The 113,811-nt window shown below is 71.0% G+C and carries 99 protein-coding genes and 2 pseudogenes (2 of these 101 cut by a window edge); 36 read left to right on the top strand and 65 right to left on the bottom strand.

Annotation, left to right across the window (positions count from 1 at the left end):
• Nucleotides 1-1,218: the 3' portion of an alpha/beta fold hydrolase gene (locus tag ACFZBP_RS33190; RefSeq protein ID WP_391418630.1), read on the top strand. It extends 330 nt beyond the left edge of the window; the window shows 1,218 of its 1,548 coding nt (coding positions 331-1,548); its start codon lies off the left edge, out of view; the stop codon is at nt 1,216-1,218.
• A 137-nt stretch (nt 1,219-1,355) separates the two neighbouring features.
• Here ACFZBP_RS33190 and moeZ read toward each other — a convergent pair whose 3' ends face one another.
• From moeZ to ACFZBP_RS33130, 12 genes and pseudogenes are all read right to left on the bottom strand, one after another.
• Entirely contained in the window at nt 1,356-2,534 is a 1,179-nt protein-coding gene (gene moeZ / locus ACFZBP_RS33185; RefSeq protein ID WP_383451617.1) for an adenylyltransferase/sulfurtransferase MoeZ, read from the bottom strand.
• 63 nt (nt 2,535-2,597) lie between these two features.
• The gene (locus ACFZBP_RS33180; RefSeq protein WP_391418626.1) at nt 2,598-3,374 is read right to left on the bottom strand and encodes a spherulation-specific family 4 protein; all 777 of its coding nucleotides are present in this window, start codon (nt 3,372-3,374) and stop codon (nt 2,598-2,600) included.
• On the bottom strand, nt 3,362-4,372 hold the full coding sequence (locus ACFZBP_RS33175) for an NAD-dependent epimerase/dehydratase family protein (RefSeq protein ID WP_383451613.1): 1,011 nt from the start codon (nt 4,370-4,372) through the stop codon (nt 3,362-3,364). Before ACFZBP_RS33175 ends, ACFZBP_RS33180 begins: the two co-directional genes overlap by 13 nt.
• A gap of 158 nt (nt 4,373-4,530) precedes the next feature.
• Complete coding sequence (locus ACFZBP_RS33170) at nt 4,531-5,892, bottom strand: hypothetical protein (protein ID WP_391418623.1); 1,362 nt, start codon at nt 5,890-5,892, stop codon at nt 4,531-4,533.
• The gene (locus tag ACFZBP_RS33165) at nt 5,889-7,580 is read right to left on the bottom strand and encodes a glycosyltransferase (protein WP_391419086.1); all 1,692 of its coding nucleotides are present in this window, start codon (nt 7,578-7,580) and stop codon (nt 5,889-5,891) included. The genes ACFZBP_RS33170 and ACFZBP_RS33165 overlap by 4 nt, the downstream gene beginning before the upstream one ends.
• A gap of 251 nt (nt 7,581-7,831) precedes the next feature.
• Nucleotides 7,832-9,433 carry a dipeptide ABC transporter ATP-binding protein gene (locus ACFZBP_RS33160; protein WP_383451607.1) on the bottom strand — a complete coding sequence of 534 codons (1,602 nt, stop codon included), beginning with the start codon at nt 9,431-9,433 and terminating at the stop codon, nt 7,832-7,834.
• Nucleotides 9,430-10,428 carry an ABC transporter permease subunit gene (locus ACFZBP_RS33155; RefSeq protein WP_391418620.1) on the bottom strand — a complete coding sequence of 333 codons (999 nt, stop codon included), beginning with the start codon at nt 10,426-10,428 and terminating at the stop codon, nt 9,430-9,432. Before ACFZBP_RS33155 ends, ACFZBP_RS33160 begins: the two co-directional genes overlap by 4 nt.
• 41 nt (nt 10,429-10,469) lie before the next feature.
• Entirely contained in the window at nt 10,470-11,456 is a 987-nt protein-coding gene (locus tag ACFZBP_RS33150; RefSeq protein ID WP_391418617.1) for an ABC transporter permease subunit, read from the bottom strand.
• Between the two features lie 4 nt (nt 11,457-11,460).
• Nucleotides 11,461-13,178, bottom strand: a pseudogene (locus ACFZBP_RS33145) (ABC transporter substrate-binding protein).
• A gap of 295 nt (nt 13,179-13,473) precedes the next feature.
• A complete protein-coding gene (locus ACFZBP_RS33140) occupies nt 13,474-13,566 on the bottom strand; it encodes an Ms4533A family Cys-rich leader peptide (protein WP_323377644.1) in 93 nt (30 codons plus the stop codon).
• A 56-nt stretch (nt 13,567-13,622) separates the two neighbouring features.
• Entirely contained in the window at nt 13,623-15,281 is a 1,659-nt protein-coding gene (locus tag ACFZBP_RS33135; RefSeq protein WP_391418613.1) for a DUF3152 domain-containing protein, read from the bottom strand.
• An 8-nt stretch (nt 15,282-15,289) separates the two neighbouring features.
• Nucleotides 15,290-16,366, bottom strand: a complete 1,077-nt coding sequence (locus ACFZBP_RS33130; RefSeq protein WP_391418610.1) for an alpha/beta fold hydrolase — start codon at nt 16,364-16,366, stop codon at nt 15,290-15,292.
• 285 nt (nt 16,367-16,651) lie between these two features.
• Here ACFZBP_RS33130 and ACFZBP_RS33125 point away from each other — a divergent pair, with 285 nt between their 5' ends.
• From ACFZBP_RS33125 to ACFZBP_RS33110, 4 genes are all read left to right on the top strand, one after another.
• Complete coding sequence (locus ACFZBP_RS33125) at nt 16,652-16,876, top strand: hypothetical protein (protein WP_383451595.1); 225 nt, start codon at nt 16,652-16,654, stop codon at nt 16,874-16,876.
• A 241-nt stretch (nt 16,877-17,117) separates the two neighbouring features.
• Entirely contained in the window at nt 17,118-17,759 is a 642-nt protein-coding gene (locus tag ACFZBP_RS33120; RefSeq protein ID WP_095749057.1) for a TetR/AcrR family transcriptional regulator, read from the top strand.
• Between the two features lie 155 nt (nt 17,760-17,914).
• Nucleotides 17,915-18,142, top strand: coding sequence for a DUF3107 domain-containing protein (locus ACFZBP_RS33115; protein WP_062668721.1), 228 nt, complete (start codon nt 17,915-17,917; stop codon nt 18,140-18,142).
• A gap of 180 nt (nt 18,143-18,322) precedes the next feature.
• Nucleotides 18,323-18,592 (top strand): hypothetical protein, encoded by a 270-nt coding sequence (locus ACFZBP_RS33110; protein WP_391418607.1) that lies wholly within the window; start codon nt 18,323-18,325, stop codon nt 18,590-18,592.
• Between the two features lie 153 nt (nt 18,593-18,745).
• On the opposite strand, the gene ACFZBP_RS33105 is transcribed toward ACFZBP_RS33110, so the two are convergent.
• Nucleotides 18,746-19,501: a ferritin-like fold-containing protein gene (locus ACFZBP_RS33105; protein ID WP_391418604.1), complete on the bottom strand. Its 756-nt coding sequence runs from the start codon at nt 19,499-19,501 to the stop codon at nt 18,746-18,748.
• Between the two features lie 483 nt (nt 19,502-19,984).
• On the opposite strand from ACFZBP_RS33105, the gene ACFZBP_RS33100 reads away from it, so the two are divergent.
• Both ACFZBP_RS33100 and ACFZBP_RS33095 read left to right on the top strand, forming a co-directional pair.
• Nucleotides 19,985-22,546 carry a DEAD/DEAH box helicase gene (locus tag ACFZBP_RS33100; RefSeq protein WP_391419084.1) on the top strand — a complete coding sequence of 854 codons (2,562 nt, stop codon included), beginning with the start codon at nt 19,985-19,987 and terminating at the stop codon, nt 22,544-22,546.
• A gap of 102 nt (nt 22,547-22,648) precedes the next feature.
• The gene (locus tag ACFZBP_RS33095) at nt 22,649-23,551 is read left to right on the top strand and encodes an alpha/beta fold hydrolase (RefSeq protein WP_391418602.1); all 903 of its coding nucleotides are present in this window, start codon (nt 22,649-22,651) and stop codon (nt 23,549-23,551) included.
• On the opposite strand, the gene ACFZBP_RS33090 is transcribed toward ACFZBP_RS33095, so the two are convergent.
• Nucleotides 23,548-24,441, bottom strand: coding sequence for an NYN domain-containing protein (locus ACFZBP_RS33090; RefSeq protein ID WP_391418599.1), 894 nt, complete (start codon nt 24,439-24,441; stop codon nt 23,548-23,550). The genes ACFZBP_RS33095 and ACFZBP_RS33090 overlap by 4 nt on opposite strands.
• 208 nt (nt 24,442-24,649) lie before the next feature.
• Between ACFZBP_RS33090 and ACFZBP_RS33085 the strand changes: the two genes are divergently transcribed.
• Nucleotides 24,650-24,802 (top strand): hypothetical protein, encoded by a 153-nt coding sequence (locus ACFZBP_RS33085; protein ID WP_093747204.1) that lies wholly within the window; start codon nt 24,650-24,652, stop codon nt 24,800-24,802.
• Nucleotides 24,803-24,881: 79 nt separating this feature from the next.
• On the opposite strand, the gene ACFZBP_RS33080 is transcribed toward ACFZBP_RS33085, so the two are convergent.
• The 3 genes from ACFZBP_RS33080 to ACFZBP_RS33070 form a co-directional block, all read right to left on the bottom strand.
• The gene (locus ACFZBP_RS33080; RefSeq protein ID WP_383457677.1) at nt 24,882-25,487 is read right to left on the bottom strand and encodes a MarC family protein; all 606 of its coding nucleotides are present in this window, start codon (nt 25,485-25,487) and stop codon (nt 24,882-24,884) included.
• Between the two features lie 160 nt (nt 25,488-25,647).
• Nucleotides 25,648-26,505 (bottom strand): PHP domain-containing protein, encoded by an 858-nt coding sequence (locus ACFZBP_RS33075; protein WP_383457680.1) that lies wholly within the window; start codon nt 26,503-26,505, stop codon nt 25,648-25,650.
• Nucleotides 26,506-26,689: 184 nt separating this feature from the next.
• Nucleotides 26,690-27,331, bottom strand: a complete 642-nt coding sequence (locus ACFZBP_RS33070; protein ID WP_062718156.1) for a DUF6758 family protein — start codon at nt 27,329-27,331, stop codon at nt 26,690-26,692.
• Between the two features lie 161 nt (nt 27,332-27,492).
• Here ACFZBP_RS33070 and ACFZBP_RS33065 point away from each other — a divergent pair, with 161 nt between their 5' ends.
• On the top strand, nt 27,493-28,719 hold the full coding sequence (locus ACFZBP_RS33065; protein ID WP_391418594.1) for an MFS transporter: 1,227 nt from the start codon (nt 27,493-27,495) through the stop codon (nt 28,717-28,719).
• Between the two features lie 30 nt (nt 28,720-28,749).
• Here the strand turns inward: ACFZBP_RS33065 and ACFZBP_RS33060 are convergent, their stop codons facing one another.
• Nucleotides 28,750-29,334: a suppressor of fused domain protein gene (locus ACFZBP_RS33060; protein ID WP_383457687.1), complete on the bottom strand. Its 585-nt coding sequence runs from the start codon at nt 29,332-29,334 to the stop codon at nt 28,750-28,752.
• Between the two features lie 504 nt (nt 29,335-29,838).
• Here ACFZBP_RS33060 and ACFZBP_RS33055 point away from each other — a divergent pair.
• Entirely contained in the window at nt 29,839-30,954 is a 1,116-nt protein-coding gene (locus ACFZBP_RS33055) for a magnesium and cobalt transport protein CorA (RefSeq protein ID WP_383457690.1), read from the top strand.
• 33 nt (nt 30,955-30,987) lie between these two features.
• Nucleotides 30,988-31,497, top strand: a complete 510-nt coding sequence (locus ACFZBP_RS33050; RefSeq protein WP_383457693.1) for a hypothetical protein — start codon at nt 30,988-30,990, stop codon at nt 31,495-31,497.
• Between the two features lie 118 nt (nt 31,498-31,615).
• Here ACFZBP_RS33050 and ACFZBP_RS33045 read toward each other — a convergent pair whose 3' ends face one another.
• Nucleotides 31,616-32,362 (bottom strand): hypothetical protein, encoded by a 747-nt coding sequence (locus ACFZBP_RS33045; RefSeq protein ID WP_383457696.1) that lies wholly within the window; start codon nt 32,360-32,362, stop codon nt 31,616-31,618.
• Between the two features lie 219 nt (nt 32,363-32,581).
• On the opposite strand from ACFZBP_RS33045, the gene ACFZBP_RS33040 reads away from it, so the two are divergent.
• The 3 genes from ACFZBP_RS33040 to ACFZBP_RS33030 are packed head-to-tail and all read left to right on the top strand — an operon-like array spanning nt 32,582 to nt 35,640.
• The gene (locus tag ACFZBP_RS33040) at nt 32,582-33,877 is read left to right on the top strand and encodes a magnesium transporter MgtE N-terminal domain-containing protein (RefSeq protein ID WP_062718168.1); all 1,296 of its coding nucleotides are present in this window, start codon (nt 32,582-32,584) and stop codon (nt 33,875-33,877) included.
• The gene (locus ACFZBP_RS33035; protein ID WP_383457699.1) at nt 33,867-34,463 is read left to right on the top strand and encodes a DUF1003 domain-containing protein; all 597 of its coding nucleotides are present in this window, start codon (nt 33,867-33,869) and stop codon (nt 34,461-34,463) included. The genes ACFZBP_RS33040 and ACFZBP_RS33035 overlap by 11 nt, the downstream gene beginning before the upstream one ends.
• Nucleotides 34,464-34,506: 43 nt before the next feature.
• Nucleotides 34,507-35,640: an Mrp/NBP35 family ATP-binding protein gene (locus ACFZBP_RS33030; RefSeq protein WP_383457701.1), complete on the top strand. Its 1,134-nt coding sequence runs from the start codon at nt 34,507-34,509 to the stop codon at nt 35,638-35,640.
• Between the two features lie 129 nt (nt 35,641-35,769).
• On the opposite strand, the gene ACFZBP_RS33025 is transcribed toward ACFZBP_RS33030, so the two are convergent.
• From ACFZBP_RS33025 to sigE, 5 genes are all read right to left on the bottom strand, one after another.
• Nucleotides 35,770-36,438, bottom strand: a complete 669-nt coding sequence (locus ACFZBP_RS33025; RefSeq protein ID WP_383457704.1) for a hypothetical protein — start codon at nt 36,436-36,438, stop codon at nt 35,770-35,772.
• Nucleotides 36,439-36,666: 228 nt separating this feature from the next.
• On the bottom strand, nt 36,667-37,113 hold the full coding sequence (locus ACFZBP_RS33020; protein WP_391418587.1) for a sec-independent translocase: 447 nt from the start codon (nt 37,111-37,113) through the stop codon (nt 36,667-36,669).
• A 218-nt stretch (nt 37,114-37,331) separates the two neighbouring features.
• On the bottom strand, nt 37,332-39,329 hold the full coding sequence (locus ACFZBP_RS33015; RefSeq protein WP_391418584.1) for a trypsin-like peptidase domain-containing protein: 1,998 nt from the start codon (nt 39,327-39,329) through the stop codon (nt 37,332-37,334).
• 343 nt (nt 39,330-39,672) lie between these two features.
• A complete protein-coding gene (locus tag ACFZBP_RS33010; RefSeq protein WP_391418581.1) occupies nt 39,673-40,650 on the bottom strand; it encodes a zf-HC2 domain-containing protein in 978 nt (325 codons plus the stop codon).
• Nucleotides 40,647-41,345 carry an RNA polymerase sigma factor SigE gene (gene sigE / locus ACFZBP_RS33005; protein ID WP_383458051.1) on the bottom strand — a complete coding sequence of 233 codons (699 nt, stop codon included), beginning with the start codon at nt 41,343-41,345 and terminating at the stop codon, nt 40,647-40,649. The genes ACFZBP_RS33010 and sigE overlap by 4 nt, the downstream gene beginning before the upstream one ends.
• A 235-nt stretch (nt 41,346-41,580) precedes the next feature.
• Here sigE and ACFZBP_RS33000 point away from each other — a divergent pair, with 235 nt between their 5' ends.
• Nucleotides 41,581-42,279, top strand: coding sequence for an O-methyltransferase (locus ACFZBP_RS33000; RefSeq protein WP_383458053.1), 699 nt, complete (start codon nt 41,581-41,583; stop codon nt 42,277-42,279).
• A gap of 84 nt (nt 42,280-42,363) precedes the next feature.
• Here ACFZBP_RS33000 and ACFZBP_RS32995 read toward each other — a convergent pair whose 3' ends face one another.
• A complete protein-coding gene (locus ACFZBP_RS32995; RefSeq protein WP_003966491.1) occupies nt 42,364-42,531 on the bottom strand; it encodes a DUF3117 domain-containing protein in 168 nt (55 codons plus the stop codon).
• Nucleotides 42,532-42,907: 376 nt separating this feature from the next.
• On the opposite strand from ACFZBP_RS32995, the gene ACFZBP_RS32990 reads away from it, so the two are divergent.
• Nucleotides 42,908-43,711 (top strand): enoyl-CoA hydratase-related protein, encoded by an 804-nt coding sequence (locus ACFZBP_RS32990; protein WP_391418579.1) that lies wholly within the window; start codon nt 42,908-42,910, stop codon nt 43,709-43,711.
• 95 nt (nt 43,712-43,806) lie between these two features.
• Here ACFZBP_RS32990 and ACFZBP_RS32985 read toward each other — a convergent pair whose 3' ends face one another.
• Entirely contained in the window at nt 43,807-44,394 is a 588-nt protein-coding gene (locus ACFZBP_RS32985; protein ID WP_383457723.1) for a DNA-3-methyladenine glycosylase I, read from the bottom strand.
• On the bottom strand, nt 44,391-44,741 hold the full coding sequence (locus tag ACFZBP_RS32980; RefSeq protein WP_383458055.1) for a DivIVA domain-containing protein: 351 nt from the start codon (nt 44,739-44,741) through the stop codon (nt 44,391-44,393). Before ACFZBP_RS32980 ends, ACFZBP_RS32985 begins: the two co-directional genes overlap by 4 nt.
• 154 nt (nt 44,742-44,895) lie before the next feature.
• On the opposite strand from ACFZBP_RS32980, the gene folP reads away from it, so the two are divergent.
• Entirely contained in the window at nt 44,896-45,756 is an 861-nt protein-coding gene (gene folP / locus ACFZBP_RS32975; RefSeq protein WP_391418576.1) for a dihydropteroate synthase, read from the top strand.
• 266 nt (nt 45,757-46,022) lie between these two features.
• Here folP and ACFZBP_RS32970 read toward each other — a convergent pair whose 3' ends face one another.
• Both ACFZBP_RS32970 and dapE read right to left on the bottom strand, forming a co-directional pair.
• Complete coding sequence (locus ACFZBP_RS32970; RefSeq protein WP_383457729.1) at nt 46,023-46,781, bottom strand: TIGR00730 family Rossman fold protein; 759 nt, start codon at nt 46,779-46,781, stop codon at nt 46,023-46,025.
• Nucleotides 46,782-46,905: 124 nt separating this feature from the next.
• Entirely contained in the window at nt 46,906-47,985 is a 1,080-nt protein-coding gene (dapE, locus tag ACFZBP_RS32965) for a succinyl-diaminopimelate desuccinylase (protein WP_391418573.1), read from the bottom strand.
• A 96-nt stretch (nt 47,986-48,081) separates the two neighbouring features.
• Between dapE and ACFZBP_RS32960 the strand changes: the two genes are divergently transcribed.
• Together ACFZBP_RS32960 and ACFZBP_RS32955 are read left to right on the top strand one after the other, a co-directional pair.
• On the top strand, nt 48,082-49,068 hold the full coding sequence (locus tag ACFZBP_RS32960; RefSeq protein WP_391418571.1) for a heavy metal transporter: 987 nt from the start codon (nt 48,082-48,084) through the stop codon (nt 49,066-49,068).
• Between the two features lie 384 nt (nt 49,069-49,452).
• Nucleotides 49,453-49,929 (top strand): hypothetical protein, encoded by a 477-nt coding sequence (locus ACFZBP_RS32955; protein WP_062718214.1) that lies wholly within the window; start codon nt 49,453-49,455, stop codon nt 49,927-49,929.
• A 140-nt stretch (nt 49,930-50,069) separates the two neighbouring features.
• Here ACFZBP_RS32955 and ACFZBP_RS32950 read toward each other — a convergent pair whose 3' ends face one another.
• Nucleotides 50,070-51,164: a bifunctional succinyldiaminopimelate transaminase/glutamate-prephenate aminotransferase gene (locus tag ACFZBP_RS32950; protein WP_391418568.1), complete on the bottom strand. Its 1,095-nt coding sequence runs from the start codon at nt 51,162-51,164 to the stop codon at nt 50,070-50,072.
• Between the two features lie 120 nt (nt 51,165-51,284).
• The gene (gene fdxA / locus ACFZBP_RS32945) at nt 51,285-51,605 is read right to left on the bottom strand and encodes a ferredoxin (RefSeq protein ID WP_030929316.1); all 321 of its coding nucleotides are present in this window, start codon (nt 51,603-51,605) and stop codon (nt 51,285-51,287) included.
• Between the two features lie 140 nt (nt 51,606-51,745).
• Here fdxA and ACFZBP_RS32940 point away from each other — a divergent pair, with 140 nt between their 5' ends.
• Together ACFZBP_RS32940 and ACFZBP_RS32935 are read left to right on the top strand one after the other, a co-directional pair.
• A complete protein-coding gene (locus tag ACFZBP_RS32940) occupies nt 51,746-52,738 on the top strand; it encodes a GNAT family N-acetyltransferase (protein ID WP_391418565.1) in 993 nt (330 codons plus the stop codon).
• 62 nt (nt 52,739-52,800) lie between these two features.
• Entirely contained in the window at nt 52,801-53,652 is an 852-nt protein-coding gene (locus ACFZBP_RS32935; RefSeq protein ID WP_383457742.1) for a tetratricopeptide repeat protein, read from the top strand.
• 115 nt (nt 53,653-53,767) lie between these two features.
• Here ACFZBP_RS32935 and ACFZBP_RS32930 read toward each other — a convergent pair whose 3' ends face one another.
• The 8 genes from ACFZBP_RS32930 to ACFZBP_RS32895 form a co-directional block, all read right to left on the bottom strand.
• The gene (locus ACFZBP_RS32930; protein ID WP_391418563.1) at nt 53,768-54,382 is read right to left on the bottom strand and encodes a response regulator; all 615 of its coding nucleotides are present in this window, start codon (nt 54,380-54,382) and stop codon (nt 53,768-53,770) included.
• On the bottom strand, nt 54,379-55,551 hold the full coding sequence (locus ACFZBP_RS32925; RefSeq protein ID WP_391418560.1) for a histidine kinase: 1,173 nt from the start codon (nt 55,549-55,551) through the stop codon (nt 54,379-54,381). The genes ACFZBP_RS32930 and ACFZBP_RS32925 overlap by 4 nt, the downstream gene beginning before the upstream one ends.
• Nucleotides 55,548-56,288, bottom strand: coding sequence for an ABC transporter permease (locus ACFZBP_RS32920; RefSeq protein ID WP_391418558.1), 741 nt, complete (start codon nt 56,286-56,288; stop codon nt 55,548-55,550). The genes ACFZBP_RS32925 and ACFZBP_RS32920 overlap by 4 nt, the downstream gene beginning before the upstream one ends.
• On the bottom strand, nt 56,285-57,193 hold the full coding sequence (locus ACFZBP_RS32915) for an ATP-binding cassette domain-containing protein (protein WP_391418555.1): 909 nt from the start codon (nt 57,191-57,193) through the stop codon (nt 56,285-56,287). The genes ACFZBP_RS32920 and ACFZBP_RS32915 overlap by 4 nt, the downstream gene beginning before the upstream one ends.
• 131 nt (nt 57,194-57,324) lie before the next feature.
• Entirely contained in the window at nt 57,325-59,733 is a 2,409-nt protein-coding gene (locus tag ACFZBP_RS32910) for a hypothetical protein (RefSeq protein WP_391418552.1), read from the bottom strand.
• A 249-nt stretch (nt 59,734-59,982) separates the two neighbouring features.
• On the bottom strand, nt 59,983-60,390 hold the full coding sequence (locus ACFZBP_RS32905; protein WP_391418550.1) for a DUF6113 family protein: 408 nt from the start codon (nt 60,388-60,390) through the stop codon (nt 59,983-59,985).
• The gene (mshB, locus tag ACFZBP_RS32900) at nt 60,387-61,271 is read right to left on the bottom strand and encodes an N-acetyl-1-D-myo-inositol-2-amino-2-deoxy-alpha-D-glucopyranoside deacetylase (RefSeq protein ID WP_391418548.1); all 885 of its coding nucleotides are present in this window, start codon (nt 61,269-61,271) and stop codon (nt 60,387-60,389) included. The genes ACFZBP_RS32905 and mshB overlap by 4 nt, the downstream gene beginning before the upstream one ends.
• A gap of 48 nt (nt 61,272-61,319) precedes the next feature.
• Nucleotides 61,320-61,514 carry a hypothetical protein gene (locus tag ACFZBP_RS32895; RefSeq protein WP_030048865.1) on the bottom strand — a complete coding sequence of 65 codons (195 nt, stop codon included), beginning with the start codon at nt 61,512-61,514 and terminating at the stop codon, nt 61,320-61,322.
• Nucleotides 61,515-61,690: 176 nt separating this feature from the next.
• Between ACFZBP_RS32895 and ACFZBP_RS32890 the strand changes: the two genes are divergently transcribed.
• Nucleotides 61,691-63,823: a prolyl oligopeptidase family serine peptidase gene (locus ACFZBP_RS32890; protein WP_391418544.1), complete on the top strand. Its 2,133-nt coding sequence runs from the start codon at nt 61,691-61,693 to the stop codon at nt 63,821-63,823.
• A 128-nt stretch (nt 63,824-63,951) separates the two neighbouring features.
• Here ACFZBP_RS32890 and ACFZBP_RS32885 read toward each other — a convergent pair whose 3' ends face one another.
• The 5 genes from ACFZBP_RS32885 to ACFZBP_RS32865 form a co-directional block, all read right to left on the bottom strand.
• Nucleotides 63,952-64,995: a dipeptide ABC transporter ATP-binding protein gene (locus ACFZBP_RS32885; protein WP_391418541.1), complete on the bottom strand. Its 1,044-nt coding sequence runs from the start codon at nt 64,993-64,995 to the stop codon at nt 63,952-63,954.
• On the bottom strand, nt 64,988-65,971 hold the full coding sequence (locus ACFZBP_RS32880) for an oligopeptide/dipeptide ABC transporter ATP-binding protein (RefSeq protein WP_391418538.1): 984 nt from the start codon (nt 65,969-65,971) through the stop codon (nt 64,988-64,990). The genes ACFZBP_RS32885 and ACFZBP_RS32880 overlap by 8 nt, the downstream gene beginning before the upstream one ends.
• A 138-nt stretch (nt 65,972-66,109) precedes the next feature.
• Nucleotides 66,110-67,150, bottom strand: a complete 1,041-nt coding sequence (locus ACFZBP_RS32875; RefSeq protein WP_391418536.1) for an ABC transporter permease subunit — start codon at nt 67,148-67,150, stop codon at nt 66,110-66,112.
• Complete coding sequence (locus ACFZBP_RS32870; protein ID WP_383457776.1) at nt 67,143-68,066, bottom strand: ABC transporter permease; 924 nt, start codon at nt 68,064-68,066, stop codon at nt 67,143-67,145. The genes ACFZBP_RS32875 and ACFZBP_RS32870 overlap by 8 nt, the downstream gene beginning before the upstream one ends.
• 7 nt (nt 68,067-68,073) lie before the next feature.
• On the bottom strand, nt 68,074-69,699 hold the full coding sequence (locus ACFZBP_RS32865; protein ID WP_391418533.1) for an ABC transporter substrate-binding protein: 1,626 nt from the start codon (nt 69,697-69,699) through the stop codon (nt 68,074-68,076).
• Between the two features lie 802 nt (nt 69,700-70,501).
• Between ACFZBP_RS32865 and ACFZBP_RS32860 the strand changes: the two genes are divergently transcribed.
• From ACFZBP_RS32860 to ACFZBP_RS32840, 5 genes are all read left to right on the top strand, one after another.
• Nucleotides 70,502-72,322 carry an ABC transporter substrate-binding protein gene (locus ACFZBP_RS32860; RefSeq protein ID WP_391418531.1) on the top strand — a complete coding sequence of 607 codons (1,821 nt, stop codon included), beginning with the start codon at nt 70,502-70,504 and terminating at the stop codon, nt 72,320-72,322.
• A gap of 6 nt (nt 72,323-72,328) precedes the next feature.
• Nucleotides 72,329-73,381: an ABC transporter permease subunit gene (locus ACFZBP_RS32855; RefSeq protein WP_391418529.1), complete on the top strand. Its 1,053-nt coding sequence runs from the start codon at nt 72,329-72,331 to the stop codon at nt 73,379-73,381.
• Nucleotides 73,378-74,316: an ABC transporter permease subunit gene (locus ACFZBP_RS32850; protein ID WP_391418526.1), complete on the top strand. Its 939-nt coding sequence runs from the start codon at nt 73,378-73,380 to the stop codon at nt 74,314-74,316. Before ACFZBP_RS32855 ends, ACFZBP_RS32850 begins: the two co-directional genes overlap by 4 nt.
• Nucleotides 74,317-74,413: 97 nt before the next feature.
• Nucleotides 74,414-75,388, top strand: a complete 975-nt coding sequence (locus ACFZBP_RS32845; protein WP_391418523.1) for an oligopeptide/dipeptide ABC transporter ATP-binding protein — start codon at nt 74,414-74,416, stop codon at nt 75,386-75,388.
• Nucleotides 75,389-75,581: 193 nt separating this feature from the next.
• Complete coding sequence (locus ACFZBP_RS32840; RefSeq protein WP_391418521.1) at nt 75,582-76,559, top strand: oligopeptide/dipeptide ABC transporter ATP-binding protein; 978 nt, start codon at nt 75,582-75,584, stop codon at nt 76,557-76,559.
• A 126-nt stretch (nt 76,560-76,685) separates the two neighbouring features.
• Here the strand turns inward: ACFZBP_RS32840 and ACFZBP_RS32835 are convergent, their stop codons facing one another.
• From ACFZBP_RS32835 to ACFZBP_RS32795, 9 genes are all read right to left on the bottom strand, one after another.
• The gene (locus tag ACFZBP_RS32835; RefSeq protein ID WP_383457803.1) at nt 76,686-77,831 is read right to left on the bottom strand and encodes an ABC transporter ATP-binding protein; all 1,146 of its coding nucleotides are present in this window, start codon (nt 77,829-77,831) and stop codon (nt 76,686-76,688) included.
• A gap of 25 nt (nt 77,832-77,856) precedes the next feature.
• Nucleotides 77,857-78,918, bottom strand: a complete 1,062-nt coding sequence (locus tag ACFZBP_RS32830) for an ABC transporter ATP-binding protein (RefSeq protein ID WP_383457806.1) — start codon at nt 78,916-78,918, stop codon at nt 77,857-77,859.
• Nucleotides 78,919-78,928: 10 nt separating this feature from the next.
• Nucleotides 78,929-79,906, bottom strand: a complete 978-nt coding sequence (locus ACFZBP_RS32825) for an ABC transporter permease subunit (RefSeq protein WP_391418515.1) — start codon at nt 79,904-79,906, stop codon at nt 78,929-78,931.
• 113 nt (nt 79,907-80,019) lie between these two features.
• The gene (locus ACFZBP_RS32820; protein WP_391418513.1) at nt 80,020-81,816 is read right to left on the bottom strand and encodes an ABC transporter substrate-binding protein; all 1,797 of its coding nucleotides are present in this window, start codon (nt 81,814-81,816) and stop codon (nt 80,020-80,022) included.
• A 119-nt stretch (nt 81,817-81,935) separates the two neighbouring features.
• Entirely contained in the window at nt 81,936-82,967 is a 1,032-nt protein-coding gene (locus tag ACFZBP_RS32815) for an ABC transporter permease subunit (protein WP_391418511.1), read from the bottom strand.
• Nucleotides 82,968-83,884: 917 nt separating this feature from the next.
• On the bottom strand, nt 83,885-85,792 hold the full coding sequence (gene typA, locus ACFZBP_RS32810) for a translational GTPase TypA (protein WP_391418507.1): 1,908 nt from the start codon (nt 85,790-85,792) through the stop codon (nt 83,885-83,887).
• Nucleotides 85,793-87,051: 1,259 nt separating this feature from the next.
• Nucleotides 87,052-87,546 carry a hypothetical protein gene (locus ACFZBP_RS32805; RefSeq protein ID WP_391418503.1) on the bottom strand — a complete coding sequence of 165 codons (495 nt, stop codon included), beginning with the start codon at nt 87,544-87,546 and terminating at the stop codon, nt 87,052-87,054.
• Nucleotides 87,547-87,777: 231 nt separating this feature from the next.
• A complete protein-coding gene (locus ACFZBP_RS32800; protein ID WP_391419080.1) occupies nt 87,778-88,605 on the bottom strand; it encodes a transposase in 828 nt (275 codons plus the stop codon).
• A 377-nt stretch (nt 88,606-88,982) separates the two neighbouring features.
• Nucleotides 88,983-91,295 carry an ABC transporter substrate-binding protein gene (locus ACFZBP_RS32795; protein WP_391418500.1) on the bottom strand — a complete coding sequence of 771 codons (2,313 nt, stop codon included), beginning with the start codon at nt 91,293-91,295 and terminating at the stop codon, nt 88,983-88,985.
• A 367-nt stretch (nt 91,296-91,662) separates the two neighbouring features.
• Here ACFZBP_RS32795 and ACFZBP_RS32790 point away from each other — a divergent pair, with 367 nt between their 5' ends.
• The 4 genes from ACFZBP_RS32790 to ACFZBP_RS32775 are packed head-to-tail and all read left to right on the top strand — an operon-like array spanning nt 91,663 to nt 95,549.
• The gene (locus ACFZBP_RS32790) at nt 91,663-91,953 is read left to right on the top strand and encodes a hypothetical protein (protein ID WP_383457828.1); all 291 of its coding nucleotides are present in this window, start codon (nt 91,663-91,665) and stop codon (nt 91,951-91,953) included.
• A 37-nt stretch (nt 91,954-91,990) separates the two neighbouring features.
• Nucleotides 91,991-92,812, top strand: coding sequence for a hypothetical protein (locus ACFZBP_RS32785; RefSeq protein WP_383457831.1), 822 nt, complete (start codon nt 91,991-91,993; stop codon nt 92,810-92,812).
• Between the two features lie 20 nt (nt 92,813-92,832).
• Nucleotides 92,833-94,776, top strand: coding sequence for a fumarate reductase/succinate dehydrogenase flavoprotein subunit (locus ACFZBP_RS32780; protein WP_383457838.1), 1,944 nt, complete (start codon nt 92,833-92,835; stop codon nt 94,774-94,776).
• The gene (locus tag ACFZBP_RS32775) at nt 94,773-95,549 is read left to right on the top strand and encodes a succinate dehydrogenase/fumarate reductase iron-sulfur subunit (RefSeq protein WP_383457841.1); all 777 of its coding nucleotides are present in this window, start codon (nt 94,773-94,775) and stop codon (nt 95,547-95,549) included. The genes ACFZBP_RS32780 and ACFZBP_RS32775 overlap by 4 nt, the downstream gene beginning before the upstream one ends.
• Here ACFZBP_RS32775 and ACFZBP_RS32770 read toward each other — a convergent pair.
• A complete protein-coding gene (locus ACFZBP_RS32770) occupies nt 95,524-96,549 on the bottom strand; it encodes a phosphotransferase (RefSeq protein ID WP_391418495.1) in 1,026 nt (341 codons plus the stop codon). The genes ACFZBP_RS32775 and ACFZBP_RS32770 overlap by 26 nt on opposite strands.
• A 184-nt stretch (nt 96,550-96,733) precedes the next feature.
• On the opposite strand from ACFZBP_RS32770, the gene ACFZBP_RS32765 reads away from it, so the two are divergent.
• Nucleotides 96,734-98,332, top strand: a complete 1,599-nt coding sequence (locus tag ACFZBP_RS32765) for a hypothetical protein (protein WP_391418493.1) — start codon at nt 96,734-96,736, stop codon at nt 98,330-98,332.
• An 86-nt stretch (nt 98,333-98,418) separates the two neighbouring features.
• On the opposite strand, the gene ACFZBP_RS32760 is transcribed toward ACFZBP_RS32765, so the two are convergent.
• The 6 genes from ACFZBP_RS32760 to ACFZBP_RS32735 all read right to left on the bottom strand — a co-directional run bounded on the left by ACFZBP_RS32760 (nt 98,419) and on the right by ACFZBP_RS32735 (nt 105,332).
• Entirely contained in the window at nt 98,419-101,244 is a 2,826-nt protein-coding gene (locus tag ACFZBP_RS32760) for a SpoIIE family protein phosphatase (RefSeq protein ID WP_391418491.1), read from the bottom strand.
• A 261-nt stretch (nt 101,245-101,505) separates the two neighbouring features.
• Nucleotides 101,506-101,970, bottom strand: coding sequence for an ATP-binding protein (locus ACFZBP_RS32755; protein WP_383457854.1), 465 nt, complete (start codon nt 101,968-101,970; stop codon nt 101,506-101,508).
• Between the two features lie 66 nt (nt 101,971-102,036).
• The gene (locus tag ACFZBP_RS32750) at nt 102,037-102,435 is read right to left on the bottom strand and encodes an NUDIX domain-containing protein (protein ID WP_391418487.1); all 399 of its coding nucleotides are present in this window, start codon (nt 102,433-102,435) and stop codon (nt 102,037-102,039) included.
• A gap of 297 nt (nt 102,436-102,732) precedes the next feature.
• A complete protein-coding gene (locus ACFZBP_RS32745) occupies nt 102,733-102,912 on the bottom strand; it encodes an SPOR domain-containing protein (protein WP_383457860.1) in 180 nt (59 codons plus the stop codon).
• Nucleotides 102,913-103,263: 351 nt separating this feature from the next.
• Nucleotides 103,264-104,016 carry a GntR family transcriptional regulator gene (locus tag ACFZBP_RS32740; protein WP_383457864.1) on the bottom strand — a complete coding sequence of 251 codons (753 nt, stop codon included), beginning with the start codon at nt 104,014-104,016 and terminating at the stop codon, nt 103,264-103,266.
• A gap of 158 nt (nt 104,017-104,174) precedes the next feature.
• Complete coding sequence (locus ACFZBP_RS32735) at nt 104,175-105,332, bottom strand: DUF4190 domain-containing protein (RefSeq protein WP_391418482.1); 1,158 nt, start codon at nt 105,330-105,332, stop codon at nt 104,175-104,177.
• 90 nt (nt 105,333-105,422) lie between these two features.
• Between ACFZBP_RS32735 and ACFZBP_RS32730 the strand changes: the two genes are divergently transcribed.
• On the top strand, nt 105,423-106,640 hold the full coding sequence (locus ACFZBP_RS32730) for a serpin family protein (protein ID WP_391418480.1): 1,218 nt from the start codon (nt 105,423-105,425) through the stop codon (nt 106,638-106,640).
• 7 nt (nt 106,641-106,647) lie between these two features.
• Here the strand turns inward: ACFZBP_RS32730 and ACFZBP_RS32725 are convergent, their stop codons facing one another.
• The gene (locus ACFZBP_RS32725) at nt 106,648-108,225 is read right to left on the bottom strand and encodes a S8 family serine peptidase (protein WP_391418478.1); all 1,578 of its coding nucleotides are present in this window, start codon (nt 108,223-108,225) and stop codon (nt 106,648-106,650) included.
• Nucleotides 108,226-108,548: 323 nt separating this feature from the next.
• Here ACFZBP_RS32725 and ACFZBP_RS32720 point away from each other — a divergent pair, with 323 nt between their 5' ends.
• Nucleotides 108,549-108,677 carry a hypothetical protein gene (locus ACFZBP_RS32720; RefSeq protein WP_391418476.1) on the top strand — a complete coding sequence of 43 codons (129 nt, stop codon included), beginning with the start codon at nt 108,549-108,551 and terminating at the stop codon, nt 108,675-108,677.
• Nucleotides 108,678-108,780: 103 nt separating this feature from the next.
• Here the strand turns inward: ACFZBP_RS32720 and ACFZBP_RS32715 are convergent.
• A pseudogene (locus ACFZBP_RS32715) lies at nt 108,781-109,610 on the bottom strand (oxidoreductase).
• 98 nt (nt 109,611-109,708) lie between these two features.
• Between ACFZBP_RS32715 and ACFZBP_RS32710 the strand changes: the two are divergent.
• Entirely contained in the window at nt 109,709-110,614 is a 906-nt protein-coding gene (locus tag ACFZBP_RS32710; RefSeq protein WP_391418474.1) for a LysR substrate-binding domain-containing protein, read from the top strand.
• A gap of 13 nt (nt 110,615-110,627) precedes the next feature.
• On the opposite strand, the gene ACFZBP_RS32705 is transcribed toward ACFZBP_RS32710, so the two are convergent.
• Nucleotides 110,628-112,832 (bottom strand): SNF2-related protein, encoded by a 2,205-nt coding sequence (locus tag ACFZBP_RS32705; protein ID WP_391418471.1) that lies wholly within the window; start codon nt 112,830-112,832, stop codon nt 110,628-110,630.
• A 143-nt stretch (nt 112,833-112,975) separates the two neighbouring features.
• Here ACFZBP_RS32705 and ACFZBP_RS32700 point away from each other — a divergent pair, with 143 nt between their 5' ends.
• Nucleotides 112,976-113,353, top strand: a complete 378-nt coding sequence (locus ACFZBP_RS32700) for a hypothetical protein (protein WP_391418469.1) — start codon at nt 112,976-112,978, stop codon at nt 113,351-113,353.
• Here ACFZBP_RS32700 and ACFZBP_RS32695 read toward each other — a convergent pair.
• Nucleotides 113,345-113,563 carry an acyl-CoA carboxylase epsilon subunit gene (locus ACFZBP_RS32695; RefSeq protein WP_383457894.1) on the bottom strand — a complete coding sequence of 73 codons (219 nt, stop codon included), beginning with the start codon at nt 113,561-113,563 and terminating at the stop codon, nt 113,345-113,347. The two genes, ACFZBP_RS32700 and ACFZBP_RS32695, sit on opposite strands and share 9 nt — an antisense overlap.
• A protein-coding gene (locus ACFZBP_RS32690; RefSeq protein WP_391418467.1) for a carboxyl transferase domain-containing protein crosses the window boundary here: on the bottom strand, nt 113,560-113,811 show its 3' end. Its footprint extends 1,326 nt past the window's final position; only the last 252 of its 1,578 coding nucleotides appear in the window; the start codon falls outside the window, past its right edge; its stop codon occupies nt 113,560-113,562. The genes ACFZBP_RS32695 and ACFZBP_RS32690 overlap by 4 nt, the downstream gene beginning before the upstream one ends.

The following is a 113,811-nucleotide window of genomic DNA, read 5'->3' as shown; positions in this document are numbered from 1 at the left end:
CGCATCGGCTCGCTGCTCTTCAACTTCGGCGGCCCCGGCAGCTCAGGGGTTTCCACCCTGTCGTGGTACGCCTCCACCGCGTCCGAACTGGGCAAGCGGTACGACCTGGTGAGCTGGGACCCGCGCGGAGTGGGCGCCAGTGAGGGCGTGCGCTGCCGCGGCGACAAGGAGATCCAGGCCTCCGAGTCCGTGGACTTCACACCGGACACCCCGGCCGAGGAATCGGCGTACTTCCGGGACGCCGCTGCCTTCGGCAAGGGCTGTGAGAAGTCCGCGGGCCCCCTCATGGCCCATGTGTCGACCACCGACACCGCCCGCGACATGGACCTGATGCGACAGGTACTCGGCGACCGGAAGACGCACTACTTCGGCATCTCCTACGGCACCGAACTCGGCGGTGTCTACGCCCACTTGTTCCCGAAGAACGTCGGGCGGCTGATCCTGGACGCGGTCGCCGACCCCGGCGCCGACTCCGCAGGACACGCCGAGAACCAGGCCAGGGGCTTCCAGCGCGCTCTGAACAACTACCTCCGGTCCACCGGCCAGGGCGCCGAGGAGGGCACCCGGAAGATCGTGAACCTGCTGAAGCGGATCGACGCGAGCCCGCTGCCGACGTCGTCCGAGCGCAAGCTCACGGAGACGCTCGCGCTCATAGGCATGATCCAGCCGCTGTACAGCGAGTCGCGATGGCCGGCCCTGACCAGCGCCCTGGAGTCGGCCGAGCAGGGCGACGGCTCGGAACTCCTGGCGCTCGCCGACGACTACAACGACCGCGACCCGTCGGGCCGCTACGGCACGGGGTCCCACTCGCAACGGGTCATATCGTGCCTGGACGAGAAGCAGCGGCCGACGGCCGAGGAGACGAAGAAGCTGCTGCCGAGGTTCGAGAAGGTCTCGCCCGTGTTCGGACCCATGCTGGGCTGGGACACGGCCGGCTGGTGTCACGACTGGCCGGTGGCCGGGCAGTACGACACCCCGGAGGTGAGCGCGCCGGGTGCGGCACCGATCCTGCTGGTCGGCAACACCGGCGACCCGGCGACGCCCTACGAGGGCACCCGGAGGATGGCGGACGAACTGGGCAAGGGCGTCGGTGTGGTGCTCACCTGGAAGGGCGAGGGCCACAGCGCGTACGGCAAGGGGAGCGACTGCGTGGACTCCGCGGTGAACGCGTATCTGCTGGAGGGGACCGTGCCCGAGGACGGCAAGGTCTGCTCATGACGACGGCGGGGGCTTCGAGCACCCGTGGCACTCGAAACCCCCGCCGTGGGAGCCAGGTACGTCTTACCGGCGAGTCGGCCCGCTCGGCGGACCGACTCGGGTCGTCAGCGGACCGACTTGGGTCAGCGGACCGGATGTCAGTAGACCGGCTTGTCGGGCTCGATCTGGTTGACCCAGCCGATCACGCCGCCACCGACGTGCACGGCGTCAGCGAAGCCCGCCGACTTCAGGACCGCGAGGACTTCCGCACTGCGGACACCCGTCTTGCAATGCAGGACGATCTTCTTGTCCTGCGGGAGGCCTTCCAGGGCGGTGCCCATGAGGAACTCGTTCTTCGGGATCAGCCGGGCGCCGGGGATCGAGACGATCTCGTACTCGTTGATCTCGCGGACGTCGATGATCTCGATGTTCTCGCCGTCGTCGATCCACTCCTTGAGCTGCTTGGGAGTGATCGTCGAGCCGGCGGCCGCCTCCTGGGCCTCCTCGGAGACGACGCCGCAGAAGGCCTCGTAGTCGATGAGCTCGGTGACGGTCGGGTTCTCGCCGCAGACCGCGCAGTTCGGGTCCTTGCGGACCTTGACCTGGCGGTACTGCATCTCCAGGGCGTCGTAGATCATCAGGCGGCCGACCAGCGGCTCACCGGTGCCGGTGAGGACCTTGATGGCCTCGGTGACCTGGATGGAGCCGATGGACGCGCACAGCACGCCCAGGACGCCGCCCTCGGCGCAGGAGGGGACCATGCCCGGCGGCGGGGGCTCCGGGTAGAGGCAGCGGTAGCAGGGGCCGTGCTCGGACCAGAAGACGGAGGCCTGGCCGTCGAAGCGGTAGATCGAGCCCCACACGTACGGCTTGTTCAGCAGCACACAGGCGTCGTTGACCAGGTAGCGGGTCGCGAAGTTGTCCGTGCCGTCGACGATCAGGTCGTACTGGCTGAAGATGTCCATCACGTTGTCGGCCTCGAGCCGCTCCTCGTGAAGGATCACGTTCACGTACGGGTTGATGCCGAGGACGGAGTCGCGCGCGGACTCGGCCTTGGAGCGGCCGATGTCGGCCTGGCTGTGGATGATCTGACGCTGGAGGTTCGACTCGTCGACCTCGTCGAACTCCACGATGCCGAGCGTGCCGACGCCGGCCGCGGCCAGGTACATCAGCGCCGGCGAGCCCAGGCCGCCGGCGCCCACACAGAGCACCTTGGCGTTCTTCAGCCGCTTCTGCCCGTCCATCCCGACGTCGGGGATGATCAGGTGGCGGGAGTACCTGCGGACCTCGTCTACGGTGAGCTCGGAAGCGGGCTCGACCAGGGGTGGCAGCGACACGGGGACTCCGTTGGTCGGTCGATCACTACGGTTGTTCTCTCCGTAACAGTGCCATGGCCTTTTTCATTCCGAGACACCTGTTCCGATCCGCGAGACGATTTCGTCCCAGTAGCCGGGCATGGCCTCCCAGGGGTCGATGCGTCCGCGGTCCGTGCGGTCGGTGAACCAGACGGTGGCGGCGCCCTGCCAGCGGGCGATGCGCAGTGCCTCGTCGAGGTGGCCGAGGGGCACCCCGTGGACGAAGTGGCAGAAGCGGTCGGGCGGGTAGTCGGCCGTCCACTCGGCAACCTGCGACCAGCGGTAGTCGCTCCACGAGCCGCGGAAGGTGACCAGTTGGTCGGCGCACTCGGCGTAGCCCGGGTGGGGGTGGCTGCCGTGGCCCAGGACGATGTGGGCCTCGTCACGCAGCGCGCGCAGCGTGGTGACCGTGCGGCGGACCTCGGGCAGAGCGGCCCGCTCGGTCGGGCAGCGGTCCAGGAAGAATCCGTCGACCCGATACCAGTCGAGATAGCGCTGGGCCTCGGAGATCACCTCGCCGAAGGCGCGGGCGCCACCTGCCGTGTCGAGGCGGGCGGCGTCCAGGTGGGCCGTGTCCAGGTGGCCGAGGACGCGGACGCCCGCGTTGTGGAGCATGCCGGCGGCTTGCAGGCAGTGCGGGTCGGGGCGGGCTCCGGGGCCGTCGGCGACGTTGAGGACGACCCAGTGCACGGGGGTGCCGGGCCGGGTGAGTTCGCCCCACTCGGCCGGGGCGAGCAGGGGGTGGGCGTAGCCGGGGACGCCGAGGCCGGTGCGGAGGTTCGTGTTCGCCGTGATCGGCGTGGTGCCGGTCAGATACGGCATGCCGCCTCCATCCAGATGTCGCCCAGAGACTCCTCCAGGTTGATCCGGGGGCGCCAGCCGAGCCGGTCGCGTGCGGTGCGCACGTCGGCCTGCTGCCAGCTGCCGCAGCCGTCCGGGTACGGGTACACGACCGGGGCGGACTGGCCCGCGCCGACGTGCGCGGCGTGGACCGCGTGCGTCACGTGCATCGCGTGGTCCGAGTCGGCACGGGGGTGGCCGATGGACGGGCGCAACGGGCCGGGCGGGCCGTCGAGTTCGTGAAGGGCGCCGCCGTAGCCGGCCACGCGGGCGAGGACGGCGGCGGCGTCGCGGAGGCGGACCGCGCGGCCCGAGCCGATGTTGATGACGCCCTGTGCGGCGGACAGCGAGGCGGCGTGGACGGCGCGGGCGACGTCGCGGACGTCGACGAAGTCGCGTTGGGCGCCGAGGCCGGTGAGTTTGAGCTCGCCGTCGCCCGACTGCATGGCGCGGCGCATGGCCTCGGCGAGTCGGCCGAGGGGCGAGCCCGCCGGGGTGCCGGGGCCGGCGGGTGAGAAGACCCGCAGGACCACGGCGTCCAGGCCGGAGCCCAGGACCAGTTCGGTGGCGGCGAGTTTGCTGACGCCGTACGGGCCGCCGGGGCGGGGGACGGCGTCCTCGGCCGTGGAGGAGCCGGGCTGGCTCGGGCCGTACTCGGCGCCGCAGCCGATCTGCACGAGGCGGGCGCCGCACCCGCTGCGCCGCAGGGCCTCGCAGACGGTGGCGACGGCGACCGTGTTGTGGCGGGTGAGTTCGCGGGCGCCGCCTCTGGTGGCACCGGCGCAGTTGATGACGACGCCGGGGTGGACCGCGTCGAGGAAGCGGGTGAGGGCACCGGGGCTGCCGGACGCGAGGTCGAAGCGGACGTCGGCGTCGTCACCGCGACCGAGGGCGGTGAGCTGGACGGCGGGGTCGGCGAGGAGACGGTCGGCCACGAAGCGCCCGAGGTAGCCGTTGGCTCCGATCAGCAGAACTCTCATCGGGCGGCTCCCGGGGCCGAGCGGTGGTCGGGTCGGGAGGTGATCATTTGGGGTTCTCCTTCAGGGGGTCTCAGACGGAGGGGTTGGGGTGGTGATGCCTCCGGTTGTGGGGTGGCGGCTGGTGTGGTGCGCTGCGGCCGGTGCCGCTCGGCGGGGGTTCACGGCTGGTCCCGTGTCGCGTGTGCCGAGGCCCTCGTGAGGGTGCGGGTCGCGTGCAGCAGGAGGGTCAGGGCGGCCGTGCCGCAGGCGGCGGTGGGGATGGCGGCCGGGCCCCAGGTGTCGACGAGGGTCTCGACGGGGGTGGCCAGCCAGGCGCAACCGGGGAGGCGGGCCGCGAAGAGGGCGGCCAGGGCCGTGGCCTCGGCCGAGGCCGCGGCGGTGAGGACGAGGGCGGGCGCGTGGGTGAAGCCGTGCGTGGTGAGGAGGCGGGCGAGGAACAGGAGGCCGCCCAGGGTGAGGGTCTGGGGGTGGGCGAGGGGCTCGTCCAGGACGGTGGTGGTCAGGGTCAGCAGGGCCGCCAGCGCGCCGAGGTAGAGGGCGAGGGTGCCCAGGAGCAGGGGCTTCGCGGAGGTCGCGAACTCCTCAAGGGCCCGGCTGGACGAGAGTTTGCGACGGGCTCGTACGGCGAGGAGGTGGGCGCACCATGCCGCGGGGGCGCAGGAGAGGGTGAGGGCCAGGACGGGGGCGGTGGTGAAGGGCCAGGGGCTGTGGGCCGCGCCGGTCGGGAGGGCGTCGGGGCCGCCGGCGGCGGCTGCCTGGAGGAGTCCGTCGCCGAGGAGGGCGTAGGCGACGAGCCAGGTGATGCGGGTGGCGCAGGGCTGTCTGCGGTCCTTGCCGGCGAGGGGGCCTCGGGCCAGGGCCGCGCGCAGGGCGAGGGCCACGGCGAGGGCTCCTGCGGCGGCAGCGATCAGGCGGGACCGGCCGTGGGTGAGGTGCAGGGCGATCACGACCGCCGCGCAGAGGGCTCCGGGGAGGAGGCTGAGGAGGATCCAGTCGGCGCGTGCGCGGGGAGCGTCGGGGGGCGGAGGGCTGGGGGGCGCGTCGGCGTCACGGGGTACGCGGGCGTACATCTCCTCGGCGAGGGAGAAGACGTCCCGGTGCAGGAAGCGTGACGCGGTGCGGTCGGTGATGCCGTGGGCCTCAAGGCCGGCGGCGATCTCCAGGGGGTCCACCGCGCGCTCGCACAGGGCGCGATGACGGTGCATCAGCGCCTTCACGGGGTCCGCTCCGGTGCGGCGGGTGGGGGCGGGGCGGGGGCCCGTGGTGAAGGTGGAGGTCGGTGCCTCGACCGTGGCGGGACGCGAGCCGACGGCAGGTTTCCGGCCGTTTCCGTCCACCGTCTTCCGGCCGTTCCCGTCCAGCGTTCCCGGGCCGTCTCCCTCCGACGTCTCCGGGACGTTCCGCTCCGCCGTCTCCAGGGCGCCCCCCTCCGCCGTGAGCCATTCCTCCGAACGCTCGTCCCAGGCCCCTGGGCTGGTCGGGGCCCCGGGGCCGTCCAGTCCGCCCAGGCCGCCGCTCATCGCGCTCCCTCCGTCGCGGGCAGCGCGGTGGCGCGTACGGGGCTTCCCGGCGGTCGGGGCGGGCCGCCGCGGGCCACCACGCGTGCGGTGTGCCCGGTCCAGCGGCCGGGGACATGGGCTTCGGCGGGGACGGCGAAGGGCAGGGGGTCCCCGGCCTCGTCCAGAACGAGACGGCGGACCGGCGTGCGCGAGACGATCTCCAGGTAAATGCCGTGAAACGCCGCGACGTTCTGCTCGACGGTGAACAGTTCGAGCGCACGCGCGCGTGCGGCGGCGCCCAGCCGCTCGCGGCGCTCCGGGTCGCGCAACAGCGCCACACAGGCCTCGGCGAGCGCCCGCGGATTGCGCGGCGGGACGACGAGACCGGTGCCGCCGATGACCTCCACCACCGCGCCGACGTCGGTGGACACCGTCGCGCGCCCGCTGAACATGGCCTCGACCAGGCCGATCGGGAAGCCCTCGACGACGCTGGACAGGACGGCCACGGCGCCCGAGGCGTACGCGTCGGCGAGGCTGGGGAGCTCCGGGCCGCCGATCTCCTCGAAGGAGACTGGATTGTCGCCGACGGTGTGCGGGCCCTCGGCCTCGTCGGGGAAGAGCTGCGCGGCCAACGCCCTGCAATGACCGAGGTAGGCGTCGCCCTCGGCGCCCGACGGGCTGCCGACGATCCGCAGGCGGGTCTTGGGCTCCTCCTTGCGTACCTCGGCGAAGGCGTGAAGCAGCGACACGATGTCCTTGGCCGGTTCGATACGGCCGACCCAGACCAGCGAATCCGGGTCCGCGCACTCAGGGGCCTCGCCGACCTCCGCGAAACGGGAGGCGTCCATGCCGGGGTAGACCGTGCGCAGCTTCGCGCGGTCGGCGCCGCAGCGCTCCTGCCAGCGGCGGGCGTGGCCGTTGCCGGGCGTGATGAGGGCGGCCCGCGCGTAGGCCTCGGCGGCGAGCCTGCCGTGCAGGGCGGCGAGCAGGGAGCGTACGGCGGGCGAGGCGTCGGGGGCGGCGAGGTAGTGGGTGCGCAGGCGGACGCCGTACTCGGTCAGCAGCAGGGGTACGCCGCTGAAGTGGTGGGCGAGCAGGCCGGGCAGGGCAGCGGCGCCGCCGGATGTGGCGTGGCAGAGGTCGACCGAGCCCAGGCCTTCGTCCTCGTACCAGTCGAGCGAGAGGGGGCGCAGGGCGCGTTCCAGATGCGCGGCGACGGTGAGCAGGTCGGGTACGCGGGCCTCGCGCGCCGGGCGCAGGGCACCCCGCGCCCGGCAGGCGCGCTCAAGGGCGCGTACGGCGACCTCGGAGCGGAGCGCTCCCACCAAGCCACCCTCGTCACGGGCGAGTTCGGCGAGCCCGTACAGCGCGTTGCCGAAACGGTCCGCCTCAGTGGCCGACGCGTGCTCGGAGGCTCCGGATGCGTCTGCGGCGGCCCCCGGCTCCTCCACGGCGCCCCCCGCGCAGAGGGCGCCCACCAGCTCGCCGTAGCACTCGGCGAACCGTCGGCGCGCTCGTCGGCCGTACGCCACGCCGTCGTCCTCGGCCGTCCACAGCGGTGCCGTACGCACGCGGCTGACCTGCGGTGGCAGCGGGACCCAGCCCTCGTCCTCCTGGCGCTCGCTGCGGCTGAGCGCGTAGACGTCGAACTCGTGCTGTCCGAGCCCGCGCACGAGCCGGTCGCACCAGAGCCTGGCGTCACCGCTCATATACGGATAGCCACCCTCCGCAATCAGTCCGATGCGCACGAGCACACCCCCGATCTCCCTAAGGGGAGCCGCCGTTCCCCCGGCGGCTCACAGCGGGACGAACGTATGCGGACAAGGCGGTGGCGCGACGGACGGTTGTCCATCGCGCCACCAAAAGGGGTGAACGGTCGTAACTTTCCCGTGCAGGTCGCGTTCCGTCGCGCTAGGAGATCAAACGCGCACGCATCGTCACTCCTGGACGGCCCGGACGGTCACAGGGTGGCCAACTCCCGTCGCGCGGACCGCCGCTGGGCCGCGATCCGCGGGTCGAGTGCGGGTACGGCGGCCAGGAGCTGCTTGGTGTACGGGTCCCGCGGGTTGTCGTACACCTCGTCGGCCGGCCCCTCCTCGACGATCCGTCCCGCCCGCATCACCGCGACCCGGTCGCTGACCTGCCGTACGACGGCGAGGTCGTGCGCGACGAAGACGAGCGCGAGCCCGAGTTCGCGTTGCAACTCGCCCAGCAGGGCCACGACCTGGGCCTGGGTGGTGACGTCCAGCGCGGAGACGGGCTCGTCGCAGACGATGACGCGCGGGTCGGCGGCGAGCGCCCGCGCGATGCCGACGCGCTGGCGCTGACCGCCGCTGAACTCGTGCGGGTAGCGGTCGTGGTGCGCCGCTTCGAGTCCCACGCGCTCCAGCAGTTCCCGTACGCGCCCCCGGACGCGCCCCTCGTCCGACTCGCCACGCGCGCGGAGCGGGTCGGCGATCGACTCGCCCACGCTGCGGCGGGGGTTGAGGGAGGAGACGGGGTCCTGGAAGACCATCTGCACCGCGGGACGAAGGCCCACGCGCGCGCTGCCGTCGTAACGTATCCGCCCCGCCGTCGGCTCCAGCAGCCCGACCAGCATGCGCCCCAGGGTGGTCTTGCCGCTACCGCTCTCCCCCACGACCCCGAGGGTCTCGCCGCGGTGGATCGTCAGCGACACGTCGTCCACGGCCGTGAACGCCCGTTTCCCGCGTCCGAACTCACGCCGGAGACCGGTCGCCTCCAGGACGACCTCGGGCGCCTCCTCGCTGACGTCGGCGGAGACGCGCGGCGCGTCCACACGCGGGACCGCGCCGAGCAGCTCGCGGGTGTAGGGCTGTGCGGGCGATCCGAGGACCGTGTCGACCGGCCCGAGTTCCACCGCCCGGCCGTGCCGCATCACCAGCACCTCGTCGACGCTCTCCGCGGCCACGCCCACGTCGTGCGTGACGAGGAGCAGCCCCATGCCGGTCTCCTCGCGCAACGTGTGCAGCAGGTCGAGGATCTGGGCCTGGACGGTCACGTCGAGGGCGGTCGTCGGCTCGTCGGCGATCAGCAGATCGGGCTCGCAGGCCAGCGCCATGGCGATGAGGGCGCGTTGGCGCATGCCGCCGCTGAACTCGTGCGGGCGCGAACGGGATCTCCGCGGCGCGTCCGGGATACCGACCCGGTCCAGCACCTCCACCGCACGCGCGCGTGCCGCCCGCCGCGACACACGCGTGTGCACGCGGTACACCTCGGCGATCTGGTCGCCGATCGCGTAGTACGGGTCGAGGGACGACAGCGGGTCCTGGAAGACCATCGCGGCCTTCGCGCCGCGCAGCCGCCGCAGCGCCGCGTCCGACGCCTCCTGGACGTCGACGCCGGCGACCTCGATCGCACCTGCGACCCGTGCGCCCGTGCCCCGGTGCAGACCGAGCAGCGCGGAGGCGACGGTGGACTTGCCGGAGCCCGACTCGCCGACGAGGGCGAGGGCAGCGCCCTGTTCCAGTCGGAAGGAGAGGCCGTCGACCGCGCGCAGGGCCCCGAACCCGACCGTCAGGCCGCTGACGTTGACCAGACTCATGCGAGCACCACCCGTCGGTCGGCCACCGCGTACAGGACGTCCGCGACGACATTGGCGACGACCACGAAGAAACCGATGACCAGGACCATGCCGACGACGACCGGAAGGTCGACCACATTGACCGCATGGACCAGTTCCTGACCGATGCCGGGCAGCCCGAACAGCGTCTCGGTGAGCACGGCGCCGCCGACCGCGCTGCCGAAGTTGTTGGCGTTGAGCGCGATGACCGGCGCGAACGCCCCGCGCAGCGCGTGCCGGCCGATGACCGACCGCTCGCCGACGCCGTACGCCCGGAAGGTCCGGATGTGGTCCTCGGCCAGCGTCTCCAGCATCGCCGCCCGGGTCAGCCGGGCGAAGGCGGCGGCCTCGATCAGGGCGAGCGACAGCCAGGGCAGCAGCAGGTTCCAGGCCCACTGTTCGGGGTCGTCGGTGAAGGCGACGTACTGCGGGAACGGCAGCAACTGCAGCTGTCCGCAGACCACGATCATCAGGACCAGACCGATGACGAAGACCGGCGTGGCCACGCCCGCGAGCGTGATGCCGGTCAGCAGCCGTTCGGTGAGGCGGCCGCGCCGCCACGCGGACAGGACGCCGGTGCCGACACCCAGGATGAGCCAGAGCACCATCGCCCCGAGCACGAGCGACAGGCTGACCGGTAGCTTCGCCAGGATCAGCGCGGTGACCTGCTGGTCGCTCTGGTAGGACAGCCCGAGGCACGGCGCCGAGCAGTGCTGTACGGACGTGCCGGTCGAGTAGTCCTGGCCGACGACGAGGCCTTCCAGGAAGTGCCGGTAACGCACGTACAGCGGGTCGCCGAGATGCAGTTGCTCCGTCACCTGCTGCACCTGGGCGGGCGAGCAGCGCGGGCCGCACGTGATCTGGGCGACGTTGCCGGGGGTGACGTAGAAGACGACGTAGACGATCACCGAGATGGCGAACAGGGTGACGACGGCGCCGACGAGGCGGCGCAGGGCGAACCCTCCGAAGCCGCTCATGCCTCGCCCTCTCAGGCCTTGGCCTTTCACGCTTTGCCCCTTCATGCCTTGGCCTCCCTCTTGCGGCCCGTGCCGACGCGCAGCCGGGACGCCGCGCGCGGGTCGAGCGCCGTGCGCACGCCGTCGCCGAGGACGGTCAGCGCGAGGACGGTCACGAAGAGCGCTCCGGCGGGCAGCAGCAGGTACTGCGGGGCCGCCTGGTACCAGACGTCGGCGGCGGTCAGCATCTGTCCCCAGGACGGCGTTGGGGGCTTGACGCCGACGCCGAGGAAGGACAGGGCGGCCTCGACGGTGATGTTGGTCGGGACGAGCAGCGCCGCGTACGTGATGACCGGCGCGGCGATGCCGGGCAGCAGCTCCCGGCGGGCGATGCGCCAAGAACCCCAGCCGCTGAGCCGGGCCGCGGAGACGTAGTCCAGCTCCTTCAGGGTGAGCGTCTGGGCGCGCACGATCTTCGCGATGTTGCCCCATGCGATCAGCCCGATGACGAGGGCGACCAGCACGGGCCGCGGGAAGCTCGGCGGCACGATCGCGAGCAGCGCCAACGACATGATCATCAGCGGCATGCCCACGATGACGTCGGTGAACCGGCTCAACAGTTGATCAACCCATCGGTTCCCGAGCGCGGCCGCGACGCCCACCGCGACGCCGATGACGACCTGGACGACGGTCGCCGCCAGCGCGACCCCGAGGGAGACCCGGGCGCCGTACACGAGCCGTGCGAACAGGTCACGTCCGGTCTGCGGTTCCACGCCGAGCCAGTGCTCGGCGCTCACCCCGCCGAACGACCCGATGGGCACGCCGCCGCGCGCGGAGTCCACCAGGGACGGGTGGTACGTGGTCGGGTCCTGGCCCTCGATCGCGGTGAGCAGCGGCGCGGCGAGCGCGACCAGGACGAGCAGCGCGACGACGACGGCCGCGACGAGGGCGGCGCGCTGGGTCCGCAGCCGCCGCCAGAACTGACGTGCCCCCGAGGCCCCCGGAGCGGACGCCCCGGGAGTCTCGACGGCGAGAACTGCCTCACTCACGGCGCTACTTCACCGCGACCTGGGAGATGTCCAGCACACCGGTCCAGTCGCTGATCACGACGTTCTTGACGGCTTCGCCGTACAGCCGCTTGTAGACGGGGTGGAACAGCGGCACGGTCAGCGCCCGCTCGCCGATCTTCTTGTCCAGTGCACCCCACCTCTTGGCGGCGGCGTCAAGGTCGGTCAACTTGTTGATCGCGTCAATCTCGGCATTGACCGACTTGTCATCGAGCAGGCCCGTGTTGAAGTTCGCGCCGTCCTTGACGATCTGCCGGCCGTCGAAGATCGGGGCGAGGAAGGGACCGCCCGAGGGCCAGTCGGCACCCCAGTGCGCGAGGAAGAACCCTGGCTCGGTCTTCACGCTGTGGATCTTGTCCTTGTAGTCGTTCTCCTCCAGGCCCTGGAGCTTGACGGTGATGCCGGCCTTCTTGAGCGCGTCCTGGATCGCGGTCGCGATCTCCGGGCTGGTCTCGAAGTCCTTGCTGTTGGAATGCGTCAGCGTGACGGTGAGCCCGTTCGCGTAGCCGGCCTCCTTCAGCAGTCCTTGGCCTTCGCGGCGTTGCCCGCCTCGCCGGCCGGGAACAGGTCGTAGGGCTCGTAGCCGAAGGACTTCTGGTTCGGCAGGAAGGTGGTGGCGGGCTCGGCCAGCGCGGATCCGCCGGCGGCGTTGACGACGGACGAGCGGTCGATGGCGTACGAGATCGCCTGACGTACCTTGACGTTGTCGAACGGCTTGATCCTCGGGTTGAACGCGATGTAGTTGGTGTAGCCGAAGTGTCCGGTGCCGACGCGAGCGGCAAGGTCCTTGTCGCCGGTCACCTTGGCGAGTTCGGCGGGACCGAGGTTGGTGTCCGTGGTGACCGCCGCCGCGTCCGCGCCCTGGGACGCGGACAGCCGCTGGTTGATCACGGACGAGTCGAGCCCGGACCGTACGTCGATCTTGTCCGGGTAGGCCTTGCGCTCGGCGTCGGTCGAGGCCGACCAGTGCGTGTTGCGCTCCAGGACGAGCCGTTCGCCGTCGTTGTCGTTGCTGACGACCTTGTACGGCCCGGACGAGACGGGGTGCTCCTCGTACTTCGTACCGGTGTCCTTGGCCTTCGGCACGGGCGCGAACTGCGTCTGCGTCGCCAGGTACGGGAACTCGCCCTCGGGCTTGTTCAGATGGAAGACGATGGTCCGCGCGTCCGGCGTCTCGATCGCCGTCAGGCCCTTCTTGTCCTTGTACGGCCCCTGGTAGTCGGCCGCGCCGACCAGCCAGTCCCTCAGGTAGGGCGCGCCGCCGGACAGTTCGGGCGCGAAGGAGCGCTCGATGCCGTACTTGATGTCGGCCGCGGTGATCGCGGTGCCGTCCTCGTACCTGAGGCCTTCCTTGAGGGTGTACGTCCACACGGTGGCGTCCTTGTTCGGGCGCCCGGTGTCGGTGGCGAGGTCGGGGACGACCTTGGCGCCGGCCTCGCCGTTCTCGCGATTGCGGGTGGTGAGCGTACGGAAGACCAAGGAAGGGACGTTTCCGCCGCCTGAGGTGTACAGGCGGGCGGGGTCGAAGTCCTGCTGCGGCTCGGAGTTCAGGACCGTGAGCGTGCCGCCCTTGTGGGGCGTGGAGTCGCCACCGGCACTCTTGGCATCGTTGTCCTCAGGCCCGCAGGCGGCGGCCCCCGCTGCCACGACCAGGCTGACGGATGCCGCGGCCACGCGGCGCGCTATGACGGACGATTGACGCATCGGAGACGACCTCTCGAAATGACGAGTCTCGAATAACGAGACGAAATGACGCGGAGTGAGACGGATACGAGCAGACGTCCGCCCCAGGGCGTCGGATCATCGGCCGTCAGGTCAGGCAGACGGATCGGGCCGTCACGTCAGGCAACGGATCGGGCCGACGGATCGGGCTGACAGATCGGGCCGTCGGAGGTCCATGCGCGAGCCAGGTTCCACGCGCGAGCCACGGGCCCGGAAACCCGTCAGAGACTCACCGGAGTGAAGAGGAGATCGCGACGCGCACGCCCGGGGGCGAACGTCAGCGACAGTGAATGTCGGCCACGCACAGAGCGGTCACACCGATGAGCGCCAGCTCGATGGCGGCGCGAGAGGAGGTGTGACGGGTCGACATGTGCAGCAATATGGATGAACTCGCTGCACATGTCAATGTGACATATGAGTCATCCGTCAACTGCCGGGGTAGGCCCAGGGGTTGGGCCGGCAGTGGATTCCGTCGTGGTCGAGGAACTTGGTCTGCTGCTGCATGACCGGGGCGAGCTCGCCGTCCTTGTCGCAGGTCACATGGGGGTAGCCGAGCCGGTGGCCGACCTCGTGGTTGATCAGCATCTGCCGGTACTCGTGGATCCGGTCACCGAACGTCTCCGACCCCTGCGCCCATCTGTACGCATTGATCATGACGCGCTCGGTGGCGGCGGAGTCGCACGACACGTTGTCGACGGTGGTGTCCAGACCGGACTTGTCACACCAGTCGGCCGTCGTCCCCGGACTGGCCAGCGTGATCACGAAGTCCGGCTTGCCGGAGTAGATGCGCTCGAAGGTACGGGCGCCGTTGTGGGCCCAACTCCGGTCGTCGTTGAGCGTCTTCTGCACGGCCTCGGCGAAGAGCTCGCCGTCGAGCCCGAGCCCCTCCTCCACGTCCACGCGATAGGTGAACTTCTGCCCCTTGCCAGGCGCCTTGTCGACGCCCTGGATCGCCTCGAACTTCCCCGATCCCTTGAGCGTGGCGCTCAGCGCGTACGTCCTGCCCATCTTCTGCTCGTACGTCAACGGGGCCACACTCGGCGAACCCGACGGCGTCGGCCGCCCGTCCCCGCGCGAGGCCGAGTCGCGGTCGTCCCGCGCCTGGTCCGCGGCGGACTGCGACTGCACGTCGCCGTCGTCCCGCCCCTTGGCGACCTGACCGGCGACGACGACGGCCAGCACGGTGACGACGGCGGCGGCCGCGATACCGGAGAACGTCCGGCCCTTGCCGCCCTTGGCCGCCACGGGCTCGCCGGTCGGCGGAGCGCCGTCGTCCACGTCCGTCCCGGCGTCGTCCGCGACGCCGCCGCCGGCACCGGACCGGGTGTCCCAGTCGGTGACGGAGCCGTACGGGTCGGCCGCGTGCGCGGTCTCGGCCGTGCGGGGCGCGAAGACGTCGACGTCCGCCTCGAAGGCCTCCAGGTACTCCTGCCGGGGCCCCTCGGACGGCGACGCGCGTCGGGGGCGCGGCAGCGGAACGCCGGTCGCGGGCGGCGCGCCTGCGCCCGCGGGAGCGCCGTACGCGGCCCCGGTACGGCCCCTCAACTCGCCCCAGCCGCCCCCGGGTTCACGCTGCTGGGGGTGGCCGCCACGGGCCCGTGGGGTGCCGTGCGCGGGCGTGCCGTCGGGCAGCCTCGGGACACCCTGGGCCGGGGTGCCGTCGGGGAACCTCGGAAAACCCTGGGCAGGAGTGCCGTCCGGCAGCCGCGGCACTCCGTGCGCCGGCGTGCCGTCGGGGAACCTCGGGAAGCCGTGCGCGGGCGTACCGTCAGGCAGCCGCGGCACCCCCTGCGCCGGCGTGCCGTCGGGAAAACCCCGCCCGCCGTACGTCGGTGCCCCACTGCCCGGCATCCCCTGCCGAGGAGGCGGTGGCCCCGGCACCCGGCGACCACCCGGCCCGCCCGACTGCGGCCAACCGCTCTGCCCCGGGCCCGGCGCGGAGGGCCCCCGCCGACCTTCACCGGTCTGCGGCGGTACCCCCCGGGAATCTCCCCTGGAGTCCCCCCGGACGTCCTGTCGTGCCGTCGTGTCCGCGGTGTCGCTCTTGGGCTTGGCGGCGGGCCCGCGGCGGCTGTGGCGTCCCACGTCCCGCCTCAGCTCCCCGCGTTCTCGGTCACGGCCTCGCCCTGGCCCGCGGCGGCCTCCTTGCCCCGGGCCCGGCCCCGAGCAGGGCTCTCGGCCGTGGGCTCTCCCGCCGCCTCCCGCGCCTCCTCCGACTCCCCCGACTCCGCCAGAAGTTCGCGGAACGCCCGGGCGACGACCTCTGGATACTCCATCATCGCCACGTGCCCGGCCTCCGGCAGGCCCAGCAGACGGGAGTCGCGGAAGCTGCGGGCGGCCCTGCGGCACATGCGGTAGCCCACGAGCTGGTCGCGGCCGCCGTAGATGAGCAGCGTCGGCGCCAGCACCCGCTCGGCCTGACGCCACAGCGCGTGCTGGCCGCCCAGCGTGTAGGCGTTGACCAGCCCGCGCGCGGAACGGGTCAGGGCGTCCCAGAAGTACGGCAGCCGCAGCCGCCGTTCCATCTCCTCGACGGCGTTGGTGAATCCTTCCGGCGACACGCGCGCGGGGTCGCCGTAGCAGAGGTGCAGCACGCCGCGGACCCGCTGCTCCGCCGTCCACTGCCGGGTGAACCGGGTGAACAGCGTCGTCACGCCGGGCACCGCGAGCAGGGCCGTGGGCACGGCGCTGCGCTGGACGCGGATCTCGGGCAGGGCGGGCGACACGAGTGTGAGCGTACGGACCAGGTCGGGGCGTACGGCGGCGACGCGCGTGGTGACGGCGCCGCCGAGCGAGTTGCCGAAGAGGTGTACGGGACCCCGGTCGGAGGCGTCGAGATAGCGGATCACCGCGCGCGCGTGCGCGGTGACCGAGTAGTCGCCGTCGTCCGGTGGCGGCGAGTCGCCGAAGCCCGGCAGGTCCACCGCCTCGCAGTCGACGTCGCCGTCGAGCAGTTCCATCAGCGCCGACCAGTTCTGCGAGGAACCACCGAGTCCATGGACGTACAGCGCGGGCGGCAGGCCCTCGCGCGCGGGCGGCCTCGACCGCACCGTCAGCGTGATCCCCGGCAGCCCGACCGAGCGCAGCCGCTCGCCCTCCGCGACCCTGACGGTCGCCACCTTGGGGAGCACATTGGCGGCCGGCGCTGAAGGGAGCTCGGTCGAAGACATGCGGCAATGTTACGAGATGATCACGCAGTGGTTCATGTGTTCGCCGTCACAAGTCGACACGTACATGGCAGCTTTCTCCCCGGGAAACCGGGCACCCGCACCACGAGCGCAGAAGTCCACGGAAGCCACCCCGAGCACGCCCGAATCGCCCACAGATCCCCCGCGGATCGCATAGCGTCCGGATCCGGTGTCTCCTAGGCTCGTACGCAGGGCACCCGGATGTGGACCCCTGCTTCACCCAGGGACGCCGTGCCCCACGGGGGCGTTCTAGGAAGGGAGCCCGCCATGGCCGTCGATCCCAGCGACCCCGAGACCTTCGCGGTCGAGGACACCGAGCAGGACGAGGAGTTCGACGTCGAGGCCCCCGCGGCCGACGCCGCCGAGCAGCATGCCGACGTCAGGCCCGACCGCGACGACCGGCTGACCGGCGCGAACCAGGACCGGGCCAACGAGGCCGATCTGATCGAGCAGGCGCGCGTCGTCTCCATCGACGAGGACGACTACCGGTGACGCGGAGCGGCACAGGGGGCCGCTGAGTGCGAACGCGGGTACAGCAGGGCACGGAAGAGAGTGCCGCTGAGCAGGAGAGAGGCCACTTCTTGCCCGTTCCGACCGGGTTTCAAACCTTCTGTGCGACTTTCGCCACCGTCCGGTCCGTGAAATTCTGCGCTCGTACCGCGCACACCGGGGTTACCGAAAAGTACGATGACGACGCGGCGCACACCGCATGTGGACGACATTGGGAGGCGGCGTGACAGCCATCGAGCAGACAGAGGCGGCGCGCCCGCGGGGCACTCGCCTGCCGCGCCGTGCCCGACGGAACCAGCTTCTGGGCGCCGCCCAGGAGGTTTTCGTCGCGCAGGGATACCACGCTGCCGCGATGGACGACATCGCCGAGCGCGCCGGCGTCAGCAAGCCGGTGCTCTACCAGCACTTCCCGGGCAAGCTCGACCTCTATCTCGCTCTGCTGGACCAGCACTGCGAGTCACTGATCCAGGCGGTACGCAACGCGCTCGCCTCGACGACCGACAACAAGCAGCGCGTCCGGGCGACGATGGACGCGTACTTCGCCTACGTCGAGGACGACGGCGGCGCCTTCCGGCTGGTCTTCGAATCGGACCTGACCAACGAGCCGGCCGTGCGCGAGCGCGTCGACAAGGTCACGAACGAGTGCGCCGAGGCGATCTGCGACGTCATCGCCGAGGACACCGGGCTCTCCCGCGCGGAGTCGATGCTGCTCGCCTCCGGCCTCGGCGGCCTCGCCCAGGTGGTGGCCCGCTCCTGGCTGCACAGCGACCGCAGCGTGCCCCGCGACCAGGCGGTGCAGCTGCTGACGTCCCTGGCCTGGCGCGGCATCGCGGGCTTCCCCCTGCACGGCACCGACCACCACTGAGGCGACGGCACGCACGCGTGCCGGGCGTTTGTTCCCGTCCGCTGTTCGCTCCTGGCGTTCTTGGGCGGAGCGTGAACGTCCCCTCACCGGGCTAATGTGTGCTGGGTACGGCGCGGAAGGTCGCGCACTTCACTGACCGTCGGAGGGACAAAGCCGTGGAGGTCAAGATCGGCGTGCAGCACGCGCCCCGCGAGATCGTTCTGGAGAGCGGTCAGAGTGCCGAGGACGTGGAGCGGGCGGTGTCCGAGGCGCTCGCCGGCAAGTCGCAGCTGCTGAGCCTCGTGGACGAGCACGGCCGCAAGGTCCTGGTCCCGGCCGACCGCCTCGCGTACGTGGAGCTCGGTGAGCCGGCTCCGCGCAAGGTGGGCTTCGGCGCGCTGTAACAGCGCGTCGGCGACAAGCAGGACGGGAGGGGCCCGGTGACCACGGTCGCCGGGCCCCTCCCGCGTTCCTTCACGAACGGAGCACAGCCCTCTCACAGAGGAGGATTGCATTCCGCAGGTCAGGGGTATGACGGGCTACGACCGTTTCGAGCAGGTCGGCCATGTGGGAGGGACCCCAGCATGCTCTTGGAAGCGCTCAGCTCCGCGATCCTCGGCCTGGCCCTGGCATGGGCCGCCGCCCACCGCCTGCCGCACCGCCTGCCCACCCGTTCCCTGGTCCTGCCGACCGGCGTGGCCGGCGCCCTCTTCGGCGCCTTCCTCACCCACACCGCACTCGACTTCGCCAACCTCTTCGTGATCCTCCTCGGCGCGGCAACCGTCTCCGCCGCCTCCCTCTCCCTGCTGGTCCGCCCGGCGGGAAGACTCCGCCGCCACTCAGCGACCGCGTGACCCCCGACGACGACCGGCCGCCGGACGACTGACGCCCCCGGCCTCTGCTCAACACCGGTCCGGGCATTCCCAGCCCGTCCGGCTCTGAGGACGAGGCGCGAAGGGCCGAGAGCGGGGGCCTGAGGGCGGCAGCCCCCAGAGCGGGGCCGCGCCCTAGGCAGCGAGGCCCAGCGCGGCCATCCGCTTCGTATGCGCCTCAGTGATCCGCGAGAACATCTTCCCGACCTCCGCGAGATCGAACCCGTCCGCGACCCCACCCACCAACATCGTCGACAACGCGTCCCGGTCGGCGACGACCCGCTGCGACTGCGACAACGCCTCCCCCATCAACCGCCGCGCCCACAACGCGAGCCGTCCCCCCACCCGAGGGTCCGCGTCGATCGCCGCCCGCACCTTCTCCACCGCGAACGACGCGTGTCCGGTGTCGTCCAGCACGGCCAGCACCAGCCCCCGCGTGTCCGAGTCGAGCCGAGCCGCGACCTCCCGGTAGAAGTCACTGGCGATCGAGTCACCGACGTACGCCTTGACCAGCCCCTCCAGCCAGTCCGAGGGTGCCGTCTGCCGATGGAACCCGTCGAGCGCCGCGACGAAAGGTTCCATGGCCTGCGTCGGCTCCGCCCCGATCTCGGTGAGCCGGTCCCGCAGCTTCTCGTAGTGGTGGAACTCGGCGGACGCCATCTTCGCCAGCTCCGCCTTGTCCGCGAGCGTCGGCGCCAGCTTGGCGTCCTCCGCCAGCCGCTCGAACGCCGCCAGCTCCCCGTAGGCCAGCGCGCCGAGCAGATCCACGACAGCGGCCCGGTACTGCGGATCGGCGGATGCTCGCGCCCAGTCCTGGGCGGCGACCCCGGTGTGGTCGGCGGGGGCGTCGGAGGGGTCAGGGACGTCGGAGGTGTTGTCAGGCGTCGTCATGAAGCGCACAATAGCCCGCTCACCGTGTCACGGAAGTCCCTGGTCAATCACTGTGACGCCGACTACGTGACCAATTCGGCCATCGCATGTGCGCGTTTCCGGGGTATGGTGGTAATGCGCCCGCTGAGTACTCAGACGTACCTCGACGGGCCGCACGTTATGAGGATGCCCGGTCGGTGGCCCGATCGGCTCCGACCCGACAGCCCTCCCCGGCCGTACGGCACTCTGCGTACGAAGCCCGGAGGGGGACACCCTCAGCGGTACGAGCGCTAGAGCGTCGGCAGTGGTCCCGTGCCCTACGGCCAGCCCGTAAGGCAGCCGACGTCCCCGGCACGGTCCGTCAAGACCCCCGCGCTCGCCTCGCACCGCGCACACAGAAGAGGCAGCACCCTGACTACGACTTTCCGAGAGCTCGGAATCCTTCCCGAGACCGCCGAGGCCCTTGAGGCCGTCGGCATCGTGAACCCCTTCCCCATCCAGGAGATGACCCTCCCCGTCGCCCTCTCCGGCACGGACGTCATCGGCCAGGCCAAGACCGGCACCGGCAAGACGCTGGGCTTCGGTCTCCCGCTCCTGGAGCGCGTCACCGTCCCCGCCGACGTGGAGGCCGGGCGCGCCAAGCCCGAGGCCCTCACCGACGCCCCGCAGGCGCTCGTCGTCGTCCCCACGCGCGAGCTGTGCCAGCAGGTCACCAACGACCTGCTGACCGCGGGCAAGGTGCGCAACGTACGCGTCCTCGCCATCTACGGCGGCCGGGCCTACGAGCCGCAGGTCGAAGCCCTCAAGAAGGGCGTCGACGTGATCGTCGGCACCCCGGGCCGGCTGCTGGACCTCGCGGGCCAGAAGAAGCTCGACCTCAAGCACATCAAGGCGCTCGTCCTCGACGAGGCCGACGAGATGCTCGACCTGGGCTTCCTGCCCGACGTCGAGAAGATCATCAACATGCTGCCGGCCCGCCGCCAGACCATGCTGTTCTCGGCGACCATGCCGGGCGCGGTCATCGGCCTCGCGCGCCGCTACATGTCGCAGCCCACCCACATCCGCGCCACCGCGCCGGACGACGAGGGCGTGACGGTCGCGAACATCGCGCAGCACGTCTACCGCGCGCACAACATGGACAAGCCGGAGATGGTGGCGCGCATACTGCAGGCCGAGGGCCGGGGACTGGCCATGGTCTTCTGCCGTACGAAGCGCACGGCGGCGGACCTCGCCGACCAGCTCCAGCAGCGCGGCTTCGCCTCCGGCGCGGTCCACGGCGACCTCGGCCAGGGCGCCCGCGAGCAGGCGCTGCGCGCCTTCCGCAACGGCAAGGTGGACGTCCTCGTCTGCACCGACGTCGCCGCGCGCGGCATCGACGTCGAGGGCGTGACGCACGTCATCAACTACCAGTCGCCGGAAGAGGAGAAGACGTACCTGCACCGCATCGGCCGTACGGGCCGCGCGGGCAACACGGGTACGGCGATCACGCTGGTCGACTGGGACGACATCCCGCGCTGGCAGCTGATCAACAAGGCGCTGGAGCTGAACTTCAACGACCCGCCGGAGACGTACTCCACGTCCCCGCACCTCTTCGAGGAACTGAAGATCCCCGCCGGCACCAAGGGTGTCCTGCCCCGCTCGGAGCGCACGCGTGCCGGGCTGGCGGCGGAGGAGGTGGAGGACCTCGGCGAGACCGGTGGTCGTGGCGGTCGCGGTCGCGGCGGCCGGGGCGGCCGGGACGAGTCCCGCTCGTCCTCGTCGGACCGCGAGCGCCCGGCCCGCACGCCCCGTCGTCGCCGCCGTACCCGCGGCGGGGCCGCGCTGGACGGGACGTCGGCGCCGGCCGCCGGTCCCGCCGCGGCGGACGAGACCGCCGAGGCCACGTCGGCGGAGGCCGTGACCGCGCCACGCACCCCGCGCCGTCGCCGCCGCACCCGCGGCGGGGCCGCCGAGCCGACCGCCGCCGTGACGTCCACGGCGCCCGAGCCCGCGGAGGCCGCGCAGACGGCCGTCGCCACGGCGGAGGGCCCGTCCCTGGAGGTCGCTGACGAGGCTTCGGCGAAGCCGCGCCGCCGCCGCACCCGCAAGTCGGCGGAGCCGAAGGCGACTTCGGCCGAGGCGTCGACGGTGACGGAGACCGCGACGGAGCCCGAGGCCGCCAAGCCCGCGAAGGTCGCGGAGGCCGTCCAGCCGTCCGAGGCCGCTACGGCTTCCCCGGTCGCGGAGGCCGAAGAGGCTCCCGCGCCCGCCACCAAGCCGCGCCGCCGCACCCGCAAGGCGACGGCCCCGGCGGAGTCCGCCGTGGACACGGCCGAGGGCACCTCCGAGGGCGCCCCGGAGACCCCGGAGGCCGCGGAGACCAAGCCGCGCCGGACCCGTAAGGCGACGGCTGCCGCCGAGGCCGCCGTCGACACGGCCGAGGCCACCGAGGCCAAGCCCAGGACGCGCCGCACCCGCAAGACCGCGGCGCCCGCCGAAGCCGCCGCCCCGGCCGCCGCCGACATCCCGGCCCAGACGGCCCAGGAGCCGGAGGCCACCGAGGCCACAGAGGCCAAGCCCAAGGCGCGGCGCACCCGTAAGGCGACCGTCGCCGCCGAGGCCGCCGTCGACACGGCCGAGGCCACCGAGGCCAAGCCGAAGACGCGCCGTACGCGCAAGGTGGCGGCGCCCGCCGAAGCCGCCGTAGCCGCGGCCGAGGGCACGGAGGCGAAGCCGCGCCGGACCCGTAAGGCCGCGGCGACCGTCGCGGAGCCGGAGGCCGCCGAGGCCAAGCCGCGCCGAACCCGTAAGACGGCGGCCACCGCGGAAGCCGCCGTGGACACGGCCGAGGCAGCCGAGGCCAAGCCCAAGGCGCGCCGTACGCGCAAGGCGGCCGCCGCCGCGCCGGCCGCCGACATCCCGGCCCAGGCCACGCAGGAGCCGACGGTCACGGAGGCGCCCGCGCCTCGCCGCCGGACCCGCAAGGCCGCGGCGACCGTGGAGGCCGCCGACGGCACGGCCGAGGTGAAGCCCAAGGTGCGCCGTACCCGCAAGGCCACGGCGGCCACGGAGCCCGCGGAGAGCTGATCTCCCGTACGACGGCCCGGTCCCGCCCAGCGCGGGGCCGGGCCGTCGGCGTTCCCGGGCCGGTGGGTGGGGGTCCGGCGGCGTACCAGCTACCCTCCCCCCGTGACCACCGAACCCGCCTTCACACCGCCCCCGAACGCCCGCGCCCACCCCCTCCCCACCTCCCGCGGCACGTTCGCCGTGGTCGACTCCCCGGTCGCTCCAGGCGTCGAGCCCCGAGGTGTCGCCCTGCTGCTCCCCGGGTTCACCGGCAGCAAGGAGGACTTCACGCTGATGCACGAGCCGCTCGCGGCGCGCGGCTACCGTACGGTCGCCGTGGACGGGCGGGGCCAGCACGAGTCGGACGGGCCGGAGCGCGACGAAGCCCCTTACGCGCAGGGCGAGTTGGCCAGGGATGTGCTGGCGCAGGCGGCGGCCCTCGGCGACCTCGGCGTCCCGCTCCATCTCTTCGGTCACTCCCTCGGCGGCCAGATCGCCCGCGCCGCCGTCCTCCTCGACCACACGCCGTTCCGCTCGCTGACCCTGATGGCGTCGGGCCCCGCGCAGATCTCCGACTCCCAGCAGCAGCGGGTGAAGCTGCTGCGGGACGCGCTCGGGGTGATGAACATGGCCGAGACATGGGAGGCGATCCTCGCGATGGGGCCGCCCGAGGAGGTCGGCGGCCCGGCGCGCGGCATCGGCGGCCAGGATCTGCTGCGCCGCCGCTGGCTCGGCACGAAGCCCGCGCAGCTCCTCGCCACAGGGCGCCAGTTGTGCACGGAGCCGGACCGCGTCGACGAACTCGCGATCCTGCCGCTGCCGTTCCACGTCCTGTCCGGCGCGAGCGACGACACCTGGCCGGTCCCGGTCCTGGACGACATGGCGGCTCGGCTGAACGCCCGTCGCACGGTCATCCCCGGCGCCGAGCACTCTCCGAACGCCGACCAGCCCCTGCGCACGGCCCAGGCGGTCGCGGACTTCTGGGACACCGTGGACGACGCGGGCGTACCCGCGACCGGGGCCTAGTACTGCGCCTGAAGGTGCTCCCAGAACCCGTCCCGCAGCGCCCGCCGCAGATCCGACTGGCCGCGCAGCGAGTACTGGAGCAGCCCTTCCGCCTCGACCAGCAGGTCCTGGTCGACGGAGCCGGGCAGGTACGGGTGTCCGGGCAGCAGTTCCACGAGCGACTCGCGGCCCCGTGCCGCGAGCCACTTCGCCGCGATCCGCGCGCCGACGAAGCGGACGTCCTCCCGCGTCGGGCGGGACCCGGCGCCCTCGTAGGCGGCGGCCGTGCGCCGGGTGACGTACGGCTTGAAGAAGTCGAGGTCGAGGGTGCGCTGGCTGTCGACCTCCCAGAGCAGCGGTTCGGCCTGGTTACGCCCTTCCGGTGCCTCGATGCCCCACAGGTGCACCCGCGCCCCGTATCCCTGCGCGGCCTCGACCGCCGACACCAGGTCCTCGTCGCCGCCGAGCAGGGCGGCGTCGCTGATGGCCCGGTGTCTGGCCAGCGACTCCAGATCGGTCCTGATCAGTGAGTCGACGCCCTTCTGCTGGTTGTTGGCGTTGAGGTTGCCCAGGCGGACCTTCACGTCGGGGAGCTCGGCGATCGACTGCTGTTCCGCCGTGTGGATACGGCGCCGGGCGCCGTCGTACCAGTAGACGCGCAGCAGCCTGCTGTCCGCGAAGATGGTGCGGGCCCGGTCGATGAGCGCCTCGATCAGTCCTTCGGCGTCCACGTCGAAGGCCCGGCGGTCCTCCGTCCCGGCGACCAGCCGTCCCGCGGCCGCGTAGAGGTAGCCCGCGTCGACGAAGATCGCATGGGTCGAGGGCGTCTTCGCCACCTCGGCGAGCATGCGTTGCAGCAGCTCGTTGGTGTGGTCGATGCGGGCGGCGAGCGCCGCGAGGTCGTCGTTCATCGCTTCCATTGTCCGGGCGGTCACGCTGCGAACACAACCGGTCCCGGTCGGTCCTCGCATGATCACTCGGCGACCGCTTACCGGTCAGTAGTTAGTCGTTCGAAAAATTTCTTTAGCGTAGGGAATGTTTGTAACACGCAGCCCGTTGCATACGTGTGTAACCCCAGTAGTTCTCCGCAGGAGGATGACCAGACGAAGGGAGAAGCCCATGCGCTTCGAAATCATGCGACTCGACGAGTTCGACGGAACCCCCGTGGACAGCACCGTCGTGGACGCCGCCTCCGTCAACCGGATCGTTCAGCAGGCCGCCGCGACGGGGCAGCGGCTGTGGATCCGACCGGCCGAGACCACGGCCTCATAACAGACGCGGATCACCGCAGAAGCTTCGAAGCCCCCGTACGGTACTCAAGCCGTACGGGGGCTTCGCGCATACGTCGGGGTCAGGCGCCGTTGATCACCTGGGTGACACCATTGATGATCTGCTGCACCGCGATGGCCGACAGCATCATGCCCGCGAGCCGTGTCACCAGGACCACGCCACCGTCCTTGATGACGCGGATGATCAGCAGCGAGTACCGCATCACCAGCCACAGCACCACATGGATGGCGAGGATCGCCGTCCACACCGACACCTGCGTGGCGACACTGCCGGCCTTCTGCACGGCCAGGATGACCGACACGATCGCGCCCGGCCCGGCCAGCAGCGGCATGCCCAGCGGGACGAGGGCGACGTTGACGTCCTTGGTCTGCTTCGGCTCGTCCGTCTTGCCGGTGAGCAGGTCGAGCGCGATCAGCAGGAGCAGCAGCCCGCCCGCGATCATCAGCGCGGGCACGGAGACATGCAGGTAGTTCAGGATCTGGTGCCCCAGAAGCCCGAACACCGCGATCACCCCACCCGCCACGCAGACGGCCTGGAAGGCCATCCGCTTCTGCACCTTGGCCGGCCGCCCGGCGGTGAGCGCGAGAAAGATCGGGGTGATCCCGGGGGGATCCATGATGACGAAGAGGGTCAGGAAGAGAGAGCCGAAGACAGCGAGGTCGAACATGGGTGGAGGGCCTTGCGAGTGAGTGATCGCGCGGTGGTCAGGCAGCACGGGGCTACAGCCGCTGTGCCGCTACCGCTGTGGGCAGTCGTTCCGCGGGGCGGAACGGGTGGGCACAGCCGACAGCGCCGGGTGCCTCGGAACGGACGTGAAGGTGACCTGGCTAGGCCCCGCCGGTCCCCGGGACGGGAAACGCTCCGGTGGCCCGCCGCGTGATCTCGCCGTACACCTCGGGATCCGTCGTGTACTCGCCGAGCAGACACGTCTTGCGGCTGCCGTGGTAGTCGCTGGACCCGGTCGTCAGCAGCCCGAGCTCCTTGGCGAGCCCGCGCAGCCGCGCCCGGGTGTCGGGGTCGTGGTCCATGTGGTCGACCTCGATGCCGTCGAGCCCGGCCGCGGCCATCTCCGCGATCACGGCCTCCGGCACCGTACGGCCCCGCTTGCTCGCGGCGGGATGCGCGAACACGGTCACCCCGCCCGCGGCCTTGACCAGCCGGATCGCCTCGAACGGGTCGGTCTCGTGCTTCTCCACGAAGGCCCGGCCGCCGTCGGCCAGCCAGTCCTCGGTGAAGGCGTCCCCCACGGTCGGTACGACACCGAGCTCGACCAGGGCGGTGGCGACATGCGGCCGCCCGACCGATCCCTCACCGGCGATCCGCAGCACCTGCTCCCAGGTGACGGCCACACCCAGCTCGTTCAGCTTCCGGACCATGCCCCGCGCCCGTGGCACCCGGTCGTCCCGCACCAACTCCCGCTCGGCGAGCAGCGCGGGCTCCTCCGGGTCGAACAGGTAGGCCAACATGTGCATGCTGATCCCGCCGACGCGACAGGACAGCTCCGCACCGGTGACAAGGGTGAGCCCCTCCGGCAGCGCGCCGATGGCCTCCGCGTACCCACGGGTCGTGTCGTGATCGGTCAACGCCACGACATCCAGCCCGGCAGCGGCAGCATTACGCACCAACTGAGCCGGCGCATCCGTCCCGTCGGAGGCAGTGGAGTGGGTGTGCAGATCGATACGCACGCACGAACTCCAAACGCCAGGACAGACAGGGACGCTCAAGGATAACCAGCTTTTCAACCACCCCTGTCACCCTCGCACCGCCATACGCCCCTTACATGGACGCCTCAGGAGCGCGGGGAACTGCGCGACCAGCCACAACCAACCCGCACCCGCCCCCAAACCGAACCCCCCACCCCCGTAGGCGCTACGGCCCGAGCAAGCGCGGCGACAACGCTCCGCAGGGCACCAGCTCCACCTCGGCCCCCGCATCCCGCAGATCCGTCAGCACCAGCTCGTCGTACATCAGCAGCCCCGACTGCTCGGGCCACATGACCGCCCACAGCCACATCCCGAGCGCCTCCCCCGCGAACACCGCACGGTCGTCGGGCGTACCCGAGACATGCCACAGCGGCGTAGGACGTCCGGCGGCGAGGACCTTGGCCTGGGGTGGCTTCTCGACGTTCATGTACGACCCCGGATCCGGGCCGTCGATGCCGGCGTAGCGCGCGCCGAGTCCGACCCCGAGTTCCTCGGCGACCAGGATCAGCTCGCCCATGCCGCCGAGCGGGCCGGGTCCGGAGCAGGCCACGGCCGTCGCACGACCTCCGGTGCGGTCGTCGCCGGCGCTGGCGACACCCGTGAACAGCCAGCCGATCGGCAGCGGCCACGGCATCCAGACCGGCACCTGAGTGCGATGCACGACCACACCGAGGGCCTCGACGCTGGGCGGGATCACGGGCTGCACCGGATGCACGGTGCCGTGCACGTCGCACTGCCAGGTGTCGGCGAAGAGTCCGGGAGCCCTGACCCGGCCACCACACTTCGGGCAACTGGGTTCGCCCCTCATAGGCCCCCACGGTCCTACCCCTTCCGCGTCACGTCAAGGACGATCACCCGTCCGGATGGAACCGATTCGTCGGCCAAATATAGATGTAACTTGCATTAATTAGACTAGCTAACATACTATGTGTAGCTGCCAGCTACCTCGAACCGAATGGGAGAAACGGTATGGACACCTTCGACGCGGGAGCGGGCAGCATCCTGCGGCAACCGAAGGCCGTATGGGCGACGGCCGGGGCGTCCGTCGTCGCCTTCATGGGCATCGGACTCGTCGACCCGATCCTGCCGTCCATCGCGAGCGGCCTGAACGCCACGGCCGGTCAGGTCTCCCTGCTCTTCACCTCGTACTTCCTCATCACCGCCGTGGCGATGCTGGTCACGGGCTTCGTCTCCAGCCGGATCGGCGGCCGCAGGACCCTGCTGCTCGGCCTCGCGTTCGTGGTCGTCTTCGCCGGGCTCGCGGGCACGTCCGGTTCGGTCGGCGAACTGGTCGGCTTCCGGGCGGGCTGGGGGCTCGGCAACGCGCTCTTCGTCTCCACCGCCCTCGCGGTCATCGTCGGCGCGGCGGCCGGCGGCAGCGCCGCGGCGATCCTGCTCTACGAGTCCGCCCTGGGCCTCGGCATGGCGTGCGGGCCGCTGCTGGGCGCGCTGCTCGGCGACGCCAGCTGGCGCTACCCGTTCTTCGGTACGGCCTTCCTGATGGCGGTCGGCTTCCTGTGCATCGCCGTGTTCCTGAAGGAGCAGCCCAAGCCGGCCCGCAGGACCTCGCTGCTCGACCCGATCAAGGCGCTCGGCCACGGAGGTCTGGCGTCCGCGGCGGTCTCGGCGTTCTTCTACAACTACACGTTCTTCACCGTGCTGGCCTTCACGCCGTTCGTGCTGAACATGAGCCCGTACCGCTCGGGCGCGGTGTTCTTCGCCTGGGGTGTGCTGCTCGCCGTGTTCTCGGTGATCGTGGCGCCGCGCATGCAGCGGCGGTTCGGCTCGCTGAAGGTGCTCAGCGGGTCACTGGTGCTGCTCGCCCTGGACGTGCTCGTCCTCGGCTACGGCAATCACACCACCGCCGTCGTGTGCACGATCCTTTCGGGCGCGTTCATCGGCGTGAACAACACCGTCTACACGGAACTGGCGCTCGGCGTGTCGGACGCGCCGCGCCCGGTGGCGAGCGCGGGCTACAACTTCGTGCGCTGGTTCGCGGCGGCGGCCGCGCCCTACTTCGCGCCGCGGATCGAGGAGTGGACCGGCAGCATCCGGGTCCCGTTCGTGGTGGCGGCGGTCACGGCCGTGGCGGGCGCGCTCGTGGTCGTCGTACGCCGGAACTCCCTCACCCACGAGGCGGCGGAGCTGGAGACGAGGCACGCGACCGAGGACGGTGTCGCCGTGTTCGCCAACTGACGGTTTCCGGCCACCGGTTGGTGAGGTTCCTCACTCCAGCGGGACGGACTTACGGGCGGGGTCCCGAAGGTCCGTCCCGCTCGTCAGCCAGCGCTCCTGGAGGGCCTGGGCGCCGTGCACACGCTTCCAGGCGGCCTCGTTCGGCGTCATCGGCAGCAGCGGCAGGAAGTGCACGGGGTCGGCCGGCGCGTCGAGCTCCAGATCCTCGACCAGGCCGCCCGGCTCGGCGACCAGGACCGACGTGAACGGGGCGCCCGGCCACAGCGGTTCACCGACGTCCAAGGAGGCGCCGGGGGCGATGATCACACCCTCCACCTGCGGGGACGCGGCGAGGACGGCGAGCGGACGGAGCGCCTTGTCGGTGTCGGCGATCCCGGCACGGACCGAGAGGACCAGCTCGGCGCGCGGGCCCTTGACCGGGTCGGCGACCATCGCGGTGGGGTCGCTCATGGGCTGCGCCGACATGCCGAGCGTGGCGTAGCGGACGAGGTCGCCCTCCTGGAAGCGGAGCACCTCGATGCGGTCCGTACCGAGGAAGGTGACCGCCGCGCGCGCGTCCGGTTCGCCCAGCGCACTGCGCAACCGGGCCTCGACCAGAGGAAGAACATCAGCCATGCCGCGAGCATAGAACTCGTCAGTACCGGGCAAAGCAGCGCCTTGACACTTCAGTCGGCTGATACTCTTGCCCGGTGTTCGGGCAGCACGCAGAAGCGTCGCGATCGAGTCCCGACGCTGATGGAAACTCCCCTACGGGGAACCCCTCAGGGGGTATGGAACGTCCCTTACGAGGGACCGGCCGGAGGAGGTGGGGCTGTCATGGATCGAAGTCGACCGTGCAGTACCACTCGCTCTTCCCGCCGCTGATGTAGCTGATCCGGCTGTTCCGCTCCGGCTGACCGCCGTCCTTTCACGCTTGCGTCCTCCCACGGAAGAGCACTTCGTTTCGCTTTGCCTGATCGTCTGATCTGAATCAGCAACGAAGCCACCACCGCAACGGTGCGGTGCTCCCCGCTTTGTGGACGTGCCAAACATCCTGAGGTCAGGACGTCCCCATTCCGGGCAGTTCCAACCGTGCTGCGGTTCTTCACGCTTCGTTGCCCGTTGCGAAGGAGCCTGCTCATGTCGATGATCCGCGACCTGCGTGCCGTGGTCCGCCCCTCCCGCATCTCGCTGCGCAAGGACAGCGGCCCGTACGACACCACTCGCGACCCCGCGACCCCCTCCGCCGTCGTCGACTGCGCCGTCTACCGCGACGGCCGCCGGCTGGAGACCGACAATCCGCTGACCCCGCACCAGGCGATGCGCCAGGTGCGCCGGGACGGGGGTTTCGTGTGGATCGGTCTGCACGAGCCGACCGAGGCTGAATTCGCCGGTATCGCCAGTGAGTTCGGGCTGCACCCGCTCGCCGTCGAGGACGCGGTGCAGGCGCACCAGCGCCCGAAGCTGGAGCGCTACGACGACTCCCTGTTCACCGTCTTCAAGACCATCCACTACGTCGAGCACGACGAACTCACCGCCAACAGCGAGGTCGTCGAGACCGGCGAGGTCATGTGCTTCACCGGCCGGGACTTCTTCATCACCGTCCGGCACGGCGGCCAGGGCTCACTGCGGGCGCTCAGGCACCGCCTCCAGGACGACCCCGAGCTGCTCGCCAAGGGCCCGTCGGCCGTGCTGCACGCCATCGCCGACCATGTCGTCGACGGGTACATCGCCGTCGCCGACGCGGTGCAGGACGACATCGACGAGGTGGAGACCGAGGTCTTCTCGCCGGGCCGCAAGGGCTCGCCGCGCGGCACGGACGCGGGCCGGATCTACCAACTCAAGCGCGAGGTGCTGGAGTTCAAGCGTGCGGTGTCGCCGCTGCTGCGGCCCATGCAGCTGCTGAGCGAGCGGCCGATGCGGCTGATCGACCCGGACATCCAGAAGTACTTCCGGGACGTCGCCGACCACGTCGCCCGCGTCCACGAGCAGGTCATCGGCTTCGACGAGCTCCTCAACTCGATCCTCCAGGCCAACCTCGCGCAGGCGTCCGTCGCGCAGAACGAGGACATGCGGAAGATCACCTCGTGGGCCGCGATCATCGCCGTACCCACGATGGTGTGCGGCGTCTACGGCATGAACTTCGACTACATGCCGGAGACGCACTGGAAGTACGGCTACCCGGTGATCATGAGCGTCACGGTGGCCATCTGCCTCGGCATCCACCGCACGCTGAAGCGGAACGGCTGGCTCTGACCGGGCCCGAGCCCGCTGGATAGGCTGGGGGCCATGACAAGCGAGCTGCTCGACCAGGCCCTCGTCGAGGAGGCCACGAAGAAGTCCGGCCTCATCTGGGTCAAGGGCCCCGGTGTCCCGGCCCGGGCGCTGTGGCACGTGTGGCACGAGGGTGCCGCGTGTGTCGTCGGCGACGGTCCGGGTGAGCAGCCGCTGCCGGGGCTGGCCGACGGCGGCTCCGCCGAGATCACCGTGCGCAGCAAGGACAAGGGGGGCCGGCTGGTCTCCTGGAGCGCGAAGGTCGTCGAGCTCGTGTCGGGCTCCGAGGCGTGGGAGGCCACGGTCGCCGAGCTGAAGGGCAAGCGGCTGAACGCCCCCGACGGCGAGGCGATGCCGTCCCGCTGGGCGCGCGAGTGCCGGGTGCTGCGGCTGGAGCCGACCGGTGCGGTGGGGGCGCTGCCGGACGGGTCGTTGGCTGAGGCGCCGGTGCCGTCGCCGGCGACCACGCGTCAGCCGATCCCGGCGGGGGTGCCCCGGTTGTTGTTCAAGCGGAAGCGTCGCTGAGCGCTCCGCTGGGGGGGTGCCGCGACAGGTCGTTGACTTTGTGCGGGTCCGTCGTGACTGGTCGCGCCCACGCGGCGGAGCCGCATATCGATACAGCCCCGCGCTCCTTAGGGGGTGGTCACGAGGTCGGTAGTTGCTTGCCGTAGTCCACCGTGTCGTTCTTCTTCGGCTTCTCCAGGGGGAAGTCCTTGCCCCAGTCGGAGAAGGTCAGGGCTCCTCCGTCGCCCGCGCGGGTCAGTCGGAGGGGATAGGGGTCGCCCTCCAGGGAGACGTCCAGGGTGCCGCCGGAGCCCTTGTCGCCGGTGATGCGGATGGTGCGGGTGCCCGCCTGCTCGTGGTGGCCGTCCGTGGCCAGTTGGCCGTGCAGGGTCAGCAGGCCGTCCAGGAGCAGGCCCTTGTCGGTGAAGCCGCTGAACTTCTTGTACGTCGGGTCGCCCTGCGGCACCTTCACGTACTTGCCGTTCAGCTTGTCCACGGCCCCGGCGTCCGCCTTGCCGTCGCTGCCCGCGTCGCTCCAGAAGCCGGCGTCGGCCTTCAGGTACAGCTGCTCGTCGATCCGCAGCAGCTGGAAGGTGGCCCCCTGCGCGCTGACCGAGCCGGTCCCACCGTCGGATTTCAGCTGCATGTCGAGCTTGTAGGTGCGCCCGCCGGCCACGACGTTCCCGGCGAGATGGACCGCGTCCGCCGAGTCGGCGGCCGTACGGGTCTTGCGCTGGATCTCGGCGGCCGGCAGCTTGCCGACCCCGTTGGTGCCCTCGTCCGGGTCCTCGCTGCATCCCGTCAGTCCTGCTCCCGACACGACCAGCGCGCACACGGCGCTCGCCATCGCGGCCCGGCGAGTACGACCCTGAGGAATCGCAGTCACAGGTGGGGCTGCCTTTCTGTTGTGGGACCCGGTCGGCGTACCGCAGCGTACCGGTGAGTCGGGGTAGCGGCGGAGCCAGTCCGTCCGGACCGCTCACCAGGGCGTATCGGATCCGGACGGGCTAGCCTGAAGCTCACCCGAGCGGGCAATTCGGAAATGCGGCACGGCAGCACGGCCGCGACAGCGACAGCACACCCCGCACGTAAAGGAGCCTCAGCCATGGCAGCGGGCGCTCCCCGGATCTTCGTCTCGCACCTCGCCGACGTCGCCGCGTTCGACCCGAACGGCGACCAGGTGGGCCGCGTGCGCGATCTGGTCGTCATGCTGCGCGTCGGCCGGCGTCCGCCACGGCTGCTCGGCCTCGTCGTCGAACTCTCCACCCGGCGCCGCATCTTCCTGCCCATGACCCGCGTCACCAGCATCGAGTCCGGCCAGGTCATCACCACCGGTGTGCTCAACGTCCGCCGCTTCGAACAGCGCCCCACCGAGCGCCTCGTCTTCGGCGAGCTCCTCGACCGCCGGGTCACCCTCGTCGAGACCGGCGAGGAGGTCACCGTCCTCGATCTGTCGGTCGGGCAGCTACCGGCCCGCCGGGACTGGGAGATCGACAAGGTATTCGTACGCAAGGGCGGTCGCAGCGGTGCCTTCCGGCGGGCCAAGGGCGAGTCGCTGACCGTGGAGTGGTCGGCGGTCACCGGCTTCTCCCTGGAGGAGAAGGGACAGGGCGCCGAGAGCCTCCTCGCCACCTTCGAACAGCTGCGCCCGGCCGACCTCGCCAACGTCCTGCACCACCTCTCCCCCAAACGCCGCGCCGAGGTCGCCGCCGCCCTGGACGACGACCGCCTCGCCGACGTGCTCGAGGAGCTCCCGGAGGACGACCAGATCGAGATCCTCGGCAAGCTGAAGGAGGAGCGGGCCGCCGACGTCCTGGAGGCCATGGACCCGGACGACGCGGCCGACCTGCTCGGTGAGCTCCCGGAGGACGACAAGGAGCGGCTGCTGAGCCTGATGCAGCCCGCCGACGCGGCCGACATGCGCCGTCTGATGGCGTACGAGGAGCACACGGCCGGCGGGCTGATGACGACCGAGCCGATCATCCTGCGGCCCGACGCCACCGTCGCCGACGCGCTCGCCCGCGTCCGCAACCCCGACCTGTCCCCCGCCCTCGCCGCCCAGGTCTACGTCTGCCGACCGCCCGACGAGACGCCCACCGGCAAGTACCTGGGCACGGTCCACTTCCAGCGCCTGCTGCGCGACCCGCCGTACACGCTGGTCAGTTCGATGGTCGACGAGGCTCTGGAGGCCTTGGACCCGGACGCGGCGCTGCCGGTCGTCGCCGGGTTCTTCGCGACGTACGACATGGTCGCGGCGCCCGTGGTCGACGAGTCCGGGTCGCTGCTGGGCGCGGTGACCGTGGACGACGTACTGGACCACCTGCTGCCCGAGGACTGGCGGGAGACGGAGTTCCACCTGGACGAGGACACGGGTGAGGGGGTGGTGGCGCATGGCTCCTGAGCGGGAGGGCACGCGCGAACGCGTGGCGTCGGGCGCCACCGCGGCCACCCGGGCGCCCCGCGCACGCCTGGACCAACCGCGGCCGCCGCGCCGCCGCATCCTGCCCGAGTGGGACCCGGAGGCCTTCGGACGGCTGTCGGAGCGGATCGCCCGCTTCATCGGCACCGGGCGGTTCCTGGTCTGGATGACGGTCGTGATCATCGTGTGGGTGCTGTGGAACATCGCCGCACCGATCGATCTTCGGTGGGACGAGTACCCGTTCATCTTCCTCACCCTGGTCCTGTCCCTGCAGGCCTCGTACGCCGCCCCGCTGATCCTGCTGGCGCAGAACCGGCAGGACGACCGCGACCGGGTCAACCTCGAACAGGACCGCAAGCAGAACGAGCGGTCGATCGCCGACACCGAGTACCTGACCAGGGAGATCGCCGCCCTGCGCATCGGTCTGGGCGAGGTCGCCACCCGTGACTGGATGCGCTCGGAGCTCCAGGACCTGATGAAAGAACTGGAGGAGCGGCCGAACGGTCACCGCGAGCCCGGGGTATTCCCGGCAGATCGGTCGCCGGGACGTGACGTAGACGACCGCTGACAGGCTTTCCGGGGCACGGCTACCGGGCCGTACCATCGTCCTTATGGCTACGGAAGACGCGGTGCGCGAGGCACTGGCGACGGTGAACGACCCCGAGATCAACCGCCCCATCACCGAACTGGGGATGGTCAAGTCGGTGGAGATCGGTGCGGACGGTGCGGTCGCGGTCACCGTGTACCTGACGGTCTCCGGCTGCCCGATGCGCGAGACGATCACGCAGCGTGTGACGGACGCCGTCTCCGCGGTCGACGGCGTCACCCGGGTCGACGTCACGCTCGACGTGATGAGCGACGAGCAGCGCAAGGAGCTGGCGAACGCCCTGCGCGGCGGTGGCGCCGAGCGCGAGGTCCCCTTCGCCAAGCCGGGCTCGCTGACCCGTGTTTACGCGGTCGCGTCCGGCAAGGGCGGCGTCGGCAAGTCCTCCGTGACGGTCAACCTGGCCGCGGCGATGGCGGCCGACGGCCTGAAGGTGGGCGTCGTCGACGCCGACATCTACGGCCACAGCGTGCCGCGCATGCTGGGCGCCGACGGGCGTCCGACCCAGGTCGAGAACATGATCATGCCGCCGTCCGCGAACGGTGTGAAGGTCATCTCCATCGGCATGTTCACGCCGGGCAACGCGCCGGTCGTGTGGCGCGGCCCGATGCTCCACCGGGCGCTCCAGCAGTTCCTGGCGGACGTCTACTGGGGCGACCTGGACGTCCTGCTCCTGGACCTGCCTCCGGGTACGGGTGACATCGCCATCTCGGTGGCCCAGCTGGTCCCGAACGCCGAGATCCTGGTCGTGACGACCCCGCAGCAGGCGGCCGCGGAAGTGGCCGAGCGGGCGGGCTCCATCGCCGTCCAGACCCACCAGAAGATCGTCGGCGTGGTCGAGAACATGTCCGGCCTGCCCTGCCCGCACTGCGACGAGATGGTCGACGTCTTCGGCACGGGCGGCGGCCAGGTCGTCGCCGACGGCCTCACCCGCACGACCGGTGCGACGGTCCCGGTCCTCGGCAACATCCCCATCGACGTCCGCCTCCGCGAGGGCGGCGACGAGGGCAAGCCGGTGGTCCTGACGGACCCGGACTCCCCGGCGGGTTCCGCGCTGCGCGCCATCGCGGGCAAGCTGGGCGGACGCCAGCGGGGCCTGTCGGGCCTGTCCTTGGGCATCACGCCGCGCAACAAGTTCTAGAGGGGCCTCGCGGGAGCGCCCCGTCAGGGGCGCGGGGAACTGCGCGAGCAACCCCCACGGGCCCGCAGCCGCAAGACGCCACAGACCCCCAAGGCGAAGGGGCGCCGCACAACCCGCGGCGCCCTTTCATCATGCGTACGCGGAAATATCCTTGATCATGGCGAAGCCCAACCCGTACGCACTCATACCGCGCCCGTACGCCCCCACATGCACCCCCTGCTGAGTCGAGCCGGCCAGCACCCACCCGAACTCCGACTCCCGGTAGTGGAACGGCGTCGGAACCCCGTCCACCGGCAGGGACAGCATCGACCAGTCAGGTCCGTCCAGATCGTCGGCCAGCGCCCACGCCGTCTCCGTCTGCTGCTCCAGCCAGTCGTCCCGCAGCGAGTGGTCCATCTGCCCCGGCCAGGTGAAGGACAGCAGTCCCACCCCCGCGAGCCAGGCCGCCGAGGACACCGACGTGGCCTCCAGCAGCCCCGTACCGTCGGCGCTGCGCCGGGACGGATTCGCCGCGACGGTCACGACCACCGCGAACTTCTCCCGGTCCTCCGTCGCCTCGTTGCGTACGGAGGGCTCGTCACCGTGCCCGGTCGACCCGTGTTCCACGGTCCCGTCGGCCGCCGTGCCGACCTGCATCAGCCAGCGCGGTCCCGTGAAGGCCTCGTCGAGGCCGTACCACGGGAAGGGCGCCAGCAGGTAGCCGTCAACCGTGCGCCGGGCGGAGGCGAGCTGCTGTCCGCTCTCCACGGCCGGTTCCTGCGCGACTGCCCGACTCGTCGTCTGACTCGTCGTCTCCATGTGCCCGGACGCCTCCTCGTTCTCGCCGGACCAGCCCGGCCCGCCCCCCTTCGGGCGTACTCGTCCGGTCCGCACAACAAATCGGCAGCATAGCCACACCGCTCCGAGCGGCAGGGAAACCGCCCGGCGCGCGGGGCACGCAGAGGGCGCGTTCAGGCCGTGCGCGACCCGGGCGGAGTATGAGAAGCGTCACGTACGAGCGGTGTCCCGCCCGCGTGTTCGTACGGCTCAGGTGGCGTCCGCGTCGTACGGCGGGCGCTCGTCGCGGGGCTTCTCGGGCTTCTTCGTCATGTCGACGGTGCCGCTGGAAGAACCCGAGGAGAACGACGAAGAGGAGGACGAGGATTCCGTCTCGCGGCCGTGGACGGCGTCGGCGACCTCGGCCATCTCCTTCTTCAGGTCGAAGCCGTTGCGGATCTCCTTGATGCCCAGTTCGTCGTTGTCCAGCTGTTTACGGATGAACGTCTTGGGGTTGAGGTCCTCGAACTCGAAGTCCTTGAACTCCGGCCCGAGCTCCGACCGGATGTCGTGCTTGGCGCTCTCCGAGAACTCGCGGATCTTGCGAATCGTCCGCGTGACGTCCTGAATCATCTTCGGGAGCTTGTCCGGACCGAAGACGAGCACGGCGAGGACGACGAGCGTCACCAGCTCGAGAGGTCCTATGTCATTGAACACCTGAAGCTCCTTGCGATGTCCTCGGCCCTCGGCCCTCAGTGGTCGAATGCGGGTCTTCCGTGGTCCGGGCCGGCTCCACGGTACCCGGCGATCCGCTACGACCGGTACTGTCCCGAGGCCTCCGAATGCGGGTAGGCGTGCGGTTTTCCGGGTTGTTTGCCTTGTCAGGCCATAAGTGGGGCGGCCCGGCGACGTTCGGTGTGAGGTTTCTGTGAGTCTCAGTCCCCACTCGAGGAGCCCAGCGTCAGCGAGATCCCCCGCTCCTTGCCGCCGCGTTCCAGGGTCAGCTCCAGCCGGTCGCCGGGACGGTGGGCGCGGATCTTGACGATGAGTTCCTCGCCGGAGTGGACGCGCTGGCCGTCGACCTCGGTGATGACGTCGCCCGGCTTGATGCCGGCCTTGTCACCGGGGCCGCCGGCGGTGACCGCGGAGCCACCGCCGCTGCCCTTGGTGCCGACGCGGGCTCCGTCGCCGGTGTAGTCCATGTCGAGGGTGACGCCGATGACCGGGTGGGTCGCCCGACCGGTGTTGATCAGCTCCTCCGCGACCCGCTTGGCCTGGTTGACCGGGATGGCGAAGCCGAGGCCGATGGAGCCGGCCTGGCCGCCGTCGAGGTCGGAACCGCTGTCGGCGGAACGGATCGCGGAGTTGATGCCGACGACCCGGGCGCGGGCGTCGAGGAGCGGGCCGCCGGAGTTGCCGGGGTTGATGGGCGCGTCGGTCTGCAACGCGTCCACGTACGACACGTCGCTCGCGTCCCCGCTCTCGCCGCCGGCCGTGATGGGCCGCTCCTTGGCGCTGATGATGCCGGAGGTGACGGTGCCGGCCAGGTCGAAGGGGGCGCCGATGGCGACGACCGGGTCGCCGACCTGGACGTTGTCGGAGTTGCCGAGCGGCAGGGGCTTGAGGCCGCTGACGCCGGTGACCTTGACGACGGCGAGGTCGTAGCCGCCGTCGCGGCCGACGACGGTGGCCTTGGCGGTGTCCCCGCTGTGGAAGGTCACCGATATCTCGCCGTCGTCGCCCGCGGGTTCGACGACGTGGTTGTTGGTGAGGATGTGACCACGGTCGTCGAGCACGAACCCGGTCCCGGTGCCCTGCTCGTCGCTCCCGCTGACATGCAGGGTCACGACGCTGGGCAGGGCCCGCGCGGCGATCCCGGCGACACTGTCCGGCGCCCGCCCGGCGGGCTCGGCTTCGGCCTGGGGCAGCTCGACGTCCCCCACCCCGCCGTTGCGCTCCAGATACGCCCCCACGACCCCGCCGACGCCTCCGGAGACGAGCGCGAGCAGCACTGCGCCGACGAGGAGCACCTTCATGCCCCGTCTGTGCCGCTGCTCCTGGGTGCGGACCGCGGCGCCGTTCTGCTGGAGGGGCGCACCGGGGTGGGCCTCGTGCGACCAGGGGTCGTAGTTCTGCCAGGGGTTGGCGGGGGGCGGGGCTTCGGTGTAGGCGGGGACCACGGTGGCTTCGGCGGGGGCGTCGGGGGCGGAGGGCCCTGCCTGGGCGGGGATGCCGGGGGTGGGGGTCGGGAGGGGGGTGGGGGCCGGGACAGGAGCGGGGACGGATTCGGCGGCTACCGGGGTCGGGGCCGGAGCTGGGGGTGCGGACACTGCGGGCGGGCCGGGCACGGGCACGGGCGCGCCATGCGTCGGTGGGGGCGGCGGCGGTACGGCCGTCCCGTGCGCCGGTGTGGTCGCCGGGTGCTGGACCGGCGGGGCGGGGGCCCAGGGGCCGGGCTCACCGTAGGGCGGGGTGCTGTAGGGGTCGGGGTCGTGCAGGGGCTTGGGGCGTGCGTCGTTGGGGTCTGCGGGGGCGGCGGCAGTAAGGGCGGGGGCCGTAGGGGCAGTGCCAGTAGGGACGGACGCCTCGGGCGCCCCGGCCGGTCGCGCCAGTTCGAAGTCGCCCTCGGGCAGGGCCGCGCCACTGGTCGCCGTACTCGCCAGGGGGCGCGCCAGCTCGAAGTCGCCGTCGTCCGAAGCCCCGTCACCGGCCTTGCCCACCGCGGGACGCGCCAGCTCGAAGTCGCCGTCCGTGTCACCGGTCGTGTCACCGACCCGGTCCCGCTCGACGGCGTCTGCAGGCGCCGCCGCTACGACCGGCTCGGCCCCGCTCGACTCGTCCGACGTCGGTGCCTCCCCGTCCGCCTGGCCCGAAGGTCCCTGCGGTCTGGGTCGATTCCACCACTTCGCCTTCGCGGGCTTCCCCTCGTTCATGCTCTGCTTCCTGCTCGCTGCTGACCATGGCTCGAGTAGGACGCTTCGCTCCGGGGCGCACCCGCCCGGGAACCGAACGGCGCCGCGTCGGCGGAGGCGGGCGACCCTGGTTTCACGGCAGGCCGCCACCGGGAACGCTCCGGCGTCCGCATGCCTACTCGACTCTGCGCTGTCGCACTCGAGTTCCCCTCAGGGAACCGGGCGACCCCGTCCTACCTCCCCCATCCGGCACGCGGCGTCAACGGCGGCCGCAGTTCCACGACTCCGCGCCCGGCCCACCGGCACGGCGCGCGGCCCACCCCCGGATTCAACCAGGTTCGTGGGCCGCTGCGCAGAGGCCGGGTCAGTGGCCGGTGCCCGAAGAGATGGAGGGAGAGGTGGAGGGGGAGGAGATCGCGTCGGGGACGGGCGCGGCGAACAGATCGGGGGTCTGGGTGATTCCAGGGGTCGTCGACCATGCCGTCAGGGCGAGCGGCGGGTTCGCGCTGAGCGGGCGTATCAACGGGGACATGGCGGCCGCGCCGGCCACCACGGGAGCCGTCAGGGTGTGCAGGTCCGCGTCGACGGGCTGGGCCGGCATGCCGGGTAGGAGCGGCGCCGACACCTCGGTCGGGGCCACCGGGGTGTCGGCGGTGCCCTGGCCCTGCGCGAGGAGCGGGCCGACGGCGCGGCGGCGCTGGTTCTCGGCTGTCGTCGCGGCGCCGGTGCCCTGGGTCCTGGCCGGCGTCACATTGCTGCCGCCCGAGCCGCCGCGGGCCTCCGCGTCGATCGGCGCGCTCGATGTGACACCGCCCAGCGCGATGGCGGCCAGCGAGACCGCGCCCGCGGCGACGAACGCGAACCGCATCCGGGAGGACGCGGAGCGGTCGGCGTCCTGACGGCCCACGGGGTGGGTGCGGAAGCCGCTGTCGGTGGCGGGGAACGCGGAGCCGGGTGCACGGGAGGGGACGTAGTCGAACTCGAAGCGGTCACCGCGCTTCATGCCGAAGGCCCCGGAGGACCCGGGTCGTCCCGACAGTCCGCCGAACCCTCCCCCGCCGAGCGGCGAGCCGCCGCCGTCGAGGTCACCTCCACCGGGGAGTCCCTGGAGACGGGCCAGGAAACTCTCGGAGGGAGGCGGCGGGGCCGCCTCCGCGAAGACGTTCTTCAGCCGGCGCTGGGCGTCGACCTCGGACTTGCACCGGGCGCAGGTCGCCAGATGTGCCAGGACGCGCTCACGCGTCTCATGACCGAGCTCTCCGTCGACGAGGGCGGAGAGTCGGTCGCCAAGGTGCTGCTCGGCGAGGAGCCGTTCAGCCGGGTTGGGTCGGGAGCCACTCACGCGGTCGCGCCCCCTCCCCCCAGAGCGGCCACACGCGGCACGAAGGAGCGACGCTCGGCGCGCGCCTCCGGGGAACGGTGGGCGAGGGCCTTGCGCAGCTGCGAGCGGCCGCGGTGGATACGGGACCGGACGGTGCCGAGCTTGACGCCCAGGGTCGCGGCGATCTCCTCGTACGACAGTCCTTCGATGTCGCACAGGACGACCGCGGCGCGGAACTCGGGCGCGAGCGTGTCGAGGGCCTGCTGGACGTCGGCGTCGAAGTGCGCGTCGTTGAAGACCTGCTGGGGCGTGGGCTCCCTGCTGGGCAGCCGCTCGGCCGCGTCGTCGCCCAGTGCGTCGAAGCGGATGCGCTGCTTGCGGCGGACCATGTCCAGGAACAGGTTGGTGGTGATGCGGTGCAGCCAGCCCTCGAAGGTGCCCGGCGTGTACGTCGACAGGGAGCGGAAGACGCGGACGAAGACTTCCTGCGTCAGGTCCTCGGCGTCGTGCTGGTTGCCGGTGAGGCGGTACGCCAGTCGGTAGACGCGACCGCTGTGCGTGCTGACGATCTCCTCCCAGGTGGGCGGAGTCCACGCCTGCCCGTCCGCGTGGGTGGAGAAGGTCGCGGTCTGGGCGTAGTCGCCGGCGTGGCTGTGGTCAGCGGTGTCGTTCACGGATTTCGGCCTGCCCGCCGATCCGAGGAAGCGCCGCAGCACTCCTCCCCGATCCACAGGCGCAGCCGCACCTCCCCTATCGGCTCTGGTGGTGTCCAGTGGAGCCCCTACCATAGCCACCTCGCCCGTTAGCTCCGGATAAGCGGTTTTACGAGAATTTGATCTGGGCTGGCACGGCTGATGCGCGTGCGTCAGCACTTGCTCGCCGCCCCGCTCGTCATCGTGATCCAACTGTGTCCCCCCGGTCGTCTTCCCACCCCTCTAAACGCCCGGTCCCATCTGCGGGTTCCCGGCCGCAACGGATACAGTCACGCCCAGGCAACCACGGGGACAGGAGAGGGCCATTACCGGCAACCGGCAGACGAGCTGGGCGTTCGCCGACGCCTACGTCGCCGAGGACGACGTCCTGCGCTGGGCCCGGGACCGGGCCCGTGAGGCGGGACTGCGCTCGGTGTCGCCCGGCACGGGCGCCGCGCTGCGACTGCTGGCCGCCTCCGTGGACGCGAAGGCGGTGGCGGAGATCGGTACCGGCACCGGCGTCTCCGGTATCCACCTCCTGCACGGCATGCGCGCCGACGGCGTCCTGACGACCGTCGACCCCGAACCCGAGCACCAGCAGTTCGCCCGCCAGGCCTTCCGTGCCTCCGGCTTCGCCAGCAACCGCGCCCGCTTCATCCCGGGCCGCGCCCTGGACGTCCTGCCCCGCCTCGCGGACTCCGGCTACGACCTCGTCTTCTGTGACGGTGACCGGCTCGAGTTTCTCGAATATCTCGCTGAATCGTTGCGCCTGCTGCGTCCGGGTGGCCTCGTCGTCTTCGAGGGCGTCTTCGCCAACGGCCGCACGGTCGACTCGGGCCCTCAGCCCACCGAGGTCATACGTATCCGGGAGCTGTTGCGCGCGGTGCGCGAGAGCCAGGAGCTGGTGCCGTCGCTGCTGCCGGTCGGGGACGGCCTGCTGTGCGCGGTCAAGCGCTGACCGCGAGGCGAGTGGCGGGGGAAGCAACGACCCCGGCACCATGTGCGATGCCGGGGTCGCCGAAAGGGTAGGGTCGCTGCCGCGTCAGCCGACGACCTTCTTGAGGGCGTCGCCGAGCGCGTCGGCCTCGTCCGGGGTCAGCTCGACGACGAGCCGACCGCCGCCTTCGAGCGGAACGCGCATGACGATGCCCCGCCCCTCCTTGGTCACCTCGAGCGGGCCATCACCCGTTCGCGGCTTCATGGCCGCCATGCTCGTTCCCCTTCCTGAAACCAGCTCATCGTCAAAGCCGACGGCCCCATGGAGGGCACGCGCGTCTGACATGAGACACGCGACACCGGCATCGAACACATTGCTTCCAAGCCATTATCCCGCATCTCAGGACCCGATGACCAACATCAGTCGGCATCGCTTGGGCAACGCGCGCGAGCAAAACCACTCAATTCGGCGATGTGACTGCGATACTGCGCCGCCGCACTCCCTTTCGCCGAACGGAGCCGGACACGAATTCTTTGACGCAGGTCACACGTCCGGTCAGGGCCGTTGTCGGTGATCTCCGCCATGCTGTCCTTCAGACAGGCGCGTACCGACCAGTACGCCCAAGCCACGACAGCGGAGGGGACACCCCATGGCCGACACCGTGCTCTACGAAGTGAGCGACGGACTCGCGACGATCACGCTGAACCGCCCCGAGGCGATGAACGCGCTGAATGTCGAGACCAAGGTCGCCCTGCGGGACGCGGTTCGCTCCGCGGCGGACGACAGTGCCGTGCGCGCCGTGCTGCTGACCGCTGCCGGGGACCGGTCCTTCTGTGTGGGACAGGACCTCAAGGAGCACATCGGGCTGTTGCTGACGGATCGGGAGACCGGGTCCCGGCAAACGATGAGTACGGTGCGGGAGCACTACAACCCGATCACGCGGGCGCTGACCGAGATGCGCAAGCCCGTGGTGGCGGGGGTGAACGGGGTCGCTGCCGGGGCGGGCTTCGGTTTCGCGCTGGCCGCGGACTATCGAGTGGTCGCGGACACGGCTGCCTTCAACACGTCCTTCGCGGGGGTCGCGCTGACCGCGGACTCCGGGATCTCGTGGACGCTGCCGCGTGTGGTGGGGCCGGGGCGGGCCGCTGACCTGCTGCTCTTCCCCCGGAACATCAAGGCGCAGGAGGCGTACGAGCTGGGGATCGCGAACCGGGTCGTGCCGTCGGCCGACCTGCGCGCGGAGGCTGAGAAGGTGGCGCGGGCGCTGGCCGAGGGGCCGACGGTGGCGTACGGGGCGATCAAGGAGGCGGTGGCGTTCGGGATGTCGCACTCCTTGGCGGAGACCTTGGAGAAGGAGGACGAGCTGCAGACTCGGGCGGGGTCTTCCGAGGACCATGCGATCGCTGTGCAGGCGTTTGTGAACAAGGAGAAGCCCAAGTACTTGGGCCGATAGGTCCGAGGGGCCGTAGCGCCGTGGGGGACCGCGAATCCGATGTGGCTGGTCGCGCCCCCCGCGGCGGAACCGCATATCGACACGGCCCCGCGCCCCTAGAGGGCGCTTCTCGCGACACATGTCTCCAAGTGGTCGTCCACCAGGCCGCACGCCTGCATCAGGGCGTATGCCGTCGTCGGGCCTACGAAGCGTAGGCCGCGCTTCTTCAGGGCCTTGGACAGGGCCGTTGATTCCGGGGTGATCGCCGGGACATCCGCCAGGGTCTTCGGGGCCGGACGAGTCACCGGATCCGGCGCGTGGGACCAGATCAGGGAGTCCAGCTCACCCGGGGGCCAGTCGGCCAGCGCGCGGGCGTTGGCGAGGGTCGCGTCGATCTTGGCGCGGTTGCGGATGATGCCCTCGTCGGTGAGGAGACGGTCCCGGTCGGTGTCCGTGAAGGTCGCGACCTTGGCGATCTCGAAGCCCGCGAAGGCGGCGCGGAAGCCCTCGCGGCGGCGCAGGATCGTGATCCAGGACAGGCCCGACTGGAAGGCCTCCAGGCTGAGGCGCTCGAACAGGGCGTCGTCGCCGTGGACCGGGCGGCCCCACTCCTCGTCGTGGTACGTGACGTAGTCCGGGGTGGACAGGGCCCACGGGCAGCGCAGGGCGCCGTCCGGGCCGGCGAGGGCCGTGCCGTCGCTCACTGCTGGTCCTCCTGGGCGGGCTTCTCCATCGACACCTGGCCGGACGAGGCCCGCGCGCCGGACAGCGCGGACTCCAGGTCGGCGATCCGGGCGTCGCGCTCGGCGAGCTCGGCGGCGAGGCGGCTGAGGGCGTCGTCGACGTCGGACATGCGGTAGCCGCGGGCGGCGAGCGGGAAGCGGAGGCTGTCGATGTCCGCGCGGTCGAGCGGGCGGTCCGGCGGCAGCAGGTCCTGCAGACGCTCCGGGGCGGCCTCCGGCAGCGGACCGCTGCCCTCGCCGCCGCCCACCACGGCGAGTGTCACCGCGGCGACCACCACGGCCAGCGCGATGACCAGGAAGAAGAACATAACCATCGCGGCGGCCCCCACGGTCGGTGCAGTCGGTGAATACGAGCGGTCGGGTCTGTCAGTGTCCGATCGTGCCATGCGACTCTGACAGTTAGGGTCGCGGGCGGCCGAAAGGCCAGGACGTGCCAGGACAGACAGGGAGAGGTCACAGGGGATGCTCAGGCTGGGCAGGCGTGAGTTCGACACGCACGAGCCGGTGATCATGGCGATCGTGAACCGGACCCCGGACTCCTTCTACGACCAAGGGGCGACGTTCCGGGACGAGCCGGCCCTCGCGCGCGTGGAGCAGGCCGTGGCGGAGGGCGCCGCGATCATCGACATCGGTGGGGTGAAGGCCGGGCCCGGCGAAGAGGTGACCGCCGAGGAGGAGGCGCGGCGGACGGTCGGGTTCGTGGCGGAGGTGCGGCGGCGCTTCCCGGACGTCGTGATCAGCGTGGACACCTGGCGGGCCGAGGTGGGGGCGGCCGTGTGCGAGGCGGGGGCGGATCTGCTGAACGACGCGTGGGGTGGGGTGGATCCCGGGCTCGCGGAGGTCGCCGCGCGGTACGGGGTGGGGTTGGTGTGTACGCATGCCGGGGGTGCGGAGCCTCGGACTCGGCCGCATCGGGTGGCGTACGACGATGTCATGGCCGACATCCTTCGGGTGACCGTGGGGTTGGCGGAGCGGGCGTTGGCGTTGGGGGTGCCGCGGGAGTCGATTCTGATCGATCCGGGGCATGACTTCGGGAAGAACACCCGGCACAGTCTCGAGGCGACTCGGCGGCTCGGGGAGATGGTGTCGACGGGGTGGCCGGTGTTGGTGTCGCTGTCGAACAAGGACTTCGTCGGCGAGACCCTGGACAAGCCCGTGAAGGAGCGGGTGGTCGGGACGCTGGCGACGACTGCGGTGTCGGCTTGGCTGGGGGCCCAGGTGTACCGGGTCCACGAGGTGGCGGAGACGCGGCAAGTGCTGGACATGGTGGCGTCGATCGCGGGGCATCGGGCTCCGGCGGTGGCCCGGCGGGGGCTGGCGTAGCGCTTCCTCGCCCCCGCCGCCCCTACACGTCCCATCCTCGAAGGGGCTCCGCCCCTTCACCCCGCCAGGGGGCGGAGCCCCTTGGACCCCCGCTCCTCAAACGCCGGAGGGGCTGAGTGCCTCTAGGGGCGCGGGGAACTGCGCGACCAGCCCCCGCCGGGCGGTGGCCGCGCAGCCGCCGTCAGCCGTCACGGCGCGGGCGGAGCCCGGCGGGGTCCGGGGTGGAACCCCAGGGGCTTGTCGAGTTCGGCCGCTCAAGCCCAGCGCTAGCGTCCCGCCTCCTTGGAGACCAGGGCCACCGCCTCGTCCACGTCGTCCGTGACGTGGAACAGGAGGAGGTCCTTCTCTGCGGCCTTGCCCTGGGCGATGAGGGTGTTCTTGAGCCAGTCGACGAGGCCGCCCCAGTACTCGCTGCCGAAGAGGACGATCGGGAAGCGGGTGACCTTCTGGGTCTGGACGAGGGTGAGGGCCTCGAAGAGTTCGTCGAGGGTGCCGAGGCCGCCGGGGAGGACCACGAAGCCCTGGGCGTACTTGACGAACATCATCTTGCGGACGAAGAAGTACCGGAAGTTCAGACCGATGTCGACGTACGGGTTGAGCCCCTGCTCGAAGGGCAGTTCGATGCCGAGGCCGACCGAGATGCCACCCGCCTCGCAGGCGCCCTTGTTCGCGGCCTCCATGGCGCCGGGGCCACCGCCGGTGATCACCGCGAAGCCGGCCTCGACCAGGCCTCGGCCGAGGCGGACTCCCGCGTCGTACTCGGGAGAGTCGGCCGGCGTGCGGGCCGAGCCGAAGACGCTGATCGCCGCCGGGAGTTCGGCGAGGGTGCCGAAGCCCTCGATGAACTCCGACTGGATACGCAGGACCCGCCAGGGGTCGGTGTGGACCCAGTCGGAGGGCCCGCCCGCGTCCAGCAGCCGCTGGTCGGTCGTGCTCGCCGTCACCTGGTCCCGCCTCCGGAGAACCGGTCCCAGACGCTGCTCCGACGGTGGCTGCTTCTTCCCCTCGGGGTTGCCGGTAGCCATGTGCGCTCCCTCCGCTGCGGGGCCTGCGAGTGTTGCAGGTCGTTCCACCTCAGCGTAGATCCACGTGGGTTACGGACGGGGGACGTGAGCATGACCGCCGTGAAGCGCCGCCCCCGGCGTGCCGCTACGCCGTGAGCCAATCCCTCAGCCGCTCCTCCCCCGCGAGGATCTTCGCCGTCTCCACGCGCTCGTCCCGCTTGTGCGCCAAGTGCGGGTTGCCGGGGCCGTAGTTGACCGCGGGGATGCCCAGGGAGGAGAAGCGGGAGACGTCCGTCCAGCCGTACTTGGGGCGGGCCGTGCCCCCGACCGCCGCCATGAACGCCGCGGCCGCCGGGTGGGACAGGCCGGGTAGCGCGCCGCCGCTGTGGTCGTCCACCACGAACTCCTCCACGCCGCAGTCGGCGAAGACCTCACGGACGTGCGCGACGGCCTCCTCCTCGGTGCGGTCCGGCGCGTAGCGGAAGTTGACGGTGACGACGCACTCGTCGGGGATGACGTTGCCGGCCACGCCGCCCTGGATGCCGACCGCGTTCAGGCCCTCGCGGTACTCCAGGCCGTCGATCACCGGGTAGCGCGGTTCGTACGAGGCCAGCTTCGCCAGGATCGGGGCGGCCGCGTGGATCGCGTTCGAGCCCATCCAGCCGCGCGCGGAGTGGGCGCGCTCGCCCTTGGTCCTCAGGAGCACCCTGAGCGTGCCCTGGCAGCCGCCCTCGACCTCGCCGTCCGACGGCTCCAGGAGGACCGCGAAGTCGCCCTCCAGCCACTCGGGGCGGGCCTCGGAGATGTGCTTGAGGCCGTTGAGGTCCGCGGTCACCTCTTCGTTGTCGTAGAAGACGAAGGTCAGGTCGCGGTTGGGGGCCGGGACCGTGGCGGCGATACGGAGCTGGACCGCGACGCCCGACTTCATGTCGCAGGTGCCGCACCCCCACAGCACGCCGTCCTCGTCCAGCCTCGACGGGACGTTGTCCGCGATCGGCACCGTGTCGATGTGCCCGGCGAGGATCACGCGCTCCGGCCGGCCGAGGTTCGTGCGCGCCACGACGTTGTTGCCGTACCGGTCGACCGTCAGGTGGGGCAGAGCGCGCAGGGCGGTCTCGATGGCGTCCGCGAGGGGCTGCTCGGTGCCGCTGACGGAGGGGAAGTCGACGAGCTGCGCGGTGAGCTTCGCGGCGTCCAGCGTGAGGTCAAGGGAGGTGTCGGCCATGGATCCGACCCTAACCCGCCGGGCCGCCACCCCACTTTTCCCACCGATTTTCGACTAGGCCAATACCCCTCAGTAACCTCAGCTACCTTGTAGGGCGTGCCAGAGCTGTCACCTTCTCCGAAACACCGTCGCCGTGGCCGCCTCCTCCGTCGCGGGGCGGCCTTCGTGGTCCTGCTCGCCGTCGCGGGATATCTCGCGGTGCAGTACGTCACCGGCGGCACGGGCACACCGGGCTGCGAGGTCGTCTCGGGCAAGGGCGACGGGGCGCGGTACGACTTCACGCCGGAGCAGGCGGTGAACGCGGCGACCATCGCCGCCGTCGGCACCGGTCGCGGGCTGCCCGAGCGGGCCGTGACGATCGCGCTCGCCACGGCGCTGCAGGAGTCGGGGCTGCGCAACATCAGCCATGGCGACCGTGACTCGCTGGGCCTGTTCCAGCAGCGGCCCTCGCAGGGCTGGGGCACGGAGAAGCAGATCCAGGACCCGATCTACTCGGCGGGCATCTTCTACGAGCACCTGGTCAAGGTCCGCGGCTACACGGAGCTGCCGCTCACCGTCGCCGCGCAGCGCGTCCAGCGCAGCGGCTTCCCGGAGGCGTACGCCAAGCACGAGCCGGACGCGACGCTGCTGGCCGCGGCCCTCACCGGGCGTTCGGCGGCCACGCTGACCTGCGAGGGCCGTCCGGGTGCCGCGCGGGCCTCGGGTCCGGACGCCGTACGGGCCGCGCTCGTACGGGACTTCGGGCAGGACGCGCTCCAGTCGGCCGGGGCCGCGGTGGGCGACCGCAAGACCGCGCCCTCGCCCACGCCCACGGTGATCCAGCGCGACGGGCAGACCGTGCTGCTGCCGGTGACCGGCGACTCGGGTTCCGGCGCCGGGCGCGGCGTCCGTGAGCGGGGCTGGCAGTTGGCCCACTGGGCTGTGGCCAACGCCTCCGATCTGCACATCAAGCGGGTCGCGTACGCCGGGCGGGAGTGGACGGCCGGGAACACCGACAGCCAGTGGCGGACGACGACGTCGGCGTCGGGTTCGTCGGGGGCGGAGAGCGGGCTGGGCTCGGTCCGGATCGTGACGACCCACTAGGACCTGCCACGCGTGCCCGTCGTCGTACGCGTGGGCCGTACGTGCAGGAGTTCGGCGGCTCACTCGTGAGGATCACCCGAGGTGTCGGTCGGCGACGGGGTGGGCAGGTTTCCGCGCGGTCACCCCGATATCGGCGGAAGCCCTTGGGAATCAAGGGCTGTAAGGATTCGGCGGGCTTTCCGGCGAGGATCTTTTTGCCCGTATTTATCCGCAGGCGATAATGCGACGCATTGCCAACTCTTTACATTGCGGCGCCGCAACCTTCACGGGCTTCGAGCGGTAGTCACTGCGTCCGAGCCCGGAGATCAACAGCCAGTCGGTCAACTGCCGGGTGCGGTCGGACACTTCATCGTTCTCATCCGACATACCCGTCGAAGGAGCATCATGTCCCTCCCCCTGACCCGCCGGATCGCCCGTGCCGCGCTGATCGTCGCTGCGGGAGCGGCTGCCGGGGTCGGTGCGGCCGGCTCCGCCAGCGCGGCCCCCGAACTGCCCGACGCCACCAAGGTCGGTGGGCTGACCGCCCTGGACGGCGCGAGCGTCGTCGACGGCGCGGCCACCAACGCCACCGGGATCGCGGGTGGCGCCGTCGACACCGCGGTGGACGGTGCGCTGCCGACCGCCACGAAGGCCGGCGACAAGGTGACCAAGACCGGCGGCAAGGCCGCGAAGAAGGCCGTGCCGACCGCGACGAAGGCCGGCGGCAAGGTCGCCAAGAAGGCGACGCCCGCGGCGCAGCAGACCGCCGGTGGTGTGGCCGGGTCGGTCGGGTCCGTCCTCGGCGAGGCGGCCGGTACGGCCACGCAGGGCGGCGTGCCCGCGACCGGTTCGCTGCCGGTGCAGGGCCTGCCCCTCAGCTGACACTCGGCTGACGCCTGGTCTGAGCCGGCGGGGTCCAGGGAGTTCCTGGGCCCCGTCGGCCTTTGCGCGTGCCGGCGTTCGCCCACGTCGGCAGGGGCCGGGGCGTGTTCTGACCGCCCCGGGCACAGCCTGAGCGGGAGCTACGTCAGGCGTTGTACCGCTGCCCGTACCCGTTCGTCCGTCGCCGTGAAAGCGACGCGTACATGCTGGGCGCCGGCCTCGCCGTAGAAGTCGCCCGGGGCCACGAGGATGCCGAGGTCTGCCAGGGCGGAGACGGTGGTCCAGCAGGACTCGCCCTTGGTGGCCCAGAGGTAGAGGCTGGCCTCGCTGTGTTCGATGCGGAAGCCGTGGGACTCCAGGGCCGTCCGGAGGGCGTCGCGGCGGGCGGCGTAGCGGTCGCGCTGGACGCGGACGTGTTCGTCGTCGCCGAGGGCCGCGACGACGGCCGCCTGGGTCGGCGCGGACGTCATCATGCCGCCGTGCTTGCGGATCTGGAGGAGGGGGCCGAGGACGTCCGGGTCGCCGGCCAGGAACGCGGCGCGGTAGCCCGCCAGGTTCGAGCGCTTCGACAACGAATGCACCGCGACGATGCCCTCGTACGAGCCGCCGTTGACGTCCGGGTGCAGGACCGAGACCGGGTCGGCGTCCCAGCCCAGTTCCAGGTAGCACTCGTCGGAGAAGACCAGGACGCCGTGCGATCGGGCCCACGCCACGATGCGGGTGAGCTCCGACTTGGAGAGGACCTTGCCCGTGGGGTTCGACGGCGAGTTAAGCCAGAGGAGCTTCAGGCCCCGCGGGTCGAGCTCCGTAGGGTCGTCGTAGACCTCGTGGTCCGCACGGGCGAGGCGGGCGCCCACCTCGTACGTCGGGTACGCCAGCCGCGGGTAGGCCACCCGGTCGCCGGGGCCGAGGCCCAGCTGGGTGGGGAGCCAGGCGACGAGTTCCTTGGAGCCGACGATGGGCAGGACGTGGCGGTGGGTGACGTCGCGGGCGCCCAGGCGGCGCTCCACCCATCCGGTGATCGCGTCGCGCAGCGCCGGGGTGCCCCAGACCGTCGGATAGCCCGGGGAGTCCGCCGCGTCGATCAGGGCCTTCTGGATCAGCTCGGGGACCGGGTCGACCGGCGTGCCGACGGAGAGGTCGACGATGCCGTCCGGGTGCGCGGAGGCCGTCTTCTTGTACGGCTCCAGCTTGTCCCAGGGAAAGGTCGGAAGGCGGTCGGAGACTGCGGACACGGAATCTCGCTCACTTTCTGGTACTGCCGGATACGGCAACGCCTCGGTCTCGTACGGTGATCAAGGGCGATCAGGCCGTACGAGACCGAGGCGGCACGCTGTGCGGGTCGCCGGTGGGGACTACTCGGCCTGCGGCGGCAGCGCGGCGATGAAGGGGTGGTCCCGCTCGATCAGGCCCAGCTTGCTGGCGCCGCCGGGGGAGCCGAGCTCGTCGAAGAACTCGACGTTCGCCTTGTAGTAGTCCTTCCACTCCTCCGGAGTGTCGTCCTCGTAGAAGATCGCCTCGACCGGGCAGACCGGCTCACAAGCACCGCAGTCGACGCATTCGTCCGGGTGGATGTACAAGGACCGCTGGCCCTCGTAGATGCAGTCGACCGGGCACTCCTCGATGCACGCCTTGTCCTTGACGTCGACACAAGGCTGCGCGATGACGTAGGTCACGCTGTCGTTCCTCCTCGATAGGGCGCTGGCGGGCCTCCACAGGCTCCGCCGCCTGGCGCGCGGGAGCGCGGCGTCGTCGATGCCCGCCCCTAGTATCTCCGTTCTTGGGCATGATCCGAACAGGAGGGGTGAACTGACCTGTGGAAATCTCTGCGACGGGGCGCCTTGAGGTCCGTATCACCACTGCTGACGTGGGCAAACGGGTCTCTGTACGCCGCCTGAACGATCCTGCCGCGGCGGGTGAGAAATTCACCGACACGGTGGGTGTTCTCGCATCATGGGACGAAGGTGTGCTGCTGATCACACGGAAGAGTGGCGAGACCGTCCGTATCGCGGAATCGTCGCTGGTGGCGGGGAAGGTCGTGCCGGACGCGCCGGCCCGTCGCCGGGGGCCGTCCGCCTCGTACGAGGAACTCGCGCAGGCCGCCACGCGCGCGTGGCGGCCGGTGGAGAGCGAGATGCTCGGCGCGTGGGAGCTGCGGGCCGCGTCCGGGTTCACCCGGCGGGCCAACTCGGTGCTGCCGCTCGGCGACCCCGGGATGCCGCTGCCGGACGCGCTCGACGCCGTACGGCGCTGGTACGGCGACCGGGGGCTCCCGGCGTACGTCCAGACCGCGACGGGGGCCGAGGGCACGCAGGAGCTGCTGTGCGCGGAGCTGGAGCGGCTGGGGTGGGTGCGGGAGGTCTCCGCCGAGATGTGGATCGGGGCGCTGGCTCCGGCCGCCGACCGGGGCGAGGGCGCCGGGGTGGTGCTGTCCCGGGAGGCGGACGAGGCCTGGCTGGCGCGGTACCAGCGCAAGGGGGTGAGCGAGGTGGCCCTGAAGGTCTTGGGCAGTGGGCCGTCGGTGTGGTTCGCGACGGTGCCCGGCGCGGACGGCGCGGCGCCCGCCGCCATCGGGCGGTGTGTCGTGGACGGCCGGTGGGCCGGGTTCGCCGCAGTGGAGGTCGACCCGGCGCTGCGCCGGCAGGGGCTGGCGACCCGGGTGATGACCGCGCTGGCGCGGCGGGCGCTCGACGAGGGGGCGTCGGCGGCGTGGTTGCAGGTCGAGGTGGAGAACGCGGGAGCACGGGAGATGTACGCCCGGATGGGGTTCGGCGCGCATCACGCGTATCACCACTACCGATCAGCTTGATCAGCCGCGTTCGATCAGCGTGAGCAGTGGTACCGATCGTCGTGAAAGGGCACTAGCCGGCTATGCGTCCCCCCTATCCCCCGCCGCCCGAACGCTCCGCCGAACTGCGGCGGCGGTTCGCCGAAGAGGCACGGTCCGAGCGACCCGATCTGTCCCTGCTCTGTCTGCTGGTGGGGGCCGAGGCGGACGGGGAGCTGGACGAGGCGGGCATGGACGCGGTGCAGGTGGAGCTGGACTCGCTGGCGGGGCAGCTGCCGTTCCGGCCCGGCGGGCCGCGGGCCTGGGCGGTCGCGCTGCGGGAGCTGCTCGGGGAGCGGTACGGGTTCCGGGGGGCGGCCGCGGACTACCAGCGGCTGGAGTCGTCGTTGCTGCACCAGGTGCTGGTGCGGCGGCGGGGGCTGCCGATCCTGTTGTCGGTGCTGTGGATGGAGGTGGCGCGGCGGGCGGGGGCGCCGGTGTACGGGGTCGCTCTGCCGGGGCACTTCGTCGTCGGGTTCGGGCCTGCGGAGGAGCAGGTGCTGGCCGATCCGTTCGACGGGGGGCGGGTGCTGACCGGGGGTGATGCGGAGTTGCTGGTGGCGGGGGCCACGGGGGCGGCGCTGGAGCCGTCGATGTTGGCGCCGGCCGATCCGTTGGACGTGGTGCTGCGGATTCTCAACAACGTCCGGGCGTGGGCGGCGGCTCGGCCCGAGCGGACGGATGTGGCGCTGTGGGCCGTGGAGTTGTCGTTGGCGTTGCCTTCGCATCCGGCTCGGTTGCGGGTTGAGCGGGCGCGGTTGCTTGTTCAGCGGGGTGACTTCGTCGATGGGGCCGTGGGGTTGGAGGAGTACGCGGAGTTGATCAGGGGGGTGGATGAGGGGGCGGCCGAGCGGGTGCGGGGGGAGGCTCGGGCGGCTCGGGCGATGTTGAACTGACGGTCCGCCCCGACGCCGTAGGGGGTACGCGGGTGCGGGTTCGTTGTGGCTGGTCGCGCAGTTCCCCGCGCCCCTGGGGCCCCTGGGCCGCGATTTGGACGCAGCCTTCTGACTCTTACAGCCAGCCCTTCTCTCTCGCTATTCTCACCGCCTCCGCTCTGTTGCGTACCGCCAGTTTCTGGATCGCGGTCGAGAGGTAGTTGCGGACCGTGCCCTGGGACAGGTGCAGGGCGGCCGCCAGCTCGGCGTTGGTCGAGCCGTCCTCCGCTGCTCGGAGGATCTCTCGCTCGCGGTCGGTCAAGGGGTTGGCGCCCTCCGCCAGGGCCGCTGCCGCCAGGGTGGGGTCGATGACCCGCTCCCCCGCCAGGACCTTGCGTACCGCTTCGGCCAATTGGGCCGCGGGGGCGTCCTTGACCAGGAAGGCGTCGGCGCCGGATTCCATGGCGCTGCGGAGGTAGCCGGGGCGGCCGAAGGTGGTGAGGACGACCAGCTTCACGGCGGGGAGTTCCCGGTGCAGCAGGGCCGCGGCCTCTATGCCCGTCGCGCCCGGCATCTCGATGTCCAGGAGCGCCACGTCGATGTCGTGCTCGCGGGCGGCCGGGAGGACCTCGTCGCCGCGGGCGACCTGGGCGACGACCTCGATGTCGTCCTCCAGGCCGAGCAGGGCGGCCAGGGCCTCGCGGACCATCGACTGGTCCTCGGCGAGCAGGACCTTGATCGTGGGGCTCATGGCGCGGATTCTACGGCTGTCTCGGTGGCGGGGGCCGGGACGCGGGCGGTGAGACGGAAGCCGTGCCTGGTGCCGCCGGCGTCCAGGGTGCCGCCGGCCTTCTCGAGGCGTTCCGTCAGGCCGGTCAGGCCGTTGCCGGGGCCGCCGCCCTGGTCGCCGGAGCCGTTGTCCTCGACGGACAGTTCGAGGACGGGGCCGTCGAGGGTCTGGCGGCGCAGGAGTTCGACCGTGCAGCGTCCGGCGCCGCTGTGGCGCACGACGTTGGTGATCGCCTCGCGCAGGGCCCAGGCGAGGGCCGTCTCGCTGTCCTCGGTTACGCCGGTGAGGTCCGGTTCGGCGGCGGGCAGGGCGGCGACGACTCCGGCGGCGGTCAACGCGACCTTGGCGCCCGCCAGTTCGGCGGCGAGGCGCGGGCGGCGGTAACCGGTGACGGCTTCGCGGACGTCCACCAGGGCCTGGCGGCTGACCTGTTCGATGTCCGCGACCTGCTGGGCCGCCTTGTCGGGGTGGGCGGGGAGCATCCGGCCGGCGAGTTCGCTCTTGAGCGTGATCAGGGAGAGGGAGTGGCCGAGCAGGTCGTGCAGGTCCCGGGCCAGGCGCAGTCTCTCCTCGTTCGCGGCGAGTTGGGCGACCGTGGCGCGGGCCTCGCGCAGCGCGACCGTGGTGCGGACGAGTTCGCGTACGCCGGTCATGGCGAAGCCGCCCAGCAGGGCCGGGATCAGCAGGCCGGCCAGGAACTCCTTGCCGCCCGGGGTCGCGAGGGCGATCAGGGTCATCAGCGCGCACGCGCCCGGGATCGTCCAGCGGGCCATGCGCAGGGGCAGGGCCGCGCCGGACGCGATCGAGACGTACACGAACAGGACCAGCCACTCCCGGCCCAGGGTCAGGGCGAGGACCGTGGACTGGGCGGCGAGGACGCCGAGCGAGGCGAGGACGACGCTGTTGCGTTCGCCGCGGCCGGTGCGGAAGAGCAGCAGCATGTACCAGGTGACGAAGGCGCAGAGGCCGATCCAGCCGAGGATCCGCACGCCCGTGCTGTGGCCTCCGTGCAGCAGGTCGGTCGCCGGGGCGCTCAGGTAGACCAGCCAGATGCCGGTCCACAGGAGCTTGACGAGCCGCTGCCTGATGTTCTCCGGGCGCTGTCCGATGCCCACGCCTGTGCCGCTCACGCCTTCAGTGTGTCCTTCCGGTACAGCCAGGCCGCGCCGCCCGTGAACAGGGCGAAGAAGACGGCGAGGACGACGAGGTCCTTCGCGTGCGGGGCCTGGCTCTGTTCGATCGCCTGCCCGAGGGCAGCGTACGCGTGTGTGGGGACCCAGGCGGCGATGTCCTGGAGCCACTGCGGGAACGTGGTCGTGGGCATCCACAGGCCGCCGAGGATGGACAGCCCGAAGTAGGTGATCATCGTGATCGGACGGACCGAGTCGCCGCTCGCGAGGTAGCCGATCGCCACCCCGAGCGCGGCGAACACCAGGCTCCCGGCCCAGATCGCGCCGGTGAGCGCGAGCCACTGCCAGGCGTCGAGCCGTACGTCCTTCACCACGGCGGCGACGGCGAAGACGACGACGATGGACGGCAGGCTGACCACGGCGGCGCTCGCGGTCTTCGCGAGCACGTACCCGCGGCCCGGCAGGGGCGTCAGCCGCAGCTGCCGTACCCAGCCGCTCTCGCGTTCCTTGGCTATGCGCTCGCTGTTGCCCATCAGGACGGCCGTCAGGGCGCCGAAGGAGGCCATCGAGACCATCATGTAGGTCGGCAGCGTCAGGCCGGTGCCGTCGACCTTCGTGGAGCTGTCGGCGCTGCCCGCGATCAGCAGGAACAGGATCGACGGGTAGAGCACCGAGAAGAACAGGAACTTGCGGTTGCGCAGGGCGCGGGTGAGTTCCAGCCGGATCAGGCCCTTCATGAGGTACGCGCCTCCTCGGCGGTGGTGATGGCGACGAAGGCCTGCTCCAGGCCCAGCCCGGCGACCTCGAGGTTGCGGGGGTAGAGGCCGAGGCCGTAGAGGGAGTGGACGGTCGCGTCGGCGTCGGAGGACTGGAGTCGGACCGTACGGCCGGACACGTCCATCGTGGTGAGGAAGGGCAGGGCGCGCAGGGCGGCCTCGTCCACGGGGCCGTCGGGCAGGTCGAAGGAGATCCTGCGGGCGCCCGCCTTCGCCTTGATCTCGGCGGCCGTGCCGTCGGCCAGCAGCCGGCCCCGGTGCAGGACGAGCACCCGGTCGGCGATGGCGTCGGCCTCCTCCAGGTAGTGCGTGGCGAACAGGACCGTACGGCCCTGGTCGGCCTGTTCGCGCATGGTGGCCCAGAAGGCCTGGCGGGTGGTGACGTCCATGCCGGTGGTCGGCTCGTCCAGGACGATCAGGTCGCTGTCGCCGGCGGTGGCAAGGGCGAAGCGGACGCGCTGGGCCTGGCCGCCGGAGAGCTTGTCGACCCTGCGGTCGGCGATCGCCGTGACGCCGGCGCGGGCGAGGACCTCGGAGACGGGGTACGGCCGCGGATGCAGATCGCAGGCCAGCCGCACCAGCTCGGCCACCGTGACCTCGTCCATCAGTCCGCCGCTCTGCAGCATGGCGCCCACCCGCCCGGCGACGATCGCCTCGCGCGGCTCGGTGCCGAACAGGCCGATCGTGCCGCTGTCGGGGCGCTTGAGACCGAGCAGCAGGTCGAGGGTGGTCGACTTGCCTGCCCCGTTCGGGCCCAGCAGGGCCACGGTCTCCCCCGGGTGCAGCGCCAGCGTCAGTCCGTCGACGGCGCGCACATCCCCGTAGCTCTTGGTCACCTGGTCGAATCCGACCACTGTCGTTGTCATGTGCTCCAGGGTGGCCGCGCGGCCCCCCGGACCGGCAGTGTCGGCGGTCCTGACTGCCGGATGACAGATGTCATACGACGACGAGGGGGCACCCGGCGGTTGCCGGGTGCCCCCTCGTCCGGGCGGTCGGGCTAGCTCGGGTTGGTGTCGATGGTGACGGTGCGCTCCGCCGCCGTCTTGGCGCGCAGGGCCTTGCGCAGGGCGGAGGCGACGTCCTGCGGGAGGACGTCGCGCTTGCCGCTGGCGCCGTTGATCTGCACGCCGTCGAAGGTGGCGCCGTACGCCTCCTTGAGCGCCGTGAGGTCGTAGGTGTCCACGAGCTTGCCGTCGACGGCCTTGACGCCGAGGATCTTCGGCAGTGACAGGGCGCCGAACGGGATGCTGTGCGCGGCGTCCGTCTGGATCGTGACCTTGTTGGCCATCGCGGGCTCCGCGAACTCCTTCATGAACCGGTCGACCTCGGCGTTCGAGACCGTCGGCTGCTTCGTCGTCGTCGGCACGGTCACCGGGTCGCTCGCACCGGTCTCGACCTGGGTGCGGTAGGCCTGCTCGACCGCCGCGGTGGACCCGGCGACGTCGATGCCCTTGCCCGCCTTGCCGTAGACGGCGACGGCCTTGCCCGAATCGAACTTGACCGTGCCCTCGGTCACCGAGCCGGAGCCGCCGGAGGCGTCCTCCAGGGCGGCGTGCAGCTTCTCCTCGTCGGTGGGCATGACCGGTTCGACGACGCGGTGGTTGCCGAACAGGGAGCCGATGACGGAGACCGGGTTGTAGTCGCTGGTCGCGGCGGCGCTGACGGTCTGCTGCATGTCGAACTGCAGCCCGGCCTTGTCCGGCTCCAGCGTCACCGTCTTACCGCCCACGGACAGCTTCAGCGGCTTGTCGACCCGGTCGTCGAAGGCGTCGTTGAGCTTCTTGACCGCGTCGTCGCGGGTGCCGCCGCCGATGTCGACGCCGAGGACGGTGGTGCCCTTGGGCACGTCGGAGTGGGCCATCAGCAGGCCCGCGCCGTACACGCCGCCCGCGAGGACGATCACTCCGCCGCCGACCAGCGCCAGCTTGTTGCGGCCCTTCTTCTTGGGCGCGCGGGAGGACTGGGTGTCCGACGAGCCGGTCTCGGGCAGCTTCGGGGGCGTGTGCGGCCCGGAGGGCTCGGTACCGCCCGGCCCGAAGGGACCGCCCTGGGCACCGGAGGGCACGACGGGGATGCCGCTGGTGACGGTGTGACCGGAGACGTTGTCGGCGACGCCGCCGTAGGGCGGGGTGCCGGGCTCGGGGGCCGGCTTCTGCGGGGTGAGGATCGCGGTGTCGTCGCTGAGCCCACCGCCCGGGCCGTGGCCGGGGCCGCCGGGGCCCGCGGAGATACCGGGGCCGACCGGGGCGCCCGGGCCGGAGGGTCCGGGAGGGCCACCGGGGCCGGAGGGACCGCCCAGGCCACCGGCGGGGCCACCGGGACGGCTCGGACCTGCGGAGATACCGGGAGCGCCCGGGCCGGCGGAGATGCCGGAGCCGACCGGGCCGCGCTGACCGCCCGGGCTGCCGGGCGCGCCGGAGCCACGCGGGCCACCGGGGCCACCCGGGCCGCCGGGCCCACCCTGGGTACCGCCCGCGACCGGCGGCACCGCCGGGCCGTCACCGGTGACCGGGCCGGTCGTCGGGCCCGTGGGGCCGTGCGGGCCGCCCTGGCCGCCGCGGCCGTTCGGGCCGTTGAAGTCGCTCGGGCCGCCGAAGTCGTCGAGGCCGCGGGGGGCGCCGAAGTCGTCGAAGTCGTTCGGGGCGTTGAAATCGGCGGCGGGGTCGAAGCCGCCGGGGCCGCCCTGGGTGCCGTAGCCGTTCTGACCGCCCTGGCCGTTCGGGCCGTGCCGGCCGCCGCCGTTGTCCGAGAAGTACGGCAGGTCGTCGCGACGGGCGTCGTCGCCGGGGCGGGCGCCGTTTCCGTTGCCGTTGCCGCGCGTGCCTGCCGCCAAGGCCTCGGTCACGTCGAAGGAACCGGTGCCTCCGCCGTGTCCGGGAGCCACGGGGCCGCCGGTCGCGCCGGGGAGACCGGCGCCGTTGGTGGCGCCGGGGCGGGAGCCGCCCGGGACGTTCATCGAGCCGACGACACCACCGGGCCGACCGGCACCGGCACCCGGGCGCCCGCCACCGGCGCTCGTGCCCGCGGGACCACCGGGGGCCGAACCGCCGGGCAGACCGGCACCGTTGGAGGATGGGCCGGCCTGACCGCCCTTGGGCGCGCCGGACTTGCGCGGCGCGAACCAGTCGCTCGTCTTCTCCCCCGCCTGCGCCGCGGGCTCGGCCGGAGGTTCCACGGTGCCCGTGGACATGGAGGTGGCGGCGGACGGCGTCGGCGTCTCTGCGGGGGCGCCGGAGCCGGAGGCCTGTGCGTCGGCGTCGGCGACGGGCTGGCGTACGACCACGGGCGGAATGGGCCGGGATCCGGGGATGTTGATCCGGATCCGTGTCGTCAGCGTGGTCTCGGTCTTGCGTTCCCCCGGCTGCGTGCCCGAACGGCCCGCGTCCGCACCGCTGTCGGAAGCCATGGGGGTCCCGTACGGCGGCGTGCCCGAGGGGTATGCGGCTCCGCCGTGCCCGTTGGGCCCGGAGGACGGAGTGTCAGTTTCACGACTCAAGGCAGGTTCTCCCGGTTGGCTCCGCCGCCGTTTCGACCCCATTGCTCCGGACGGCTCGGCGGCGCGCACCACCATACTGGCCACTTCTGGCCCGTATCCCACGACCGCCTGGGAAACCCACACGGGACTCGCACGTGTGCGTGGTGGAGAAGTGGTACGTCACTTGCCAAGTCGGACGCCGTCGCCACCTGGTTGCCGCACCGGGGCGAGGGTGGCGCAGATCACAGCCACGGCCATGCCACCGAGCAGGTAGAGATAGGACGAGGCGCCGGTGCCGAAGACGAAGTCGCCTTCGGGGCGGCTGGCGGTGAGCAGGATGACGGTGATCATCCAGCCGCCGGCGGGTGCGACGGCCCCGGCCCTGCTGCCCATCGCCCGGGCGGCACCCAGGCAGAGGCCTGCCTCGCCGGCGAGCGCGAGCAGCAGGCCGCCCGGGAACCAGGCGGGCTGCACCAGGGCTCCGGCCAGTCCGACGACCGCGCCGAGCACGAAGAGCCCGAGGTGGGCGAGGACGCGCAGGGCGGAAGGGCGCTTCAGCTTCAGCGGCTGGGCGAGCATCGAGCTCATGACGCCTCCCCGAGGGTCACTCCGGCGAACAGGTCGGTCTCCTTCTCGGCCCCCGGCTCCGCCGTTCTCTCTCCGCGTACCAATTCGTAGTACTCGGTGGTGAAGAGGGGTTGCGCGAGTTCGTTGGAGAGCGCGAAGTACGGCGCGGTCGGCTCGGCGACCTCGATCTGGGTGGCGTGCGCCCGCATCGCGGCGGCCTTGGCGGTGGTGTGCGCGGTGCCGTCGATCACGGTGGTGATCCGCTCGTCGGCGACGACGCCCGGGACGTCGGCGACGACGGCCGCCTTGCCGAACGGCAGTCCGGGCAGATCCGCCTCAAGCCGGGCGAAGGCCTCGTCGGCGACGGTGCGCGGGACGCGGTTCCAGTAGACCTTGGGGATCCGCCAGCCGGCGTCGTCGGCCAGTTCGGCCGCGCGCATGGCGATGCGGTGGGCCTGGATGTGGTCCGGGTGGCCGTAGCCGCCGTCCGGGTCGTAGGTGACGAGGACCTGGGGGCGTACCTCCAGGATCACCTCGACGAGCTCGCGGGCCGCCTCGTCGACGTCCGCCTGCCACAGACAGGCCGGGTCGTCGTTGTCGGCGATGCCCATCATCCCGGAGTCCTCGTAGCGGCCCTTGCCGCCGAGGAGACGGAAGTCCTCGACGCCGAGCTCGCGCATCGCGGCCGTGAGTTCACCAAGGCGGTGTTCGCCGAGCGCGGTGCCGGTCAGGTGGCGGAGCTCGGCGGGGATGACCTCGCCGTGCTCACCGAGGGTGCAGGTGACCAGGGTCACCCGGGCACCCTCGGCCGCGTACTTGGCCATGGTGGCGCCGTTGTTGATCGACTCGTCGTCCGGATGCGCGTGCACCAGGAGCAGGCGCCGGTCGGGCTGTTCCGTCATGGCACCAGCCTACGAGGCGCCACTGACAGCGCCGCGCCGAGCGGCGGGTCAGAACTTGATGCCGCCGATCATGCCCGCGATGTTCGTCGTCAGCTCGCTGATCGTGGGAGCGATGGTCGAGGACGCGAGATAGAAGCCGAGCAGCATGCACACGACCGCATGCCCCGCCTTCAGTCCTGACTTCTTGATCAACAAGAAGACGATGATCGCCAGCAGCACCACCGCCGAAATCGAGAGTGCCACGGCGGTTCACCTCCAAGAATCCCGAGGGCGGGGGGTCGGACTATGGGGGCAGATAAATCCAAACAACAGCCAGCAGGTTCATACCCACTATGCGCTAGTGATCATAACTATCCGTCCGTGCGCATCGATCGGCGCACAGCCGCACAAGGGGGCGCACTGGCCAATATGGTCGGGGCATGACGACCGAGCCTGTCTCCTTCCCCCGCCGGCACGCCCGCACCCAGAGGTTCACGCTCGGCGCGCCGCGCGCGTTCGCGGTGGCGCCCGACGGTTCCCGTGTCGTGTTCCTGCGCTCCAGCTCCGGTACGGATCCGGCGAGTTCGCTGTGGGTGCTGGACACGGCGGACGGTCAGGAGCGCGTGGCGGCCGACCCGCGCGCCCTGCTGGGCGGCGCCTCCGAGGACCTCTCGGCCGAGGAGCGGGCGCGGCGCGAGCGCAGCCGTGAGGGCGGTGCCGGGATCGTCGCCCAGGCCACCGACGCGGCCGTCGAGTTGGCGTCTTTCGCCTTGTCAGGGCGGCTTTTCACGGCCGAGCTGCGGGCCGGTACGGCACGTGAACTCCCGGTCCCCGGGCCGGTGATCGACCCGCGCCCCTCCCCCGACGGACGGCACATCGCGTACGTCGCGCAGGGCGCGCTCCGGGTGGTCGGTGCCGAGGGCGAGGACGACCGTGCGCTCGCCGAGCCGGAGTCGGACGGGGTGACGTACGGACTGGCCGAGTTCATCGCCGCCGAGGAGATGGGGCGCTCGAGGGGCTTCTGGTGGGGTCCGGAGTCGGACTCGCTGCTGGTGGCGCGCGCGGACGACACGCCGGTGCGCCGGTGGTGGATCGCCGATCCGGCGCGTCCGGAGCGCGAGCCGCAGCGGGTGGCCTACCCGGCGGCCGGGACGGCGAACGCCGAGGTGCGGCTGTTCGTGATCGGGCTCGACGGGGTGCGCACGGAGGTCGCGTGGGACCGGGCGCGGTACCCGTATCTGGCGCGAGTGCACTGGTCAGCGGCGGGTGCGCCGCTGCTGCTCGTACAGGCGCGCGACCAGCGCAGCCAGCTGTTCCTGGCCGTGGACCCGGCGACCGGGGCGACGCGGATGGTGCACGCGGACGAAGATCCACAATGGCTGGATCTTTTCCCTGGGGTGCCCTGTTGGAGCCCTTCCGGGCACCTTGTGCGCATCGCCGACGAGGGCGGGGCGCGGGTGCTCACGGTGGGCGAACGCCCGTTGACCGGACCGCAGTTGCACGTCCGGGCGGTCCTGGACGTCTCTGCCGACGACGTGCTGGTCTCGGCGTCGGCGGGCGAGGGCGCGGCGGAGCCGGAGATCGGCGAAGTGCATGTGTACCGGGTGAACGAGCTCGGCATGGAGCGCGTGTCACAGGGGCCCGGCGTGCATTCGGCGGTGCGCGCCGGGGGCGTGACGGTGCTGGTGTCCCATACTCCGGATCGGCCCGGGGCCCAGGTCCGGGTGGTGCGCGACGGGAAGCAGACGGCGACGGTCCGGTCGTATGCCGAAGATCCCGGTTTGACCCCGCGCGTCACCCTCACCGAAGGGGGCGCACGGCGCATCCCGTGCGCCGTGCTTATGCCTCGGGACTACGCCGGTGACACGCCGCTTCCGGTTTTGCTGGATCCCTACGGGGGACCGCACGCCTCCCGGGTGGTCGCCGCGCACAACGCCTACCTGACCTCGCAGTGGTTCGCCGACCAGGGGTTCGCGGTGGTCGTGGCGGACGGGCGTGGGACGCCGGGGCGCTCGCCCGCCTGGGAGAAGGCGGTCCACGGGGACTTCACGGTCTCCCTCGACGACCAGGTCGACGCGCTCCAGGACCTCGCGAAGTCCCATCCGCTGGATCTCTCCCGGGTGGCGATCCGGGGCTGGTCGTACGGCGGCTGGCTGGCGGGGCTCGCGGTGCTGCGCCGCCCGGACGTCTTCCACGCGGGCATCGCGGGCGCGCCGGTCACCGACTGGGGGCTCTACGACACGCACTACACGGAGCGGTACCTCGGCGACCCCGCCGCGCGGCCGGAGTCGTACGCGAAGAGTTCGCTGATCACCGAGGACGGGCTCTCCTCGCCCGCCGAGCCGCACCGGCCGCTGATGATCGTGCACGGGCTGGCCGACGACAACGTCGTGGTCGCCCATGCCCTGCGGCTGTCCTCCGCCCTGCTGGCCGCGGGCCGGCCGCACGAGGTGCTGCCGCTGTCCGGGGTGACCCATATGACCCCGCAGGAGCAGGTCGCGGAGAATCTGCTGCTGCTTCAGGTGGACTTCCTGAAGCGGTCGTTGGACTTGCGAGGGCCTGAGACGGCATAGCCGCACAAATGCGCACGAACCGCGTTAACACGCAGGCAACTTCACGGAAGCGGTACCGATATACGGACGGTGGAGGCTGAACAGCGTACGGCCGTGCGGGTGCCGTAAACGGGCCGGGGTGCGCCATGTCACCCCGGCCCGTTGCTTTGCCCCGCCACCGCCGCCGCCACTGCCGCGAAATGGCACGCCGAGTCGTGTGCCTCGGGGCCGTTCAGTGTGCGCAGCCGCGGGGGCACCGTGAGCTGGGGTACTTCCTGGGCGCAGCGGTCCTCGGCCTTCCAGCAGCGGGTGCGGAAGCGACAGCCGGAGGGGACGTTCGTCGGGGAGGGGACGTCGCCAGTGAGGATGACGCGCTCGCGGCGGTCACGGGCGTCCGGGTCGGGGACGGGGACCGCGGAGAGCAGGGCCTGGGTGTAGGGGTGCGTGGGGTGGTCGTAGATCTCGGCGTCCGTGCCGGTCTCCACGATCCGGCCGAGGTACATCACGGCGACGCGGTCGGAGATGTGCCGGACGATCGACAGGTCGTGGGCGATGAAGACGTAGGAGAGGTCGAACTCGTTCTGGAGGCGGTCCATCAGGTTGACGACCTGGGCCTGGACGGAGACGTCCAGGGCGGAGACCGGTTCGTCGGCGACGATGACCTCGGGGCGCAGGGCCAGCCCGCGTGCGATGCCGATGCGTTGGCGCTGGCCGCCGGAGAACTGGTGCGGGTAGCGGTTGATGTGCTCGGGGGTGAGGCCGACCACGTCCAGCAGTTCGCGCACCCTGCGGCGCCGGTCGCCCTTCGGGGCGACCTCGGGGTGGATGTCGTACGGCTCCCCGATGATGTCGCCCACCGTCATACGGGGGTTGAGGGAGGTGTACGGGTCCTGGAAGACCATCTGGATGTTGCGGCGTACGGCCTTCAGGGCGCGGCCGGAGAGCCTGGTGATGTCCTCGCCCTTGTACCTGATCGAACCGGCCGTCGGGCGTTCCAGGTTGACCAGCATCCTGGCGACCGTGGACTTGCCGCAGCCGGACTCGCCGACGACGCCGAGGGTCTCGCCGCGGCGCAGGGTGAAGTCGACGCCGTCGACGGCCCTGACGGCGCCGATCTGCTTCCTGAAGAGGATGCCGCGGGTGAGCGGGTAGTGCTTGACCAGGCCGCTCACCTCGAGAATCGCCTCAGCCATGCAGGCACTCCCTCCAGAAGTGGCAGGCGCTGTGCCGGGCGGTGTCCGTGCCGGTGACCTCGTGCAGCGGGGGTACGTCGGTGCGGCACAGGTCCTGGGCCAGGGGGCAGCGGGGGTGGAAGGCGCAGCCCTGCGGAATGTCCATGAGGTTGGGGGGCAGGCCCTTGATGGCGTTGAGCTCCCTGCCCTTGTGGTCCAGGCGCGGGATCGACTCCAGCAGGCCCTTGGTGTACGGGTGGGCGGGCGCCTTGTAGATGTCGTGGACCGGCGCGGACTCGACGATGCGGCCCGCGTACATGACGGCGATCCGGTCGGCCACGTCGGCGACGACGCCGAGGTCGTGGGTGATGAGGATCAGGCCCATGCGGTACTCGCGCCGCAACTCGGCGAGCAGGTCCATGACCTGGGCCTGGACGGTGACGTCGAGGGCGGTGGTGGGCTCGTCGGCGATGATGAGGGCCGGTTCGAGGGCGAGGGCCATCGCGATCATGATGCGCTGGCGCATACCGCCGGAGAACTGGTGCGGGTACTGCTTGACGCGCTCCTTCGCGGCCGGGATGCGCACCCGGTCCATCAGCTCCACGGCCTTCGCCCGCGCGTCCTTGCGCGATGTCCCCCGGTGCACGACGAACATCTCGCCGAGCTGGTCGCCGACGGTCAGCACCGGGTTCAGGGACGACAGGGCGTCCTGGAAGACCATCGCCATCTCGGCGCCGCGGAGCCTGCGGCGCTCGTCCTCCCTGAGCTTCAGCAGGTCCCGCCCCTGGAAGAGGATCTCGCCCCCGGTGATCCGCCCCGGCGGCATGTCGAGGATCCCCATCACGGCCTGCGCGGTGACGGACTTCCCGGAGCCGGACTCCCCGAGGACGGCCAGTGTCTCCCCCGCGTCGACGCCGTAACTGACGCCGTTCACGGCCTGGACGACCCCGTCCCGAGTCCGGAACTCCACCTTCAGGTCACGTACTTCGAGCAGCATGCCGGGGGCTCACCTCACTTTCGGGTTGCCGGGACGGGTCGTCCGGTGTCTGCGGGGCCGTTGTGGCTGGTCGCGCCCACGCGGCTGAGCCGCACATCGATACAGCCTCGCGCCCCTGGGGCGTTGCCGCGCACCTCGTCACCTCAGCTTCGGGTCCAGGGCGTCGCGGACCGCGTCGCCCAGCATGATGAAGGCGAGGACCGTGACAGCCAGGGCGCCCGAGGGCCAGAGGAGGGCATGGGGGGCGTTGCGGATGTAGGGGGAGGCGGCGGAGATGTCGATGCCCCAGGAGACGCTGGGGGGTTTGAGGCCCACGCCCAGGTAGGACAGCGTTGCCTCCAGGGCGATGTAGGTGCCCAGGGCGATGGTGGCGACGACGATCACCGGGGCCACGGCGTTGGGCGCGATGTGGCGGAGCAGGATGCGGGAGTTGGAGGCGCCGAGGGCGCGGGCGGCCTGGACGTAGTCGTTCTGCTGGGCGGTGATGACCGCGCCGCGGGCGATGCGGGAGATCTGGGGCCAGCCGAGCAGCACGATGAAGCCGATGACCGGCCAGATGCTGTTGGCGGTCACCACGGAGAGCAGGACCAGGCCTCCGAGGATCACCGGGATCGCGAAGAAGACGTCGGTGACGCGGGAGAGGAGCGAGTCCCACAGGCCGCCGAAGAAGCCGGCGAGCGCGCCCAGCACCGAGCCGAGGACGGCGACGCCGAGTGTGGCGCAGACGCCGACGGCGACGGACGTACGGGCGCCGTAGACCGTGCGGGTGTAGACGTCGCAGCCCTGGCCGTCGTAGCCGAAGGGGTGGCCGGGCGCTGAGCCCTGTTGGGCCTTGGCGAGGTCGCACTTGAGGGGGCTGCCAGAGGCGATCGCCGAGGGCCACAGGGAGATGACGACGAGGAAGACGATGATCAGGGTCGAGAGGATGAAGACCGGGTTGCGGCGCAGGTCACGCCAGGCGTCGGACCACAGGCTGCGGGGCCGGTCGGGGGAGGCGGCAGCCGGCCGCCCTCCGGCCCCCGGGGTTTCGGGGGGTGCGGCCTCCGGGGTGGCCGGGTGAGGGCTCAGGGGGCTTTCGAGGGTCTCCGCCTCGCTCGTGGCCCACGGCAGCGCCCCGCCCGTGCCACCGCTGCCGGCGACGGCTCCCGCGCCCTCGGGCTGGAACGGCTGTTCAGGCATAGCGGATCCTCGGGTCGAGTACGGCGTACAGGAGGTCGACGACCAGGTTGCAGAGGAGGAAGACGAGGACGAGGACCGTCACGAAGCCGACGACCGTCTGGGTGTTCTGGCGCAGGATGCCCTGGTAGAGCTGGAAGCCGACGCCGTGGATGTTGAAGATCCGCTCGGTGACGATCGCGCCGCCCATGAGGAAGCCGATGTCGGCGCCGAGGAAGGTGACGACGGGGATGAGGGAGTTGCGCAGGAGGTGCCGGGTGACCACCCGGTGCCTGGGCAGGCCCTTGGCGATGGCCGTGCGGACGTAGTCGGAACGCCGGTTCTCCGCGATGGAGGTGCGGGTCAGACGGGTGACGTAGGCGAGGGAGACGGTGGCCAGGACGAGGCCCGGCAGGAGCAGTTCGCCGAAGGGGGCGGCCGGGGAGACCGACGGGCGGATCCAGCCCCACTCCACGCCGAGCAGCAGCTGGAGCAGCAGGCCGGTGACGAAGGTGGGGACGGAGATGACGACGAGCGTGAGCAGCAGGACGCCGGTGTCGACGGGGCGGCCGCGGCGCAGGCCGGTGAGGACCCCCAGCGTGATGCCGATGACGATCTCGAACACGATGGCCACGATCGTGAGGCGGAGGGTCACGGGGAACGCCGTCGACATCAGCTCGGTGACTTCCTGGCCGTTGAACGCCGTACCGAAGTCCCCGGTGAAGACGTTCCCCATGTAGGTCAGGTACTGCTGCCACACGGGCATGTCGAGGCCGAACTCCTGGCGCAACCGGGTCGCCGTCGCCGGGTCGCACTGCCGGTCGCCGCACAGGCCCGCGATGGGGTCGCCCATCACATGGACCATGAGGAAGATCAGCAGGGTGGCTCCGACGAACACCGGCACCATCTGGAGCAGTCGGCGTACGACGTACTGGCCCATGGCGGGCTCAGCCGACCTTGATCTCGTGGTAGACGGGGACGCTGAACGGGTTGAGGGCCACGTTGGACAGCCGCTGCGACCAGCCGGCGCTGCCGTTCTGGTACCAGAGCGGGATGGAGGCCATGTTGTCCCGGACGACCTCCTCGGCCTTCTGGAACATCCGCACGGCCTTCGCGGGGTCCGTCTCGGCGTTCGCCTCGTCGACGAGCCGGTCGAACTCCTCGCTCGACCACTTGCCGTCGTTGGAGGAGGCGTTGGTGTAGTAGAGCGGCTGAAGGAAGTTCTGGGTGAGCGGGTAGTCCATCTGCCAGCCCGCCCGGAACGGGCCGGACAGCTTCTGCGTCGTGGACTTGCTGCGGAAGTCGGCGAAGGTGCCGATCGGGTTGCCGACGCAGGCCCGGTCGTTGCCCAGGGCGTTGTTGATGGAGTTGCAGACGGCGTCGACCCACAGCTTGTGGGAGCCGGTGTCCGCGTTGTAGGTGATCTTCACCTGTCCGCCGGGCAGCCCGCCGCCCTCCTTGATCAGCTTCTTCGCGGCGGCGGCGTCGTACCGGCACCACTCGCCGCACAGCCCCGCCTTGTAGCCGCCGTCCTCGCCGAGGACGGGTGAGGTCCAGTCGGTGGCGGGGGTGCGGGTCCTGTGGAAGATGGTCTCGGTGATCTGCTCGCGGTCGATCGCCCGGGACAGCCCCTTGCGGACCTTGACCGAGCCCGCGGTGTTCCATTCCCTGTCGTAGTGGGGGAAGGCCAGGGTCTGGATGATGCCGGCGGGGGTGCTGAGGTAGCGGTCGCCGAGATCGCCGCGGACGTTCTTCAGCTGCTGGGCCGGGACGTCGTCGACGAGGTCGAGATTGCCGGCCATCAGGTCGGTGTAGGCCGTGTTGTTGTCCGTGTAGACCTTGAGGGTGACGCCGCCGTTCTGTGCCGCGTCCGGCCCCGGGTAGGTGTCCCACTTCGTCAGGCGCATCTCGGAGCCCTTGGTGTACGACTCCACCGTGTAGGGGCCGTTCCCCACGGGCTTGGCCAGCCAGCCGGCGTGGTCGTCGAAGAACGCCCTCGGCAACGGGACGAAGGCGTTGTAGCCGAGAGTGTCGGGGAAGCTGGAGAACTTCTGGCTGAGCCGGACGGTGAACGTCCGGTCGTCGACGACCTTCAGTCCGGACAGGGTGTCGGCGCGCTGCTCGCCCTGCTCCGGGTGGACCTGGTCGTAGCCCTCGATGTAGCTGAAGAAGTAGGCGTTCTTCTGGTTGTTCTTCAGGCTCGCGCCGTAGTTCCAGGCGTCCACGAAGGACTTGGCGGTGACCTGCTCGCCGTTGCTGAAGGTCCAGCCGTCCTTGAGGGTGATCGTGTAGTTGCGCGAGTCGGGGGTCTCGATCTTCTCGGCGAGCATGTCCTCGGCGGCGCCGGTCTTCGGGTCGTACTGCTTCAGGCCCCGGAAGATCATGGAGAGGACCTTGCCGCCCTGCACCTCGTTGGTGTTGGCGGGCTCCAGCGGGTTCTGCGGATCGGTCCACGAGGAGCTGAACACGGCGCCGCCGGCGCCCGCGCTGTCGCCCCCGCCTCCGCAGGCCGTGGCCGCGAGTGCGACCACCACCGCGCATACGGCCCGTCCGGCGTGCGTGGCTCCCCGCATGGAGTGCCTCCTCTATGTGCGCTGCGCTGGCCGGCGCCGATACGCCGATCCCTTATCGGTCAATATCAACCCATAAGGTGCGCAACGCATGAGTACGCCCCCCTTTCGGGGTGGTGAGGAGGCCCACCGCCCCGGGTCAGGCGGCGCCCGCCTCCTGGCCCGGAGGGCAGCACACAGTGCGGGACTCCTGCCGTGGACGTTCGCTGTCCGTGCCGGTCGCGGCGTACTGCAGCGCGCCGCGTGCCGGACGCCGCCCGCGGTACCGGCCCGGGTCCAGGGCACCCTCGGCCGCGGCAGGTCCTGGCGCCAGGGCACGGTGGGCCGGACCGGGCCACGGCCCGGAACAGGTCGAGCCCGGCCCCAGGACGTGGCCGCCGGTCTCCATGAGCGACCGGGTGGCGGCAGGAGGTCCCTACGTTGGCCGTGGAGCTGGACACCTCGATCACCGGCCGACGGGCCCCTGGGCGGAACGCGCCACCGTTGCCTGCCGGCCCCGGACGATCTGCTCGACGCCTTCGTCGCGGACCTGACCGGTCCGACCCGACCGTCCGACCGCGCCCCGCCCGGCGGCCCACCCGGCCGGCCACCGGCTCCGTACTGGACATCCTCCGGGAGCCGGCGGACGGCACCACCGGCATGTGACCTGGTGCTCTTCACCGGTCTGGACCACTGGCTGTCTCAATCTCATCACTTCGTCGTTCTCGCAGGCCACATGGGGTTTCACGCGCTGTCGGCGCGCGCAGTAAAGCGCTGACAGCGCAACAAGCCGTCCCTGTGCAAGCGATGACGTGAGGTCACGATCATGAGCACACGAGAGCAGCACAGCAGAGCGCGGCGTCTCCTCGCCGCCGCAGCCGCCGCCCTGACGGTGTCGGCCGGACTCGCGCCGCAGCAGGCGGCGGCCGCGGACGGCGACAAGGTCCTCACCGTCGCGGTCGCTCAGAGCGTCGACTCACTGAGCCCGTTCCTGGCCCAGCGGCTGCTCAGCACGAGCATCCACCGGCTGATGTACGAGTACCTCACGAACTACGACCCGGGGGACGCCCACGCGGTCCCGGCGCTGGCGACCGGGTGGAAGTCGTCGCCGGACAAGCTGACCTGGACGTACACGATCCGCTCCGACTCCAAGTGGTCGGACGGGCAGCGGGTCACCGCGCAGGACGCGGCCTGGACGTTCCAGAAGATCATGACCGACGAGGGCGCGGCCACCGCCAACGGCAGCTTCGTCGGCAACTTCCGCGAGGTGAGCGCCCCGAGCCCCACCGAGCTGGTCATCCGGCTGAAGAAGCCGCAGGCCACGATGACGGCCCTGGACGTGCCGATCGTGCCGAAGCACGTCTGGGAGAAGGTCGGCGACTTCTCGAAGTTCAACAACGACAAGGACTTCCCCGTCGTCGGGAACGGGCCGTTCGTCCTCACCGACTACAAGCCCGACAGCTACGTCCGCCTCAAGGCCAACAAGGACTTCTGGCGCGGCGCGCCCAAGTTCGACGAGCTGGTCTTCCGGTACTACAAGGACCAGGACGCCGCGGTCGCCGCCCTGCGCAAGGGCGAGGTCTCCTTCGTCGCCGGTTCCCCGTCCCTGACGCCCGCTCAGGCGGACTCCCTCGAGGGCGAGAAGAACATCCACGTCAACGACGCGCCCGGCCGCCGCTTCTACGCCCTCGCCACCAACCCGGGGGCCCGGGCCGCGAACGGCCAGAAGTTCGGTGACGGCCACCCCTCCCTGCTGGACGAGCGGGTACGGCACGCGCTGTTCCGGGCGGTGGACCGCGAGACCATCATCGACCGGGTGTTCCAGGGGCACGCGGTGCAGGGCGAGGGCTATATCCCGCCGCGTTTCTCCACGTACTTCTGGAAACCGGCGGACGGGCAGGAACTCTCCTACGACCCCGCCGAGGCGGCCCGGCTCCTCGACCAGGCGGGCTACAAGAAGAACGGCGACGGCAAGCGCCTCGGCAAGGACGGCAAGCCGATCACCTACCGCGTGCTGTGCCACGCCACCGACCCCAACGACAAGGCGATCGGCCAGTACCTCCAGGAGTGGTGGGGCGAGCTCGGCATCGGCGTCACCCTCGACTGCCTGGACAACGTCACCGACCCCTGGCTCGCGGGCACCTACGACCTCGCCTTCGACGGCTGGTCCGTCAACCCCGACCCGGACTTCGTGCTCTCCATCCACACCTGCGCGGCCCTGCCCGCGACCCCGAAGGACACCGGCGCGACCGACAACTTCATCTGCGACAAGCGGTACGACGAGCTGTACGCGCGCCAGCTCGCCGAGTACGACCCGGCCGCACGGGCGGACATCGTCAAGCAGATGCAGTCCCGGCTGTACGACCTCGGGTACATGAACGTCATGGCGTATCCGAACGCGGTCGAGGCCTATCGCACGGACCACATCAAGTCGATCACGACGATGCCCGAGAAGGCGGGCAATATCTACGGGCAGGACGGCTACTGGAGCTGGTGGTCGGCGACCCCGGCCGACTCCGACGCCTCCTCCGGCGACTCCGGCTCGGCAGGCGTCGTCATCGGGGTCGTCGCCGGCGCCGCCGTGCTCGTCGCCGCGGGCGTGTTCCTCGCCCTGCGGCGCCGAGCGACCGCCGAGGACCGCGAGTAGCCGCCGATGACCGCCGACGCACCCTCCGCCTCGGCCGTCAAGGCCGCCGCGCCCGCTGTCCGGGGACAGCGGGCGCGCACCGCCACGGGCTATCTGCGCGACGGCGCCGGCAAGGTGGGCGGCGCCGCCGTCTCCCTGCTCGCCGTCCTGGTCACCGGGTTCTTCCTGTTCCGGCTGATCCCCGGCGACCCGGTCAAGACCATGACGGGCGGCCGGCCCATCTCGGCGGAGCAACTCGCCGCCTACCGCGAGGAGTTCGGGCTGGATCTGCCGCTGTGGCAGCAGTTCACCGACTACTGCGGCAAGGCGCTCACCGGGGACCTGGGGACGTCGTACCAGTTCCGGGCGCCCGTCGTCGACAAGATCTCCGAGGCGCTGCCCAACACGCTGCTGCTCACCGGCACCGCGTTCGTCCTGTACACGCTGCTCGGCATCGTGCTGGGCACCCGCTCGGCCTGGCGGCACGGCGGGCTCGGCGACCGGCTGAACACCGGTCTGGCGCTGACCCTGTACTCCGTCCCGTCGTTCTGGCTGGGCCTGCTGCTGATCATCGTGTTCTCGGTGGGGATGGGCCCCATTCCCGGGCTGTTCCCGACCGGCGGCATGGAGTCGGGCGGTGAGGAGGGCTTCGCGTACGTCCTCGACGTCGCCCACCATCTGATCCTGCCCGTCGTCACGCTGGTCGCGGTGGAGTACGGCCAGACCCTGCTGGTGGCCCGCTCGGCGCTGCTGGACGAGATGGGCGGCGACTATCTGACGACCGCCCGCGCCAAGGGCCTCAGGGACGACCTGGTCCGCCGCCGGCATGCCGTGCCGAACGCGCTGCTGCCGACGGTGACGCTGGTCTTCGTCAATCTGGGCCGGACGGTCGCGGGCGTGATCCTGGTGGAGACGGTGTTCTCCTGGCCGGGGCTCGGCGGACTGTTCTACCAGGCGCTGAGCGTGCCCGACCTGCCGCTGGTGCAGGGCCTGTTCCTCTTCTTCGCGGCGGCGGTGATCGTCATGAACACCCTGGCCGACCTGGTCTATCCGCTGCTCGACCCGAGGGTGGGCCGATGACGAACGAGACGACCACGACGCCGGCCGGGACCAAGGCCGGGGCAGCCGGTCCGCGTGCGCTCGCTTGGCAGCGGCGACGCCGCTCCGCGGTGCGTTTCTGGCAGCGGTACCGCACCCACCGCGCGGGCCTGGTCGGACTGGTCGGGCTCGCCCTGTTCGCGCTGGTCGCCCTGACCGCCCCGCTCACCGTAGGCACCGACGTGTCCAGCGTGACCGGGGCGCCGGGGCGGCCGATGGAGAGCCCGAGCGCCGCCTTCCCGCTGGGGACGGACCGGTTCGGGCGGGATCTGCTGGGGCTGCTGGTGTGGGGCTCGCGGGTGTCGCTGCTGGTCGGGCTGCTGGCGGCCGCGCTGTCGGTGGCGATCGGCACGACGGTCGGGGTCACCGCGGGGCACTTCAAGGGGGCGTACGCCACCGTGCTGATGCGGATCACCGACTGGTTCCTGGTGATGCCCACCCTGGTCCTCGCCATCGCGCTGGCCACCGTGCTGCCCCGCTCGCTGGGCACCGTCGTGCTGGCCATCGGCGTGACCTCCTGGCCGACCACGGCCCGGCTGGTGCGGGCGCAGACCCTGGCGGTGGAGTCACGGCCGTACATCGAACGCGCGAAGGCGCTGGGCGGCGGGCACTGGCACGTCATGTCCCGGCATGTGCTGCCCAATGTGATGCCGCTGGTCCTCGCCCAGACGACCCTGATGATCTCGTCCTCCGTCCTCGCCGAGGCGACCCTGGCCTTCCTCGGTGTCAGCGATCCGACCGTCCTGTCCTGGGGCGGCCTGCTCCAGGACGCCCGCGAGGCCGGGGCGGTCAGCTCGGGGAACTGGTGGTACCTGGTACCGCCGGGCATCGCCATCGCGGTGGTGGCCCTGGCGTTCACGTTGTGCGGGCGCGCGGTGGAGTCGGTGCTGAACCCCAGGTTGGGGGTGACCCGTTGACGCTGCTGGACGTGCGGAACGTGGAGGTGACCCACCCGGGCGGGGCGACCGCCGTGCGCGAGACCGTCCACCGTCCCCACCGACCGGGGGTGACATCGTGAGCCTGCTCGACGTCAAAGACCTCACCGTCACCTACCCCGGCGGGGCCGCCGCCGTGCGGGGCGTCGACCTGACGGTGGCGGCCGGGCAGAAGCTCGGCATCGCGGGCGAGTCGGGCTGTGGGAAGTCCACGCTCGCGCTCGCGCTGCTGCGGCTGCTGCCGGCCGGTACGCGGATCGGCGGGCAGGTCCTGCTGGACGGCGAGGACGTCCTCACCATGAAGTGGGGCCGGTTGCGGGCGGTGCGCTGGGCCGGGGCGTCCATCGTCTTCCAGGGGGCGATGCACTCGCTCAACGCCGTCCACCGCGTCGGCGACCAGATCGCCGAGCCGATCCTGCTGCACCGCAGGGCGACCCCGGCGGGCGCCCGCAGGAGGGCCGGCGAACTCCTGGAGCAGGTGGGGCTGCCCGCGGCGCGGGCGTCGGCGTATCCGCACGAGCTCTCCGGCGGCCAGCGTCAGCGCGTCATGATCGCCATGGCGCTCGCCTGCGACCCCCGGCTGATCGTCGCCGACGAGCCGACCACCGCCCTGGACGTGATGATCCAGGCGCAGATCCTCCGTCTCATCGAACAGCTCGTCGCGGAGCAGGAGCTGGGTCTGATCGCGATCAGCCACGACCTGGCCGTTCTCGCCGACACCTGTGACCGGCTGGCGGTGATGTACGCGGGCCGGGTGGTCGAGGAGGGCCCGGCCCGTCAGGTCTACGAGGACGCCCGGCACCCCTACGGCAAGGCCCTGTCGGAGGCGTTCCCGAGGATCGGCGACCCGGCGTCGCGGTTCGCCCCGCGCGGCCTGCCCGGCGATCCACCCGACCCGTCCGCCGTGCCCTCCGGCTGCGCCTTCCACCCGCGCTGCCCGGTCGCCCTGGACTCCTGCGCGGTCGACGACCAGGAGCTGCGCACGGCCGAGGAGGACCGCCGGGCGGCCTGTGTGCACGTACCGGCGACGGGGGACGCGAGGAGCGGATCTTGACCTTCTTGAGCGCACAGGCCCGGCACGGCACCCGACCCGCCCGCGCCGTGGACGGCGTCCAACCCGACATCGATTCCGGACAGATCCTGGCCCCGGTCGGCGGGTCGGCCCTGCGCACGCCGTCCCCGAGGACACAGGACCGACCGATGCCCCCGCCGCACGTGCCGGCGACGCGAGCCGCGAGGAGCCGACCATGACCCTCTTGAGCGCACAGGCCCTGCACGTCACCTACCCCGGCCGCCACGGCGGCCCGCCCGCCCGTGCCGTGGACGGGGTCGAACTCGGCATCGGCGCCGGGGAGATCGTGGCCCTGGTCGGCGAGTCGGGCTGCGGCAAGACGACGCTGGCCCGTGCGCTGCTGGGGCTGGAGCCGCCGACCGGGGGGCGAGTCGTCTTCGACGGGGAGCCGCTGCGGTACTCGTCGCGGGCGCTGAAGGCGTACCGGCGGCGCGTCCAGCTGGTGCTGCAGGACCCGACGGGGGCGCTGAACCCACGGCACACGGTGTACGAGGCGGTGGCGGAGGGCCTGCGGATCCACGGCCACGGCGGCGACGAGCGTACGGCGGTGGCCGAGGCGCTGTCGCGAGCCGGTCTGCGGCCCCCGGAGCGCTTCTTCCTGCGGTATCCGCACGAGCTGTCCGGCGGGCAGCGCCAACGCGTCGTCATCGCGGGCGCGTTGGTCCTCGAACCCGAACTCCTCGTCGCCGACGAGCCGGTGGCCTCCCTGGACGCCTCGGTACGCGGCGAGATCCTCGCCCTGCTGCTGCGGCTGCGCGCCGACCTCGGGCTGTCGGCGCTGGTCGTGACGCACGACCTGGGGCTCGCGTGGAACATCGCGGACCGGGTGGCGGTGATGTACCTGGGCCGGATCGTGGAGACGGGGGACGTGGAGCAGGTGCTCACGGCGCCCCGGCACCCGTACACCCAGGCTCTGCTGTCGGTGCTGCCGGAGGCACCGGGCGACCCGGTGGTGCTGGCCGGGGAGCCTCCGGACCCGACCCGGATCCCCGCCGGATGCCGTTTCCACGCCCGCTGCCAGGTGCTGGCGAGCGGGGAGGCGGAGCGCGCGGGGGTGGCGGACGCGTGCCGGAACGAGGACCCGGAGGTGCTCGGCGGGGACGCGCGGGCGCAGGTGGCGTGTCACTGGGCGCGGGCGGGGATCACCGCGTGAGGCCCGCGCGGGAAGGGTGACAGACCCGGGGGCGGGGAGGGTGAAGGACCCGGGGCGGGAAAGGTGAAAGACCGGGGGCGGGAGAGTTCGCTCTCCCGCCCCCGGTCTCCTGACGATTTCCGCCGGTCAGCCCTTCGAGACCGCCGTGTCACCGTCGGCGCTGTCCTCCAGGGCCTTCAGCCCCTGGTCCAGCACCACGTCCTCGCCCCGGTCCGCGATGGTCGGCTCCTCCGGGAAGTGACACGCCGTCAGGTGCCCCGGCTTGCTGCCCTCGATCCGGACCAGCGGCGGCTCCTGCGTGGCGCACTTGTCCTGCGCCTTCCAGCAGCGCGTACGGAACCGGCAGCCGGACGGCGGGCTGATCGGCGAGGGCACGTCGCCCGCGAGCCGGATCCGCTCCCGCTTGGCCGCGTCGATGTCCGCGTCCGGCACCGCCGACAGCAGCGCGTGCGTGTAGGGGTGGCGGGGCCGGTTGTAGAGCGAGTCGCGGTCCGCGATCTCCACGACCTTGCCGAGGTACATCACCGCGATGCGCTGCGAGAAGTGCCGCACGATCGCCAGGTCGTGGGCGATGAAGACGAACGCGATCCCCATCTCCCGCTGCACCTCCTGCAGCAGGTTCACCACCTGGGCCTGGATCGACACGTCGAGGGCCGAGACCGGCTCGTCCGCGATGATCAGCTTCGGCTGGAGCGCGACGGCGCGCGCGACACCGATGCGCTGGCGCTGGCCGCCGGAGAACTCGTGCGGGAAGCGGTTGTAGTGCTCGGGGTTGAGACCGACGATCTCCAGGAGCTCCCGGACCCGCTTCTCCCGGCCGCCGGGCGGGTTGATCCCGTTGATCTCCATCGGACCCGAGATGATCTTGCCGACCGTCTGCCGCGGGTTCAGCGAGGCGTACGGGTCCTGGAAGATCATCTGGATCTCGGACCTGATCGGCGCCATCTGCGACCGGCTGGCGCGACTGATGTCCCGCCCCTTGTACTCGATGGTGCCCTCGGTCGGCTCGTACAGCCGGGTCAGCAGTCGCCCGGTCGTCGACTTGCCGCAGCCGGACTCGCCGACGAGGCCGAGGCTCTCGCCCGGGAAGACCTCCAGGTCGACGCCGTCGACGGCCTTGACGTGGCCGACGGTGCGCCGGATCGGGAAGCCGCCCTTGATCGGGAAGTGTTTCTTCAGGCCGGTGACCCGAAGGAGCGGCGCGCTGTCGTCGTCCCGCTTCTGCGGGATCGCGTCGGCGACCGCCGTGGTGGTGTTGCTGTTGTCGCTCATGGTGATGCCCCAGTCCCGGTTTGGCTCAGCCCAGCCGGGGCTGAATCGTCTCGATGAACAGCTGCTGTCGCTGATCCCCCGTCAGATGGCACGCGGCTGCGCGCCCCGGGGCGAGCAGCGGCCGCTCGCTGGAGCAACGGCCTCCGGACACGTTCTCGGTGAACGCGCACCGCGGGTGGAAGGCGCAGCCCGAGGGCGGGTTGAGCAGCGAGGGCGGCGATCCGGGGATCGGCACCAGCGGCTCGTCGACATCGGAGGTGAGCCGCGGCATCGACCCCAGCAGGCCCCAGGTGTACGGGTGCTGAGGCGACTTGAGCACCTCGCGGACCGTGCCCCGCTCGACCGCCCGGCCCGCGTACATCACCAGGATGTCGTCGGCCATGTTGGCGACCACGCCGAGGTCGTGGGTGATCATGATGATCGCGGAGCCGAACTCCTGCTGGAGGTCCTTGAGCAGGTCGAGGATCTGCGCCTGCACCGTCACGTCGAGCGCCGTGGTGGGCTCGTCGGCGATGAGCAGGTCCGGGTCACAGGCGAGCGCCATGGCGATCATGGCGCGCTGGCGCATACCGCCGGAGAACTGGTGCGGGTAGTCGTCGACCCGCTGCTGCGGGTGCGGGATGCCGACCTTCTCCAGCAGATCGATGGCGCGCACCCGGGCGTCCCGCTTGGAGGCCCCGGTGTGCTTCATGAACGGCTCGCCGATCTGCCGGCCGACCGTGTAGTACGGCGACAGCGCGGTCAGCGCGTCCTGGAAGATCATCGCCATCTTCTTGCCGCGCAGCGACTCGAGCTGCTTCTCGCCGGCGTCGGTCAGCTCCTGGCCGTCCAGCGTGATCGAGCCGTCGATGGCGGTGTTCTTGCGGTTGTGCAGGCCGAGTACGGCCAGGTTGGTCACCGACTTGCCGGAGCCGGACTCACCGACGATGCCGAGGGTCTTGCCGCGCTCCAGGTCGAAGGAGAGCCCGTCCACCGCCTTGACGACGCCGTCCTCGGTGGAGAAGTGGACCTTGAGGTCACGTACCGAGAGGAAGGCCCGCTCCGCGGCGGTGGCCGCGGCCTCTTCGGGCTTGGTCTGAGTGGTCACGGTGGTTCTCCTAGGACAGCCGCACGCGCGGGTCGATGACGGCGTACAGGGCGTCCACGATCAGGTTGAAGACGATGATGAGCGCGGCGCTGACCAGCATGACGCCCATCAGCATGGGCAGGTCCTTGTCACGGACCGATTCCAACGCGAGTCGGCCGAGCCCGGCCAGACCGAACGTCATCTCGGTTACCATGCCGCCCGCCAGCAGGGAGGACAGGTCGATGCCGAGGATGGTGACGATGGGGATGAGCGAGCCCCGCCAGGCGTAGCGGAAGAACACGAAGTTGGCGGACATGCCCTTGGCACGGGCCGCCTTCACGTGTTCTTCCTGTAGTTGCTCGATCATCGACGAGCGGCTCATACGGGTGTAGTTGGCGGTGAAGATGGTCGCCATGACGACCCAGGGGATCAACAGGCCCATGAACCAGCCGCCGAGGTCCTCGGAGAACGGCACGTACTTCGGCTTCTCGAGCCAGCCGGTGCTGTAGACAAGGGCGAGCAGGACCAGCGGGCCGAGGAAGTAGATCTGCATCGAGCTGATGACCAGCGAACCCGAGCTGAACACCTTGTCGATCCAGGTACCACGGTACTTGGCGGCGAGCAGACCGGCGCCGAGGCCGAGCGTGAGGAAGACCAGCAGGCTGCCGAGGGTCAGCGAGATGGTCAGCGGGAAGCGGTCGAGGATCGTGTCCCAGACGTTCTGGTTGTTGGCGAAGGAGACACCGAAGCAGGGGGCGTCGCAGTGGCCGACGGCGAAGTCCCGGCCCGCGAAGATGCCGACGAGGAAGTTCCAGTACTGCACCGGGACGGGCGCGTCGAGGCCGAGGTTCTTGTGGATGATCGCCAACGCGTCCGGAGTGCAGTTCTTGCCACAGGCCAGCAGGGCCGGGTCCTGCGGGATGGCGAAGAACATGAAGAACGTGAACGCGCTGATCAACAGCAGGATCAGCGCCGCGCCGAAGGTCCGGCGAACGAGGAATTGAAGCATGGCAGGCAGCTGCTCTCAGGACGGCGGCAGTCGATGGTGAGGTCTGGAAGATCCGGGCCCCGGTGGTGGGCGCTCCGCCACGCGCCCACCACCGGTCTCCCGACGAACCGGGGTTACTTCTTGAGGAAGACCCGGGTGACGTCCACGTAGCTCGAGTCGGAGCTGTAGCGGATGCCGCCGATGTTCGAACCGAAGATCTGGAAGACCTTGGTGTAGTAGATCGGGGCGGCCGGGTTGACCTTCTCGGTGATGTACTTGTTCAGCGCGTCCCAGGCCTTGGTGGCCTCAGCGGTGTCCGTGATCTTCACGATGCGCGCGATCTCGGAGTTCACGTGCGGGTCGTTGATGTGCGAGTAGTTCGACGCGCCGTCCTGGATCGTGGTGCCGTCGTACAGGGGCGGGAAGACGGTGGCCGCGGACGGCCAGTCCTGACCCCAACCGGTCATGTACAGGTCGTAGCCGTTCTTGACCTTGCCGACCTGCTCGTACCAGGTGGCGGAGTCGATCTCCTTCTTCTGGATGTCGAGGCCGATCTTCTCCAGCGCGTCGGCGATCAGAACGGCCTGCTGCTGACGGACCGGGGTGTTGCCGTAGGCGTAGACGAGCTTCTTGCCCTTGAAGCCGCCTTCCTCGATCAGCTTCTTGGCGGCCTCGATGTCACCGTTGGGCTTCTTGGCCCGGTTGAACGGGTCGTACTTCTCGTCGTAGCCCGGAGTGGTGGGCGACATCAGGGAATTGGCCGCCTCGCCGCCGTACGCGCCACCGTCGGCCTTGAAGACCGACGTGGCCGGCAGTGCCAGGGTGATGGCGTCGCGGAGCTTCTTGTCCTTGACGCGGTCCAGGTTGAAGTTGAGCTGCCACACGTAGGGCGCGTAGCCCTGGATGGTGCGCTTCATGGCGGCCTTGTCGCTCACCACGTTCTGCAGCTGGGTGGTGGCGACCTGGCCCGTGAACATCATCGTGTTCTTGGCGTCACCCTGGTCGGCGAGGAGGGTCTTGGTCTGGTCCTCGTCGTCGTGGTTCATCTCGATGTTGAAGCCGTCGACGTACTGGTGACGCACCGAGTCGGACTTCGGGTCCCACTGGTCGTTCTTGACGAGCTTCATCGACTTGCCCGGCTTGAAGTCGGCGATCTTGTACGGGCCGGTCGCGACGGGGGCGTTGTCGTACTTCTCCTTGGTGTCCGTCTCCTCCGGGACGACGCTGTAACCGGGCATGGTCAGCATCTGCGGAAGGTCGGGCTGCGCGTCCTTGAAGTGGAAGACGACCGTCTTGTCGTCCGGCGTCTCCAGGACGTTGTCCGGCAGGTGCTTGCCCTTGTCCGGACCCGCGTAGGCCTTGCGGTAAGTGGTGCCGGCACCGGACAGCCACTGCTGGAGGTAGGTCGGGCCGTCGGTGATGTACGACGCGTACAGGCGCTCGACCGAGTGGCGGATGTCCGCCGAGTTGATCGGGTTGCCGTTCTGGTCCTTCAGGCCGGACTTCAGGGTGTACGTCCAGGTCTTGCCGCCGTCGGAGACCTTGCCGGCGTCGGTGGCGAGGTCGCCCACGACGGTCAGGTTGCCCTGGTCGTCCTCGGAGTACTGGGTCAGACCGCGGAAGATGAGGCGGCTGAGCAGCTTGCCGTCCGAGACGTAGATCTGGCCCGGGTCCAGGTGCGAGAAGTCCGCCTCCTGGTAGACGTTCGCGGTGCCGCCCGCCTTGGCACCGGGAACCTCGGGAGCGGGGCCGGTGGACGCCTTGGCATCGCCGATCTGCACCGGCTTGGACTGCGCCTTGGCGTCCTCCTTCTTCTTGCTGTTGTCCTGGGCCGCGTTGTCGCTGCCGCCGCCGCATGCGGTCAGGGTCAGGGCGCCGGCTGCCACCGCGACAAGCGCGGCCGTCGTGGTGCGGTTACGGAAGATGCTCATGGAGTTGAATCCACCTGCCTGTGAGTAGTGAGCATTGCTGGTAGCTGGCCGGAGCCGGGCCGTGGGGACCGAGGCCGACGTGGGCAAGAGGGTGTGGCCTGCCCGTGCGTGGGGGGGCCTCAGCGACCGGTCTTGGGATCGAAGGCGTCCCGGACCGAGTCACCGAGGAGGTTGAAGGCCACGACGAAGACCACCATGGCCACGCCGGGGAAGAGCATGTAGTACGGGTCCTGCTCGACGATGTCGGCGCCGATGGCGAACATCCGCCCCCAGTCCGGGGTGGGTTCGACGTAGCCCACTCCCACGAAGGAGAGGAAGGCGATGCTCAGGATGGTGCTGGGCAGCGTGAGCGTGGCCTGCACCAGCGTCGGGGTGACGATGTTGGGCATCAGTTCCTTGCGGATGATCCGCCAGGGCGAGGCCCCGGAGATTCGCGCCGCCTCGATGAACTCCCGGTCGCGCAGCGACATGGCGGCGGCCCGGACGATACGCGCCATGCTCATCCAACCCAGGAAGGACAGGACGATGATGATCGCGGAGGTGCGCACATATGTGGGCGTCTCCTCGTCGGGGGCGACGAAGACCGTGGTGATGACCGGCATCGCGGCGACGAAGAAGAGCTGGTTGGGCAGGGCCATGAAGAAGTCGGTGATACGGCCGAGCCAGTAGTCGGTCTTCCCACCGAAGTAGCCGCCGGCGAGGCCGATCAGCACACCCAGCACGGTCATCAGCACCGTCGCGGCCAGCGCCGTGAACATCGAAGTCCGCATGCCGTACAGCAACTGCGTGAAGACGTCCCGGCCGAGGCGCGGCTCGATACCGAACCAGAACTCCCCGTTCATGCCACCGGCGGGCCCCGCCGGCATGGTGAACATGTCCAGGAGTTCCGGCCGCTCCTGCCCGTAGAGGGTGTACGGGTCCTTGCCGTACACCTTGGAGATCAGCGGCGCCGCTGCCGCGATCACAAAGAAGAACAGGACGACGACGGCGGAGACCACACCGGTTCGGTCGCGCTTGAAGCGGCCCCACATCAACTGCCCGGGGCTGCGTCCCTCAAGCTTTTTCGACTCCTTGGCGTCGCTCTGGGGCGCGCTCTCCTTGTCCACGAGGGAAGGGGTTTCAGCACCCTCGAGCTCGATTGGACTCGTCATGATTCGTCCGTTTCACAGATGTTGGAGGTCGTCTGCACTGCACGGTGCCCGACGGCCTTCGCACGGCGTACATCTTTCGCAGCGTGCGAGGAGAACAACAACGGCTGGGGGTGAACCCCCTGAGGAACCCTGGCTCGCGATCGGAACCGACCGCCGACGGAACGTACCGTCAGGGAAGTTCGCGACGCCTGGCCGCGGTCACAACCGCCGCAACGGGACTCCACGCACCCGCGGGGCCTACATCTGCCATCCGGGACGACGTGACCCATATGGCGCTTGTGGCACCTCGCATGGGTTCCTCCTCATGAATCCGCTGGTTCACTGCAAAGGGGGCAGCACGCGACACGTCCGGGCCCGTCTCCGGTGCCCAGGTTCGCCAGGTGCCCCCACGCTCGCGAGTCGGCGCCCCGTCAGCGCACGACCCGTTTCTTCCGAGCTCTACGCGCCTAACTATCTGCTATCGGCCAGGGGACGAACCACACTCTCGAGGTCTCGGTTCGATCACAGATAGGGGCTAGGTCTTCCAAAACCCGGACAAAGGGTTTGGTGAGAGATCACTGCGAAACGGACTTGTTACACATCTATCGGGGGGAGGTGTCCGTTTACCGGACGTTCTTCGCCGGAAAAACGGTTGCCTGTCGCGCACTCTCGGTGCAGGGTGCCCTGCCGGGCTGTGTCGCGCGCAACACGCTTGACGGAACCGTCGAAGGACCGTCAGGCGAGTCGCTTCCGGGCAGGTTAATAGGAGTCGACCCGCTCAACGGCCTCTCACAACAGATTCAAGGGTTTTCCCTACGCTCCCTCGGGCACGCCCCGCGGTCCGCCGCGCCCCCTCTCGCGCAAAACGGCACCGGGCACCCCGCTGGCGGGGTACCCGGTGCCGTCCTGGGCGTCGTTCAGCCGCGTGCGGCGCGTCCTCAGCCGTGCTTGGCGCGGCTCGCGGCGCGGGCGCGCTCGCGGGCGTCCAGGTTCACCTTCCGGATGCGAACGGCCTCCGGGGTGACCTCCACGCACTCGTCGTCACGGCAGAACTCGAGGGACTGCTCCAGCGACAGCTTGCGCGGCGGGACGATCGACTCGGCCACATCGGCCGTGGACGACCGCATGTTGGTGAGCTTCTTCTCCTTGGTGATGTTGACGTCCATGTCGTCGGAGCGCGAGTTCTCGCCGACGATCATGCCCTCGTACACCTCGGTGCCGGGCTCGGTGAACAGCACGCCGCGCTCCTGGAGGTTCGTCATCGCGAACGCGGTGACGGCACCGGAGCGGTCGGCGACCAGCGAGCCGTTGTTACGGGTCTGGAGCGCGCCGAACCACGGCTCGTGGCCCTCGTGGATGGAGTGGGCGATGCCGGTGCCGCGCGTCTGGGTCAGGAACTCGGTCCGGAACCCGATGAGACCGCGGGAGGGCACGACGAACTCCATCCGCACCCAACCCGAGCCGTGGTTGGACATGTTGTCCATACGACCCTTGCGGACACCCATCAGCTGCGTGACGGCGCCCATGTGCTCCTCGGGCACGTCGATGGTCATGCGCTCGACGGGCTCGTAGACCTTGCCGTCGACGTCCTTGGTGACGACCTGCGGCTTGCCGATGGTCAGCTCGAAGCCCTCGCGGCGCATCTGCTCGACCAGGATGGCCAGCGCCAGCTCACCACGGCCCTGCACCTCCCAGGCGTCGGGACGCTCCGTCTCGATGACCCGGAGGCTGACGTTACCGATCAGCTCACGGTCGAGCCGGTCCTTCACCTGGCGGGCGGTGACCTTGCGGTCCTTGACCGCCGCCTTGGCGTCGGCGCCCTTGCCGGTGCCGCCGCGGCCGACCAGCGGGGAGGTGTTGGTGCCGATGGTCATGGAGATCGCGGGCTCGTCGACCGTGATCAGCGGCAGCGGCACCGGGTTCTCGGTGTCGGCGAGCGTCTCGCCGATCATGATGTCCGGGATACCGGCGACGGCACAGATGTCACCGGGGCCCGCCTTCTCGGCCGGCTTGCGCGTCAGCGCCTCGGTCATCATCAGCTCGGAGATCCGCACGTTGCTGACGGACCCGTCGCGCTTCATCCACGCGACCGTCTGGCCCTTCTTCAGCTCGCCCTGGTGGACGCGGAGCAGGGCGATACGGCCGAGGAAGTTGTCGGCGTCGAGGTTCGTCACATGCGCCTGGAGCGGGGCGGCCTCGTCGTAGGTCGGGGCCGGGATGTGCTCGAGGATGGTCGAGAAGAACGGCTCCAGGCTGGTGGAGTCGCCCGGTACGGTCCCGTCCTCGGGCTTGGTGAGCGACGCGACGCCGTCACGGCCGCACGCGTAGACGATCGGGAACTCGATCTGCTCCTCGTCGGCGTCCAGGTCGAGGAAGAGGTCGTAGGTCTCGTTGACGACCTCGTCGATCCGCGAGTCCGGCCGGTCCGTCTTGTTGATGCACAGGATGATCGGCAGGCGCTGCTGGAGCGCCTTGCGCAGCACGAAGCGGGTCTGCGGGAGCGGGCCCTCGGAGGCGTCGACGAGCAGCACGACGCCGTCGACCATGGACAGACCGCGCTCCACCTCACCACCGAAGTCGGCGTGGCCGGGGGTGTCGATGATGTTGATGGTGATGACGTCCCCCCCGTCCTTGGGGTGGTACTTCACCGCCGTGTTCTTGGCGAGGATCGTGATGCCCTTCTCACGCTCCAGGTCGTTCGAGTCCATCATGCGGTCGTCGACGCCTTCGAGCTGGTGGGCGGCGAAGGCACCGGCCTGCTTCAGCATTCCGTCGACGATGGTGGTCTTGCCGTGGTCGACGTGGGCGACGATGGCGACGTTGCGGATGTCGTGGCGCGTGGCCATATTGCGGCGTACTCCCGGAGTGTGAGGACGGCTCTCGCGTAGGTCTGTGTTACGCGGGCCCTGCCGGGCTGAACGTGCCACGGCCTTAACCCATGGTACGGGGCCGCTGCCACTGGGGCTTGGCGGGATACGTCGGTGCAGGTCAGGGGGTTTTCGCCCCCGCCGCCCCTACCCTGGCCGTCCTTCTGGGGCTCCAGCCCGTGGAACTTCTTGGGTGTGGGTGCTCATGCATGCTGCTGGCATGCCCTACACCAGCGCAAACACCACGACCGCTTCCGTTGGAAGCCGCGAAACGTCTGAGTGGCTGCACCTGATGGCGCTGCGCGTGGAAGGGACGCCCGAACGCCACACCCGCACGGCTACATGGCATTCCCGCTGCTGGCGCCGCGCACGATGCCCGCAGTGTCGAGGAAGTCGACCGTCGTCGGGAGGGCGCGTGATTTACGTACTGCCGGCGTCTGCGCCGCCTTTGGTAGGACCCGGCAGCACCCAGGGCTCCCAGGGAGGCATAGTGCCGGCCAACCCCCTGCGTGGTGGGCGCGAGGCTGGTCGACGTGCCCAGGCTCCGCAGGCAGCGGCAAGCCCCGACAGAGGAAGCCTGGGAGCGCACGGCGCCATGGTCCGGCCGTACGTGCTAGCACATGAGGCAGAGCGGCGAACGGCCGCACAGGCGAGGCACCCCCTTAGGCAGGGCCCTGGGTGAGCCCCTGGGAGGCTGCCCGATGAGCATCCCGCAGACGCTAACGACTCGCACCTACCGCTTGCATTCCTCGCACTCACGGAAGTACGAGGAATGCAAGCGCGTGACCAAGGCCAACGAAGGGTGCAAAAGTGGGCGGGAGTTGTGGGGCACCTATCGCCTCGCATGCGTCGGAACGAACGCGGGCGAGGGTAAGTGATCTCCTGCCCATGACCATTGAAGTCTACCGGGTGAATCCGCTTACCGGCGTCCGTACCCGCGTCTGGAAAGGAGCGCGGTAAATCCGCCAAGGTGCCCACGCCGGGCCAGGAGTACCTGCCGTGCATCTGCGCCACTTTGGCGAGTGGACCGAGGTCAGGGTGTGGCCTCGGCTGCACGAAGTCCCCTTTACCCTAGGTGAAAGCGCGAGGTTAGGCGGGGAGTCTCCTGACGGGAGTTGGCAGCCACACATACGAGAAGAGCCAGTACCTGACATAAGGTCAGATACTGGCTCCTCCTCACGGAATGTTGGGGCACTGTTTTCCGCGACTGGAGTGCGGCGAGGAGTGGGCGCCTACGCCTAGCGGAGAGAGTACTTGATTATCCAAGTCATCTTCTTCCTGTCGGCAGGTCGCTTGCCGCATTTCAGGGTCGTCGCATTTACGGCTTGAAGGGCTCCACACTTGACGTTCGTGATGGGGGTCTTGGCGCCGTTGTCCAAAGACGCGAACTGCCAAACACCGTCAACCTCATTGCACGGCTTCAGGCTTACGGGCTTATCTTTTCCCTTCTGGGCCATGCACAGAGTCCCCCACTCTCCGCCGGGACTGTCGCTGAAGTTTACGTACTGGAAACTCCCGTAGTTTTGCCACTGAAACGCGTTCTTCTTCTTGCAAGTGCCCAGCGTGAGATTCTTGTTCCGGCCATGGCCTTGGACGCACTTGCCGTTGGACTGGTTCACGATGTACCAGCGGCCGCCATCATCGGCCCGCGCGGTCGACGCGGGCCCAGTAATGGTCACACCGATAGCGAGCGCCGACGTGGCCATTCCGGCGATGATTCTGGTCTTACTCAAGGCATCCCCCGATGCTCTTTTGTGAGGGGTGGAAACTTCATGCGAGCTCCATACTGCCGATAAGCCCCATGAGAGTCACGGGCCTTGAGATACATTTGAGCTCCAACGGCGCACCGGAGCGGCGAATCGTAGTGCCGGGTACTACATCGCTGTGGAGGGTGATCAGGGCGGTGGCCGCGCGGAGCGTGGCGAGGGCCGGCACGGTCAGCCGGATCGGCGGAAGGCGACCCTTCACGCTGTCACCTGTGCTTTTCCCTCGTCTGCCGGGTCCAGGCCGACGGGCTGCCCAGGGAGATCGGCTGCGGCGGGTTCCGGGTCGGGGTGGCGGGCCCGCTGGATGGTCTGGAAGGCCAGAGCGAGCATCGCGCAGGTGACGTGCCGGTGCCAGGAGGTCCAGCGGCGGAGGCGCGTTCGTTGTTCTCCTCGATCTTCCAGCGGCCCCCGGCGCTCACGATCGCCTCGGTGTGACCGGGCTGGTCGCGGGGGCGCGGATGAGGAAGTACGCGTACTCGTAGTCGACGCGGCCGCCGGCCAGTGGCTTTCTTGTCGGTGCTGCGGCGTATCAGCAGCCGGTCGGCGAAGCCGTCGGCCTGCATCTGGCCGGGCAGGAAGACCTCGAACCAGGTCCAGCCGTAGGTGCGCTGTCCCTTGGAGTCCTCGCCCTGGCTGCGGCGCTTCCACTTCTCGCGCACCGTGGCGTAGTGCAGCAGGCCACCGGCCGCGGCGACCTTCGGGAGGCACGGCTTGCCCGGCGGACCGGTCAGCGGCAGGGTGACCGGCACCGCGAGCACGTAGCAGATCTTCCCGCTCGTGGAGCCAGGACATGAGAGCAAGGTCCTTGCCGTAGTCCGCGTCTGCGGCCACCCAGGAAAACGGCAGGGGGCCGGCCTCTGCGCCGGTCAGCATGGCGATGCCCAGCTGCGGCTTGGTGGCGAAGGCGCCGGAGTCGGGCACCCCGCCGGCCGCCCGGCACCTTTCACGGTCGCGTGTCCATGACCCCATCAGGTACAGGCGCCAGTCGAAGAAGGTGCGAACGCGCGCGGCGGCATAGGTGAGCATCACCATGACCTGGCAGTTTGCGGACGTCGCCGGTCGCCCCGCAGTGCTGGGTGGGGCAGTAATCGCCAGGGTTCCTCTGCATGAATCACCGGCGGAGTCATCGCCGCTGTCGCTGCCCTCTGGGAGGGATTGACCCTGGTCACGGTTCCTCAACAGTGGTGCAGCCCGAAACTGAGCTTGAAACCGTCGTTTCCGCAGGTCAGACGCTACCAACGCTTAAGAAGGTGCACGGCCCCTGGCCCCGTGCTCCTCAAACGCCGGAGGGGCTGACTCAGCCCGTCCGGCGTTTGAGGACGAGGCCCGAAGGGCCGATCAGGGGGGTCTGGGGGCGCAGCCCCCAGGGATGGGGCGGGTAGGGGCGGCGGGGGCGAGGAAGGTCAGTTGGTCGAGGCGGTCGCGGCCGGCTTGGGGCTCTTCTTCAGGAAGCCCATGTCCTCGTACACCGGCGTGCCGAATCCGAACGCCCCGGCGTTGGCGATGTTCGACCTCGTGGCCATCAGCTGAGGCCGCTGGAAGAGAGGGAGGGAACCGGCCGCCGCCCAGATCCGGGAGTCGGCCTTGCGGATCAGCGCCCGCGACTCGGACTCGTCCAACGTCGCAACCGCCTGATCGAACAGCTGATCCACCTGATCGGTCCCGACCCGCGTGTAGTTCTGCTCGACGTTCAACGACCCATCCGCGGCCGGCACCGGCTTGGCGTAGATCGGCCGCGCGTCAGTGGCGGGATACGCGGACGCAGGCCAGGAGTACAGCGCGAGATCGTACTGTCCGGACGCGATGTGGTCCTTGAAGTAACTCTCGTCCGACACCTTCATGATCTCGGTACGGATCCCTACCCGCTCCAACATCACCCCGATCCGGTCCGCCACCGTCCGCAACGTCTGCGACCCCTCCCCCTCCGGCACCACGAACCGCAAGGTCAACGCCTTGCCGTCCTTGGCCAACGGCCGAGCCGCCGCCCCCGCCGGCGCGGGCGTGCCCTGCGGCGCGTAAGCCCCGGGCGCCCCACCCTGCTGCACCTGCTTGGTGCCGTACTGCTTGCCGTCCTGAGCGAGGCTCCGCGCCTCGTCGTGATCGGCGTCCTCCCCCTTGTGGCCGTCGTGCCGGTGCGCCTTGTTGTCCTCCCCGACGATGTACGTCCCGTCGCCATCGGAGTCGGACTCGGATCCGGGCTTGGACTTGGACTCGGATCCGGACTTGGACTGGGGCTTCGACTCGGAGTCCTTCTCCGTCTTGTGGGCCTTGTCGGCCTTGTCGGCCTTTTCCGCTCTCTCGGCCCTCTCCGCCTTGTCAGCCCTCTCGGCCTTCTTCCCCTCACTCCCCGCGGCCTTCTCCCCCTTGCTCCCCGCCGCCTCCTCCCCCTTCTTCTTCTCTTCCTTCACCGGCCCACCCGGCACCCACCCCGCATCCGCGAGCAGCGCCTGCGCCTCCGCCGTGTCCTGCTCGCCGATCGCGCCGCTGTTGTCGGCGTACGCCGCCTGCCCGGACAGGGCGAGATGGCTGCCGACCGGCTTGGCGGGCAGGCCAAGCGGGGAGAGGACCAGCTTCGCCAGTTCCTCCCGGTCGATGGCGCGGGCCACGGCCCGTCGGATCCGCTCGTCGGCGAGCACGCTGTCGCCGCCGTTGAGGGCCAGCTGGGTGTACGCCGGCTCCAGGGACTTCCGTACCTCGAAGCCCTGGAACTTCGCCCGGTCCTGCCGCTGCTTCGCGGTGAGGGTGCGCCGGTCGGGACCCATCAGCGGCGTACCGGAGGGGCTGGCGGTCGCGGCCCGCGGCGGCGCGGCGAGCGCGATGCGCCGGGCCGCGGCCGAGTCGATCTCGGCGATGTCGAGATCGCCGGCGGCCAGGGCGGCGGCCCGCTGGTCGCGCGGTACGGCGCGCAGCACGATCTCGTGCAGCTTGGCCGGCTCCCCCCACCAGCGGGGGTTGCGGGTGAGCGTGACGTCGCCGCCCTTGCGGTCGATCTTCTGCACGGTGAACGGCCCGGCGGTGACCTTGAGCCCGCGCCGCGCCCCGTCGTTGAAGGAGTCCGGCGTGCCCATGACCTCCTTCGGGTACAGCGGCGAGAACAGCGACCGCCAGTCGGCGTACGGCCGCCCGAAGGTGACCCGCACCTCCAGGTCGTTGGCACCGCGCTCGATCTTCTCGATGCGGTCGTACCCGGCGTTGCGGGCGGTCCAGTAGGCGCTGTCCCTGCCGGACAGGGCCCGCCACTGGGCGGCGAAGTCGGCGGCGCCGATCTCCCGGCCGTCGCTCCAGACGGCCTGCTGGTTGAGCTTGTACAGCACGACCTGCTTGGGCTCGGTCTTGACGATCTTCGCGGACTCCAGGTACTCCGGGTTGCGCTCCGGCCGCCCGTTCCCATCGAGCCGGAACATCGAGGGCAGCGTGGCCTGCGCGATCCGGGTCGTGGCCGCGTCGGCGTCCGACTGGAAGGTGTTCAGCGTCTCCGGCACGGCGTCGACGGCCCACCGCAGCGTGCCGCCGTCGCGCAGCTGGGCCCGGGCGGCCGTGGCGATGTCCTGCCCGGCCAGCGGCTTTCCGGCCGGATCCGGGTCGCTGCACCCGGAGAGGGCGGGAAGCGCGAGCGCGCCCGCGACGAGGAAGGTGGCCGAGCGCAGGACCGCGCTGCGGCCGGGCCTGGGTCCGACGCTGAGTCCGACGCTGGGTCCGATGCCGACGTGGGACATCTCAGGTACCTCCGGGGAGCGGCTCCCGCCGGTGACAATAAGTGCGTTCTGATCGTATTTGGCGGTATTTTGGAGTTGATCAGATCTAAGGCACCCCACTGAAGAGGAAAGGGTTCGCCCGGCGGAGACGACACGGCGGCAGGGACGTGCAAGGCCACCCGTGCGGAGCAATGCGCTCCGCACCACGCACGCCTCGCCACCTTTCGGCCCCCCGGCGTGCACAGAGCGCATGCGGGCGTGCAATGGAGGCGTGCAATCCGCCAATCGCTGCACATCCCTTCACAGCGACAGGTGTGACGCGCAACACTCGCAGGCGCATGAACGTTGCCACCCAGGGCCGTAGGGCCCACGGAAGTGAGGTCACGTCATGTCCGTGCAAGACGACCTGACAGCTGTCCAGCGCTGCCTCGACGACCTGGCCCGGTCCGTGGGCCGGCTGGAGAAGCAGCTGGGCACCGGTGGAATCGAGATGCGCCGCGTCCGCACCGACGCCAACCATCTCCGCGAGAGCGTCGCGCTGCTGCGGGACTCCGCCGCGTCCCCCGCCACCCAGCGCAAACCGGAGCTCGTCACCATCCCCGACACGCCGTACGACGACTCTCTGTGGATCGACACGGATGACGAGGGTCTCGGCGCCCGGGACCGCCGCGCCCCCTAGAACCCCGCAGTCCCCCTGACCCGACCGGAGTCATCCATTGGCCACTGGTACGGAACCCCATCTGAACAGCGGCGGCGTACGCACCGGTACGCGCGCCGCGATCTCCGCCCCGCACCTGCGGACCGACCGCTGGTGGCTGGCCCCCGCCGCCACCGCGGCCGGTCTGCTCGCGTTCATCGTGTACTCCACCTGGCGGGCCTTCGCAGGCGCGGACTACTACGCGGCGCCGTACGTCTCCCCGTTCTACTCGCCCTGTCTGGCGGAGAACTGCGAGCCGATGCGCGCCGGGCCGAACTGGGAGCTCTTCGGGAGCTGGTGGGGCATCTCCCCCGCGATCATCATCCTGATCTTCCCGCTCGGCTTCCGGCTGACCTGCTACTACTACCGCAAGGCCTACTACCGGGGCTTCTGGATGTCGCCCCCGGCCTGCGCGGTGGCGGAGCCGCACAAGAAGTACTCCGGCGAGACCCGCTTCCCGCTGATCCTGCAGAACATCCACCGGTACTTCTTCTACGCCGCGATCCTGGTCGCCGGGATCCTGACGTACGACACGGTGCTCGCCTTCCGCGACGAGAACTACGAGTGGGGCCACATGGGCCTCGGCACGCTCGTCTTCCTCGCCAACATCGTGCTGATCTGGGCGTACACCCTCTCCTGTCACTCCTGCCGGCACATCGTCGGCGGCAAGCTCAAGCACTTCTCCAAACACCCGGTGCGCTACCGGATGTGGCAGTGGATCGGGAAGCTCAACGCCCGCCACATGCAGCTCGCCTGGGCGTCGCTGGTGAGCGTGGCGCTCGCCGACTTCTACGTCTATCTCGTCGCGTCCGGGGTCTTCGACGATCCGCGCTTCTTCTAGATTGGGTGGGGACTGAACACATGTCCGTGGTCGAACGGCAGGAGTGGGACGTCGTCGTGGTCGGCGCCGGGGGCGCGGGCCTGCGTGCGGCGATCGAGGCGCGCGAGCGGGGCGCCCGTACGGCGGTGATCTGCAAGTCGCTGTTCGGCAAGGCGCACACCGTGATGGCCGAGGGCGGCATCGCGGCGGCCATGGCCAACGCCAACGAGCACGACAACTGGCAGGTCCACTTCCGCGACACCATGCGCGGCGGCAAGTTCCTCAACCAGTGGCGGATGGCCGAGCTGCACGCGCGGGAAGCGCCGGAGCGGGTGTGGGAGCTGGAGACCTGGGGGGCCCTCTTCGACCGGACGAAGGACGGCCGTATCTCCCAGCGCAACTTCGGCGGCCACGAGTACCCGCGCCTCGCGCACGTCGGCGACCGCACCGGCCTGGAACTGATCCGCACGCTCCAGCAGAAGATCGTGTCCTTGCAACAGGAGGACAAGAAGGAGACCGGGGACTACGAGTCCCGGCTGAAGATCTACCAGGAGTGCACGGTCACCCGGATCCTGAAGGACGGGAGCCGGGTCTCCGGGGTCTTCGCCTACGAGCGCGAGACCGGCCGTTTCTTCGTCCTGGACGCCCCCGCCGTGGTGATCGCGACGGGCGGAATCGGCAAGTCCTTCAAGGTGACGTCGAACTCGTGGGAGTACACGGGCGACGGCCACGCGCTGGCGCTGCTCGCCGGGGCTCCCCTGCTCAACATGGAGTTCGTGCAGTTCCATCCGACGGGCATGGTCTGGCCGCCGTCGGTGAAGGGGATCCTGGTCACGGAGTCGGTGCGCGGCGACGGAGGAGTGCTGCGCAACTCCGAGGGCAAGCGGTTCATGTTCGACTACATCCCCGACGTCTTCAAGGAGAAGTACGCCCAGTCGGAGGAGGAGGGCGACCGCTGGTACGAGGACCCGGACAACAACCGGCGTCCGCCCGAGCTGCTCCCGCGGGACGAGGTGGCGCGGGCCATCAACGCCGAGGTGAAGGCGGGCCGCGGCTCCCCGCACGGCGGGGTCTTCCTGGATGTGTCGACGCGTATGCCGGCCGAGGTGATCCGCCGCCGTCTGCCCTCCATGTACCACCAGTTCAAGGAGCTGGCGGACGTCGACATCACGGCGGAGGCGATGGAGGTCGGGCCGACCTGTCACTACGTCATGGGCGGCATCGCGGTCGAGTCCGACACGGCGGCGGCGCGCGGCGTGCCCGGCCTGTACGCGGCCGGCGAGGTCGCAGGCGGCATGCACGGCTCGAACCGGCTCGGCGGGAACTCGCTGTCCGACCTGCTGGTGTTCGGCCGCCGGGCCGGGTGGCACGCCGCCGAGTACGCGGCCGCGCAGGCCTTCCAGCGCCCCGAGGTCAGCGACCTGCAGGTCGACACGGCGGCGGCGGAGGCGCTGCGGCCGTTCTCGGCGGAGGGTCCGGCCGGGGGCGCGGACGACGGGCGTCCACCGGAGAACCCGTACACCCTCCACCAGGAGCTCCAGCAGACCATGAACGACCTCGTCGGCATCATCCGCCGCGAGGGCGAGATGGAGCAGGCGCTGGAGAAGCTGGCCGACCTGCGCGTACGGGCCCGCCGGGCCGGCGTCGAGGGCCACCGCCAGTTCAACCCCGGCTGGCACCTCGCGCTCGACCTGCGCAACATGCTGCTGGTCAGCGAGTGCGTGGCGCGGGCGGCGCTGGAGCGCACCGAGTCGCGCGGCGGGCACACCCGCGAGGACCATCCCGCGATGGACCGCAAGTGGCGCAACATCAACCTGCTGTGCCAACTGGCCGACCCGACGGGCGGTTTGGCGGCCACGGATCCCGAACGCGGCCAGATCACCCTGTTGCGCGAGACCACCGACCCCGTCCGCCAGGACCTGCTGGCCCTCTTCGACAAGGAAGAGCTGGTCAAGTACCTCCCCGAAGAGGAGCTCTACCAGTGAGCAGCTACGAGGCCCGTTTCAAGGTGTGGCGGGGCGATGTGCAGGGCGGCGGCCTGGAGGACTTCGAGGTCGAGGTGAACGACGGCGAGGTCGTCCTCGACATCATCCACCGCCTCCAGGCCACCCAGGCGCCCGACCTGGCCGTCCGCTGGAACTGCAAGGCCGGCAAGTGCGGTTCGTGCTCGGCGGAGATCAACGGCCGCCCCAGGCTGATGTGCATGACACGCATGTCGGTCTTCACCCGGGAGGAGACGATCACGGTGACGCCGCTGCGGGCGTTCCCGGTGGTCCGCGACCTCGTCACGGACGTCGGCTTCAACTACACGAAGGCCCGCGAGGTCCCCGCCTTCGTCCCGCCCGCCGAACTCGGCCCCGGCGAGTACCGCATGATGCAGGAGGACGTGGACCGCTCGCAGGAGTTCCGCAAGTGCATCGAGTGCTTCCTGTGCCAGGACACCTGCCACGTCGTCCGCGACCACGAGGAGAACAAACCGGCGTTCGCCGGCCCGCGCTTCCTGATGCGGGTCGCGGAACTGGACATGCACCCCCTGGACGCCGCTGCGGAGACCGGCCTGGACCGCAAGGCCACGGCCCAGGACGAACACGGCCTCGGCTACTGCAACATCACCAAGTGCTGCACGGAGGTCTGCCCCGAGGGCATCAAGATCACGGACAACGCGCTGATCCCCCTGAAGGAACGGGCGGTCGACCGCAAGTACGACCCGCTGGTGTGGCTCGGCAACAAGATCATGCGCCGGACGTCGTCGGGCTGAGTCCGCGGCCGACCAGCTCCAGTGCCCTGCGCAGGTTGTGCTCCGCGATGCCCCGCATGGCCTGCGGCTCGGGGAAGTCGCCGTCCAGCAGCCGCAGCGGGCCGGCCACCAGGGACAGCCGCATGGCCAGGCGGTAGAGACGCAGGCGGTCCTCGTCCAGGCCGGGGGCGCGCAGGACGTCGTAGGCCTCGTGGAAGCGCAGCTCCAGGAACACGTGCTCCCACTCCACGTCGCAGTACAGCAGGCCCTCGATGTCGATCAGCGCGGGCATCCCGTCGGCGTCCAGCAGGACGTGGTCCGGGCCGAGCTCGCCGTGGACGAGGGTGTGGCGGCCGCGGGGGCGGATCGCCGCGGACAGCGCGTGTACGGCCGTCTCCAGGTCCTCGCGCGCGTCCGCGATCCGTGCGTCCCGTACGGCGGTCCCGGCGATGTCCCGCAGCGCGCCCTCGGCGATGCGCTGCTCGCAGGAGAGGGGGGACGGGACGACGCCCTTGTCGACGAGGGCGACCGTGCCGAAGGCCGGCCCTTCGTGCGCGTGCAGGGTGGCGAGCTGCTCGGCCAGCCGCTCCAGGGCCGCGCGGCCCGCGACCGGGTCCCGCTCCATCGCCTCCTCCAGGCTCCCTCCCCGCAGGTCCTCGACGATCGCCGCGTCCGTCGGGAGGCGGGTGCGGGTGGCGTCGGCGTACAGGAGGCGGGGCGTGCGGACACCGGCCGCGGTCAGGCGGTCGTGCGCCACGGTGAACTGGTCGAGGCCGCCGCTTGCGTGGAAGGGGTCGCGAGGGTCGGCCGCATCGCCGGGCTGGTCGTCCCAGTAGTCCTCGTCCGGCGACCAGACGTAGGCGACGGCCGTCGTGTCGTCGTCGAAGGTCAGCCGGTAGACGCCCTTCTTGGAGCCGCCGCGCAGCCGGGTGACGCCGGCCAGGGTGCAGTGCGGGCCGGTGGCGGCCCGGGCGAGAGGGGCCAGGTCGTCGCGCGTGAGGTGCTTGCGGGTGGCGGTCACGGGGGTGGGCTCCTCGCTGGTCGACGGTGCGGGGCACCGCGGCGTCCGCGGCACGGGAACCTCCGATCCTGGCACCGCCGCCCGTAGGCCTCAGCTGCTTTTCCCGTGCGCACGGGGCCGTCCCGACCCCGTCCCGAACCTGCCCCGGTCGCGTCCGGCCATTCCTCCTCATACGCTCCGAAATGTGACGTCATCCTTGATACGGCGCCGGTCGCGGCGGGGGAGCTCGCACATATGGGCGCGGGTGGTGTACGCGCTGGTGGGTGGGGTGGTCGGGGTGGCGTGGCTGGTCCTGCCCGTGGTGAAGGTGCTGGGCGGGGGCGCGGTCGCGGGCGGGGCGGACCGGGCCGTGGCCGGTGCGGCGGCCCAGGGGGAAGGGACCTCGAACGTCGACCTGGTGCTGCCGGTGCTGGCGGTCGTCGCGGCGGTGGTGGTCGGGGGGTACGGGTTCGTGCGGCGCAGGCGGCGGGTGCGGGGGCGTACGACACCCGGTGGGGCGCCGGTCGAGGCCACCGAGCCGCCCGCCGGGGAACACGACGAGCGGGCTCGGGCACTGCTGGCCGAGGCGGACGACTGGGTCCGGGTCAGCGCGGAGGAACTCGGGTTCGTCGCGGAGAAGGCCGAGGCCGCCGAGCTGGTCGAGCCCTTCGTCCGGGCGCTGCGGGACGCCCGGGCCGAGTTGGCGGTCGCCTTTCGGATGCGGTGGCAGTACGAGGGCGGAGTGCCGGCGGAGGACGCGGCGCGGCGGCACGCGCTCGCCGGGATCGTCGGGCGGTGCGAGGAGGCGGGGCGGCTGCTGGACGCGCGGGCCGCCGCGTTCGATCAGCTACGGGGGCTGGAGGAGGGCCTCGGCGGAGGGCTGGGGCGGGCCCTGGCCGTCGCGGAGGGCCGGTTCCGGGAACTGACGGGACGTACCGGAGGTGCCGGCGCGGTACTCCGGGAGCTCGGCGAGCGGTACGCCCCCTCGGCCACCGCCGCCGTCGCGGGCCATGTCGAGCAGGCCAAGGACCGGCTCGTCTTCGCCACCACCCGCCTCAACCAGGCCCGCCAGTCCGCCGACTCGGGCGACCTCGAGCGGGCGGCGGGCCGGTTGCGTGCCGCCGAGGGCGCGATCAGCCAGGCCGCCGTCTTCATCGACGGTGTGGAACGCCTCGCCGGGGACCTCGCCACCGCCTCGACGATGGTGCCGGCCGCGCTGACCGGCGGCGAGGCGGAGATCGCCGGCGCCCGCGGGTCACCGCCCGGCGCCCTCGACCCGTACCTGCCCGTGCCCCCCGGTGAGCTGCGCGCCCGCGTCACCCACGCCGACCTCGCCCTGGCCGGCGTACGCGAAGAGCTGACCTCGGGACGGCCGTACGACCCCCTGGACCTGCTCCGCCGGATCGTCCGGGCCGTGGCGCCCGTCGCCACGGGACGGGCCGGGGTGCTCCCGGCCGCCGCGCTGCTCTGCGCCCGTGCCGCGGTGGCCGGTGCGGACGACGTCGTCGCGACTCACCGTGCGGTGGTCGGGACGGAACCCCGCACCCACCTGGCCGAGGCCCACCGCCTGCTCGCTCCCCCGGCGCCCCTGGCCGACCTCCTGTCCGCCGACACCCTCGCTCAACAGGCCCAGGAGCTGGCCGAACAGGACATCCGCCTCCACGGCCACCCCACCACCCCCACCGAGCCCGTCCACGGCCTCACCGGAGCCCTCCTGGGCGGCGTCCAACCAACCACCGGCCCTCCGGCAAGCTACGGCGGCCCACACACCCGGGACCGGCGCGGAGACACGACGGATACCTGAGCGCGCCAACCACGCGGAACAGATGGACCCGTTGGCTTGGCAGTACGGGTGGGTGACAAGAACCCGGCCGAAGCAGAAGCCGGACGTCAGAAGAGGCTCAGCAAGGCCTCCGCCGGGTCCGCCAACCCGTTCTCACCGTCCGGCAGCGGCAGTTCGAACCACACCGTCTTGCCCCGCGGCGTCCGCCGGGAGCCCCACGCCGCGCTGAGCAGCCCGACCAGCTGCAACCCCCGGCCGCCCTCGTCCGTGTCCCGCGCGCGACGCCGCCGCGGCTGGACCAACCCCGAGTCCCAGACCTCGCACACCAGCGTGCGGTCCAGCAGCAACCGCAGCCGGATCTCACCCTCCCCGTACCGCAGCGCGTTCGTGACGAGCTCGCTGACCAACAGCTCCGTGGTGTCGACCAGCGGCTCCAGGTCCCAGGACAGCAGCTGCCCGCGGGCGTACTCCCGGGCCCGCCCCACACTGCGCGGCTCACGCGGCAGCGTCCAGTCGCCGACCGACTCCGCGGGCAGCCCCTGGACACGGGCCATCAGCAACGCGATGTCGTCCTCGCCGTGATGGCTGTCGAGGGTGTTGAGGACGTGGTCGCAGACGTCCTCCAACGGCCGCGTGGGATCCGTGAGCGCGCCCACGAACGCCTGGAGGCCCTCGTCCAGGGGATGGTCGCGGGACTCGACGAGGCCGTCCGTGTAGAGCGCCAGCAGCGCCCCCTCCGGGAGTTCGACCTCCACCTCCTCGAACGGCTCCCCGCCCACCCCCAGCGGCATCCCCGGCGGCACGTCCAGCATCAGCGCCGCCTCGCCGGGTTCGACCAGGACCGGCGGGAGGTGACCGGCGTTGGCGAAGGTGCAACGCCGCGTGACGGAGTCGTAGACCGCGTACACGCAGGTCGCGAGGTACACCTCGGAGAGGTCCGCCTCCCGGGGCCGGCGGGCCGCGCGGGTGGCCTGCTGGACGCCGCCGGGGGCGCCGAGGCCGCGCGCGATCTCGTCCAGCGCCGAGAGGACCTCGGCCGGTTCGAGGTCCAGCAACGCCAGTGTTCGTACGGCCGAACGGAGTTCGCCCATCGCGACGGCCGCCCGCAGACCCCGGCCCATGACGTCCCCGACGACCAACGCCGTACGGTGGCCGGGGAGTTCGATCACGTCGAACCAGTCGCCGCCCACCTCGCTGGGCCGGTCGGCGGAGGAGTTGCCCGGCAGATAGCGGCAGGCGATGTCGAGGCCGGACGCGACCGGGTCCCCGGGCGGCAGCAGGGACCGTTGCAGTATCAGCGCCCGTTCGTGCTCGCGCCGGTAGAGGCGGGCGTTGTCGATACAGACCGCTGCCCGCGCCGCCAGCTCCACCGCGAGATCACGGTCCCGGTCGCCGAACGGCTCGCTGCCCTTCGTCCGGGCGAACTGCGCCAGTCCTACGACCGTGTCGTGGGCGACCATCGGCACCGCGAGCGTGGACTGCACGAGGCCGCCCTCCTCGCCGGGCACGAACTGCGGCCGGGCGGTGCGCAGGGCGTCCGCGCAGGGCGAGTTGAACGGGTAGTGGTGGACGGCGCCGACCGCGACGGGCACGCCGCCGCCGACGAAGGGTGCGTCGGAGACGGCGCTGGAGAAGGCGACGCGGCGCAGTTCCGCGCTGCCGTCGGCGAGGCCCGGCGGGGTCTCGTCGCCGGCCAGCAGCCCCTGGTAGAGGTCGACGGTCGCCAGGTCGCAGAAGCCGGGGACGACGACGTCGAGGAGTTCGCGGGCGGTGGTCTCCAGGTCGAGGGAGTTGCCTATCCGGGCGCCGGCCTCGTTCAGCAGGGCGAGATTGCGCCGGGCCGCGGCGGCCTCGCGGGCGGCGGCGCGACGCGCGGTGATGTCGATTCCGAGCCAGGCGATGCCTATGGGGCGGCCGCTGCCGCTGTGCACCCGGTACAGGTTGACGGACCAGTGGCGGCGCTCGTCGGAGCCGGGCAGGAACCCGGTGACGTGCATGTCGGTGATGGAGTCGCCGCTGTCCAGGACGCGGCGCAGGGTCGCCGCGACGCGGTCGGCCTCGGGACGCGGCAGATAGTCGTGGACGCCCCGGCCGCGATGGTCGTCGGGGGAGCCGCCGAAGAGGGAGGCGAACCGGTGGTTGACGCGGCGCACCCGCAGATCGGGGTCGATCAGCAGGAAACCGAACGGAGATTGACCGAATATCGACTGCGAGGCGGCGAGGTCGGTCTCCATCCGACGGAGCGTGCGGACGTCGACGACGATGCAGACGGCGGCCTTCTCACCGTCCTCGGTCCGCGTCGGCATGACGTACACCTCGGCCAGACCGTCCTGGCCGCGCCGTCCGTCCACGTCGTCCGGCGCCCGGAAGGGGACCACTCCGGTCCACTCCCGTCCGTCCAGGATCTCGGCCATCTTGCGCTGCCCCTGCTCGCGCAGGTCGGGGTCGATGAACGCCTCGATGGGGTCCATGCCGACGGCCCGCCGGGCCGGGATTCCGAACAACTGCTCGGCGCGCAGGCTCCACTGGTCGACCAGGCCGTCGGGGCCGATCGAGAAGGACGCGACCTTGATGTAGTCGTAGATCGAGCCGGGGGGACTGCTCTGCCAGACGGATTCGCCGGGGCGGGGCTCGTCGGAGGCGAAGCCGGGGGCGTGCGAAGCGGGGGATTCCGGTGCGCCTTGGGCGCCCACCGCGTCCTGTGCGTGCCCTGCGTCCTCTGTGTCCTGCGCTTTCCGTGCCTCCGCTCGTGAGGCCGGTGTTTCCTGAGAGGCGCGTGTGCCACGGGAGGTGCCGTGGGAGGCCTGGGTGTGGTCGGAGGCCTGTGGATCGTCGGAGGCCTGTGGGGTGTGGGCCCGCTCTCCCGCGGCCCTCGCCCTCGCGCCGCCCGACGGGTCCTCGGACTCCGTGGCCTTCGCTGGTATCTCGCTCACGCGAACCGTCCCCTCCAGCTCACCGCGCCCGGCACCGGTCACCGGGGGCGGCTGCCCGCAGTATCCAGCACTACGGCTCCGCACAACACGGTGTTCACGATCACAGCACGTTCCCGATGGTTTTCGGTCCCGGCACCGGAAACACTTCCAGTCTTCTAACCAGCGGACACGCAGTCGAATCACGCGGTTCGACAACTGCCACTGGCCTGAACCAGTCGCTCGACAGGGTGGGGTGGTTGTACACCGCCCGCGCCGCCGCGGTCACCTGGGGACCGCGAGTTCGAACCACACCGTCTTGCCCGTGTTCCGGCCCGGCCGGGTGCCCCAGCGGCGCGAGGAGTGCGCCACGAGCTGGAGTCCGCGGCCGCTCTCGTCCTCGAGGTGGGGGGCACGTTCACGGGGCGGGTCCGGGAGCGGGTCGGAGACCTCGACCAGGAGGACGCCGTCGAGGTCGGACGGGCGTACCAGACGTACCCCGATGGGGCCGGTGGCGTGCCGCAGGGAGTTGGTCACCAGCTCGCTGACCAGCAGCACCGTGAGGTCGGCGAGGCTGTCGAGCTCCCAGTCGCGCAGCCTGCCGCGCACGGCGGCACGGGCCGCGCGCACCGCTCCCGCCTCCGCGGGAAAGGTCCACTCGGCGCAGTCGCCATCGGTGTCGATCACGCCGATCACTTCCCAGGCCAGCGGGTTCGCCCATGTCCGGTTTCGAAGGGTTAGTGACCACATACCCGATATTCGGGGGGCGGTACCGCGCGCGAGGTATGCGAACGGGTAGGAATCCGGGAAGTTTCCTCAGGAACGAAGCCGGTCCGCCACCGCCTGGACCGCGGGCACGTCCGGGTCCAGCCAGTCGACGTCCCAGAGTTCCCCGGCGTCGAGCCAGCGCAGGGCGTCGTGATCCTGGAGGGGCTCGGGGGAACCGGAGCCGGGGAGCAGACGGGTCGTCCACACCTGGAGGACGTAAGGGGGTTTGAGGGGCCACTCCCCCGGCAGGCGCTCGACGACCTCGGCGTCCACGCCGAGTTCCTCCCGCAGCTCCCGTACGAGCGCGACCTCGGGTGCCTCGCCGGGCTCGACCTTTCCGCCGGGTAGCTCCCAGCGCCCTGCCAGGCCCTCGGGAGCGCTGCGGCGCGCCGCGAGCAGGCGGCCGGCGTCCAGCAATGCGGCGCCGACCACGATCTGTTCCTTCATAGCGCCAGAGCCTAGGCGCTCCGCTTGGGGGCCGGGTTCGGGTGCGGCGCCGTCGTGGCTGGTCGCGCAGTTCCCCGCGCCCCTGCGGGGGTGGCGGAACGCCGGGTGTCGAGTGCCGCGCCATCGTGGCTGGTCGCGCAGTTCCCCGCGCCCCCCTCAAAGAGCCGCGCCGTCGTGGCTGGTCGCGCAGTTCCCCGCGCCCCCTCAAAGTGCCGCGCCATCGTGGCTCGTCGCGCAGTTCCCCGCGCCCCTGGAGGGGGTTGCGCCAACGCGGTTGGTGCGTCTGCCTGGGGGTGTCTAGTCGGCGGTCTGGGCCAGGCGTTCGACCCAATAGAGCTGTTTGTGGCCGCGGCTGTCGAGGCTGTCTGCGATTTTCTGGGCCTCGGCGCGGGTCGCGTACCGGCCGACGCGGTAGCGATTGCCGTTGTCGTCCTGTCGAATCACGAGCCAAGGAAGAGTGATCGTGCTGTCGTTCATCGCGCCCCACCGCTCCTTCCCGCCCACAGCCGCCCGGCTACCGCTCGCGGCCTGTGCCGTGCCCCGCCCGCCAAGGAAACCGCAATCCGCATATGCCCGAGCCTACGCCTAACCTTTACGCTGCGAATACGGCTTTTCACAAAGAGGTACGCAACCAGCCAAGTCGGAGGGGGCGCACGGCGTCGAACGCGCCGTGCGCGGACGTCGATGCATCCGGTCACGGGCATGGCATGGACGCCCGGGTCGACCTGCGAGCACGGCCAGATTCGAACGGCAGGGAAAGGGGCGGGAGTTGAGGCTCTGCCGGGGGTAACTGCGGTGAAGGTGTGCGCTACTTCACCAACGAGTGCGCTACTTCACCGGGAGGTGGTACGCGACGCGGTAGCGGTCCGCCGGGATCACGACGTCCGCCGTCTCCACCGGACGCCCGGAGGCGTAGTAGGTGCGCTGGATGACCACGACCACATGACCGGGCACGCCACCCAGCGTCAGCAACTCCTCCGCGAGGCCGGGGCGGGCGCCCACCTCCTCGGTGACGTTGTCCACGACGACGTCGATGGCCGCCATGCGCTCGACGACGCCCATGCCGCCGAGTGGGCCCTCCTCGGGCAGCATCACGGGCGTACGGCCGGTGACGGCGAGCGGCTCCCAGGACGTGGAGAGCATCATCGCCTCGCCGGCGTCCCGGAAGAGGTACTTGGTGCACATGACGCGGTCGCCGGGCCGGATGCCGAGCCGCTCGGCGACGGCGACGCTCGCCTCGGCCTGCTGGCTGCTGGACTCCCAGGTGCCGCGCGTCTCGCCGTCGGCCTGCTCTTGGCGGAAGGGCGTGGCCCCGCTCGGCGGGCGGAAGCCGGAGCGGGAGATCCGGCGGGGCACGGGGCGCTCACGGACGTACGTCCCGGAACCGGAGCGGCCCTCGACCAGCCCCTCGGCCATCAGCACCTTGCGGGCCTCGAGGGCGACGGTGTCCGAGACGCCGTACTCCTCGCGGATGCGGGCCTGGGACGGGAGGCGGGTGTGCGGTGGCAGCGAACCGTCGACGATCTTCTTGCGGAGATCACCCGCGACGCGCAGGTACGCCGGCTGCTCACCGAAAGTCACTGGCCGCTCCCATCAGCTTGTACAGACAGCAACAGCGTGGCAACCGTGGGTTGTCCCATGCAAGCAAAGGCCAGAGAATCACTCGATGTGATGACTTGTGCCCACCGAGGGCTTTACGCAGGCGCTTTCTCCCCGCTATAGCCGCGTTCACACCTCGCTCACACGGCCAGGCCGTCCCCGCTTCCGCTGTCGTCGCCGCTGCCGAAGTCGTCCTCGTAGGTCGGCACCGTGGTGTCCAGGCCCAGAGCCTTGCGCGCGGTGACGGTGGTGGGGCCGTCGACGTACTCGTAGCCGCTTTCGTAGTACGTGTAGTACGTGTCCGCGTCCTTCGTCGCGGCCGCCCGCGACCACTCCTTGCGGGCGTCTTCCATCTCCTGGACCAGATCCGCGACCGGCTCCTCGGCGTCGGCCGGCCAGCTGTGTCCGCGCAGCGCCTCGATCTGCTCGCCGAGCACGGTGTGGACGTCCTTCGCCCAGGCCTGGTTGGCCGCCAGGTCCTCCTCGGGGTATTCCTCCGGCTCCTCGTACAGGACCGTGTCGATGGCGTTGGTCGCGGTGAGGAAGGCGGTCTGGTCGGCGTCGAGCGTCGTGGGGTCGGCACGCAGCGAGCCGGTCAGCCTGCCGTCGTCGGCCGTGCTGCCGAACATGCAGGTGATCTCGCGGTCGCCGACGCGCCAGCTCTGCCGGGACGGGACGAGGTAGTAGACGTCCACGTCGTCCGGTACGGCCCAGGTGTCCATGGCGTAGCCGTCCTGGAGCGCGTAGCACTTGTCGTCCGCGAGCCGCCCGAGCTCGTCGTCGCCCGGGAAGGAGCCGCCCGGGAGCGTGACGACGGCGAAGACCTCGGCGTCGTGCTCGCCGGCGCAGGACACCTCGTCGACGTCGTAGGCGTCGCCCTCCAGGTCGCCGTTCGGTGTGTCGAAGCAGTCGCCCTTGGCGAGCGCGTAGGCGGTGCCCTCGCCGCTCGCGGCGCCCTTGAAGCCGTCCCAGAAGTCGGAGGCGGAACCCGTGCTCAGCATCAGCGCCCACAGCGCGAGCCCGACCGAGGACAGCACGGAACCGGCCACCGCCATGCCCTTGCCGTTCTCGTCCCGCTTCTTGATCTGCGCCAGAGCGATCAGCCCGAGCACCAGTCCGACGGCCGGCACGAAGCAGAGGATGCCGAGGACCAGGGAGCTGATGGCGAAGCCGTTGACGCGGACGGGGCGGCCGTAGGGGCCGTAGGGCTGGTACGGGTGCGGGAACGGCGGTGGGTACTGGCCCTGCCCGTACGGCCCTTGGGGCTGCTCCGGGCCGGAAGGCGGAGGTATGGACACGGGTACCGTGCTCCTGGTTCAGGCGGCGGGGCCGGGTGGGAACGGGCGTACGACTGGGCGAATCGTAAGCGGGGGACGAGGGGGGATGTCATGCGGGTTACGAATGCGACGATCCGGACGGTCAACGCGCTCACCTCGCGGTGGGCGGGGGCCGTGCGGGCCTCGGGAGATCCCGGGGGCGGCACGGTCTTCTCGGCGGCGGGGGTGTGGCCACTCCTCGCGTTTCTGGCGGACGGGGCTGGGGGTGCCGCTAGGGCGGAACTGGCCGACGCGGTGGGGCTGCCGGTGGACGAGGCGGCGGGTGCCGCGCGGGAGTTGCTCGGCGCGATGGGGGCGATGAGCGGGTCGGACTCGGCACTCGGGTTGTGGACCAAGCGGACGCTGGAGCTGCGGGAGCGCTGGGAGGCGGGGTTGCCCGCGGAGGCGCACGGGGTGCTGACGGGGGACGCGGCGGCCGACAAGGCGGCGTTGGACGCCTGGGCGGTCAAGCGGACGGGTGGGCTGATCGACGCGATGCCCGTCCTGCTGGACGAGAACACCGAGATGGTGCTGGCCGGCGCACTGGCGTTGCGGACCACTTGGCTCCAGCCGTTCCAGGAGTCGTGCTGGATGCCGGAGGCCGGGCCGTGGTTCGGGCGGGAGCTACTGGGGCTGCGGCGCGGGAGCACGCTGCTGGACCGGATCGGCGTCGCCGACACCCCGGAGGGACACGTCACCGAGTTGAAGGTGCTGGGCAATTCCGCGATCGACGTCCATCTGGTGCTGGGCGAGGAGGGGATGACACCCGGCCGGGTACTGGCGGCCGGGGTCGGGATCCTGGACCGGGGCCGTTCCGTCGTGCCCGGCTACCGGCTCCCCCACGGCGAGGTGGGGCCCGGTGTGCGGGTCGTGAAGGAGCGCCGTGCGACGCCCGCGCCACCGACGCTGGAGATCATGACCATGGCATACGGCGTACGGGCGAGCCACGACCTCGGCGCTCACGCCGAGGTGTTCGGCCTCAGCGCGGCGATGACCGAGCGGTCCGCGGGGCATTTCCCCGGCATCAGCGGTCGGCCGCTCCACCTCGACTCGGCCGAGCAGCGCGCGATGGCGAGGTTCGGCGCGCGGGGTTTCGAGGCGGCGGCGGTGACGGCCTTCGGGGTGGCCGGGGCAGGTCCGTCGAGGGCTCGCTGGGTGACCACCACCGTCGAGGCGACCTTCGACCGCCCCTTCGGCTTCCTGGCCGTGCACCGGCACACGCGGCTCGTCCTCGCGGCCGGCTGGGTGGCGGACCCGGAGCCGTTCCGCGAGGACGAGGGAGACCGGTGACGGTGGGTCAGAACTGGAGGGCCCAGGCGTCGACGCGTCCGGTGTCGTAGTTCGCGTTGTCGCTGACGCGTAGCTTCCACGTGCCGCCCGCGGCCTCCGAGGAGGCGTTCACCGAGTACGTGGTGTTGATGTTGTCCGAACTGCCGCCCGTGCCGTACGACTTCAGCGTGTACGCGGTGCCGTCGGGAGCGATCAGCTGGACCTGGAGGTCACCGATGTACGTGTGCACGATGTGGACCTCGACCGCGAGGGCGGAGGGCGCGTTGCCGGTGACGCCGGAGACCGTCACCGGGGACTCGACCGTGGCGTTGTCGCTGATCGCGTAGTCGCCGGTGTTCTCGAAGCGCGGGCCGGGCGGGGTGGTCGTGCCGCCGCCGACGTACAGGAGCCGGTTGGGCGAGCCCGTGCCGGGGCTGGTGACGACGCCGGTCGTGGCGGCGGACGTCAGGGCCGAGGCGACCTCGGACGGGGTCGCCGAGGGGTGGTCGGCGAGGTAGAGGGCGGCCGCGCCCGCCACGTGCGGGCTCGCCATCGACGTACCGGAGATGGTGTTGGTCGCCGAGTCGCCGGAGTTCCAGGCCGAGGTGATGGAGGAGCCCGGCGCGAACAGGTCCAGCACCGAGCCGTAGTTGGAGTAGCTCGCCCTGGCGTCCGAGCTCGTCGTCGCGCCGACGGTGATGGCCTCGGTGACGCGCGCGGGGGACTTGGTGGAGGCGTTCGTCGACTCGTTGCCCGCCGCCACCGCGAAGGTGATGCCGGAGGCGATGGCGTTGCGTACGGCCGTGTCAAGGGCGGAGTCGGCGCCGCCGCCGAGGGACATGTTGGCCACGGCCGGCTTGACCGCGTTCTGGGCGACCCAGTCGATGCCGGCGACGACCTGGTCGGTGGTGCCCTGACCGGAGTTGTTCAGCACCCGGACGCCGACGATCTTCGCCTTCTTGGCGACGCCGTACGACGACCCGGCGACCGTGCCCGCCACGTGCGTGCCGTGGCCGTGGCCGTCCTGGGCGGTGTTGTCGTTGTCGATGGCGTCGTAGCCGTAGGAGGCGCGGCCGCCGAAGTCGCCGTGGGTGATGCGGACGCCGGTGTCGATGACGTACGCCGTCACGCCCTGACCGGCCGAGTCCGGGTAGGTGTAGGAGCTGTTCAGCGGCAGGTTCTTCTGGTCGATGCGGTCCAGGCCCCAGGAGGGCGGGTTGGTCTGGGTCGCGTCGACGCTGAACGTGCGGTTCTGGACGACGGAGGCGACGGCCGGGTCGGCGGCGAGCCGCTCGGCCTCGGCCTCGGAGGCCTCGATCGCGTAGCCGTTGAGCGCCTTCCGGTAGGTGCGCTCGATACCGGCGCCGTACTTCTCGACCAGGGCGCGCCCGGCCTGGGAACCCGAACGGGCGTGATCGGCCTTGAGGTTCACGATGTAGCTGCCGGCGACGGCGCCCGCGGCGTCCGCGTACTGGATGCGGCCCTCGGGGGCGGCCGCGGCGGGGAGAGGGGAGACGAGGCCCGCGGTGAGGGCCGCGGTGGCCGCCACGCCGAGCGCGGCCAGTCTTCGCCGGGAGTCTCTTCGGGAGTTACGCATCACTGCCATCTGAGGGGTCCTCCTCGATCGGTGGTGCGCTGGTGGGGGCAACTCCGAAGTGGACAGGGGCATGTCAATTTCCTGTGCCACTCCTGTGCGTCAGCCGAAAGATTGAGGCCTCCACAGGAATTGCACAAGGGTCGTGCACGGCGAACTCGGCCCGCCTGTCCGGGGTTTCACGCCCCAGCGCCCCGTCGGCCGACCGGCGCGGCGAACGGGTGACCGATCACTGTCCGTGAACCTTCGACATGCAGGCTGTGCGGGTCTGCGCAAGCCTGGGGGCATTCCGCCAGGACGACGTGTCCTCGCGGTCCCCCAGGAAGGAAGTTCACATGCGCTACGCAGCTGCCCTTTTCATCGCCGCCATACTCGCGGCTGTCGCCGCCCCCGCCGCTTCGGCCGCCACCGCCGCCCCCACGACGGTGTGCGACTCCCACACCCTCAGCAGGCTCTGCTGGTAACCGCTTCCTGAGCGAGGGACAGGCCGTGGACCTGGCGTCGCGGCCTGTCCCCGTTCTCGCGGATCGTTCTCGCGGATCGTTCTCGCGCGACGGCAGGTCGGTGTCAGTCGTCGAACCCCGTCGCCCGCGTCGACTTCTCCCACGCCTCGACGTCCTCGCGGACCTGGTCCAGATGGCCGAGTACGGCCGTGACCCCGTCGTCGCCCAGGGGCAGCCGCAGGGGAGTCCGCTCGGCCTCCAGCGCGGCCCGGATCAGTGCCGCCGCCTTCGCGGGGTCGCCGGGCTGGGTGCCGTCCCCGGCGGAGACGGACTCGCGGGTCTGCGCCACCTTGGCGTACAGGCCGCTGTCCGTGCTCGTTCCCGCCCGGCCGGTCTCGAAGAGCGCCGTGCGGAAGGAACCGGGCTCGACGATCAGCACCTTGAGGCCGTACTCGGCGACCTCGTCGGCGAGCCCCTCGGACAGGCCCTCCAGGGCGAACTTCGTGCCGCTGTACGCCGAGAAGCCCGCGAAGGACATCTGCCCGCCCATGCTGCTCATCTGCACGATCGCCCCGGAACGGCGCTCGCGCATGTGCGGCAGTACGGCCCGGGTGAGGGCGGCCGGCCCGAAGACATGCAGGTCGAACAGTTCGCGCAGTTCCCGCTCGGTCGTCTCCTCGAAGGCGCCGACGTGGGTGCGGCCGGCGTTGTTGACCAGGACGTCGATCCGCCCGTGCCGTGCGACGACGTCCTGTACGGCCGCTTCCGCCGCGCCGACTCCGTGACGTCCAGGTGCAGCGCCTCCACCTGGTCGGGGTGCGCGGCCACCAGGTCGTCCAGGCCTTCCGTCCGGCGGGCCGCGCCGACCACCACGTCGCCCTCCGCGATCGCCGCCTCCGCGAGCGCCCGTCCGAAACCGCTGGTCGCGCCGGTGATCAGCCACACCTTGTTCATGACAGCTCCTCGTAGTCGCATCGGCCCGCATCGGCCCACTGCCAGCGTGCGGCGGGCGGCGGTTGCCCGTCCAAGACCCACGCTGATAACCGATGGTTATGACCATGGACGTTCATGTGCGCGACCTTCGCTACTTCGTGGCGGTGGCCGAGGAGTTGCACTTCACCCGCGCGGCCGAACGGCTGTACGTCTCGCAGCCCGCGCTCAGCAAGCAGATTCGGGCGCTGGAGCGGCAGTTGGGCGTCGAGCTGTTCCGGCGTGATCCGCAAGGGGTGCGGCTGACGGAGGCCGGGAGCGTGCTGCTGCCGTGTGCGCGGCAGGTGCTGGACGCCTGGTCGGCGGGGTCAGCGGCGCTGGAGGCCGCCCGCGCGGCGGCGCTCGGCACGCTGGTGGTCGGGATGAGCACCAGTCCGGGGCGCGGCGGCCTGCTCCCGGCGATCCGCTCCCGCTTCACCGCCGCACACCCGGACACCGCGCTGCGGTTGCGCCAGATGAGCTGGGAGGACCCCACGGCGGGCCTGGCCGACGGCACCGCCGACGTCGCCTTCGTCTGGCTGCCCCTCCCCGACGCCGGCCGCTACGCCTGGACGGTGCTCGCGGAGGAGCCACGCCTTGTCGCCCTCCCGGAGTCCCACCCGCTCGCGACCCGCACCGAGATCGACTTCACCGATCTGCTGGACGAGCCCTTTCTCGCCCTGCCACCGAGCGCCGGGCCGCTGCGCGACTACTGGCTCGCCCTGGACGAACGGGACGGCCGCCCGCCGCGTGTGGGCGCGGAGATCGCCGGCACGGAGGAGACCTACGAGGCCCTGGTGGCCGGCCTCGGCATCTGCCTCGTCGCGACGGGCAACGCCCCGCTCATCACCCTGGGCGGAGTCGTCACCCGCCCGGTCCACGGACTCACCCCCAGCCGCTACGCCCTGGCCTGGCGCCGCGAGAACACCGACCACCCTCTCGTACGGGCCTACACGGAGGCCTGCCGACGGGCGACCGGACGGCCGTGACCGGGGGCCGGGCTCACGCCTGTTCCGTCGCGGGCTCGGCGGGGGTCGTGCCCAGTCGGGCCTGTTCCTCCTCGACGATGCGGCGGGCCAGGGCGAGGTCGGAGATGTCCACGGCGTCCGGGGTGGACTCGGCGACCGCGCTGCGGCGGGCGTAGGCGTCGAAGAGGCGGGACTTGTTCTCCAGGAGGCGTACGAGACGTTCGTCCACGCCACCTGTGCAGAGCAGACGGTGCACATGGACCGAGCGGACCTGGCCCATGCGGTGGGCGCGGGCGACGGCCTGGTGTTCGACGGTCGGCTTGAGCTGGGGTTCGCAGAGGATGACGACGGAGGCGGCCTGCATGTTGAGGCCCACTCCCCCGGCCTCGATCTGCGCGAGCAGGACCGCGTGGCCGGGTGCGGCGGCGAAGTCGTCGACGAGTTGCTGCCGGCGGGCGGGCGGCACGCTGCCGGAGATCGGCCCGAAGACCCGGCCGTGCGCCGAGGCCCGGCCCGCCGCCCCTGCCTGAGCGCCCGTCAGTGCGTCCCGCACCGCCCCCAGTACGTCCCGGAAGCCGGAGAACACGACGACCTTCAGCCCGTTCTCGGCGGCCTCCCCCGCTATCTCGCGCAGCCGGTCCAGCTTCGCCGAGCGCTCGGGACTGGCGTACGCGGCCCTGCGCATCGCCATGAAGTTGCCGGCGCGGACGGCCTCGCGGTACGCCTCCTCGTCCGCCGCGCTGGGCTCCTCCCACTCGTCCGTGTGCTGGAGGGCGGGGAGTTCGGTGAGGACGTCCTGCTGGTTGCGCCGCAGGTAGACCGGCGCGACCGCCCTGCGGAACGCCTTCGAACCGGCCACCGAGTCGCGGTCGTCGACGGTCTCGGCCAGGTCGGGCCTGAGGATCCGCACCAGGCTGCGGAACTCCTCGACGCGGTTCTCCATGGGCGTACCGGTCAGGAACAGCACCCGGTCGCAGGTCCCGGCCCATGCGGAGACGGTCCGGGAGCGCAGGGTGTCGGGATTCTTCACGTAGTGCGCCTCGTCGACGACGAGCATGCCCAGCTCGCCCGCGCCGGGCGCCGGGAAGCCGCGCAGGGCGTCGAAGGTGGTGACCGCGACGCCTCCGCGTTCCTTCCAGTCGGCGAACGCCTCCTGCCGTTCGGGGCCGTGCAGCGGTGTCACCCGCAGGGTGCTGCGCTTCTCGATCTCCCGGCTCCAGTTGATCAGCACGCTGGCGGGGCTGACCACCAGGAAGTGGCTCTGTCCGGCGGCGGCGAGGTGCGCGAGCGCGGCGATGGCCTGGATCGTCTTGCCGAGCCCCATCTCGTCGCCGAGGATCGTGCGGCGCTGGGCGAGGGCGAAGCGGGTGCCGAAGGCCTGGTAGCCGCGCAGGGAGACCCGGCGGTGGGTGTCGTCGAGCGTCTGGGTCCGGACCCGCTCGGCCACCTCGTCCGGCAGGAACCCCTCGGCCGCGGCGGGGTCGGGGGCGCGGCCGGAGACCTCGGCGAGCAGGCCGTAGTACTCGGCGGAGCGCAGCTCGAAGTCGACCAGGGCGGCCGGTTCGGACTCCGGTCGGCGCAGCAGGTCGACGCAGGCCTGCGCGAGCAGTTCGGGTACTCCGTCCCGGTCGGCCTGCTCGGTCAGGGCGCGGATCTCGGCGACGGCCGCCAGCGCGCGTGCCCGTGTGGCCTGCCCGGCGAACAGCATGCGCAGCCGCCCGGCCACCGGCCCCGCCTCGGCCAGCAGCGGGCCGAGCTGCCGGGTGAGTGCCGTGGCGGCGTCGACGGCCCGGCGCGCCTCGGGGCCCGCCTCCACCAGGACGCCGAGTGCCTTGACCAGGGCGGTGGTCCGGGGTTCCGGGCGGTCCACGTCGATGTGTACGGCGATGGTGTCCCGTACGGCGTCGGCGATCCGGCGGGCGGCGGCCACCGTCTGGTCGGCGGTCTGCCGGCCGACCCCGGGCAGTTGACGCAGCCGGTACGGCCCTGCGTCCAGGACCTGCCCGACCGTCCGGAACCCGCCCTTCTCCACCTCGCCGAGCCGCAGCCTGCCCTCGGTGACGTCCTTGAGCCGGGCCACCGGGATGACGTCCAGCTCACGCCGGGCCAGGTCGTCGTGGATCGGCGCCAGGGCCTCCCGTACGGCCTCCACGGCGCGCGCGTGGTCGCCGGCCAGCGCCTGTGCCGCCTCGTACAGCCGCCCGCCCCGGGCCACCGTCTCCCGTTCGCTCCGCCCCATCGCGCCCCGGCCCCTTCCCGCCCCTCCCGCCGCGTCCTCGCATCCTGCCATCCGGGCGGGGGCGGTTCCGAGCTCCGGTCCGCGTCCCGTGGCCTCCACTGCTGCGCCGCGCCCACGGCCGGATCGTCCTCGACCCGCTGGCCGTGCTGACCGCAGCCGGCGTGACCGTCCCGGACCTGGCCCCCGGGGACGGCGACACCGCGCTCGCCATGGCCCCGGCCCGCCCGTCCGACCCGGTCACGGCGGCCCTGGAGTCGGCGGCTCGGCGCCCTGTCGTGGCCGCCCACCACGGTCTGCGCCGGCTGACCGCTTCGGGCCGCACCCGTCCGACCGACGGCGCGACCGCTCTCCGGCGCACCGGACTGCACACCGCCGCCCACCTGTTGGATGCCCTGGACACCGCCCTCACCCGCGACGGCGCGACGGCGGCAGTCCCGGCGTGGGGCGACGCCCGGATCCAGCTGGCGGTGAGCCTGGAACCGCATCAGGAGGGTGCTGGAGAGGTCCAGGGCTCAGCCTGACTCCTGCCAGCTGTGCGGTGCGCGGAAGCCCGGGGTGCGTTCCAGGCGGCGCCAGCCCGCCGGGCCGTCCGCGCAGTGCTCCTCGCCGGGGTCGGGGCGGGCGGCGGCGCGGGCGAGGAGGACCGCGGTGAGGGCCGCGATCTCCTCGGCGCTCGCCCTGCCCCTCTCGACGCGCAGTTCGGCGGCGACGGCGCCGGCCGGGGCGCTCACTGCGGGGGGTTGCCGTGCTTGCGCGACGGCAGGTCGGCGTGTTTCGTACGGAGCATCGCGAGCGAGCGGATCAGGATCTCGCGGGTCTGAGCCGGGTCGATGACGTCGTCGACGAGGCCGCGCTCGGCCGCGTAGTACGGGTGCATCAGCTCGGACTTGTACTGCTTGACCATCTCGGCCCGCTTGGCCTCGGGGTCGTCGGCCGCGGCGATCTCGCGCCGGAAGATGACGTTGGCCGCGCCCTCGGC

It is taken from the genome of Streptomyces sp. NPDC008086 (genome assembly GCF_042957325.1).
GTDB lineage: Bacteria > Actinomycetota > Actinomycetes > Streptomycetales > Streptomycetaceae > Streptomyces.
This window is presented reverse-complemented; position numbering and strand designations above follow the sequence as displayed.

Coding starts and splice junctions, on each gene's coding strand:
- ACFZBP_RS33180 (WP_391418626.1), bottom strand. CDS start 3,374: ATGCCGTATCTGACCGGCACCACGCCGATCACGGCGAACACGAACCTC.
- ACFZBP_RS33175 (WP_383451613.1), bottom strand. CDS start 4,372: ATGAGAGTTCTGCTGATCGGAGCCAACGGCTACCTCGGGCGCTTCGTG.
- ACFZBP_RS33170 (WP_391418623.1), bottom strand. CDS start 5,892: ATGAGCGGCGGCCTGGGCGGACTGGACGGCCCCGGGGCCCCGACCAGC.
- ACFZBP_RS33165 (WP_391419086.1), bottom strand. CDS start 7,580: ATGAGCGGTGACGCCAGGCTCTGGTGCGACCGGCTCGTGCGCGGGCTC.
- ACFZBP_RS33160 (WP_383451607.1), bottom strand. CDS start 9,433: ATGAGTCTGGTCAACGTCAGCGGCCTGACGGTCGGGTTCGGGGCCCTG.
- ACFZBP_RS33155 (WP_391418620.1), bottom strand. CDS start 10,428: ATGAGCGGCTTCGGAGGGTTCGCCCTGCGCCGCCTCGTCGGCGCCGTC.
- ACFZBP_RS33140 (WP_323377644.1), bottom strand. CDS start 13,566: ATGTCGACCCGTCACACCTCCTCTCGCGCCGCCATCGAGCTGGCGCTC.
- ACFZBP_RS33130 (WP_391418610.1), bottom strand. CDS start 16,366: ATGTCTTCGACCGAGCTCCCTTCAGCGCCGGCCGCCAATGTGCTCCCC.
- ACFZBP_RS33125 (WP_383451595.1), top strand. CDS start 16,652: ATGGCCGTCGATCCCAGCGACCCCGAGACCTTCGCGGTCGAGGACACC.
- ACFZBP_RS33110 (WP_391418607.1), top strand. CDS start 18,323: ATGCTCTTGGAAGCGCTCAGCTCCGCGATCCTCGGCCTGGCCCTGGCA.
- ACFZBP_RS33105 (WP_391418604.1), bottom strand. CDS start 19,501: ATGACGACGCCTGACAACACCTCCGACGTCCCTGACCCCTCCGACGCC.
- ACFZBP_RS33100 (WP_391419084.1), top strand. CDS start 19,985: ATGACCCTCCCCGTCGCCCTCTCCGGCACGGACGTCATCGGCCAGGCC.
- ACFZBP_RS33090 (WP_391418599.1), bottom strand. CDS start 24,441: ATGAACGACGACCTCGCGGCGCTCGCCGCCCGCATCGACCACACCAAC.
- ACFZBP_RS33085 (WP_093747204.1), top strand. CDS start 24,650: ATGCGCTTCGAAATCATGCGACTCGACGAGTTCGACGGAACCCCCGTG.
- ACFZBP_RS33080 (WP_383457677.1), bottom strand. CDS start 25,487: ATGTTCGACCTCGCTGTCTTCGGCTCTCTCTTCCTGACCCTCTTCGTC.
- ACFZBP_RS33070 (WP_062718156.1), bottom strand. CDS start 27,331: ATGAGGGGCGAACCCAGTTGCCCGAAGTGTGGTGGCCGGGTCAGGGCT.
- ACFZBP_RS33065 (WP_391418594.1), top strand. CDS start 27,493: ATGGACACCTTCGACGCGGGAGCGGGCAGCATCCTGCGGCAACCGAAG.
- ACFZBP_RS33060 (WP_383457687.1), bottom strand. CDS start 29,334: ATGGCTGATGTTCTTCCTCTGGTCGAGGCCCGGTTGCGCAGTGCGCTG.
- ACFZBP_RS33055 (WP_383457690.1), top strand. CDS start 29,839: ATGTCGATGATCCGCGACCTGCGTGCCGTGGTCCGCCCCTCCCGCATC.
- ACFZBP_RS33050 (WP_383457693.1), top strand. CDS start 30,988: ATGACAAGCGAGCTGCTCGACCAGGCCCTCGTCGAGGAGGCCACGAAG.
- ACFZBP_RS33040 (WP_062718168.1), top strand. CDS start 32,582: ATGGCAGCGGGCGCTCCCCGGATCTTCGTCTCGCACCTCGCCGACGTC.
- ACFZBP_RS33035 (WP_383457699.1), top strand. CDS start 33,867: ATGGCTCCTGAGCGGGAGGGCACGCGCGAACGCGTGGCGTCGGGCGCC.
- ACFZBP_RS33030 (WP_383457701.1), top strand. CDS start 34,507: ATGGCTACGGAAGACGCGGTGCGCGAGGCACTGGCGACGGTGAACGAC.
- ACFZBP_RS33025 (WP_383457704.1), bottom strand. CDS start 36,438: ATGGAGACGACGAGTCAGACGACGAGTCGGGCAGTCGCGCAGGAACCG.
- ACFZBP_RS33015 (WP_391418584.1), bottom strand. CDS start 39,329: ATGAACGAGGGGAAGCCCGCGAAGGCGAAGTGGTGGAATCGACCCAGA.
- ACFZBP_RS32995 (WP_003966491.1), bottom strand. CDS start 42,531: ATGGCGGCCATGAAGCCGCGAACGGGTGATGGCCCGCTCGAGGTGACC.
- ACFZBP_RS32990 (WP_391418579.1), top strand. CDS start 42,908: ATGGCCGACACCGTGCTCTACGAAGTGAGCGACGGACTCGCGACGATC.
- ACFZBP_RS32980 (WP_383458055.1), bottom strand. CDS start 44,741: ATGTTCTTCTTCCTGGTCATCGCGCTGGCCGTGGTGGTCGCCGCGGTG.
- folP (WP_391418576.1), top strand. CDS start 44,896: ATGCTCAGGCTGGGCAGGCGTGAGTTCGACACGCACGAGCCGGTGATC.
- ACFZBP_RS32970 (WP_383457729.1), bottom strand. CDS start 46,781: ATGGCTACCGGCAACCCCGAGGGGAAGAAGCAGCCACCGTCGGAGCAG.
- dapE (WP_391418573.1), bottom strand. CDS start 47,985: ATGGCCGACACCTCCCTTGACCTCACGCTGGACGCCGCGAAGCTCACC.
- ACFZBP_RS32955 (WP_062718214.1), top strand. CDS start 49,453: ATGTCCCTCCCCCTGACCCGCCGGATCGCCCGTGCCGCGCTGATCGTC.
- ACFZBP_RS32935 (WP_383457742.1), top strand. CDS start 52,801: ATGCGTCCCCCCTATCCCCCGCCGCCCGAACGCTCCGCCGAACTGCGG.
- ACFZBP_RS32930 (WP_391418563.1), bottom strand. CDS start 54,382: ATGAGCCCCACGATCAAGGTCCTGCTCGCCGAGGACCAGTCGATGGTC.
- ACFZBP_RS32920 (WP_391418558.1), bottom strand. CDS start 56,288: ATGAAGGGCCTGATCCGGCTGGAACTCACCCGCGCCCTGCGCAACCGC.
- ACFZBP_RS32915 (WP_391418555.1), bottom strand. CDS start 57,193: ATGACAACGACAGTGGTCGGATTCGACCAGGTGACCAAGAGCTACGGG.
- ACFZBP_RS32910 (WP_391418552.1), bottom strand. CDS start 59,733: ATGGCTTCCGACAGCGGTGCGGACGCGGGCCGTTCGGGCACGCAGCCG.
- ACFZBP_RS32905 (WP_391418550.1), bottom strand. CDS start 60,390: ATGAGCTCGATGCTCGCCCAGCCGCTGAAGCTGAAGCGCCCTTCCGCC.
- mshB (WP_391418548.1), bottom strand. CDS start 61,271: ATGACGGAACAGCCCGACCGGCGCCTGCTCCTGGTGCACGCGCATCCG.
- ACFZBP_RS32890 (WP_391418544.1), top strand. CDS start 61,691: ATGACGACCGAGCCTGTCTCCTTCCCCCGCCGGCACGCCCGCACCCAG.
- ACFZBP_RS32885 (WP_391418541.1), bottom strand. CDS start 64,995: ATGGCTGAGGCGATTCTCGAGGTGAGCGGCCTGGTCAAGCACTACCCG.
- ACFZBP_RS32880 (WP_391418538.1), bottom strand. CDS start 65,971: ATGCTGCTCGAAGTACGTGACCTGAAGGTGGAGTTCCGGACTCGGGAC.
- ACFZBP_RS32875 (WP_391418536.1), bottom strand. CDS start 67,150: ATGCCTGAACAGCCGTTCCAGCCCGAGGGCGCGGGAGCCGTCGCCGGC.
- ACFZBP_RS32870 (WP_383457776.1), bottom strand. CDS start 68,066: ATGGGCCAGTACGTCGTACGCCGACTGCTCCAGATGGTGCCGGTGTTC.
- ACFZBP_RS32865 (WP_391418533.1), bottom strand. CDS start 69,699: ATGCGGGGAGCCACGCACGCCGGACGGGCCGTATGCGCGGTGGTGGTC.
- ACFZBP_RS32860 (WP_391418531.1), top strand. CDS start 70,502: ATGAGCACACGAGAGCAGCACAGCAGAGCGCGGCGTCTCCTCGCCGCC.
- ACFZBP_RS32855 (WP_391418529.1), top strand. CDS start 72,329: ATGACCGCCGACGCACCCTCCGCCTCGGCCGTCAAGGCCGCCGCGCCC.
- ACFZBP_RS32850 (WP_391418526.1), top strand. CDS start 73,378: ATGACGAACGAGACGACCACGACGCCGGCCGGGACCAAGGCCGGGGCA.
- ACFZBP_RS32840 (WP_391418521.1), top strand. CDS start 75,582: ATGACCCTCTTGAGCGCACAGGCCCTGCACGTCACCTACCCCGGCCGC.
- ACFZBP_RS32835 (WP_383457803.1), bottom strand. CDS start 77,831: ATGAGCGACAACAGCAACACCACCACGGCGGTCGCCGACGCGATCCCG.
- ACFZBP_RS32825 (WP_391418515.1), bottom strand. CDS start 79,906: ATGCTTCAATTCCTCGTTCGCCGGACCTTCGGCGCGGCGCTGATCCTG.
- ACFZBP_RS32820 (WP_391418513.1), bottom strand. CDS start 81,816: ATGAGCATCTTCCGTAACCGCACCACGACGGCCGCGCTTGTCGCGGTG.
- ACFZBP_RS32815 (WP_391418511.1), bottom strand. CDS start 82,967: ATGACGAGTCCAATCGAGCTCGAGGGTGCTGAAACCCCTTCCCTCGTG.
- typA (WP_391418507.1), bottom strand. CDS start 85,792: ATGGCCACGCGCCACGACATCCGCAACGTCGCCATCGTCGCCCACGTC.
- ACFZBP_RS32800 (WP_391419080.1), bottom strand. CDS start 88,605: ATGCTCACCTATGCCGCCGCGCGCGTTCGCACCTTCTTCGACTGGCGC.
- ACFZBP_RS32795 (WP_391418500.1), bottom strand. CDS start 91,295: ATGTCCCACGTCGGCATCGGACCCAGCGTCGGACTCAGCGTCGGACCC.
- ACFZBP_RS32790 (WP_383457828.1), top strand. CDS start 91,663: ATGTCCGTGCAAGACGACCTGACAGCTGTCCAGCGCTGCCTCGACGAC.
- ACFZBP_RS32780 (WP_383457838.1), top strand. CDS start 92,833: ATGTCCGTGGTCGAACGGCAGGAGTGGGACGTCGTCGTGGTCGGCGCC.
- ACFZBP_RS32755 (WP_383457854.1), bottom strand. CDS start 101,970: ATGTGGTCACTAACCCTTCGAAACCGGACATGGGCGAACCCGCTGGCC.
- ACFZBP_RS32750 (WP_391418487.1), bottom strand. CDS start 102,435: ATGAAGGAACAGATCGTGGTCGGCGCCGCATTGCTGGACGCCGGCCGC.
- ACFZBP_RS32745 (WP_383457860.1), bottom strand. CDS start 102,912: ATGAACGACAGCACGATCACTCTTCCTTGGCTCGTGATTCGACAGGAC.
- ACFZBP_RS32730 (WP_391418480.1), top strand. CDS start 105,423: ATGCGGGTTACGAATGCGACGATCCGGACGGTCAACGCGCTCACCTCG.
- ACFZBP_RS32725 (WP_391418478.1), bottom strand. CDS start 108,225: ATGGCAGTGATGCGTAACTCCCGAAGAGACTCCCGGCGAAGACTGGCC.
- ACFZBP_RS32720 (WP_391418476.1), top strand. CDS start 108,549: ATGCGCTACGCAGCTGCCCTTTTCATCGCCGCCATACTCGCGGCTGTC.
- ACFZBP_RS32710 (WP_391418474.1), top strand. CDS start 109,709: ATGACCATGGACGTTCATGTGCGCGACCTTCGCTACTTCGTGGCGGTG.
- ACFZBP_RS32705 (WP_391418471.1), bottom strand. CDS start 112,832: ATGGGGCGGAGCGAACGGGAGACGGTGGCCCGGGGCGGGCGGCTGTAC.